The following is a 115,343-nucleotide window of genomic DNA, read 5'->3' as shown; positions in this document are numbered from 1 at the left end:
GAAGGAGGATGGTGAGTTTTAGCCGCACTATGGGCGATTGCTGCAGACCCTACTCCGGCTTCATTAGAGAATGCTGCTCTCTGGAAACCTACAATAAGAACTCCAATAATCCCACCTTTTAAGGCACTTGGACTAAAAGCTCCATCCCAGATTGCAGTGAATGCGGGACCGATGTTTTCGATATTCACCCCAATTACAATAAGAGCTCCAAGAATGTAAATTCCGGCCATTATAGGAACGATCTTTCCGGTCACTTTTGCGATACTGGAAATACCTCCAATGATCACGATTCCCACAAGGATTGCTACGACTATTCCAAAGATGAATCCGTTTCCTGCAAGGATAGGGAACTCTCCGGCAAGAATTACAAAGGACTGGTTAGCCTGGAACATGTTCCCACCTCCAAAGGAGGCTCCAATAGCAAGAATAGCAAAGAATACGGCCAGAAATTTCCCCAGACCTTTTTGCCCTCTTTTCTCAAGACCATAACGCAAATAGTTCATTGGCCCACCAAAAACCCGGCCTTCACTATTTATAAAACGATATTTTACCCCCAGTGTACATTCCACAAATTTGGAGGACATCCCCAGTAAACCTGCAATGATCATCCAGAAAGTCGCACCTGCACCTCCTAAAGATACAGCCACGGCTACCCCCGCAATGTTACCAAGACCCACTGTTCCGGAAACCGCAGTAGCAAGCGCCTGGAAATGCGTAACCTGCCCCGGCGCGTTTGGATCATCATATTTTCCTTTGGCAAGATGCAGGGCATGTTTAAAACCACGAAAATTTATAAAGCCCATTCTCAAGGTGAAGAACAAAGCTCCCAGCACCAGCCATATTACAATAAATGGAATATCTTTTTGCTGGAAATCCCCATTAGGATGGGTTAAAGCTACTGGATTTTCATAATCGATTGCAGCAAGATATTGTGCTCCCTGCTCAATCACATGCTCCTTATTTTCGGAATTATAAATTACGCCACCTTCCTTTACCAAATACCTAAGGGTACCTGTTGCATTGGCATTAGCCGTAATACTTTCTCCGTTTTTGTTGACCACTGCAATAGGATCTCCTTCTTTTACCTGAGCACCTTCCGGCTTCAACCATTCTTCCAGTATAAACTTACCTTCCACGGTTGCTTCCCACTCGGGCGCAGGAACTCTTTTATAATCGGCATAAACTACAGGATCGTAAATACCAATAGCCGAAAAAGGATCCCAAAAGAGGATCCTTCCCATACTCGCAACAATAGGAGCAAAAGTTCCATTGAAATGTTCGGTAATTGCCTCGGCAGGAACTTTAAAAGTCTCTTCTGCTTTATTTCCTGCAGCATCGGTTACCACAACCGAGTAGTCCACTCCCTCAACCAGGCCTTCTGCCCTGGGTGAATCCAATGGTGTACTTTGGCTGGACCACTTATATTGGTAGGGAGGAGTTCCTCCATTAACCTGCAGCTCAACAAAACCATCATTGATCTCCCTGGTGGGGTTTTGAACATCGGCATTTATCTGCAACTCCTGTGCGGTTGCAGTAAACAAAAAGAACAAAGAAAAAATTGAAAGTAGGGCCTTTCTCATAGAGAAGTTTTAGAATAGTTTAATTGAAATTTTCGGCGAAGCAAGATGCTAAAAATATTAACGTTTTCAAATTTTTGCCGCGTTAAAATGTAAATAAAACGTTAATCGTTGACAGATTCGGTACAAAATTAAAGATCAAAGACAGAAGTTCGTTTGGAATAGATCATGTCTTTGAACTTTAAGAGAAACGCAAGAGTCAAGTAAACTGCGAACCCTATTCCAAAAGTGGCAAAGGAAAGGTAGATAAAAAACAATCTTACGTTTTTTGCCCTCATTCCTAATTTATCTGCAAAACGAGAGGAGACATAGAAACCATGTCGTTCAAAAAAATTCCTGATTTGATTTACCCATCTCTGCATCTTGCGAAGATATTAAAATTGAGGTTCCCTTTGAAGAAGCTTTACTCCTATTGCACAATTTAAACAGGCATTTTTGTCGCAATACTCGTTTTTTAACTGCAAAAGTGCCTGCGATCGAAGTGCATTTACAGCAACCTGCGGCCTTAAAGAGCTGAATTTTTTAATGACCTGGTTTTCTTCAGGAGCAACAGCTTCGATCATTGAAAATTCTTCCCAACCTTCCTCTTTACCCTTACTCCTGGCATAACAGAATTTTAGCGGCACTACTGTATTGATGATCAACAGGTCCATAAAATTAGTGCTCAGGGCCTTTCTTTTGGGACTATGGGATTTATAAAAGGTATAATGGGTTTTCCAGAAATCATTGACCTCCACTTCCAATATTTTATAAAGATCTTTTGCCTGGGCACAATTGATCAAGACATTAAAAAGAGATGCATGTTTATTGTAAATCCCTGCAAGTTGTGCTAACCTTACCTCCGGAAAATTGTCTGGCCGCAACCTGAAATATTTCACCGGTAAAACCCCCTGAGCATTTAATCTGAATTTTTTCCGCAGGTAATTATATTCTTCTTTTAAGCTGAGAAAATATGGCTCTTCACAATCTCCTGACAGTAGCCCCGCCTGCCCCTGGAAAATTGCCTCCAGCTGCAACCGGTTTCCTCTAAGCTTACGCACTACAGAAAAAGGAATGGAAGCCGCGACGCTTAAGAATGCATCACCGTTTATATTTAATCCAAAGTTTTTAGCCAACATTTTAAAGAGTACTGCTTCCCAATCTCCAGCCAGGTTTTCAAAAATGTGGTTTATAAGCAGGCTTTTCTTCTCCAGCCTTTCCACATAGAGTCTTTCAAGCCAGTTATTTAAAAAAAAGTCATCTACTTCGCCAAAATCATTTTGACAATTGATCCATCGATTCCCATTATTTGAACAGAGATCTTCATAGGAATTAACAGTCTCCGGAGCCACCAGGTGGCAAATTTCTACAACCGGGAGACTGGTATTGTCCTTGCGGAATACTTCAACATCATGAACCCACACCACGTGCAGGATGACATTATCGTACGCAGGATCGCTTTCATGACTATGCATATACCAGTCTGAAGAGCGAAGGTGGATCTCCACATTTCCCGCCCATTCCTGATCGCCTATGAGCACCCTGGAGTTAAAGAAGTCGGGGCCCGAGAGCAGGTTATGTGCCCCGGGGGAAATCACCTTTACAGGAAGTCCATCAGCTGTTCTCATCTCCTGATGGTCAAGCTTTTGATACCGCCACAAATAATGTAAATAATCCTCCCGCATGAAATAAAAATAGGAAATATTCCATGTCATCCTGAACCTCAGAATAATTTTTTCAGCACGAAAATCCTTACAGAAAAATTATTTATCGGTTTCTATTTTTTGCAGCACTTCATTAAGGATCAGGTCAACCCAAAGGGTATACATCTTACCACTGGGATGAAGATCATCTGTAGCAATAAGAGATGCATCTTCTTTTGCACGACGCGAAATGGGGGTGATATTGTAAAAATCTATTTCATATTCTGCAGCTACCTTTTGGAAAATTCTATTGAATTCATCCAGCTCCATTCCTATTTTTTCTTCGTTGTCGGCACCAAATGGAGTTACCCCATAATCGGGTATACTCACTGCAAAAACCCCTGCGGCACCATTTTGGGAGAATTGAATCGCTCTTCTAAAAATCTCATGGAGATCTTGTTCATAGTCTTCGGGAGAAAGGCCTCTGTATTGGTTGTTAACTCCAATTAAAACTGAGACCAGGTCAAATTTTTCATTATTTAACTGCGTCTCCATAGCTTCCAACAGCTCCCCGGTAGTCCATCCTGTCCGGGCAATAATTCTGGGCTCTTCTATTTCTATTCCTTCCTCCCGCAATCTTTCCGCTAGCTGCATAGGCCATCGCATAGGTACAGGCACACTTTCTCCAATAGTATAGGAATCCCCTAACGCAAGGAACCTTACCGGATCCTCTTCCAGAACTGTGATATTTTCTGGTTCTTTGCTTTTGCAACCGCTTATAACCAGCAGCAATATTAAAATTAGCTTGTTCTTCATAATGAAAATTAAAGCTACTAAAATAGATTTTTCTGCAGCAGCATAAGGTCTTTCTATATTTACAAAAAACCTTAACACATGAAGACTATTTTTTCCATCTTAGCTATCGTCACCAGTCTGAATTTTTTCGCTCAGGATGCAGATCCTGCGACTGAATTCTGGAATACATTACAACAGTACTGCGGAAGAGCTTTTGAAGGCTATGTGGTGGAAGCCCCGCAAGATGATGCTTTCCGCGGAAAAAAACTCATCATGCACGTGAGGTCCTGTGAAGAGAAGCTGATAAAAATACCCTTTTTAGTGGGAGAAGACAGATCCCGAACCTGGATATTCAGCAAAGAAAATGAAAGAATTCAGTTAAAACATGATCACCGGCATGAGGACGGGACAAATGACGAGGTTACAATGTACGGCGGCACAGCCACCAATTACGGCCTTTCTGATATCCAGGTTTTTCCGGCCGACCCTGAGACTGCACTACTTCTTCCTTTGGCTGCCACCAATGTTTGGTGGGTGACTTTAGATGACAACACTTTTACCTATAATTTAAGACGCATAGGTACGGACAGATTTTTTTCCATTGCCTTTGATCTTAGAAAACCTGTACCCGCTCCTGCAGCACCATGGGGCTGGGAGGATTAAATCTTAATTCAGGGTTAAACCTTAATGAGGGCAGAATAATTTCCGGGAAATATTCTATATTAACACAAAACCGGTTTTATGCAGCCCGAAAAAAGAAAGGATTTTAATGAGCAAGCAGGATCTAAAAAAACCTCAAGCTCGAATAAAATTCCTCTTCCGAAAAAAGAGGGAAAGGGTTTTACCGGCGCACTCAAAAAAGCCGGATTTAAGGTATGGCTGGCGGTGATGATCATTGGCGGAACCCTTGCTTTTATTGTTGCACTTTTCCTGTTATGAAAAAGAGCTACCTCTTTTCAATATTATGTTGCAGCCTATTCCTGGTGAATTTGTTCCTGTTGAAATTTTTCTTCCTACCGGAGTTCTTTTCATCCTACCTGAATGATCTGCTGTGTATGCCCGTAGTTCTGGGAATTTGTCTCTTTTTGATCAGAAAATTCAGCAGAAAAGAACAGCTCAAAATTTCCCTTTTTTCGGCCTTTTCCCTGGCAGCTTTTTATTCGCTTTATTTCGAACTCTACCTGCCGGAAGTTACTCAGCGATACACGGCTGATGTCGTGGACGTACTGCTCTATTTTACCGGTGCATTTGCATTCTGGCTGGTTCAAAGGAAAGATGATCCTCCAATAATTTCAGAAAAGAAAAAAGCTGCCTGAATAGACAGCTCTTTAAAACTTATTTAAATTAAGTCTAGCTTCTTGGTTCTAGGCTCTTGACTCTTATTCTATATATCCCATTTTCCGCATCCAGTCGTCATTGAACATTTTACCCACATAGCGACTGCCGTGGTCATGGAAAAGGATCACTACTACATCATCCTTCTTAAAATGCTCTTTTAGCTGAAGCAAACCTTTTATAGCAGCTCCTGCACTGTTCCCGAGGAACATTCCCTCTTCTTTGGCAAGTCTTTGAGTATAGATAGCCGCATCCTTATCGGTTACTTTTGTAAAGCCGTCAATGATGCTGAAATCCACATTCTTTGGCAAGATATCCTCTCCAATCCCTTCAGTCACATAGGGATAGATCTCGTTTTCATCGAATTCCCCGGTCTCGTGGTACTTCTTAAAAACAGAGCCATAGGTGTCCACGCCCCAAACCTTAACGTTCGGATTTTGTTCCTTCAGGTATTTTCCAACGCCCGAAATTGTTCCGCCCGTACCAACCCCAACAACAAAATGAGTCACTTTTCCATCGGTCTGTCTCCAGATCTCAGGTCCCGTGCTTTCATAATGAGCTTTAGTATTCGAAAGATTGTCGTACTGATTAACGTACCAGGAGTTTGGAGTTTCTTCAGCAAGACGTTTAGAAGTGGAATAATAGGATTGAGGATCATCTGGCGCCACATTGGTGGGACAAACCACCACTTCGCTTCCTACCGCGCGTAAAATGTCAATTTTTTCCTTGGATTGTTTATCGGCCATCACACAAACCATGCGATAACCTTTTACAATGGCAGCAAGGGCAAGTCCCATCCCGGTGTTTCCGGAAGTTCCCTCAATAATGGTCCCTCCGGGTTTTAGAAGTCCGGCGGCTTCGGCATCCTCGATCATCTTCACCGCCATGCGGTCCTTTACCGAATTTCCAGGATTAAAGGTTTCATATTTTGCAAGCACCAGTGCGTCTATACCTTCTGTCAATTTATTGATCTTAACGAGAGGAGTATTTCCGATAGTACCCAGTATGTTTTCAGCGTATTCCATTTCAAAAATTTTCGGCTGCAAAGGTAAGAAAAAAAGCAGCTTTTAAAAGGACACAAAAGGGGTGCCCAAAATGACATTTTTGAAACTTTTCTTAATCGAACTTCATCGCCCTTACCGGCGAGATCCTTGTAATGATATAAGAAGGAATAAGCAGCATGAGCATGCACAGGAACAAGGTCCCCAGGTTTACCCCCACAATGTATTCCCAGCCTATATAAACCGGGGCCTCTGTCACATAATAGGTTTCGGGGTTAAGCGGAATGAGTTTCAGGTATTTCTGTGCGAAAAGTAGGCCTAATCCAATGAGATTTCCCCAAAAAAGCCCAAGAACGATTAGATATCCGGCATTATATAAAAAGATCTTCCTGATACTCCAGTCACTGCTTCCAAGAGCTTTAAGGATCCCTATCATTTGCGTACGTTCCAGGATAAGTACCAGTAAAGCAGTAATCATATTAATTCCCGCAACCAGGATCATGATCCCAATGATCAATGCAATATTGAAGTCAAACAGAGATAACCATTCAAAAATGGAATAATATTGCTGCTTTATGGTGCGGGTATCAAGGAAGGAATCTGTATTTTCATAGATCTCCTGCCCTTTTTCTTCCAGCTCACTAAAATCCGTCAGAAACACCTCAAAATTTCCAACCTGATCTTTCTCCCAGCGGTTTAGCCGCTGGATATGCCGAATATCGGCTATCATGTAAAGCTCATCAAATTCCTGAAAGCCCGAATTGTAGATCCCCTTGATCACAAAGGCTCTGGTAAGCGGCGTTTTACTGCTGTCATCCCTCAAGAAATAGGTCACTGCTTTGTCCCCTACTCCCAGGCCCAGCCTATTGGCCGTATACGAAGACATGAGGATCTCGTCGTTTAATCCTCCCGAAAGATCAGGCAGTTCTCCTTCAATCAGGAAATCTTTAAAATAGTCCCAGTTATAATCTGTACCTACGCCTTTGACAATGATTCCCTCAAAGTCGGTCGCAGTGCGTATTACTCCGCCAATGTAGCCTGTGGCCTGAACATGTTCAATTCCTTCAACAGAAGTAAAGTCAGGGTAAAAGTCCTGATCCGTGGAAATAGGCATTAAAGAAACCTGGGAATTGTTATTGTCATAGCTCGAGATTGTGATATGACCGGTAAAGGCACTCATCTTTTCCCTAATTTTTTGCTGAAGCCCAATTCCCGTTGCAAAAGCCACCAGCATCATGATCACCCCAATTGCAATAGCTACAATTGCAATTTTTATAATAGGTGCCGATATGCTACTTTTGTGTTGCTTCGAGCTTACGAGGCGTTTTGCAATAAAAAATTCAAGATCCAAGAGTAGCTATGAGTTTAAGATTTTTCAAAAGTACATTTTTATTCCTACTTATCACCGCCACCGGCTGCGGAAACAAATCCGAGTCTAAGTCAGTTGCAATTGCTGAAGACGTACAGGCCGAAGTTCAACCCTCTCTAAAAACAGGGGCTGAAAGAACAACCGAATATTTGCCACTTTTGAAAGGTAAGAAAGTAGGTCTGGTAGGAAACCAGACCAGTATCATCCAGACTGAAGCAGGAAACGTACATCTGGTAGATACCCTGCTGGCTCTTGATGTTGATCTAAGAAAAGTATTCGCTCCCGAACACGGCTTCCGCGGAACTGCCGACGCCGGGGAAGTCATTGAGGACGGTAAGGACCCAAAAACAGGCCTCCCCGTCTTCTCCCTCTACGGAAACAATAAAAAACCTTCGGCCGAACAGCTGGAGGACCTTGATATCCTTATTTTTGACCTGCAGGATGTGGGAGTTCGCTTCTACACTTATATCTCTACCCTGCACTACGTCATGGAAGCAGCTGCGGAAAATGATCTTCAGGTCCTGGTATTCGACAGACCAAACCCAAACGGTCATTATATTGACGGTCCGGTGCTGGATACAACACACCAGAGTTTTGTGGGAATGCATCCAATTCCTGTTGTCCATGGAATGACCATAGGAGAATATGCTGAAATGACCAACGGCGAAAAATGGCTGAAAAATGGCGTCCAGACTCCGTTACAGGTGATCAAAATGCAAGGCTATGACAGGAATGAACCTTATGACCTTCCTATCAAACCTTCCCCCAACTTGCCAAATGCAAAGGCAATAAATCTTTATCCAAGTCTATGTTTTTTCGAAGGCACCAATGTAAATGCCGGCCGCGGAACCCAAAAGCAGTTCCAGGTCTTTGGCTCCCCTTATCTTCCTGAAGACAAATACACCTTCTCATACATACCGGAATCCAATGAAGGCGCTAAAAATCCGAAGCACCTGGGCAAAACCTGCTACGGAAAAGACCTTTCTGAAGAGCCACGTCTTGCCAGTTTAAATCTTGAGTGGCTTATCGAAGCTTATAACAATACTTCCCAAAAAGAGGAATTCTTCAATGCTTTTTTCACCAAACTCGCCGGCTCCACAAAGCTTCAGGAGCAGATTGAAAAGGGGATGACTGCAGAAGAGATCAGGGACACCTGGACCGAAGGACTTGAAGACTTTAAAGTGGTAAGGGAGAGGTATTTGTTGTATTAAAAGTGTTGCGGGTTACGGGTTGCGGGTTACGGGTTGCGGGTTGCGGGTTGCGGGTTGAATGAAATTTATATCAGCTTTTCCACGAAGTTTCCACGTATTTTATAAAAGAATTTATTTTTCCCCCAAGGCTATTATACTCCTTTTGTAGATAAAGATGGTCCTTCATTATGCCGGGATACAGATGAACGAGTTTCTCCAGATGATTTAGCGTCTCGTCATTGCTTGCGTGAGAATAGACAAGAAACTTCAGAAAATCAGCTTTATATCTTCTACGGCCATATCCTTCCACAATATTAGTATTTACTGAATCTGCAGACCTGCGAATCTGGCTGCCCAATTCATAAAGTTCATGTTTTGGCAGCTGAAGACTTAAGGAGTGGATCTTGTAAAAGAGAGTAAGAGATATAGAATAAATTTCAAGTTCCTTATAAGATTGTGCCATGCAAGTATGTCTTCAAAATCAAATTAAAAGATACTCAAAATATACTTTTTAAAGAAACAACTCGCAACCCGCAACTCGGAACAGTTAAAAACAACCCTGATATCTAGTACAATACATAATCATCCTAAAGAACTAACTCTTCAAGGCTCTGCGTTTCATCTCCTCTACAATCCTAAACGCCGCCGGGCAAATAGCGACATTCTTCATCGTGAGATTGGAGATCTTGTGAAAGTCTTTGCGGTTGGTGTGGGGGAATTCGCTGCAGGCTTTTGGCCGCACGTCATAAATGATGCAATAATTATCGGGAGCAAGAAAAGCGCAAGGCACTTCCTGCAGTACATAATCATTGTCCTCATCTATCCTGAGATATTGATCGATAAACTGCTGCGGCTTTAACTTAAGGTATTTTGAAATGCGCTCAATGTCCTTATTGGTAAATAGAGGGCCCGTAGTTTTACAGCAGTTGGCACAGCTAAGGCAATCGGTTTTTTGAAATTCTTCTTCGTGCAGCTCCTGCATTTGAAGATCCAGGTGGCGCGGTGGCTTCTTTTTAAGCTGCTGGAAAAACTTCTTATTCTCCTTATGTTTATCTTTGGCCCGCTGCGGGAGCCCATCTATCTCTTCCTGCATGCTGCAAATATAAACAGAACCCACAAGTGAGCAAGCTAAAAAATGATCCCGATATCTTCGGAAAAGCTATAAAAGCATTCTTTGAAAATGGTGATGACGAGGAAATTACTGTCCACTCGCCCGACTTTGATGATGATGTGATCCCGGTGCCTTACCTCTTTAGAAGCTATAAGGAAATGCCAAAGCTGGAGCAAAAAGCTTTGCAACTATGTCGCGGAAAAGTTTTAGACGTAGGTTGTGGTGCCGGTAGCCACGCTCTTTACCTTCAGGAGGAGCGAAATCTTGAGGTAAAAGCAATTGACACATCTTCGGGAGCAATAGAAGTATGCCGTAAACGCGGAGTTACAGACGCAAAAATTATCAATTTTGAAGACCTTTCCGAAGAAAAGTTCGATACTATTCTTTTACTCATGAACGGTACTGGTATCGTGGGAAAAATGCGTTTTTTAGATAATTTTTTCCGGCAGCTGAAGAATCTGCTGACAATAAATGGACAGGTCCTGATCGACTCCTCGGACCTTATTTATCTTTTTGAGCAGGATGAAGATGGTGGGGTTTGGGTTGATACCTCCCAGGGTTATTATGGGGAACTTACCTATCGCCTTAGTTATAAAGGAGAAACTTCAAAAGATTTTCCCTGGTTGTATCTTGATTTTGATTCCTTATATTTAGCAGCAGCTAAAAATGGTTTTGAGTGTGAAAAAGTTTTCGAAGGGGACCACTATGATTACCTGGCAAAACTTACTTTAAAGTAAAAATGAATGGCAAGAATACTATTTAAACTTACCTGGTTCTCTTCACTTATATTAATACTTCTTACAGGTTGTTCTACAGATGAATCTGATAAAGAGGAAATATCACACCGCAATGATCTGGTTTTAGGAGCCTCTGCCAGGGATTTCCTTAGCGACGAAAAATTTACCGCCCTTGAGATAGAGATCGTTTACGTCACAGGCTTTGAACCAACTCCCGAAGCGCTTAGTAATCTAAAGATCTTCCTGAACAAATATCTCAACAAACCAGACGGAATCACTATAATAACAAGGGCAGTGGCTTCACCCAATTTTGGCACCTATACCCTGGAAGAAATTATTGCTCAGGAAAAAACAAACAGGACCAGCTTCTCAAGTGGAAAAACCCTGAGCACTTATATCTTTTTTGCCGACGACAAAAGCGTAGACAGTAATGAAGACAAAAAAATCATTGGAAAAGCCTACAGGAACACCTCAATAATTGTTTTCGATAAAGAAGTGTCTGAAATGTCCGGATTTTCTATATCCCGGAGCGAAATTCAGACTACTGCCTTACACCACGAATTCGGTCATCTTTTTGGTCTTGTAAATAATGGTTCCCCCGCTCAAACTCCCCATGAAGAAACTGAAAAAAGTAAAAAAGCGCATTGTATTGTTGATGGCTGCCTTATGGCCGCATCAATAGCTTTTGGCTCTTCCCCATTCAGTTACCTCGAAGATGGAGAGAATATTGTTGACTTTGATGAAAAATGTCAGCTTGACCTTAAGGCTAATGGAGGAAAATAACCCCGCAGGGGTTATTCAAGGTTTAAGGTTTAAGGTTTAGAAAAATTCAAAATTAATTGGTAATTAAAACGCCCTATAAAAATCTTCTTTTTAAAGGGCGTTTTTCATTAGTTCTATATTTTACTGCTCAAACTTATTAAAAAAACTGAACACTGATCACTGAGCACTGAATACTTTTTTCCCTCCTAAATAGGTAGCATTAGCTTTCATTTCAGGGATTTCAGCTTCGGGAACTTCCATAAGATCTTTGTCTAAAATGACAAAATCGGCAAACTTTCCCGGTTCTATGGAACCTTTTTCATCTTCTTCAAAGTTGCTGTACGCAGCCCAAATGGTCATCCCGCGAAGCGCTTCTTCCCTGCTCAAAGCCTGCTCGGGCATGTAACCACCTTCGGGATAATCTTTAGTATCTTTTCTTATAACAGCAGCGTAAAATGTCAAAAACGGACTTACTTTTTCTACCGGAAAATCTGTTCCTAATGCAATTATTCCTGCCTGGTCCAACAGCTGCTTATAGGCATAGGCTCCTTTCTCTCTTTCAGGTCCCAGCCTGTCCTGCGCCCAATACATGTCACTGGTGGCATGAGTAGGCTGTACAGAAGGAATTATATTCTTGCTGAAATATTTAAAATCCTCCTCGTCGATAACCTGTGAATGCTCCACTTTCCAACGCCTGTCCCCTGCATCTGCAAGTAAAGAGTCATATGTCTTAAGAACAACCACATTTGCAGAATCTCCAATTGCATGGGTGTTCATTTGATACGGAGAGGCAGCAATTCGTGCAGCAGTTTCCTTGAATTCGGCTACTGAAGATAACAGCGCTCCAAAATGGTCGTGCTTGTCTGAATAAGGCTGCTTTAAAGCAGCACCGCGGGAACCAAGGGCACCATCTGCATAGAATTTTACGGAGCGCACATTCAGCTTATCTGTCTTTAGCGGCTCTTTATCCAGGAAATAATCCAGATTGTCTTTGGTGTTGCTAATCATGGCATAGATTCGCACATCCAAAGCTCCAGCCTGTTGTAAACTGTCGATCAATTGGATAACCTGCCTGTCAAGACCTGCATCGTTTATGGTAGTTAGACCATACTGAAAAACCTCTTTTTGGGCATCCAGCAAAGCAGTGATCTGATCTTTGGTACTTGTAGCGGGTACGGCATTTTCAACCAGGGCCATCGGATTGTCTACAAGGATCCCGGTGAGTTTTCCATCCTTTACCTCTATTTCACCTCCTTCGGCAGGAGTGTTTGGTGTGATGCCGGCAGCATCGAGAGCTGCCTGATTCGCTAATAAGGCATGTCCGTCAATCCGGGTGATCGCAACGGGAGTATCAGGAAAAAGTGCATCTAAGGTATCCTTAACCGGGAATTCCTTCACCTCCCAGTCATTCTGATCCCAGCCGCGACCAATAATAAATTCGGAATTCTTCTGCTTCTGAAACTCAACGATCCTGCTCACCACTTCTTCAAAGCTTTTGGTTTCGGTAAGATCAACTGCCTGCAGGTTCATTCCCTGCCCATAGAAATGCGCATGTGCATCAATAAGTCCGGGTAGAATGGTTTTGCCGGCGGCATCTACTACTTCAGTGGCGTCATATTTTTCCTGAAGCTCTTCAGATGTACCTACAGCAAGAAATTTTCCGTCTTTAATGGCGACAGCTTCCGCAGTAGAAAACTCCTCATCTACCGTATAGATCTTTGCATTGATCACCAGCAAATCGGCAGCTTCTTTACTGTTGTTGTCACAGCTAAAAAAGACCCCTATACTCAGGATCAAAAAGAGTAATTTTTTCATGATTTTAATTAAGGTTTGGGTAAAAATAGAAAATGCGCCTCAATTGAGACGCATTCTGTTATACTTTGTTGCTATACGTTAAAACCAGCCGGATACCGTTTCTCCAATGGCACTGCGTATTTCTGGATTAGCACCTGCTGCAAGGGCGATAGAAACGAACAGCCCGATCATTGCAGAGGAGAAATCCCTGAAGATCATCTTTCCTGCTTTTTTGCGGTGTTTCCTTCCTTTCTTTGTTCTTGCAAGGCTTATTGCAATCTCTCTACCTCCAATAACCCCAAGGAAAACCCAGGTGGTACTCATAGGCACAGTACTTATAAAAAGTTTGTAGATCAACAGGATTACGTAAGTAGCATCGATTAGAGTTGCTGCACGAATGTCTGAGATCCTCGCTTTTTCACTTACTACTTCCTGGATCTTGTCCCCTCTCAGATAAAAGAGTAAACCAAGACCTGCAAAAATAGTGGTGGCAAAAATGATGAATTCGGTAAGGCTTTGGGTACGGGGCAGGTAAACTGCAATGTTCGCACCATCCTGCATTACCCAAACTCCCCAGAGCGTACCGCTTACAATCCACTGGATTGCTGTCCAGGCATTGTGGGTTTTACGGCTCTTGAAATATTTTTTGATGGTGTTATAGGAAAGATACCACACAAGGAAAGACAGGATAAAGGCCATGATATAACCCGACCATGACTTCCATACTACCGAAGTAATTCCAGAAGTATCTGCACTAAATACACTTAAAATGAGGAAGGTGGTTGATACCGGCATACGCATTCTGGTAAGGATAAGCAGGACCAGTGGAGCGATGATCTGGAAAAAGCCAAAAGTTTCGGGATGCGGGTATTTACTGTTCCCATCTGAATCCAGTAATCTTTGATAAGTAACATCTCCGTCGAAGTAAACCCAACTAAAGGTGACTACTGCAAGGAAAATTACACCAACAAAAAGCCATAGTACCCACCATTTCTTATTCTTGTTGCTTTCAATAAAGGTTCCCAGGGATTGAATACTGTCGTTTGCAACTGTCGCATACGCAGCAAAAAAGAAACCCAGCCACATTCCTGCCTGACCATACCCGGTGAGAATTCCTGCCAGCACGAGGCCTACTATTACGATGGCGAGGAAAGTCTTTTCCTGTACCATGAAATCGAGGACGTTCAGATAAGGTCTGTTCCTCTTCGTCCGGTTGAACTTTTTATTTTTTGCCATTTGCTATTTAATAGATTTCAAAATTTGGAAAAATAAACGGTTTTCGGCTTCTTCTTCCGGATTTTTTTCTGGCCGCAAAAGTAAATACTCCAAAAAGATCCAATGTTACCTTATTGTTAAGGTTTCTTTACCCGGATCTTATTCATGCGTAAAAAATTAAAAAGCCGGTTTAAAAACCGGCTTTTTAAAAGGTATGGAAGTTCTAATTATCTTCTTCCAAAGTCGAATTTATAGGTCGCACCGGCCATTACCTGCAGACCCATTACCGGGTAATTTTTCCATTTTTCATAATTATCACCCAACAAATTATGACCACGGGCAAATATGGATAACCTGTCATTGAACCTGTATCCCAGGTTAGCATTGAGATCTATATAACCATCAAGATCAACAACCTCAGGTGAAGGAAGTTCATCCAAAGTTCTTACATCATAAAGATTGGCATCTTTTCTTTCTCCTACCAAAAAGAGATTTGCACCGGCAAACCACTTTTTAGTGATCTGCCAATCCATCATCAGGTTGGCTTCGTATTCAGGCAGGTTCCATGCCTCCTCCTGTTCACTGGTATCATAAACAAAATAGGTGGCATTTAACCGCAGATTTAAATTGCGTCGCACATCAAAGTTTAGTTCCCCAAAGGCAGAAACAGTGTTTACCTGATCATAAACCACATTAAAGGAATTTCCGAAGCTATAATTTTCCAAATTGGAGGCAGAAACTACTGGATTAGAAATAATAAGCGGCTTAAAATCTTCGGCCGTATAATTTGCCCGTACATTGTAACCAACACTGTTGGAAAGCTTTCCTTTTGCCCCTACATAAGCGTCATATTGCCTGTCTGTTGGATGGATTTCCAGGGTAGGTGAAAGAAAAGGATTATGTTTTACAAATTCATAATAGGTGTTTTGACGCAATTCTCCTTCCAATCCTGCATAACCAATAAAATAATCCCCGGCCATACGGTAACTGGCAGTCACCTGCGGATAAACATATATTCCGCCGTCACTGTTCTCAGAATCCAGGCTGTAATAGATAGCAGCCCCCAGATTTAGAGTAAGATCATCTCTTAGGACCAATAGACTTGATTCCAACCCGGTGTTGAGGAAACTGTAGTTGATCCCTTCTCCGGTGAAGTAATCACGCTCAAAACTTCCGTTTACATAATCAAGCACAAGGTTGGTGTGGAAGAGCTCTCCTCCAATGGGCAGTTCCAGGGTTGGCTTGATCTTAAAACGATGTTCTGCAGAACTGTAGTCATCTCCAAAGTATCTGTAATTTGCTTCAGCCCTGTCAAAAAATGATTTATCAAGGTTGATTTCCCCACCCACATTAACACTGTAGTAATTATGTTGTGGATCTATTTCCTCGATTTCTGAAGGAAGTGAAGATGGGACTCCATACCAGTTATACTGCTGATGTTCGGCACCAAAATCCATATTCCAGATTAGGTTTCGGTTTCTGGAGGAGTAATTCAGGTTGAGTTCAGTGTCATAATAATGATCATCAAGCACCACATCGTCGATTCCTCCCTGGGCAGAATTGTGGTTCAGGAAAATTCCGAAGTTATCTGTGCGATTCACCTCTATATTGCTGTAGAATTCCGCAAGAGCACTGGTGTAGGTTCCAAAGCCAAGTGTAATATAGTTATCATACAGCTTTGGCGGCCTTTGACGTTCAACAGTTGCCGCCCTTCCTTTGGCCGGCGAAAAGGTGGAAGCCACAGGTACCGAAAAAATACTGTATTGCACCGGCCTTTTTTCAAGGCTCACTGAATCTGATATTTTTGGCAACTCCCTTATTTTGGGAGCATCACTTACACTTGGGGTATATGGTTTCACCACTTCTACTGTTTCGCTTCCCAGATCCTGGGCGAAGGAGAAGCCGGTGAAAAATAAGAACATGATCAATACACTTAATGAGTTGATTTTCATGGGAAGGCTTTTACGTATATTAATTGTTGGTTTCAACTGAAGCGTTTGTTTTGGCTTCCTGGGCTTTTATTCTGGCCAATTCCTGCTTAGCCTCCTGTACTACATCGGGGAACTGTGTGAAATTCTTGATCACATTCTCCAGGATATAGGTGGCCTGGTAAGCATCTCCCAGCGCATAGAAATTCTTCGCCATCAACACCAGTCCTTTTGCACCGTAAAGCTTGTAGCCGGAGTAATCTTTTGCCAGTCGTTGGACCACATCATTTGAAGCCTGGTGATTACCCGCTTTATGCTTGAAATAAGCATCATAATACAAGGCTTCTGCAGCAAGTTCTCCTTTAGCAGTTTTTTGTACTTCGGCATAAGCACGTTTTGCCCTGTCTTCATTGCCGGTACGCATAGCAGCGCGCGCAATGATCACCTGGGCATCATCTTTAGCAGCCTGCTCTGCATCGGGATTAGCCAAAACCTTTTCGGCATAGGTAACTGCTTCTGAATATTTCTCACCTTCAAGATAGGATTTCATAAGATTAGACTGCGCAAAAATGGTGTTTTGAGGATAGGATGCTTCCTGCTCCAAACGCTTTAACAGAGGAATCGCCTCAAAATAGTTCCTGTCTTCAAGGTAAACTTCTGAAAGTCTTGCCAGGGACTGCTCAAGATATTCTGAAGCCGACCTGCCAATCACATACTTGTAATGCGGAATACTTTTTTGCTTATTTCCTTCCCTAAAGTACAATTGTCCCAGGTAGAAGTTAGCCTGCACGGAATGTATTCCGTTAGGGAAAGAATTCAGGTATTTTTGAAGGGCAGTAATTGCAGCAGCGGTGTTGTTCGCCTGGTACTGCTTCTCTGCGGATTCAAAAGTGGTGTTATCAAGATCGGCATCGGTAACCTCTACGAAGTCCAGATTTTTAACCCACGCGGCATACTCATCTGTTCTGCCCATATCTACATAAATGAGACGGGCGGTACTTACTGCCTGTACAGCTTCAGCCGAATTAGGATAATCGGCCACCACTTTTTTCAGTTTATCCAGCGCCTGGTTGCCCTGGTCATTGTTATAATAAATTAGTCCCTGTTTCAGCAAGGCCTGAGGTACGAACGGGCTGCCGGGAACATCTCTTATAAGCCTGTTGTAAGCCTCCATACCCTGGGAGGTATTTTTCATTGCTACATAGGTATTCCCTAATTCGTAAGCTGCATCATCCCTGTAAGGGGAACGTGGAAACTTCCGAAGAAAATCGGTTAGCTCCTGAATTTTGGTGTCGTTACGCTGCACAAAACCATAGCTGATGGCTTTTTGAAAAGCTGCATAATCATTCTGGGAACCATTAAGCGCAATGGCTGAATTATAAGCTTCCATCGCCGGCCAGTAGCTGCTGTTCACGAAATGACTGTCACCAAGGCGTACATAAGCATCAGTTCTTCTAGACTTCTCCTTTGAGGCGTCTTTGGCATAACGATTAAAGAATTCGCCAGCTCTTCCGTAATCCTGCTGCTTGAAATAGGCATAGCCAATATTATAGTCGAGATTTTCTTTTTCTGAAGCGCCCTGCGCCCCACTCATTCCGGCGAATTCCCGGTAACCTACCAAAGCTTCGGGATAATTCCTTAGATTGAAATCACTTTCGGCTTTCCAAAATGTTGCAAGGGCTGTAAAACGTGGATCGCGTCTTTCGCTTAAAGCCATGTCAAAATATTCACTCGCCTCACGATAATTACCTTCGTTAAATAACTCAATTCCGCGGTAGAAAGCTACCTGTTGGTACACTACATTATTCTGAAAGTTTCGGTTCCCCTTCAGCAAACGCATGGCTTCCTCATAATTTTTGGAAGTAATAAAGGAATTCACCAGCAATTCATTGATCTCATCTTTCGCCGGAGAATTGGGATATGCCTCTAAATAATCCATCAACACCTGTGGGGTGCTGGCGTAGCTGTTCCCAATTTCGTAACTGAGCTTCGCATAATTCAAGGCAGCATCTGCTTTGATCTCTGCATTGAAATCCATTTCACTGGCATTCTTAAAGGCATTAAGCGCCTGTTGCTTTTTGTCTGTTTTTAGGTAAGACTGTGCAAGGTGATAGTAGGCATTTTGTGCTACCGCATTTGAACCTCCAATGATCTTATTAAATTCTGAGATCGCAGCTTCAAAATTTCCCTGCTGAAAGTAAACATAACCCAACTGGTAATAATCGGTATTGTTCCACTTTCCGCGCTCGCCCTGGTATTCCTTTAAATAAGGTATAGCCTCTTCATATTGTCCAAGATTAAAATAGCTCTCCCCAATGATCTTGTTGAGTTCGGACTTATCCCGGCGATCGGCTCTTGGGAGCTGCTCCAGCCCCAGCCTGATGGCTTCTTTAAAATTTCCCTGTTTGAAATTCATATCTGCCTGGAAATAGGAAAGATCCTCTTCATAGCGCTCATTGCCTTCTACCTCTTCAAATAAGGCATTCGCCTGCTCGTAATCGTCCCCTTCATAAGCCATAAAACCTAAGTAATATTTTGCCTGTGCGCCATACTCCTTAGAGTCTTTCACTTTATTCAAATATTCCCTGGCCTCTTCGGGTTGATTGGCGCGGAAGTACGCATAACCATTATTGAAATAGAACCGCTCCTTTTCTGCTTTACTCAGGTTTCTCTGGTCAACAGTATCATACCATTTGCGCGCAAGGGAATATTTCCCGGTTTCAAAATAGTAGTCGGCAACATCCAGGAAAGCTGCATTGGTCTTGGTGCTGGTAGGATATCGCTGCACGAAATCCTCCATGAGCTTATCGGCCCCAGGTTGATTCAATCTTATGGCAGCATTTGCAATGTAGTATGCACAATTGGCTTCAATTCTTTCGTCGTCCACCTCATCCTGTACTTCATCAAATAAAGCCTGGGCGGCAAGATATTGCTGATTGTTATAAAGATCCAGCGCACGGTGATAATCTGCCAGCTCATTCGTTTGAATTGCAGATTGTTGAGAGTACCCGAAAAGCGAAAGGAAAAGTAAAACGACAAACAGGCAGGTTTTGCTATGTTTCATTCGTAGGTATTGTTTTGTTGATGATTCAAAGATATAAGAAACTCTTAGGTAATAACGCCCATCTTGTAAGATAAATTATACCTTCCCGTTAAATGAAACTTAAAATTTTCTGCATAAAAATTCATTAGAAGAAAAGCAACACAAGCGATATTATTTACGTTCACTTTCTTACTTTTACCTCTCAAAAATGTGATTTTTCATGTCTCAAACAGTTCTGTATCTAAAAGACGCTGCCATTTATCAACGCGAAACTTTAATTCTTTCTGAAGTCAATATAGAGATCCAAAAAGGGGAATTCGTTTACCTTATTGGAAAGACCGGAACAGGGAAATCCAGTTTTATGAAAACCCTCTACGGGGATCTTCCGCTTACCGAAGGGGAAGGCCAGATCGTAGATTACGACCTGCGCACCCTAAAGGAAAAGGATATTCCATTTCTTCGCCGAAAATTAGGCGTGGTGTTCCAGGATTTCAAACTGCTGAATGACAGAAACGTCAATGATAATTTACTGTTCGTGCTGAAGGCTACCGGCTGGAAAGACAAAGCTGCGATGGATAATAAAATTGAGGAAGTCCTGAAAAAGGTAGGAATGGGAACCAAAGGTTTTAAAAACCCGTATCAGTTATCGGGAGGTGAGCAGCAAAGGATCGCCATCGCGAGAGCCCTTCTCAATGATCCCGAACTTATTCTGGCCGACGAACCCACCGGAAACCTGGATCCGCAGACCTCGGTTGAAATTATGGAGGTCCTGCAAAACATCAGCAAGAACGGAAAGACTATTCTTATGGCCACTCATGATTATGCGCTGTTGCTTAAGTATCCGTCAAAAACCCTCAAGTGCGACGGACAAAAAGTATTTGAAGTGGTTCAAAAGACCGTCTAAAGACGGAAATTCAGGATTCAAAATTCAAAGTTCAGGATTACCTCTTTGGAAAATGTCACACTGAGCCAGCGACTGTAGGGAGCGACGGTCGAAGTGCTCTATGTCTGAAAATTTCATATTTTAAAATGGAGCTTAATATTACCGCCTGAGGTATTTTCTAAATTAAAAGGATTAAGAATTCCTTTATTTTTTCTTTTTCCCCGGATCTTGCCAGGTATTGAAAATAGAATAAACTATAATATTATTTTCTATTAGCTCATAAACGATCAGAAAAGGAAATCGTTTTAAAAATGCTTCACGATAGGGTTTTCTTTTCTGCGGAAAATGCTCAGGATTAGAGATAATTCTGTCGAAATAAACATCAAGATGAATAAGAAAATCTTCTCCAAGTCCCGGCCGTTTCCTTTCATAGTAGAGATAGGCTTCGAGAATTTCAATACTTGCTTCCTCTTTTATATTTAAAGAAAAGGGCATTTAGGGTTTGGCTTTTCTGGCGTTCTGCCTCACCTCATCCCAGGAAAAGGATTTACTGTGACCACTATAATGCTTTTCTCTCCGGCAGTCTAAAATCTCATATTGCTCCTCACTTAATGAAGGTTCGTGCGCTTCATTGTGATAAGTTTCTGCCAAAGCTTCAATCATCTTTAGAAGCCTCACATCTGCTGTATCTACATACTCTTTTACCCTATTTCTTAAATCTGACGAAGCCATTATCTTTTAATTTACTATCTTAAAAATACGACTTTTTCATCGCTTATAACTTCCCTATAAAGAAATAAAAATATGGGAGCCCCACATCCCTTGGGAAGGTCTCCCTGTAAAAGTAGTTGTGCTTATAATTTAAGCACAAAAAAACCTCCCAAAAACATCATTTTTGGAAGGTAATATACTTTGCAAACCCTAAACTCGTACTTCTAATTTCGTACTTCTACCTTTTTAAAATCTAGCTTTCACTGTTCTTACGGTTAATGAAGAGGTAGTAGATATTGATCAGGATAATTGCTCCATTCGTGATGGTGATGGGCCAGGAATCGAGTAGAAATCCATAAATAACAAATAAAAGGCAGCCCAGGCTGTTAATGTACCTTAGAGTAGTGATGTTTCGCATAAGGAAGGACAGCAGCAAAACTAAAGATGCTAAATAGCCAATCCACTCCACATATGATATTCCAAATAATTCCATAATTAATTCAATGTTCAAAATTCAAGACTAGGTGTTGCACTCATAATTAGAACAACCTTTAAAAAACAAGAGCTGCCAAAAATACGATTTTTGACAGCTCTTATTATAAAAAATGATCTGATTACATGATCTTATTTCTCTTTCTGTCGTTTTCAGTAAGATAGATCTTTCTTAAGCGCAGGTGCTTGGGAGTTACCTCCACGTATTCATCTTTTTGAATATATTCCAGGGCTTCTTCCAATGAGAATTTAATTGCAGGAACTATCCTTGCCTTATCATCTGCACCCGAGGAACGTACATTCGAAAGTTTTTTGGTTTTTGTGATGTTCACCACCATATCATCCTGGCGGGAGTTCTCTCCAATCACCTGACCTTCATAAATATCTTCTCCCGGATCTACAAAGAATTTTCCACGATCCTGTAGCTTGTCGATAGAATAAGGAATTGCTTTTCCTTTTTCCATGGACACTAAAGAACCATTTTGACGCTCAGGAATTCCTCCTTTAAGCGGCTGATATTCCTTATAACGGTGAGCCATTATAGCTTCTCCCGCTGTAGCGGTCAACAATTGATTTCTTAGACCAATGATTCCGCGGGAAGGGATCTGGAACTGAATAGTCATCCTGTCTCCTTTTCCTTCCATGCTTAGCATCTCCCCTTTTCTCATGGTCACCATTTCCACAGCCTTTCCTGAAACATCTTCCGGAAGGTCAATTGTCAATTCTTCAATAGGCTCACATTTCACTCCGTCGATCTCTTTGATGATCACCTGAGGCTGCCCGATCTGAAGTTCGTAACCCTCACGACGCATGGTTTCAATAAGAACCGACAGGTGAAGGACCCCACGACCAAAGACCATGAATTTATCTGCACTGTCTGTCTCCTCCACTCTTAAAGCAAGATTCTTTTCAAGCTCCTTCATAAGGCGCTCCTTGATGTGTCTTGAAGTAACGAATTTTCCGTCCTTTCCGAAAAAAGGTGAATCATTAATAGTGAAAAGCATACTCATTGTAGGCTCATCGATAGCAATAGTTTTTAGCCCTTCAGGATTTTCAAGATCGGCGACGGTGTCTCCAATCTCAAAGCCTTCAAGCCCAACAATAGCACAAATGTCTCCGGCATTTACCTCTTCAATCTTTCTTCGACCAAGACCTTCAAATATGTGTAATTCCTTTATTCTTGTTTTTTTGATGCTGCCATCTCTTTTTACCAGGGCAACAGGCATTCCTTCTTTAAGAGTCCCACGTTGAAGACGTCCAATGGCGATCCTTCCTGTAAAGGAGGAAAAGTCTAGAGAGGTGATCAACATTTGTGGAGAACCTTCTTCCACTTTTGGCGAAGGAATATGTTCGATCACCATATCAAGTAGCGGTTCAATACTGTCTGTTTGGTTTCTCCAGTCATCACTCATCCAGTTATTTTTGGCTGAACCGTAAACTGAAGGAAAATCAAGCTGCCACTCTTCGGCACCAAGTTCAAACATCAGGTCGAATACCTTTTCATGCACCTCTTCGGGTGTACAGTTCTCTTTGTCCACCTTATTGATCACCACACAAGGTTTCAATCCAAGATCGATAGCTTTTTGAAGTACAAAGCGGGTTTGCGGCATTGGTCCTTCAAAGGCATCTACCAAAAGTAAAACCCCATCGGCCATGTTCAAAACTCTTTCTACCTCTCCTCCAAAGTCGGCGTGACCGGGAGTATCGATAATGTTGATCTTTGTATCCTTATAAACTACAGAAACGTTTTTGGAAGTAATAGTGATCCCTCGTTCCCTTTCCAGGTCATTGTTATCAAGGATAAGATCCCCGGTGTTTTCGTTTTCCCTGAAAAGCCTGCAATGGTACATGATCTTATCTACCAAAGTGGTCTTTCCGTGGTCAACGTGTGCGATAATCGCGATATTCTTAATAGCTGTCATATAAACGCCTGATTTTTAAAGGCTGCAAAGGTACGTTTATTTTTTCCATATAAAATACAGGCTTTTGGAATTATAGTAAAATTTTATAGCCTATTAAAATTCTGATAAACAATTACTTAGATTCAGAAGAGCTTCAGAAGCAAACTCACTTCTCAAAAAAGCCCTTATTGAAATCCTCTAAAACTGATGTTTCTCATATTTTGGGAAGCTAAAATTTCATTTCAGGTTTAAAATCGTTAAATTTAAGGGACTAATATTCAGTAGATTATAATTCTTTGTTTAACTTAAATTGGAGGCACTATGGAGACAGAAAAGATAATAACAAGATATATGAAGCAGCTTATGATGATCATGTTTGGGTTCCTTTTTTTCCAAACAGGTTTTGGACAGGTGACCGTTAAAAATTCTGCAGATGAGCAGGTCATGGAAGTAGCAAAAGAAACCGTTAAGGCTTATGAAGCAGGCAATTGGGATGTACTGCGTAATAATGTAGCAGCCGATGCTATGTTCTATAATTTGGGCAGCTATGACAGCTTAACATTGGACCAGACGATCAATTACTGGAAAAAAGGCAGGGAAACTGCAACCCCTTTACTAAAGGATGAAGGAATCTGGCTTGCAAATACAGTAAAATCCGGTACAAGAGCGGGAAAATGGATCCTCCATTGGGGCAATAATACCCTCACCTATCCATCTGGAGAAACCGTTAGTTTTCCTTATCATGTGGCCTTAAAATTTAAGGACGAGAAAGTTCAGCAGGCGCATTTCTACTATGATAACAATCGAATTATTCGTGCTTTGGGTTATGAGATCCAGCCTCCACTCGAAGAGCTTAAGGAAGGTCTGGAGGTTGACCAGGATGAAAGGGACAATTAGTATTTAAAATGTGAATTCTTCAGGGATTTTCAAAAAAGGTATCTTTGCAGAAAATTTCTTTTATGCAACTCAATAAGATACCACAGATAAAACATGCCGACTCAGGTAATTTCTTTCTACTTGCCGGTCCCTGTGCCATTGAAGGGGAAGACATGGCGCTACGAATTGCCGAAACCATTGTTGGCATTACCGATAAACTGCAGATCCCTTATATTTTTAAAGGTTCTTTTAAAAAGGCTAACCGAAGCCGCATCGACAGTTTCACCGGGATAGGAGATGAAAAAGCGCTGAAAATTCTCCGGAAGGTTTCTGAAACCTTTGGAGTTCCCACAGTAACCGATATTCATGAACGTGAAGATGCTATCCTTGCCGCCGAATATGTGGATGTCCTCCAAATTCCGGCATTTTTGGTACGCCAGACAGATCTTGTAGTCGCCGCCGCAGAAACCGGGAAAGTGGTGAATCTCAAAAAAGGACAGTTCATGAGTCCGGAGAGCATGAAACATGCAGTCACCAAAGTAACCGATTGCAATAACGAGCAGGTGATGGTTACAGATCGTGGAACCATGTTTGGGTATCATGATATGATCGTGGATTTCCGCGGAATTCCAACCATGCGCCAATTTGCACCAACCGTGCTGGATGTAACCCACTCCTTGCAACAGCCAAATCAAAGCAGCGGTGTAACCGGTGGTCGCCCTGATATGATCGAAACCATCGCCCGCGCCGGAATCGCTACAGGGGCAGACGGAATTTTCATTGAAACCCATTTTGATCCGGCCAACGCGAAGAGCGATGGAGCAAACATGCTTGACATTCAGTATCTGGAAAGACTGCTCGGTAATCTAACAGCGATTAGAAAGACAATAAATTCGTTTTAAATTTATAGGTTGGGACGGATTTTAAATCCGCGTCAACGAGGTTCCAGACCTCACAGGTTTCAAAAATCTGTGAGGTCTTTCATTTTCCTTTTCCCATCACACTGCGCAAAGTCTCATGACCTTGAGCGAAATAAACTCTATGAATTGTAACATGAAGTCAGAGACTTCAAGAACTTATCCTTCTTTCATAATTCAGCCAGGCGCGAGGTCGCAGACCTCACGGAGCGAAGAGAGGTGCAAAAAACCCTTTCAGGGTTTGGAACCCTGAAAGGGTTGGCAGATGCAGAAAAAACAAAAACCCCGCTTCCATAAGAAAGCGGGGCTTTTTATTTACCGGGGGACAAAATTAAATTTTTAACCGCATTTAGAGTAACCACAGCTCTTACAAACCAGGCAGCCTTCAGAGAAAATGATTCCTTCAGGATCTCCACATTCGCCGCATTCTTTATCGGCTGCCGGGGTACCGTCTGGAACGAATTGCTTGAGGGCACGAACCACACCTGCTTTCCAGGTGTTGATGCTCTCATCAAGCAGGTTCAGGTTGTTGATCAGGTCAACTACGTACGGAATTGGCATTCCGTGACGAAGGACTCCTGAGATCAGCTTTGCATAATTCCAGTATTCCTCGTTGAAAGATCTTGAAAGACCTTCAATAGTTACTTTGTAACCGTGCTTGTCGCAGAACTGGAAATCATATCTTGATTTGCCATCTTCATCGCGATTCTTGATAACATATCCTTTTTCTACCCAGGTTGGAAGGTTGAATACATCCTCCATTTTTCCGGTGAAGATCTCGTAAGGACGATCATTCAAAATTCCCACAACAGCAAGCCATTTTTCATTTTCGTTATTAAAACGAATGATCTTGGATTCCAGTTTCTTTGGACGTTTTGGCGCATAAGTTTCAGCAAAAACATTTTCCTTATTCCCTTCTTTTTTGCCCTTATCATCTGAAGAAACAAGGATTCCGCTTCGGGAACCATCGCGGTATACGGTTATACCTTTTAAGCCCTGTTTCCAGGATTCAATATAAATGTCACTCACCTTCTCTGTAGTCACATCACTGGCAAGGTTGATCGTAGAGCTAATGGAATGTGTGGTATATTTTTGAACCAGCGCCTGCATCTCTACACGCTTTTGCCAGTTAATTTCAGAAGCTGTTGCACCTGCATAAGGACTTTCCTCAATGGCTTCTTTGCCCGATGCATCCATCCAGGTCTTCACCTTTGGGTGGTAAACAGTGAACTCTTCAAAAGCATCTCCTGTGTCATCAACAAAAGCTACTTTGGCGTTAGATCCTGAAGCATTAACTTTTCTTCTACGCTTATAGGAAAGCATGAATACCGGCTCAATTCCTGAAGAGGTTTGCGCCAACATACTCAAACTTCCTGTTGGAGCAACAGTACTAATAGAAATGTTTCTCCTACCGTGTTGCATCATGCGGTTGTAAAGCTCCGGAAATTCTCTCTTCATCATTTGAACAAAATCTGACTGCTCTTCAATAGTGGGATCGAAAACCTTGAAAGGCTCGCGGGTGATCGCCATGTCAATACTACTATCAAATTCCCCTTTCAACTTGGTCTGCATGATCTTGTCAACTACCTCCAAAGCTTCATCTGTATCGAATTTCACTCCAAGAGCAGCGACAGCATCGGCAAGAGCGGTGAAGCCAAGGCCGGTACGCCTTCCGTTTTTACCATTTTCGGCAAGTAATTTCCAGGTATCGATCTCGTTCTTCTTTATGAAATCCGGCTCTTCATCCTGACTTATCTTTGCAAGAATCTTTTCTACTGCTTCCAGCTCAAGATCTACAAGATCATCCATCAATCTCTGAGTCTCATAGATCACCTTATAAAACTTCTCATGGTTGAAAGAAGCATTGTCTGTAAACGGGTTATCTACAAAATTGTAAAGGTTCACTGCGATCAAGCGACAGGAATCTCCTCCCTGCATCGCAATTTCTGAACATGGATTTGTTGAACTATTTTTAAAGCCGGGATAGAAGGATGAAGTTGAATAAGTATGCTGCTTGTCCCAAAAGATCAATCCGGGCTCAGCAGTATTATGAGCGCATTGAATAATGGTATTCCATAATTCTTTGGCACGTACTTTTTTAGTGTATTTAGGATTAGGACTGTCGATAGGCCAACGTAAGGTAAAATCGGTATCCGCGGTAACAGCCTGCATGAATTCATCTGTAAGCCTAAGGGAAATATTCGCCCCAGTTACTTTTTTAAGATCCTGCTTTATAGTAATAAAATCTTCAACATCGGGGTGAGAGACATCAATAGTAAGCATCAAGGCTCCACGACGACCATTTTGAGCTACTTCACGAGTAGTATTTGAAAAACGCTCCATAAAGGAAACTGCTCCCGTAGTAGTCCCTGCGGAATTTGAAACCTGTGCATTCTTAGGACGAAGACCGGAAAGGTCCACTCCTACCCCACAACGTCTTTTGAACAATTGCACAAGTTGCTGATCTGTGTGAAGGATTCCGCCGTAAGAATCATAGACCGGGGGAACCACTACACAGTTAGACAAAGATGCGATCATTTGATCATTCCCAAGGGCCGCCATGACACTACCCTGAGGAATACTGTATTTAAAGTCTTTAAAAAGCTGAAAAATTCTTTCTTCACTAAGGAACTCCCTTGATTTACCGTAAGCAGAAAGATTTTCTTTTCCGGCCTCACGATCTGCATACTTTGCCTCCATTCTGGCAAATTCCTTCGCCATTCGACGGTGCATATCATCGGGCGTTAATTCTAAAAATGCTCCTTTTTTGTCTTTTACTGCATACTTATTTATCCAGGTAGTGGCTGCGAGCTCGTCATTTTTAAAATATTTTAAACATGCTTGCAGTACCTCATCATAGGTATAAGTCTGGGTGCTAAATAATTCTTCAACCATGGCGTTTTGTTTTTGTTTTAACTTGAAAGAGGAGTAAAGTTATTTTAATTCCGCAGTTATAAAAGAGGGCTCATTGCTTTCTTATTAACTAAACACTGTTGAAAAAAAATTTCAGATTTTTTCTGAAAATCGGCAATTCCTTTCAGCCCTTGCTACACCTAATTTCGTCTGTCACAAATCTTCAAATTCTGATTAAAAAAATATTAACAACAACCCCAAAATTTTTTTTAAACTCTTGTTAAGTAACTGTGGCATAAGTGCTTTTTAATTTAACTTCAAAGACTAACTATCTTAAAAAAAGAATAAATTATGGAAACACAATTGGAACACATTGGCGATCGTATCGCCAATTTCTTGCCCGATCTTCTTGCAGCTTTGCTGGTACTCCTGGTAGGTTGGTTGATCGCGAAAGGCATTAAAGCCGTTATAGTAAAATTACTTAGAAAAACTTCCTGGGATGAAAGGGTTTTTGGAAGAGGAAACAATAAAGACACCAACGTTTTTGTAGCCAATATTTTCTATTACCTCATCATGATCATTGTGCTATTGATCGTTCTTGAGATCCTTGGCATTAGTGAAGTTCTTACCCCATTGGAAAATATGGTCAACGAATTCCTAATGTTCATTCCTAATCTTATAGGTGCGGTGCTAATTGCTTTTATTGGATACATCCTCGCAAAATTTGTTTCCAATTTGATCTACATAGGGGGCGACATAGTTGACAGATGGGTTGACAAGACCGGCTTTAAGGACACCGATAAACTGGTGAACATAATTCGCAAGATCGTTTTTATTGTCATTTTTGTCCCCTTCCTAATCCAGGCCTTCAACACCTTACAGCTGGATGCAATATCAGAACCTGCCAATGATATCCTTTATGGATTCACAGAACTCATAGGAGAGATCGTGATCGCAGCTCTAATTCTTATTGTGTTTGTTTGGGGTGGAAAGTACCTTGCGAATTTCCTGGAAGACCTTTTCAAAAGCATGGGGCTTGACCGCACTGCAGAAAAGATACAGATCCATAATATGATAGGCGCAGGGCAATCCCTGTCCAAACTCGTGGCAAATCTTATCTATTTCTTCCTTGTCTTCTTCGGAATTATTACCGCGGTAGAAATACTGGGCTTGTCAAGATTGACCGAAATTCTACACCAGATCCTGGAGATCACCGGACAAATCCTATTCGGGCTTATCATCCTTGCTATTGGTAATTACATTTCTCTGTTGATCTACAATACCATGACCCGCTCCAGCAAAAACAATTTTATTGCGGGAGTTGTAAGATGGGCTTCTTTAGCGCTGTTCATAGCCATTGCACTTCGTACCATGGGTATTGCCAATGAGATCGTGGAGCTTGCCTTCGGATTGATCCTGGGAGCGATTGCAGTTGCCGTTGCTTTAAGTTATGGATTAGGAGGCCGTGAGGCTGCAGGAGAGCATTTTAAAGATATCATTCAGAAGTTCAGAAAAGAAGCTTCGGAAGCCAGAGATCCCAACAAAGACAATCCTGATGTAAGGAATACCGGCAGCGCTTTCCTTCCTAAAGGAACAGGAGCCGGAAATGCCAGTACTCCAAAACCCGGAGGAATTTCGGGTGACAATCCGGGAGGCATTACCGGAAGCAATCCTGCAAAACCAAATCCACCCAAACCGGGGGATAACCAGGGATCTAATTCCAGAAGAGATAATCCATCACGGGATCCGGATAACAACGGACCTGCAGGATCCGGCCCGAATGATCCTATAAATCCAACCTAGATCCTTCAGCAAAAAGGATAAAAAAGCCACGATTTTCGTGGCTTTTTGCTTTCAAAAAAGTCCTTTTAAGGAAGTTTCAGCTTTACGAAAACCGGAAGATGATCTGAAGGATACCGCAGATCTTTAGAATCACTTAGTACCGCATATTTTTTCACCCTTATCCCATGGGTAGTAAAAATGTAATCAATTCGCCGGGTGACGGGGGAAAGAAAATCGTACCCGTTAAATGTACCTTCGGGACCAAAAACCTTTTCAGCTGCCTTTTTTGAATCGTTGTATTGTCCGGAGAGGAAGTTGATCTCTTTTGTGTCCGGTTCCAGGTTGAGATCCCCCATGAGGATCACTGGTTTTTCTTCCTTGTTGAGTTCACGGATTTTGCTGTGGATCAATTGCGCACTTTCTGCTCTTGCTATAACTCCCACATGGTCAAAATGAGTATTAAAAACCCAGAATTCTTTGCCGGTTTTCTTTTCCCTGAACTTTCCGTAGGTGCAAACCCTTGGATAATCTGCATCCCAACCTTTTCCGGGAGTTTCGGGCGTTGGTGAGAGCCAGAAGGTTCCCTGTTCCAGAAGTTCAAACTTTTGAGTCTTGTAAAAAATAGCACTGAATTCCCCTTTTTCAGCTCCATCATCACGACCCTTTCCGAAGTAATCATAACCCGACAATTCGCCACTTAAAAATTCCAGTTGACTATGCAATGCCTCCTGTACTCCAAAAATGTGAGGTTCGTAAAACTGAATTTGAGATGCCAGATGATCCTTCCTTTGTGACCAGCTGTTCTCTCCATCATTTTCGTTGGCATACTTGATATTGTAGCTCATCACTTTGAGCTGCGCCTCCACGGGAAAGGCAGCAAAAAGCAGGATCAAAAGATTAAGTACCGGTTTGTTCATATGCCTATTTCTTCGCCTTTTACATAATCTGTGAGGTATTCAAAACGGGGTGTAAGTTTCCCATTTTGGGTCATCCTGGCTCTTTCTAAAATACCGTCCTTATCCCCATTAAAGAATGCAGGGATTACATGCTTCAGAAACATTTCTCCAAAGCCTTCACTGGCATCTTTTGGCAATTCGCAGGGAAGATTATCTACAGCCATAACAAGAATGGCCTTATCCTCCCGAAAATCTACCTCCCGTTCACCGTCGGCATCATAGCCATAAAATGGTTCTGCAATGGTAGAAGGTCGTATGGTACTGGCAATAGGACCATTGATATCACAGGAAATATCAGCTACATATTTTATCCTGAAATCATGTCTCCTGGCATCTTCAGCAGTGAAAAATACCGGGGCTCCCTCGCCGTAGAAATGACCGGCTATAAAAAAATCGGCGGCTTGTGCGAACCGAAGAAAATCAGACTTATATTTTTCAGGATGCTTGTAAAACTCTTTATTGGTGCCCTTTCCTCCCTCAATGCGTTTGTTGTAATCAAGCACATCAATCTGGCAGTAAACAGGACCTTCAAAGTCTTTATTAAGAAAATCATCAACGTCTACTTTGTCAATTTTAAGGTGGTCCAGGATCTCGCACGCGCCATGCGCCACCTTTCCGTTTCCGGAAAGAACGATCTTTAACGGCGGAACAGAAATTTTATCGAGCTCTGCCAACATGGCATTAAGATCTGGAAGAACTTCTGCTTTAGGGAGTTCAAAAATGCCATTTTTGAGACCTATTCCGCGGAAACCATTATAGGCCCCCACAAGGCCGGCATATCTTCCAAAGCCTATTAATCGCCCGCCTCTCTTATTGATGATCACTTCATGATCATAGAGTTCAATATTATTTTTAAGGATCTCCCTCAAAAGATCCCGGTTATAGGGTTGCTTCTTTATGGTATGGGAGAAGAAAAAGTATTTTTTATTAGGAATGAGATGAGGCAGGGGCACTTCTTTCACCCCCAACAACACATCACAGGAGGTCATATCTTCTGTAACCTCAAATCCCTGTTGGCGGTATGCTTCATCGGGAAAGATGCGAAGCTCTGAACTTTCTACTAAAAAAGAGGCTTCGGGGAAGGCATCACGCGCAGCTGCAAGCTTTAGTGGTGAAAAAACCACCCGGCGATCGGGCGGGGTCTTTCGCTCCTTTATAAGTCCGAATTTTATCATTAAAAATACTTTTATTTGTTTGGATAGTTTCAAAGATAGCAATTATAAGGGGCGATTAAAAAGAAACAAGAATCAGGAGCCAAGACTTTACCGAACTGTAATTTGGCAGTTGCGGGTGTCGGGTTGCGAGTTGCTAGTTGCTAGTTGCGAGTTGCGAGTTGCTAGTTGCGAGTTGCGAGTTATCCCAACCCGTACTTCTAACTTCGTACCTCTAACTTCAAATTATTTCTTAACTTTGTCCTTCTGTCAATATTGGAAAAATGGCATGGAAAATGCAATATTATTGCAGAAGTTCTTTACATATTGGGGTCGACTTGGTTTTGACAGCGAGTCTAATTGAGTTGTAAGCACGTCGAGCGCTGGGAAATAGCTCGTAAATCTCATTTTTCACACTTTTTAAACGGCGAGAATAACTACGCCTTGGCAGCATAATCCGAATCATAGTAGGATTGCTCTAGTCCCTACAAGGTAGGGAGCCAAGATGTCTCGTGAGGGCCTTGATTTACGGCACTCACACCAGAGGCACCGACAAAGTAAATATAGAGACTGCAGGGCCTTGATGCGGTTTCGAAACTTAATTGAGGATAAGTGTACAGTTGGTGGTTTTCGGCCGGCTGTGCATCGAAAAACAAGCGAAAACTAAACGTGTAGAAAGCTTCTGAATTGCTTGTTTGGACGAGGGTTCGAACCCCTCCGACTCCACTTTTTGGACGAGTTTCAAATTCAAAAACCCCGTAATCCTAGTGTTTACGGGGTTTTTCATTTTTAACAATGTCATTTCATATCAAATAATTGCACATTCCCAGTGTGCAATCCGGCGACCAATTTTTTCTTCAAAAATTGCACACTGGAAGGAGCTAAAACCCCTGTAAACCAATTCTTTACAAACTATTAAAATTTAAAATCGCATGTGCTTTTTTAGTACTTTAAAACCGAATTTAAAGACCAAAAAAATGCACACTCAGTACCAGCTCACATTCTTCGTTAGAAAAAGTAGAAGTAAAAAGACCACAGACGGTGATGTTTATATGCGGATAACGGTTAATAACAAGCGATCTGACATTAGTATTAGCCGAAAAATTGACTTCGGGAAATGGAGTCCAAAATCTGAAAAAGCTTTAGGAAAAAGCCCGGAAGCGACTGAACTGAATGATTATATTAATGTTCTCAGGAATAAAATTAGGAAAATACACCAGGGCCTCGTCGAAAAAGATTTTGAAATAACTCTAAAAAGTATTCTTGAAGAATTTAAAGGTGAAAATAAGCCGAGACCAAAAATGACCCTAAAGGTGTTTAAGGAGCATAATGAGCAAATGGACCGGCTTTCAGATAGGAGTATTTCTAAGAGCACTGCTAAGAGATACTGGACCTGTTTTAATCATGTGGAGCAATTCATCCATGAAGAATATAAGACCCACGATTATCCTATGAATGAAATCAACCACCATTTTATTGCCAAGTTTGAATATTTTCTCAAGACTAAACGGGAGTGCAATCATAATTCAGCCTTGAAGTATGTCAACAACTTTAAAAAGATCATTCGTATTGCCTTAGCTAATCAATGGATGGACAGAGATCCATTCTATAATTATAAAGTTCAGTTTGAACCGGTGGAAAGGGAATTTCTAAATGAAGAAGAAGTACAAATGCTGATCAATAAAGATCTTCACATGGACCGTCTAAAGCTGGTGCGAGACATGTTTGTTTTCAGTTGTTATACAGGCCTTGCCTATTCGGATGTAAAAAAATTAAGTAGCGCCGATATCACCAAGGGTATAGACGGCGGGAAATGGATTCGCATTAAAAGAACGAAAACAAAGTCTCTTAGCAGCATTCCATTATTACCAGTTGCCGAAGAAATCATCGAGCGTTATCAAGATCATCCGGAAGTGCGAAAAGGGGATTGTATCCTGCCCGTTCTCAGCAACCAAAAATCCAATGCGTTTTTAAAAGAAATAGCGATGATGTGCGGTATCAGAAAACCTCTCACCACTCACCTGGCCCGACATACTTTTGCTACAACTATTACATTGACCAATGGTGTTCCCATTGAATCAGTAAGTAAAATGTTAGGCCACAAAGACCTTAGAACTACTCAGCATTATGCTAAAATTGTTGACCGCAAAATTAGTGATGATATGAAAGAATTGAGGGTAAAACTGGCAGCTAAAGAAAAAGAAATTATCTCTAAGGAGCAGATAAAAGAGTAAAATCTTAACCGCGGCTTATAAAAATGAGCGGAAAAACCTACAAGTTTAGATCCTGATCTTTAAAGGTCAGGCAAAAGGTAGATCCTTCATTTATCTGACTAGATACCTCAACAGTGCCACCCACACTGTTCATATAAGTTTTGATCAGGTAAAGGCCAATGCCATGACTATTACTATGATCGGTAAAGACGTGATTCAGGCTGAATATTTTACTTCCGTTCTTTGCCAGGTCAAAACCTATTCCGTTATCCGTAAAAAGAAGTGAGGTATTATCTCCGGCTTTTTTGGAAGTAATGCTAACCACGGGAGGAACTCCCGGTTTTGCATATTTAATGGAATTGGTGATGAGATTCAAAAAGATACTATGCAGATAAAAGCTATTTCCAAATAGCAATTCCACTTCAGAAAAATCAATAACAATTGTAGTACCCGAACTATTGATTAAGCTACGAATGGAATCTGTGGTGGCCTGATACACCTCTATAAGAGGAATAGGTTCTTTGGAAGATCTAAGTAAAAGGGTCTCTTTTAAAAGTTTCATCTGATCGTCCAAGGTATTCTTTAACTCATTTACTGATTTCTCGAGTAAATCAAGATATAGTAAGCTTTCTTCGTCCTGTATTTGTGAAAGATCAAGTAAACTAAAGATCGACATCATATTGCTTACCGGGGATCTTAAATCATGAGAAATGGCATAAGAGAGCTGTTTAAGTCCAGTATTTATGGCTGTAAGATCCTTTATCAGCAGCTGTCTATCCTCTTCCAGTTTTTTCTTATGCGTAACATTTTTAGAAACAGCATAGATAAGTTCTTTAGCATGATCTGGTATGGAAGTCCAGGAAAGCCATACTATTTCACCAGCTTTAGTGATGTATCGGTTCTCAAAATTCAGCAGGGGTTTATCATCCAGAATTACAGATCTCGTCTTGGCAGTTAAATTTTTATCCTCCGGGTGTACGAAAGAACTTATGGGAACAGCAAACAATTCTTCCTCACTATACCCCATAAGCTTTAGAAAGGCAGGGTTTACTTTTCTAAAGTAGCCATCGTATCCGGCAATACAGAGATTATCCTGAGACAAACGAAAAAACGCTTCCAGATCAGGCTGATATTCGAGAGTAGGGCTCGTCATAGTAGGTATTAATTTGGGAAAAGAGCGAAAATAAGAAATAGATCCAAACCAATAGTTTAAACCAATAAACAATTCGCATAATCAGGAGGGAAAACACCATCCACTCCAAATGAAAGCCCTAAGGATTGCTTTCTTACTATGAACGAAATAAGTTAATCACTCCGGAATTAGAAGCGAACGCAGCGCAGCGGAGTGCTGCAAGCCCCATATCTACCGAACTAATACTACGTTGTGAGGCAACCAAGAAATCCTTCAAGTCCCAATCTCCATCAAATCATTAACTCCAAATCTCTTTTAGAATACTCCGTTCTAACTTGTCAAGATTTTCTGGATCCACCCCTTTGCCTTTTCCAGGTCAAGAAACATTTCGAAGGGAGCTTTAGAGAAATTTTTTTCGAATGCCGCCATATTTAAAGAGGAAACTTTTTGACTTACAACTCCGAAACCAACCATGTTTTTCATTTCTCCCAATTTTTTGTACACCATGGGATTCACACTGAAGTTATTTATCCTGTGCGAAATGTACACAAACTTTTTATTGGAATAATGAGTTGCACAGATTTCCCGAATTTGATCTATTTCTGAATCTCCAATAACAATTCCTTCATGCGGTTCTGAAACTACATAGTTTTCATAGAAATAAAAAGTAGTGAAAGGTAGGTTAAGGCTTGATTGAAAATGAGACATAGTTAATAGGTTTTTAAATGAAAACAATATGAACTTTTTTCTCTGTCTTTTTACTTATTAGAGCCCTGGGACGAAGGTTTACTAAAAGGACCATAAATAGCCTCCTCTTTATAGTACGTCAATACTAATTTTCGTAAAAATAATAATTAATTTTTTTAAGAGAATTTGAAAAACCTGGTAAATAAAGGGGAGAAGAACCATAGAACATGCTCTGCGTGTTCTCCTCTTGCTTTCTTCTCCCTTACCTGTTTTCTATGATTTTGGACTGAGATTTATTTTACTATACCTAAAGAAGACCCTCATCGACCAAATTCGCAATAGTAATTTTTAAATTAGGTTCTGCCTCCATTGCACGTTTAATAGAAAATAAGGCTCCTTCATTTCTGGCCCAGGATCTTCGGGCAATTCCATTGTTTACATCCCAATGCAGCATAGATTTAAGACGTCTTTCAGATTCTCTGTCTCCCTGAAGAACCATACCAAACCCTCCGTTAATGACCTCTCCCCATCCAACTCCGCCGCCATTATGTATACTCACCCAGGTGGCACCTCTAAAGCTGTCGCCAATCACATTCTGAATGGCCATATCTGCGGTATAGCGGGAACCGTCGTAGATATTTGAGGTCTCCCGGTAAGGAGAATCGGTCCCCGAAACATCATGATGATCCCTTCCTAAAATTATTGTTCCAATTTCTCCTTTTTTGATAGCTTTATTAAATGCTCTCGCTATTTCTATTCGTCCTTCGGCATCGGCATAAAGGATCCGGGCCTGGGAACCAACTACCAGTTTATTAGCTCTTGCCCCTTCGATCCATTTGATATTATCCTGCATTTGCTGCTGAATTTCTTCCGGTGCCTGTTCTTTTAGCTTCTGAAGTACCTCTCGTGCAATGGCATCGGTCTTCTCCAGGTCCTCTTCTTTTCCTGAAGCACAAACCCAGCGGAAAGGGCCAAAGCCGTAATCAAAGCACATGGGTCCCATGATATCCTGTACATAACTTGGGTAAGCAAAATCCCTGTCTTCTCCGGCTGAAGTGCCGCTTACAAAATTTCCCTCTTCGTCTTTATAGATCTTTGCCCCGGCACGGGAAGCTTCCAGTAAAAAGGCATTTCCGTAATCAAAGAAGTAGGTACCTTTTTTGGTGTGGCGGTTAATAGCTTCGGTTTGCCTGCACAGACTTTCCCTGACTTTTTCTTTAAATTTTTCCGGGTTAGAGCTCATCATCTCATTGGCCTCTTCAAATTCTAACCCTGCCGGATAGTAGCCTCCGGCCCAAGGGTTATGCAGGGAAGTCTGATCGCTACCCAAATCTATATGAACCTTCTCTTCATCGAACTTCTCCCACACATCAACCACATTTCCTAAAAAGGCGAAAGAAATCGTCTTTTTTGCAGTCTTTGCATCTTTCACTTTTTGTACCAGGTCATCAAGGTCTTTTACCACCTCATCAACCCATCCCTGGGAGTGACGGGTTTCAACTGCTTTTGGATTCACTTCGGCACAAACTGTAATGCAACCGGCAATATTTCCGGCCTTGGGTTGTGCGCCGCTCATCCCCCCGAGCCCCGATGTCACGAACAGGGAACCCTCTCCCAAAATGCCCTTTTTGACACTTGTACCTTGGGGGGATGTAGATTTTTGTGCAATTTTCCGCAAGGCATTCAGGACAGTGATCGTGGTGCCGTGAACGATTCCCTGCGGACCAATATACATATAGCTTCCCGCAGTCATTTGCCCGTACTGGGTAACACCTAAAGCATTAAATTTCTCCCAGTCATCCTGTTTTGAATAGTTGGGAATCATCATGCCGTTGGTGACCACCACCCGCGGTGCATCTTTATGGGAAGGGAAAAGGCCAAGAGGATGTCCGGAGTTCATCACCAGGGTTTGTTCTTCGGTCATTTCGGCCAGGTATTTCATTACCAGCCGGTATTGAGCCCAGTTTTGGAAAACCGCTCCGTTCCCGCCGTAGGTGATCAATTCGTGCGGATGCTGTGCTACTCTGGGATCCAGGTTGTTCTGGATCATCAGCATGATACCTTTCGCCTGTTCACATTTCCCGGGATATTCAGAAATTGGCCTGGCATACATCTCGTAATCGGGCCGCAGGCGGTACATATAGATTCTGCCATAGGTTTCCAGTTCTTCGCAAAACTCAGGTAGCAACTCTGCGTGATGCTTCGGTTCAAAATACCGCAGGGCATTGCGCAGAGCCAGTTTCTTTTCCTCAGGATTTAAAATTTTTTTACGTTTGGGTGCATGATTTACATCGGAATAGTAAGAATTCGCCGCAGGTAGCACATCTGGAATACCCTCCAAAATTTTATATTTAAAATTCATTTCTTGAGTGGTTACTTTTGATTGTAATTAATTTGTTCCTCTAATTGTCCGATGTGGACTTTAGAAATGTATTTTCGAGCAGAAGCAATATGCTTATACATTATTTCATCGTTTTTCAGGATGGGTACCTGGGAACGGAATCCATCTAGAAATTTTTCCAATATAGGAGAGGTTTTTTCCGGCTGCCTAAAATAAAGGGCCTGTGAAGAATTAAAAAGCTCAATTGCCATAATATTTAAGACATTGGCAGTTACTTTTAAAAGTTTTGTTGCTGCATTTGCTCCCATACTTACGTGATCTTCCTGACCATTAGAAGAAACAATTGAGTCAACACTGGCAGGAGTAGCGTATTGCTTATTTTGGCTGACTAAGCTAGCTGCGGAATATTGGGTAATCATGAAACCACTGTTAAGACCTGGATCTTTAACCAAAAATGCTGGAAGACCCCTTTCGCCTGAAATCAACTGGAAAGTTCGGCGTTCAGAAATATTCCCTAATTCAGACATAGCAATTGCAAGATAATCTAGAGCAAGGGCCAGGGGTTGTCCATGAAAATTTCCTCCCGAGATAATTTTATCTTCTTCAATAAAAATGTTCGGATTATCAGTCACTGAATTAACTTCTGTAAAGATCACTTTTTGAACGAAAGCCAGTGTATCCCTGGTAGCACCATGTACTTGAGGAATACATCTAAAGGAATAAGGATCCTGCACATTAACTTTCCTCTTAACGGCGATCTCACTATCTTTTAAAAGACTTCTAATTCGTGTGGCGGTTTTTATTTGTCCGGCATGTGGACGAATATCATGTACCAATGGGTCAAAAGGTGCCATATTACAATAAAATGCATCTACCGAAAGGGATCCAATTACGTCAGCTAAAAAGCACAACCTGTGCGATTCCAGCAGAGCATAAACTCCATGAGCTGTCATGAATTGAGTGCCATTAAGAAGAGCTAAACCTTCTTTCACCCCTAGTCTTAGCCTTTCCCAGCCCAATTCGTCAAGCACCTCTGCTGCATTTCTTTTAGTTCCCCCGTAGAAAACCTCTCCTTCTCCGATTAAAGGTAGGGAAAGATGCGCTAACGGTGCCAGATCTCCTGAGGCTCCAAGAGAACCTTGTTCGAAAATCACCGGAAGCACATCCCTGTTATACATTTCTATAAGCCGTTCCACAGTACTTAGTCTAATTCCAGAATGGCCGTAACTAAGGGATTGTATTTTCAGGAACAGCATTAGTTTAATGATAGGCTTCCTCACGGTCTTACCAGTACCACATGCGTGGGATCTTACAAGATTTTCCTGCAATTCTTCCAACCGGGCTGAAGAGATAGAAACATTGCACAATGACCCGAAGCCGGTATTAATTCCATAAATAGGCTCCTGATTACTTCTTATAGTGTTTTCCAAGTATTCCCTACATGCTGATATTAAGCTTTTCGATTCTTCGCTTAACCTAAGTTTTTTTTCTTCCTTAATGATTTGCCTGATTTGCCCGAGGTCGAGAAAATCTTTTGATATATAATGATGAGACATTGTTTTGTAAATTACAAACGGCTCCTCAAAAAATGAAATCCGGGTAGGTAATTACAAGGCAGTCCCTTTCAGTAAGTTAAGTTTCTCCGGGGCAAGTCCACGGAGCATTTTACCCGAAAAAGTTTCCAAACTTTAGAACATTTACTGACAAGGGAAGCCGGGGAATATTCCCCTCTTGAATAAAAAAGGCTGCCCTTTGACAGCCTTTTTTTTGACCTAATCTGGTTTCAACTTTAAAGAGCCGTAAAGGATTCCGATGTCCGGGATCCGAGATTATTAATTTTCCTAAATGTGGGTTTTCTTTTTCTTTTTCTTCTTCGGATTTATAACCTTACGGACGGTTGGAGAAGATATGTACCACAATACAAATCCACTCAATACGGTTATTAAACCTAAAAGTGAGAAGGCTCTTAAAACAAAGTTATTAAAGTCATCTCTGCCTTCGTAATCCATAGTATGTGTCATCCAAAGAAAATCAAACCAGCGCCAATCCCTGTGTCTAAGAGTTTGGAAGCTCCCTGTAATCGAATGTACATACGCTCTGATGTTTTCAGGGGTGTCATAGGAAATAACATAAGCCGGAAGTGGTCCAGAACGGTACTCATGATGCTTACCTGTAGAAGTAATTTTTTCGATATTTTCTATTTTGAGTCCCTCCATCATGTGTTTGTCGGCTACTGCGAGAGCTTCTTCCTGGGAAATTTCCTGCTTGATCTCCCCTGTTTTTGCATTCTGAAGAATCCCATGGTTGATCCAGTAATACGGCTCCCCTGCAATTTCTTTTAATTCCACTGCATGAATCTCAGTGCCAGGATTTAATTCTGAAGGACTTTGTAGTCCTGAAAAGTTGGCGTGCACCATATTTGTATTACGATATTGGTCTCCATGGATTTCATCAATATCGGTCCAGCTGAAATATAATCCGCTTACGGTCCACATTATAAATTGAAGTCCCAGAAATAGACCCAAATATCTATGGGCCTGACGTATTTTCATGGCTGTTTGTCTTTTTACCATTGTAGTTTTATTGTGGAAGACCAGGTAAACATTTTTGGCCTTGCCTGGTCTTCCGGGTTATAATTTTTTTAGTATCCTTCTGTCTGTTGCATTCCCGAAGCTTCAATTTCACTGGCAGGTATGGGGCATATAGTGCGGTTATCTGAGGCTTGAATATTTAGATTGGCAGCGTCCACTCCAGTATTCATGTGCTCATCTACGGGTCGTACTATATCCTTTCCCCTTCGAATGAAATCATATACTCCGTGACCTTCCAGCGCCAACTCTCTTCTTCTCTCTTCTGCAATCTTTTCTTTGAGAGCCTCTCCGGTTTCGTTCGTCTGATGAGCTGCAAAATTTGTAGTCCTGTTTTTAATCAAGGTGTTCAAAAAATCTTGTGCTTCAGGTTCTCCTCCCCCTGCACCATGAGCGGCTGCTTCAGCTGCTATAAGGAACATTTCGGACAATCTTAGTACAGGTATATTGTGAGCACTTAGCCCTCCACCGTCACTTCTATTGGTGTATTTTACAAAAGCCTGTTGCGTTCCTTCTTTATCTTCCTCAAGAAGTGCGGCGCGCGGATCATTTTCATATGCGCCTAATAGATTGACAAAAGTTTCCGTAGCAATAACGTCACCCTGCCCTCCGTCTTTAACATCAAACTGTGCCCCTAGACCGTTACTACCCAATGAGTTTTGACTGGTAATACTCAATTCAAACAGAGATTCCGAATTAAAGTCGTCAAAAACGTAAGAGTCGACCCCCATAAGGAATTCTTCTCCCCTGGCTGCAATTACTTCTTTTGCATATTTAAGGGCGTTCTCCCAATCTTGTTTATAAAGGTAAACTCGAGCCATAAGAGCTTTAATCCCTGTTTTTGTAATATATTTTGTACTACCCTGTTCCCAGGTATTTTCCCCGAGTAGGTCATGAGCCGAATGAAGATCGAGAAGGATCTGATCATAAGTTTGACCCAGGGTACTCCTGTCTACCACTACCTCTTCTGAAGAAAGTTTAAGCGGAAGACCTTGAGAAGAGGCGCCTGCCTTGATCCATGGATAGGCAAAAGTCCTGGCTAAATCAAAATATACCATTCCTCGAAGTCCAAGAGCTTCTCCCAAGATTTCCTGCTTTGCAGCTTCATTACCTTCTGCTGATTCAATGTTGTTGATAATTAGGTTCAGGTTGTTTATAGCTTTAAAAGACTGTCTCCACAGCTCCTCACAGGAACCACTGTTGTTCGCACTTTCTTCATATTTATAGGCTATGGATTCATAATCCCTCGGATTAAAGGTTGTCTTCACAAACCTGAAGTCCGGTCCTTTGACAGCAGCTCTTTTGTACAAGACCCTCCCCAAATAAGTATTCCTGGAAACTTCATTGTAGGTCCCAATTAGTAATTTGTCTAATTTCTCTACAGAATTGAGTACCAGATTTTCAGAAATCACATGGTCTGGTCTTTGCGTGAGTGTCTCCTCGCTACATCCCTGAAGAACAAGCAAACCAAGTATCAATATTGAGTGTTTTATTATTTTCATTTTTTTACTTTTTAAAAATTCCTAAAATTGTAATCGAATTCCGAGCATTAATGTCCTTGCAGTAGGTACTTGGAAAAAATTAACTCCATCTACAACTGCTTCTGGATCATAGCCCTCAAGTTCTGTTAATAATAGTAGGTTATCCCCCTGTGCATATACAGATCCACCTTTAATCATACTCCACATCTCCGGCAGCTTATAGCTCAATTTCAGGTTTTTTAATTTTAGATAATCTGAATCATAAAGATGCCTAGTTGATACATCATTGGAGAAAGTAGGATTTCCATTGATCCTGATTGGGACCGTTGCATCTGTGTTATTAGGATTCCAGGGATTTAGCTGTGCCACTGTGTTTGTGTACTGCGGAGCATAGCCGTCATCATCACGTTTAAAGGCGGTACGATCATATACTTTTCCTCCCACTCCAAAAGTGAATAGGAAATCCAGGGAAAAGCTTTTGTAATTAAATTCATTGAAAAAACCTCCCTGTAAATCCTGCAAAGCATCTCCAAAAATTCCAAAACCTGCGGCTTGGGCATCTGTAGTAAGATCTCCTGTTCGATTCCCATCTTCTAATACATGATATTGTGCCATTCCTGTCTCGGGATCTACACCTGCATAATCTCTAAGGTAAAATGAATAGATACTCTCTCCTTCCTTGATAATCAAAGGATCCTGGCCGTATCTTGAACTATAAGTAGATACAATGGTATTCTTGAGTTTGGTAATCTCATTGTCAATGATTGTAAGGTTAGCGCTAGTGTTCCATGTAAAATTATCATGGGAATAAGGAGTGTAACCAATTTCAAACTCCCAACCTTCATTTACCATTTCTCCATAATTCTGAAGCTGAGTAAGGAAACCGGTAGTAGGCGAAACCGGAACATTCAATAACAAATCCTGAGTTTTTTTATGGAAATAATTCACCGAGAGGTCTAACTCGCTGAAAAGGTTCAAATCCATTCCGACATTGAAGTTCTTACTTTGTTCCCAAGAAAGATCCGGATTTTGAAGTTGACCATATGATAAACCGGATTCTCCTCCGTATCCTTTTCCGTCGGTTTCGAAAAATGCCAATGCAGCGTAATACTGTGGAGGCAGGTTTCCATTAGTTCCATAACTTGCTCTAAACTTTAAGTAATCAATGCCGTCTACATCTATAAAATCCTCTTCTGAAGCAACCCAGGCTCCAGAGAGGGACCAAAAAGTACCCCAACGGGCATCCTTTCCAAATCGAGAAGACCCGTCTCTTCTTATACTAGATGACAGATAATATTTTCGGTTAAAATTATAGGCGACTTGTGAGAAGTAAGAAAGAAGGGAATAATTTTCCGCGTATCCTGTATGTGACCAAAGAGATCCAATACTACTTGCAGAAAGCAATTCACTGTCCAACACATCATATCCATACACGTTGATGGAATTCATTTTAGATACTTGTGATTCCTGACCCAAAAGAATATCAAATCCATGTTGACCATATGTATCATTGTAGTTAAGGATGTTAGAAACGGTGTATTGGAAAACTTCGCTTTTTACACGGTTAAGAACTCCATTCCATATTCCGCCACCTGCACCAAATTCTTTATTGTCATATAAGGTTTCATCAATGGCCTGTTGATCTATTCCGAAGGTTGTTTTAAAGCTTAGAGGGTCAATGATCTGGAATTTAGCAAATGCATCACCTCTCACCCTAAATTCGATATTTTCATACTTTCCAACTTTCAGTACACCAATAGGGTTTGCATTTTTTTCGATATCATTGGGAAGATTCGCATAACCCCCATAACCATTAGGATCATAAATTGGAGCAGCCGGAGGCAATACTCTAGCCATGTATAATGGGTTCAATCCACCAGCATAAGCACCATCAATGTTGGCTGCATCTCTTTCAGATTTAGCAACAGAAAGATTTGCCCCGATTGTAATCCAGTCTTTGGCCTCATTTTCCAGGTTAAGGCGACCGGAATATCTTTTCATCCCGGTTTCTATAACCGTTCCCGCCTGGTCGAGATAGTTACCTGAAACGTAAAAGGAAGTTTTCTCATTTCCACCCCTGGCAGAAAAATTATACTTTCTTAAATATCCGGTTTGGTAAATTGCACCCAACCAGTCTGCATTGGCATTGGTTGTACCATAAATTCCTTCATAATCGCTTATTGCCTGATTTTGATAAGTACTGAAAAGATTATTGTCGGCATAAACTCTTTTGAATTCAGCATTTTCACCATTCTGGATGTATTGATTTATTTGACCTTCAATCCACAAGTCTTTAAACTGCTCATTGTTAATAAGGTTTTCTTCGGTTAAGTTTTCACTCCAGCCACTCTCTACTCCCAAGACAATTTCAGTTTCTCCCCGTTTTCCTTTTTTAGTTGTTATGATCACTACTCCGTTTGCCGCTCTTGATCCATAAAGAGAGGACGCTGCAGCATCTTTTAGAACAGTGATGCTTTTAATGTCTGCGGAATTTATTGTCGATAAGGGGTTGTATCCGGTACTTCCGGTCATGTAATCTCCTGCACGAAGGTTTGAATCCGTATTTATCACAACTCCGTCAAGCACATATAAAGGCTGAGTTGAACCACTAATGGACCCGACCCCCCGTATTTGTACATTTGATTTTCCACCCGGTTGGCCAGAAGTGGAAATATTCACTCCTGAGATTTTTCCCTGTAAGGCAGTTTCGAAACTGGCGGTAGCACCTCTTGTCACCGCTTCATTGGTAACCGTTTCAGCAGCACCGGTAAAGCTTCGTTTATTGGCTGAACCGTAGGCCACTACCATAACTTCATCGAGAGATTCGGCGCTCTTCTCCAGTTCCACGTTAATTACGTCCGAAGATCCAATGGTCCTGTTCACCACTTTCATCCCGATAAAACTAAAGGTTAACACATCCCCCACTTCTGCATTTAGGGAATATTCTCCATCGAAATTGGTTTGTGTGCCATTGGTAGTATTCTTTACTATAACATTTACTCCCGGAATAGGCATTCCGTTCTCATCGGTTACTGTGCCGGTAATATTTTTTTCTTGGGCAAAAGAGGCGTGCCCTACTAACCAAAGACAGAGGGTCAGTATGAATATTAATTTATTTTTCATAAAAAAGGTTGTTTTGAATTGGATAATTTAAAAAATGAGAATATGGGGAGATGTCAGCCCCTGCTTAAAAGCAAGGCTGAATCCATAAAAATCACGTTAAAAGCGATTTTTTTAGTAAAATCAAATGATAAATACCTGACACATCACTTGAAAGTCGTAGACAAGTTGCGGAGGTTGATAGGGAGGGTAATTAATTGCTTCAGGAGATACCTCCGGAAGGAGGTCCACCAACATAAAGGTTTTTGGAATTATAAAAGTTGGGGAAACTAAATTATAAGATATGGAATATAAATTCAGTTCATCCTGGCCGGTAATCTTTTCGGTTTTATCTGAGCAGCAGGAATCTTTACCCATTTTCATGTGCCCGCTCATCATTCCTTCTACGCCACAAGAATGAGTCTCTGATTTGCATTTTTCTACTGAAGAAAAGACCGCATGACCTACTAGACTCTTCCCACAAAAATGCTTTTCCACTGTAAAAGAAATCGTGGAAAACAGCACTAAAATGGCCATTAGGACTGAAAAAGTATGTAGGGCACCTTTTTTCATGAATTCCAAATATAACAAAATGTTAATCGGTATTGATTTTTTAACATGAAATTCTTATTTTTTTAATTGAAAAGAACTGGAGATTAATTATAGCCACCACAGGATGCAATTTTTCTAAACGCTCCTTTTTTAAAGCTTAATGACAAGATTCTTGAGGCCGGACTAACCTTTAGGGAGGTGACCGATGTAGTAAAAAATCTAAAGGTTCCGGAAAATAAATCATTCTGACCAAAATTTGACACAGTTGTGGGCAAGGTTGTAGTCAGGTTTAATCCTGCATTTAAAAAAAACGTCTAAAACCACTATCCAAAATTTTTTTTTTATTTATTTAATTTTCCCCACTCATCCTTTCCTTTATGGTTTCAGTTTTTTCCGTCTTACAAATAGAAAAAGAGGGAAAACTGAATCAATTAACTGAATTCGGTATCCTCCCCTATTATACACAATTTCATTATTCATATCATTGTATTTAAGACAGAGCTCGACCATTCTTTTATTTAAAGTCCTGTCACCAAAGTTCTTTTTCACCTCTAGTAACTTTTCTTTTTCTGCAGCCAGTTTTAGTCTACTTGCTGTGCACACTGAAATATTAAAAAGGTTTGCAGCTCCGTAAACAGATACCGGGGCAGTTTGAGACATTCGTAAGAATGAGTCAGGTTGAAAATTATAGGTACCGCCTTTTACCAGTACGCTTTTCTTCTTCCTCAGTTTTCTATGAAAGTCTTTATGGAGATATCCGAAAATAACTGCCCCTGTAACTGCTTTTAATTTCCTATAGCTTTTAAAGTTCACAGGAATGGCCAACCGGCCTTTCCAGGAATTTTCTTCCCTTATTCTGTCCAGGGATTTCAGGATGAAATATCCGGTTGTTTGGTTAAATATGATCCATCCCCTTTCTAATAAGAAATCGAAATAAGAAATAAATGTCTTCCTGGATCCGATCTTTTCCACCAGTAAAATAAATTCCATCTCACTCCTGGACAATCTTGTTTTCCCTGAAGGAAACATAAGTTTAAGGAGAAGGAAAAGACGAAGTTTCTTTTGGTATCCCCTTTTCTGAGCATCAACCAGGAGCTCAAGTGGAACATTTATTTGTCTTTGATCAGGAAGGCCGGTGGAGGGAGGCATTAATGTCTACTACGGTTAAGAAGTTTTTCTACGTCTTCTAATCTGTAGAATATTTTTCCCTTTACCTGAGAATATTCAATAAGTCCTTCATCTCTCCAAGTCTGGGCTGTTTTTGCACAGATCTTGAATAACTGGATAAAATCAGCATTGTCGAGAATAAGGGTCCTGGCAGTATAGACTCCATTTGCACTGAAGATTCTGAGAAGCAAGTCCAATTTGTTTTCTATGGATTCGATTCGATCTACGAAGGGATGTAGTGGTTCAGAGGATACGGATCTTCTGGAAGAAGAAGCAGGAATTTCAAATTTTAATTGCTTCAGGTGTTGCGCAATACCTTTAGTAGGTATCCATTGTTTTTCTTGTGACATTTTGAAGAAGTTTTGGTTACTTCAGCAAATTATTAGGGGAAATAAAAACTATTACCTTCTCCCCGAGAGTTTAACTAAAAAAGAAAGTTACTTTTAAAGATTTAGCAGCAATAACGGGATATCAATAAAAATTCTAATATTACTCCTCTACCAGGTTATTAAAATTACACAACCGGTTATCAGTGCTCTTGGAAAAGGTCATTAATCTCATTCAAAATTAATCTGTCGAATGTTAACCTTTGTTAAAGCGAGACCAATCCGGTGACCAATTTTTTAGGACCTTTTGAAACACCTTGTAAACACTATAAATTTTGAAAAACGGTCGTTCCCTCCGACTCCACGATCAAGCGCAGCTAAGCTGCGGATTAAAACAGGAAAAACCTGCCAAGCCTTTTCGCTTGAGCGGGTTTTTTTTCGTTTTAAGACGCCTGTCCCGCAGGGACAGTTGAGCTTAGCTGCATTTGCCTGCCGGCAGGATCAATTTGCTTCCTTCTTTTTTCTACTGATTGTAAAATTAGATGACAGGTAGAAATAAATTAGGATTAGGAGTATTATCAATCCTAATAAGAACCCTCCTATAACATCCGTCATCCAATGAACCCCCAAATAGATTCTCGATAACGGAATGGTAGCAATAAGGAAGACACATATTAAAACTCCAATTATTCGCATTATCTTATTTGGTTTTCTTTTATAGACCATCAAAAAAATGAGGAATCCAAAATAAACCACGTAAAAAGAGGTATGTCCGCTTGGAAAACTTGAATGTTCAGCATCTTGTACTACAATTACAAGATTATTACTGGGACGGGGACGTTCTATTAAAAGTTTAAATCCATAGTTTAAAATAGATACCAACACCGTGCAGCCAACAAAAAATGCTTCTTTTTTGAACCTGTAAATAAACAACAAAAGAGCAGTCCCAAAGGTTAGGCTTACCACTTTTATTGTACCGCCAAACCAACTTACAAACTTCATAAAATCTATGAAAATGGATTGCTGGTATTCCTGGATTTGTTGAGAGAATTTCAGATCAAAAACAGTAAGTGGGTAGAAATAAACCATGGCTGTCAGAGAAGTGAAGATCAAAAACAGGATCATTATGAAATGTAATATCTTGTTTCTGTTTTCAAGGGTATTGATGAGTTCGGGTATCTTACTGACCTGCTCTTTGGGGGTATAAGTTCTTTTCATAAATACTGTACTGGAGGAATGAAATACCTTCAGGATTGCTTCAGGCCTTGTTTTCCCGTGGAATAAAGTAAATGGGTGACTTTGGAAAGAAATGGGAATTTGCTTAGAAATTTCCCAATTATAGCAACGGCACATGCACTTTTACCAACCCCCGCGTTGTCTCCGGGAACTGTAAGATCTTAATTGGATTAGGAAGCTTAGCAGCAATTCCCTTCACCTCATAGTTAAATGAACAGGATCCCCCTTTCTACAGTTCCCATTTCTTTCCAGTTTCCTCCCCCAATTTAGCCGGGAGGATAAAAAAATGAATTTCAGAAACTTCTCCATAGCCTTAAAAAGCCTGGTATCTCTGTCGTGCAACGAGGGTGATTATATTTATGCTGAAGTGCCTTCTGTCATTAATTATCAATATTGGTCACAATACTCTGATGCCACAGATGCTGAACTCAGCCGGATTGATAAAGACTATAAGGTTGATTTGGAAATAAATCGTGTTGAGCTTTTGGAATTTGGAAATCCTGAAGATCTCACCTTTACCCCTGAAGGAGACCTTTACATGTCAAATGAAGCGGAGAACACCCCCGCATATATCCTGAGAGTTTTACTTACCCGCAATCCACAGCGAATCTAAACCAAAAACAGCAAGAAATTTATATGGAAAAACAAACAATAGAAACAGCATCTGTAAAGCAAAGCAAACTCCCACTTTACATTTCGGCCGCAATTATTATATCTCTTTTTCTTGCCTATTTCTTTATTCCCGGGGTAGAAAGCTGGCTCACAGAGGCGTGGAATGTCCTTACAAGTGATGATCAAACCAGAATTCGGAATTGGGTGGGAGATTTTGGTTGGTTTGGTCCATTAGTGCTGGTTCTGGCAATGATCGCACAGATGTTTCTTTTGGTGATACCTACAATACTGTTAATGGTCGTTTCCGTACTTGCATATGGTCCGGTTTGGGGCAGCTGTATCATATTTGTAGCAGTTTTTTCGGCATCTACGGTTGGCTATTTTATCGGAAGGTATTTTGGCTCTGTTATAGTTGAGAAACTCATTGGGCATAAAACTGAAAAGAAGATCGGAGATTTTATTGATGAATACGGGTTTTGGGCAGTCATAGTGACCCGCCTGAATCCCTTCCTCTCTAACGACGCCATCAGTTTTGTTGCCGGAGTCCTGAAGATGGGCTATTGGAAATTTATTTACGCTACCCTGGCGGGAATTGCTCCGCTAACGCTATTTATTGCAATTATTGGAAAAAGTACAGATGGACTGAAAAATGGTTTGTTGTGGGGATCATTAATCAGCTTAGTTTTATTCGGGCTTTACGTGTATTGGGATAAACGAAGAAGAAAATCAAATTTACAATCCCAGGGCCAGGGCTAATGGAAGACAGAAATGAAAATAAAATAATAATCTTGTACTCCATTGCAGGCCCTTAAGGTCAGTTGGGCTTAACTACACTACACATCAAAAAAGGCGGTAAAAACAATTTCTATTTCAAATCAACCACTTCAATTTGTGGCGGCAGGCCTTGAGGAAACCGGGCAAACATTTTAAGCTCCTCCATAGAAATATCCTGATCCCTATAAGTAAAAGCCTTTTGTCCCCGGGAAGTCACTACCGAAGTAACTACAATATTGATAGGCGCTGTAAATACTGCAAAAACTCCGTGAGATGCGGTAATCAAAACTGAAACCGGAATGCTCCAACCATAGTTTTTCGGCTGTGCATACATAAGAGTAAAACTTTTAATATTTTCGGTAGGCACACTTTGTATTTTAAGATCTCCCTGTTGTGGCAAAACAAGTAAAGCCTCTTCATCAATTGAAATAAGCTCCCCTTCAAGATCCTTTCCTTCGTTAAGATCAATGGTGATATAAGATCCAAATGCATGAGTACCTATATCTTCTGATTCCGGCAGATATGCTGGTGCCTTACAACTCCCCAGGAGAAGCATTAGGACCAGTCCTAAAAAAGCGGTTTTACGTGCCATAATATGAGAAATTTTTTGTGTCAATCCTGGAATCCCAAAACTGTCGTTCCATAGTGCGTTCATACTCCTTAAAAGATTCTGCCTCCATGCGCAAATACCTTTTCGGATTTTCGATCATTTGCCGCAGCTTGAGTAAATCCTTGTCTTTTATCCAATTTTCCCGCATCCATTCCAGGTAATAACCTTTTGAGTATAGAAAAAGTTCGTAATCACCTCCCTTCGATGGCAACCGGAAATTGAATTTGTACTCACTGCCGGGCATCGAGATCAAATACTCATCATCGGCATTGATCTCCGCTATTGCAACGGCATCTGTCAAACCATCATTCAGCACCTCATAGGGTAATATTTCAATGGCTTTTTCACTTTCCCTGATATTGGTCAATGCAAAATCATCAATGCGCCACAGCCCTTTGTTTAAAACGACTTTTAATTGAAGAGAAGTGTTTTCAGCAGAGACATTGAGCAGTAAGATCTGCCGGTTAAAAGCAATGGGGCCGGTCTCGTAAAAACCTCCCTGAAATATCCATTTTTGGGTGGTTTCATCCAGAACATAGATATCTATTTTCCCCAGTTCCTTCCTGATCCCGTTTTCCAGTTTTTTCTTTGTTTCTGAAGAAGTTTCAAGTTTCGCAAATATATCCCCTACCTCATCCCCCATGTAACCCATTGCACTGTAGATAAAGTAAGTGGTCATAAGGGTTTGACGGAAACTGATAAGTAAACCCAGATCTTTGGGATCTGTAATATTGTCAAATGTCAAAAAAATTTCTTCTTTACTGCTGAGATTTTGAGGATCTGAAAGGCTGAATCTTTCCTGTCTATCCTGCAGCTTTAGTAGATCTGTCAAATCTTCATTAGCACCCTTTGCCCCGGTTAAAAAATAATGGTTTTCACACCTGAAAAATTTATTATCCGGAGACTGGTATATGCGCTGATCCTTATCTCTCGGAAAAGCGAGAATTTTAATATTTTTCACCATATGGGTCTCCAAAGCCTCATTTTTCATGGTGAGGGTAAAGATATTGTCCATCACCGGAGGATTGTTTAAAGCATCTATGTCAAAATATTCCATGGAAGGTGCAATGGCATTGGAGAAACCCTCCGCATCTGCAAAATGAAAATCATCTTCTTCGTTCATATAAAAAGTGGGACAGGAGCCAAAACAGGCCTTAGGATTGATAAGGCATATTCCTCCCATAGCTACATCTACTCCGGCTAAAATGGCCAAAGCCCTGATTCTCTTCGATTCAGTTTTCCCTAACTTTTTGTTGGTTTCGAAAATTGCTACACTGTCGAGGCTAATGGACTGGGCACCTTCAGAGATCTTATTTCGGTTATAGTCAAAACTAATACCTATCCCAAGAAGTTTGTTTTCGGTAGTATCAACTTCCCAGGAATCCTTTAAAATGTAGACCTCTCCATTTTTCAGATGTGCCTTAAGAAAAATATCCTCCTGCAAATTTTTAGTTTCGTGCAGCAGGCTGTTGGCTGATTTATAATTATTACGGAAAAAGTATGGCTTGGGAGTACAGGTAATTATCCCTAACAGGAATACGATAAAGATGAAACTTTGATATGATCTGGTTTTCTTCATATTCCCCCTCTTTAAAATCCTGAAAAATACTACGGGGGAATGAGTTCCACACAGCGGAAATTACAATCTCACAAAGCTGAACCTAAGAAAGTTACAAAAATAAAATGAATATTATGGCAGAAATCAATTGGAGACCTCCTTCTTCCTAAAGAACTTAATTAATTCACTCCGGAACTTTAAAATACGGGGAATCTCTATTAACAACTGCTAAGAGATCATTTGAACACGCTCCCAAATTTTCAGGCTCCTTATTTCACAACAGGTTTAGGAGCGGTATTATGAAATAGGGGGGTAATTAAATTTTTATGGCCATTTATTTTGAAGAGGCCTTACTCCTCTTAAAATCCACAGCGGCTTCCTCCCTTTCCTTCTTAACAAGGAACCAGGAATAAAAAACCAGAGCACAGGATACTACCGAAAGAAAGATCATAATATTCCATGTAACTGCATAACCAAATTTGTCGATCAATTGCATCCCTGAGTTATGCCCAAAAATATGTCCTGTGGAAAATGCTATGCTATACAATGCCATATAGGAACCTTGTTTTCCACCTTCAGCTCTTTTAAGAGCAAAACTATTTGAAAATGGGAAGGCTATCATTTCCCCTAAGGTTAAAAAAATCATGGCTACTAACAGGATTCCCACCCATCCCGTAAGATTGATCAAAAGAAAGCTTAACCCTACAAGTATTGTCCCGGTTATAATATGGAAAAGTGGGGAGCGGGCTTTTGACTCCAGATATTTAATGAGCGGCATTTCGAAAAGGAAAATCAGGAATCCATTTAGTCCCAGTAGAACCCCGATATTGAATTCACTCAGGAAGTGCACACTTGCATAATATAGCGGCATTGTAGAAAAATATTGAAGAAATACAAACCCAAACAGGATCATAGCCCCTATAAAGACCAGGTAGGGTTTGTCTTTGATCATAGATTTTGGAAGGAGAAGGATCTCTTTGGGATTTTCAAATGCTCTCTTGGGATGGAGAAGTTTTAGCAGAAGAAACCCTGCAAGGATACAGGTGATCCCATCTACCCAGAAGAGTCCGCTGTAACCGGCACCTGCAATGATCAATCCACCAACCGCCGGACCTGCCGAAAACCCAAGATTAATAGCAAGACGAATCAGAGTGACAGATCTGGTCCTGTTTTCAGGTTTGCTATAGGCGTTGATCGCAACAAAAACCGCAGGCCTAAAGGCATCTGCAACCAGCATTACAAAAAAAATACCCGTGCATATTCCCCAAAAAGAGGTCGGAAATTGTAAAAATATAAAGAACAACCCAGAAATGAGAAGACTTAGAGCCATTGTCCTGTAGTGCCCAATTCTGTCCACAAGTTTCCCTCCAAGCCATGACCCGGCAACCGAACCCAATCCAAAAAAGGTAAGGATCCACCCTACTTCCTCAAGAGAAAAGCCGCGGTTTTTGGTCAGGTAAAGGGAAAGAAAAGGAATCACCATTGTGCCCGCACGGTTCACAAAAGTGATAAAGGCCAAAAGCCACACCTCCCGTCTCAGGTCACGAAAGGATCCAATATAAGCCCGAAAAACCTGCTGTAACATCTCTAGAAATAAGGGCCTGAAATTAAGTCAAATTCCCTTGTCTTTTGAGCAGGAGCTATTTTTTTGACAATTTTTCAACGGGCAGTTCCCCTTTTTCGATCATTCGTTTGGTATGATCATACCCTGCTTTGATGATCTCTTCTATTTTACTGAAATCAAACAACGTATATTTCTGCATTTCCGGCGGGTCTATAAGAAAGTCGCAGAGTTGCATTTCCGGACGGGCATTTTGCGTAATGCCAAGGTTGATAGAACGTTCCAGAATACTTTTGGGTCCTGTAAACAGATCTTTCTTACCCGGGTAATTAACGTGGGAGCCTATAAGATACCTGCACTTTTCCCGAATTGCCGAAGCCGGAAGATTACACATTAGCCCCCCATCAACATAATTTACCTCCTCCAGAACAATGGGTGCAAATATTCCGGGGACAGAACAGCTGGCAATCAGAAAATCAAAAAGTGGGCCTTCATGTTTCACCTCTTTGCAGGCATCGTTAAGATTGGAAAGCCCCAGATAAAAAGGCTTTTTAAGTGCAGAAAAATCATCTTTAGTAATGTATTTTTCCAGGGCCAGTTTCATTTTCTCAAGTTTATACAGTCCGGTCCTTCTCCAGGAAAAGCCGGTCATTCTTGAAAAAGTTTCTTCCACCAGGATCTTTTGGATGCCGCCGGGAGAATATCCTGCAGCATAAAGTACGCCCACCACTGCCCCCATACTTGTGCCTGAAATTATTGAAGGTTCGATCCCATGTTCATGCAGGGCTTTAAGAACGCCAATATGCGCATATCCCCGGGCGCTACCGCCACTCAACGTAATCCCTACGCGGTGTTCGAATTTTCTTCTGAAGGGAAAGATTTCTGAAAAATTGAATTTTCCGATAATTGTGTTGATTTTGTTATTTCTGAAATTTGGGGTGCAAGATAAGATTTTAGAAGGCAGGTTCTCCTAAAATATGGTTTTTGCTGCCCTCTATTTCTTAAATTAATCCAGAGGTTCCTTCTATGCTACGAGGAAGAATTCGTGGCGTAAAACATCTTCTTAAAGCATCTTCAAAAATGTGCTTTTTAACGGCCTTTCTTCCGGCGTTGCCCAGTTCCAAAAAATCTGTAACTTTAGAGAAATCCGTTAATTAGCTATGGATCAACGGAAATTTCAGCCGGAAAATTAAAATCAAAACTTCTGAAGAAAATTTTAACCATATACTTCTATGCCTTTTTCCGGCAGCCATTTTGTGGCCTGGCGACAACTGTTATAATCATAGGGTTACTGTTTTCCTGCTCTCCCCGACTCTCCCCTGCAGATGCACCTATTCCACAACCTGAAGCTTTCAGCTTTTCAGGAACTGCCGCACTTTCAGATAAATGGTGGGAAAATTTCGAAGATCCTGTTTTGGACTCTCTTATTGAACAAGGTCTGGAACAAAACCTCGAATTAGCAGGTAACTGGGAACAATTTCAGGCTGCTCTTGCCGTGGTCGATAGGGAATCTTCTTTCTTTTGGCCCCAGGTAGACGCCACAGCCGGTACCGCTGTTACCCGCCCACGGGATGAATTCTCTCGGAATGAAGATCTGCAAGTGGGCTTATCTGCATCTTATGAATTAGATCTTTGGGGCAGAATCCGGGCAGCGGTTCAGGCCGAAGAATTTCGGGCGCAGGCTACCCTTTTTGACTATCAGGCAGCTGCAATGTCGATTTCCGCAGAAATAAGTATCACCTGGTACCGATTGCTTTCCGCCAGAAAGCAATTAGAACTGGCAGATGAACAGATCCGGACCAATGAAGATATCATGCGACTCATAAGAGCAAGATTTACAGGAGGACAAATTAGGGCAGTAGATATTTTGCGGCAGGAACAATTACTTGAAGGTACGCGGGATGAAAGGATCTTTTATGAAACCAGGATCGCCGTATTAAAGAATCAATTAGCGGTATTATTAGGCCGACCACCACAAAATGTTGATGTTCTTACCACTGCTGCACTACCGGAGTTACCTCCTCTCCCCGCCTCGGGATTACCACTGGAGCTTGTTCGCAGGCGTCCCGATCTTCGACAATCTTACAATCTGGTTTTGGCTGCAGACAGGGAAATGGCCCAGGCCATTCGGAGTAAATATCCGCGTATAAGTTTAAACGCGGTTGGACAGGCACAGGGGGGCAACTTCAATGATCTTTTTCAGGACTGGGCTTATACTTTGGCGGGTAACCTGGTTGCGCCCTTGTTCTATGGGGGCAGATTAAATGCTGAAGTAAATCGTACTGAAGCTTTAAAGAACAGCACCCTCTACCAATACGGTCAGGATGTGTTGATCGCTTTTGAAGAAGTAGAAAATGCGCTCATACGAGAACAAAAGCAGAACGAAAGGATACAGCTCCTTGAAAGAAGGCTGGACCTTTCTGCAAAAACCAACAGGCAGTTAAGAAATGAGTTTCTGAATGGCATGACCGAATATCTGGAGGTACTCCTTTCTCTTGACCAGGAACAACAACTGCAAAGGGAAATGATTCAGGCGCAACAGGAACGACTTGAATACCGCATAGCATTATACCGGGCCCTGGCCGGAGGATTTGAAACAGAACCTATGGAAAACATTAATACAGGTAGTTGATGAGCAGAAAAAAAACATTGCTGATAAGTCTGGGGATCCTGGTAGCCGCTGCGGTGGTGACCCTTTTCATCTTCATGACCGAACCAACAGCGAGTTCTGAAGGGGCAACCAAAAAAACTGCCATGCTGGTGGAGACAGTGCCTGCCGAAATAGGAACCTTTAGCCCTAAAATAGTCGTTAATGGGAATGTAGAACCGGTAGAGGATATTATGCTTAGCCCTCTCGTGGGAGGGCAGGTGTTACGCCGCTCCCCTGCTTTTGTTCCGGGAGGCTTTGTTCAAAAGGGAACTGTTTTGTTGCAGATCGACCCTTCAGATTACCGGAATGTTCTGGAGTTAAGGAGGAGCGATCTTTTACAGGCACAGACAAACCTTGATGTGGAAATGGGAAGGCAGCAGGTAGCAGAACAAGATCTCGCATTGGTGGGAGGAGATACGCTTTCGGCAGAACAAAGATCTCTGGTACTGCGGCAACCTCAGCTCAATGCGGTACGGGCAAATTTCAAGGCAGCACAGGCTGCCGTATCACAGGCAGAACTCGATCTTGCAAGGACCACTGTTCGCGCTCCTTTTGATGCGCATATCTTATCTCAAAATGTAACCGCCGGCTCACAGGTAGCTCCGGGAGATGATCTTGGCCGCCTTGTGGGAACAGAATTTTACTGGGTGAGCCTCACTGTACCGGTTGGTCAGTTGAGATGGCTCAGTTTTCCTGCTTCTGAAGAAGAAAAAGGATCCCCGGTTGAGATCATTAATACCAGTGCCTGGCCGGAAGACAGCTTCCGAAGAGGCTATCTGGCAAAACAGGTAGGGGCTCTCGATGGACAAACCCGGCTCGCAAGAGTACTAGTTGAAGTGCCCGATCCTCTCGCTCGTACTCCTATAAATGAAGGGAAACCCGAACTTATGATCGGAGCTTTTGTCGAAGCCCGAATTCAAGCCGAACCTATTGAAAATGTTATTCGTCTTAACCGCGATTTTGTACGAACAAATCAAACGGTGTGGGTGAATGATAATGGGAAACTCACTATTAGAGATGTGGAGATCCTGCTTACTGATGCAAAATATGCCTACATCACCAAAGGATTGGAAGAAAGTGAGCAGGTGGTAACTACCAATTTAAGCGCTGTAGCCGAAGGTCTCGGGTTAAGGACCAAAGGCGAAAAACCCGCACAGGCCACAGACTCGGTGAAGACTGATACCGAAGATTAATTTATGAAGGAAAAAGAAGGTGAAAAAGTAAGGAAAGAAGGTGCCATTGCGTATATGGCGCGGAATTCTATTGCCGCAAACCTTCTCATGATCATTCTTGTGGCCGGCGGGATCTGGACCATGTTCCAGATTCAGAAAGAAGTATTTCCTGAATTTCAGCTCGATTATGTAGAAGTCAATGTCGAATATCCCGGAGCAGCTCCCGAAGAAGTGGAACAGGGAATCCTGCTCCCCGTGGAAGAGGCCATTCGCGGAATACAGGGGATAAAGGAAATCGTTTCCACCGCCAGGGAAGGTTCCGGGGAAGTGCTCATCGAACTCATTGGTGGGGCAGACAGGATGAAGGTTTTTCAGGATATTGATCAGGCGGTGAACCGCATACGTACTTTCCCCGATGATATTGAGCAACCGCGTGTTAATCTTCAATCTCGGCAAAGGGATGTAATGGAAGTTGCTCTTTACGGGAATGTGGATTTCTGGACTTTAAGGATCCTCGCTGAGCGCCTGCGGAACCAAATGTTAAGCAATCCGCAGATCACCCAGGTGGAATTGGGTTATGTGCCCGATTACATTACACATGTGGAAATTTCACGTCATAACCTGCGGCAGTATAATCTCACCCTGGGCGAAGTGGCAGATATCATTGCATCGTCAAGCGAAGACGTTCCCGCAGGGGCAGTAGAAACACAGTCCGGAGAGATCCTGTTGCGCATGCAGGAAAGAAAGCAATGGGCAGAAGAATTTGGTAAGATCACCATTATCTCCTCCCCCTCGGGAGCCCAGGTAACCTTAGCCGACATTGCCACGATCACAGATGGTTTTGAGGAAGTGGGTTTTTACGGACAGTTCAATCAGCAGACTTCCATAGGTCTTGAGATCTTTCGGGTGGGAGATCAGTCTCCTCTGGAAATTGAGGAGATCGTGCTGGAAATGCTCGAAGATTATCAGCTACCTCCGGGAGTAAGCTACCGTATAGACAGCAATCGCGCCGAAGATTATCGCGAACGCCTTTCCCTGCTCACCGAAAATGGGTTTTTAGCCATTGTCATTGTGTTGATCATCCTCACCCTGTTCCTGGAATACAAACTCGCTTTTTGGGTAATGATGGGGATGACAATCTCATTTATTGGCGGGATCATATTTTTGCCATTGATGGGCGTTAGTATCAACATGATCTCCATGTTTGGGTTTCTCGTAGTTCTGGGAATCGTCGTGGATGATGCCATTGTTGTGGGCGAAAACATTCATGAATACCGTCAAAAAGGATTTAGTACAATAGATGCTGCAATTAAAGGAACAAAAGATGTTTCTAAACCGGTGATCTTTAGCATACTTACCACCATTATCGCCTTCGTCCCCCTTCTTTTCATGCCGGGTGAAAACGGGAAATTCTGGTGGCCGCTTCCGGTGGTGGTGATTTTAATTCTTTCGGTTTCTCTCCTGGAGGCACTCTTTATTTTGCCATCTCACCTGGCAAATATTTCTGAAAAGAAGAAAAAAGGCTGGTTCAAAAAACTGGAGCACTGGCAGGAAGCTTTTGCGGAAAAATTCAATAAGGTCATTGAAAAATACTACCGGCCTTTCCTGGATCTGTGTTTAAAGTTCAGGTACATCACTTTAAGTGCTGCCATAGCCTTACTATTGATCGTGGGGGGTTACGGCTACAGCGACCACATGGGTATGATCATGATGCCTGAAGTCGCTGCCGATGAGATCGAGGCAGGAGTGCGACTGCCTGTGGGAACCACTCCCTTACAAGCTGCAAAAGTTGCCGAAGAGATCACCGAATCCACTCGTAGAATGTTTGAGGATCATGACCTCTATGAAGTGGCAGAGGGTATTAAGACCAATGTACGGGGGCAGAATTTTATTGACGTGGAGATTGTGATGCTACCACCAGATGAACGGGATATGACCGCCGGAGAACTCATTGCACTTTGGAGGGATAATATTGGAGAAATTGAGGGAGTGGATCAGATCACTTTTGAAGCAGAAAGAGGTCCCGGAGGGGCACAACAGGCCATTAGTGTCGACCTTAGCCACACCAATATTGATGTCCTTGAAAAAGCGAGTGCAGCTTTTGTGGAACGAATGGGAGCCTTTGATAATACACGTGACATTAGTGACAACTACAACAAAGGAAAGCTGCAATACGATTTTAAGCTCCTGCCCGAAGGTCGAAATCTCGGTCTTACCTCCAACGAAGTGGGAAGGCAGGTGCGGGATGCCTTTTTTGGAGCCCTTGCCATGCGACAGCTGCGGGGAACCAATGAGATCGAAGTGCGGGTGAAATTGCCTTTGGAAGAAAGAAGAGATATCCAGAACCTGGAGGACTTCGTGCTGTTAACCGAAGAAGGTATTGAAGTGCCTTTGCTGGACGTGGTACAAATTGAACAACAGGAGGCCTTTACCAGCATTAACCGCCGGGATGGAAGGCGGGTAGTGACAGTTGGAATGGATGTGGAACCTTCGAACGCTGTTAGCAGGGTTTTGGGTTCTATTAATGCAGAAGTACTCCCTCAATTAAGAGCCGATTTTCCCGGACTCACCTGGAGCTTTGAAGGAAGCCAGGCAGATATGCGCGAATCTACCGAGTCTCTGTGGAGTGGTTTTGCCATTGCCATGCTGCTCATTTATGCGCTACTCGCTTTGGCTTTTGGAAGCTACACCCAACCTTTGATCGTCCTTTCTGCCATTCCTTTTGGAATTGTGGGTGCAGTTATTGGTCATATTTTATTGGGTTACGACCTCTCCCTGGTTAGTTTAATGGGAGTTATTGCTCTTTCGGGGGTGGTGGTGAATGATTCTCTCATTATGATCGACTATGCTAACAAAAAGAGAAAAGATCTCTCTGTTTATGATGCCATTCATGAAGCAGGCCTGCGAAGATTCAGACCCATAATGCTTACTACTCTTACCACTTTTGGGGGACTAACTCCCATCATTCTGGAAACCTCCAGCCAGGCACAACATTTAATTCCCATGGCCATTTCTCTTGGATTTGGGATCATTTTTGCCACTTCCATTATCCTGGTAATTGTTCCCTGCCTCTACCTCATCCTGGAAGATCTTGAAAAATTAATAAATGGAAGAAAAACCGCTTCATAAAAAGCTGTATTCTTTGTATAGCTTCGGAAGTATTTTAAAGCTTTTCTAAGTTACCGGAAAGCTTTTGCAATTTTTCTTATCTTTAAATCGGCCATAAGGCTTCCGAAGGAAACCTTAAAAATATCAATTCTGGAACCCCTGTTCCTCATTTCTCGATTCGCTGAAAATATACCCCTATGATCAAGACTTTTGAGAAGATCCTCAGTAACAATATATTCCGATTAAGCCTCATCATGCTCCTCCTGTTGCCCGTTCCCGATGTACAGGCACAGCTATTGGGCGCCCCATCTTCTGAAGGAGAACAGAATTCAGAAGAGCAGCAGTTTCCCGATGATCCTTTGGACCGACGCACTCCCCGTTCCAGTATGGCCGGATTTATCTCGGCAGTTGCAGAAAAGAATTATGAAATCGCAGGTGCCTATTTTAAAGATGGAGAACCGGATTCCGCTACTGCAGCACATACAGAAATGGCAAAAAAACTGGAGATCATGCTTAACCAATATGGCCGAATGATGCCCTATTCCTGGTTAAGCAGTGAACCTTCGGGAAGAACAGATGATAATCTCCCCAATTATCTCGATAAGGTTGGGGTCATAAATATTTCGGGAGAATCCTTTGATGTCTTATTGGAAAAAATTGAAGGCCCTGATGGAGGGCCGTTATGGTTGATTTCCGAACAAACCATGGAATATATCCGGGAGTTTTCTGACCTGGATGAAGGCGGACTGCTTATTAACAAATTTCTTCCGGACTATTTGGAAACCAATGAATGGGGAGGTGTACCAATAGGTCAATGGCTGGTGATGATCATTTTGGCAGTACTGGCATATACCCTCGCCTGGTTCACCATTACACTTTTGTTATACCTCATCCCTTTGGTATGGAAAAGGGCAAGAACAGAACCTACCCAGGGCATTTTGATAGCCTTTGCTCTACCCCTGAAATTATACCTCGCAGTGGGACTTTTTGTTGTAGCTACAAGGGAGTTGGGTTTATCAATCATTTTAAGACAACGAATAAGTGGAATATCTATCATGGTTGGCCTGGTGGCCTTCCTCATTCTACTTTGGAAACTTTCAGAGTTTATTGGGGCTTTTACGCAGCGGCGAATGAGTTCCCGGGGAAATATATCAGGTGTTTCTGTAGTTCTTTTTTTAAAACGGGCGGCCAAGATCGCCATAATAGTCTTTGGAGTCATTGCTATACTTGGAGCCTTTGGGGTGGACGTAACTACAGGTTTAGCCGCCCTGGGAATAGGTGGTCTCGCATTGGCACTTGGTGCACAAAAAACCATTGAGAATTTCGTTGGCAGCGTCACATTAATAACAGATCAACCCATTCGGGTAGGAGATTTCTGTAAAGTGGGGAACACGACGGGCACGATCGAAAAAATAGGAATGCGCTCTACCCGAATCAGAACGCTCAACAGAACGCTCGTAACTATTCCCAACGGAGCCTTTTCTTCCAGCGAGATCGAAAACTATGCTCACCGTGACAAATTTCTATTCAATCCCACTATTGGCTTGCGATACGAAACCACCCCGGATCAAATTAGATATCTTCTTGTTGAACTTCGGGCTATATTGTATGCTCATCCCATGGTGACTTCAGATACTGCAAGAGTGCGCTTCACCAATCTGGGTGCGGATTCCCTTTCCCTGGAAATCTTCACCTATATCAAAGTTGCGACTTTTGATGACTTTTTGGAGGTAAAGGAAGATCTGTTGCTTCGCATCATGGATACCGTTGGTGAGAGTGGTTCAGGTTTCGCATTCCCGTCTCAGACCATTTACTTCGGAAAAGATTCCGGGCTTTCTCAGGAAAAAACCAAATCTGCTGAAGAAAAAGTTCGACAATGGAAAGAAAAGGGAGAACTCCAGATCCCAAGATTTGACCCTGAGCACATCAAAGAGATCGAAGACAAGATTCCCTACCCGCCTGAAGGTTCTGCCGAACAAAAGAGCCAGGGCACCGGCACGATCCCAGGTCTCTAAAGCTTTTTTCCAAATGTTTTCTGAATACGGATTGGTGAAGAATTTTCATTAATTGTCATTCAGCTGCTGCAGTGGCCCGATATTTGTTAAAATTTTAAATGATTCCTCAATATTCATTTAAAAACATAATCAAATGAACGTTATTCTACTGCTTATCATTTCTTCCATTCTTAATTTCACCATTCCAGCAACCACCATCACAGGTACAGTTACCGATGAAAATGCCATACCTCTTCCCGGGGTTAATGTGCTGGTCGAAGGAACAAAGACAGCCACACAAACTAATTTAGAGGGGAAATACTCTATAAAAGTTGAAAAAGGCGACAAACTGGTATTCAGTTATGTTGGATATGAAACGACCGTCATTAAGGTAGGGAACAAAAAAGAGATCAATGTCTCTCTGGTCCCCGACAATGCGGAACTTGAGGAGATTGTGGTGATGGGTTTTAATGAGAGAGCTTCAAAGTCAATAAGAATAAGAGGAGTATCTTCCCTTCCACCCCAGCAGGAATCATATAAGGAGATCAATGAAAATATTTTCAAAAGTGTAAATACTGCGCCACTTTCCACCTTTTCCATAGATGTAGATAAAGCCTCCTACAGCAATGTGCGAAGGAGAATCAATAACGGTCAAAATATTCCTGAAGATGCCGTAAAGATTGAAGAAATGATCAACTACTTTAATTATGGTTATCCGCAGCCTACAGGAGAACATCCATTCGAAATTCACACTAAATTGGCAGCAACACCATGGAATAAAGACACCAAACTGGTAAAAATAGCCTTACAGGGGAAAACGGTTCCTTTAGATGATGTACCTGCTTCTAATCTTGTGTTTCTGCTGGATGTTTCAGGTTCAATGAATGCTCCAAACAAACTACCGCTTTTGAAATCTGCTTTTAAATTACTCACGGGACAACTAAGAGAAAGGGATAAAGTGGCAGTAGTAGTATATGCCGGGGCAGCAGGAGTAGTATTGCCCGCTACAAAGGGGGATAATAAAAATGCCATTTTTGAGGCCCTTGATAAATTAGAGGCCGGTGGGTCTACTGCCGGTGGTGCCGGCATTGAAATGGCGTATAAAATAGCCCAGGAAAATTTTATAAAAGGAGGTAATAACAGGGTGATCCTTGCAACAGATGGGGATTTCAATGTAGGTGCCAGCAGCGATCGCGCAATGGAAGACCTGATAGAAGAAAAAAGAGAATCGGGCGTTTTCCTTACCGCCCTTGGATTTGGAATGGGTAATTACCAGGATTCCAAATTGGAGACCCTGGCGCAAAAAGGTAACGGCAACCATGCCTATATAGATACAATGCAGGAAGCAAAGAGGGTTTTAGGAACAGAATTCGGCGGGACCATTTACACTATTGCTAAAGACGTGAAGATCCAGGTTGAATTCAACCCTGCAAAAGTGCAGGCTTACCGGCTCATAGGTTATGAAAACAGGCTGCTTAATGATGAAGATTTTAACGATGACAAGAAGGATGCAGGAGAACTTGGTAGCGGTCATACTGTTACTGCGCTTTATGAGATCATTCCCACAGGAGTAAAAAGTAAATTCTTAAAGGACATTGATGATCTGAAATATACAGAAAAGAAGAACCAAAGAAATTCGGACGAACTGCTGACGGTAAAATTCAGGTATCAGGAGCCACAGGGATCTAAAAGCAGGTTGCTAACCCGGGTGGTGGAAGATAGGACAGAGGCAATGGATCCCGATTTCAAGTTTGCTTCGGCTGTAGCACTTTTTGGGATGCATCTTAGGAATTCTGAATTTACTAATAACGCCCCGGTGGATCTTGTTACACGCCTGGCCGAAGAAGGAAGAGGTAATGATCCCGAAGGCTATAGAGCAGAATTCATACGGTTGGTTTCTACTTCTTTAGTAGGGGAAGATCCGGCTTCAGAATAAATTGAGCTTCAACAATAAAAACTTCAGTAAAAAATTAACGTAAAAAGCCATTTTTCAGAAGCAAGGCATTTCAGCAGTAGAAAAACAGGAAGTATAAAGGAAACTGCTGCAGCATTTGCTATATTTATTCTGCATCCTAAAAAAGAGATCCATGGAATTTTTTGAAGCTATAAGACTTGGAGAAGCTGAAGAAGTAAAACAACAATTAAATGCCGATCCTGAGCTGGCGGGCAGAAAAGACGAGAGAGGCTTTCCTCCTCTCATACTTTCGACCTATCATGAACAACCGCAGATCACAAAGCTTTTGCTGCAACAGGGAGTAGAAACCGATGCCAGAGACGCAGCCGGAAACACAGCTTTAATGGGAATTTGTTTTAAAGGCAACAAGGATATTGCTGAAATGCTTATTCTAAATGGTGCAGATGTGAATGCCAGAAACTCTTCGGGAGCCACGGCTCTCATCTTTGCAGCCACTTTTGGACAGGAAGAGATCGTGGACTTGCTGCTACAAAATGGAGCCGATAAAACCATGAGAGACAGCAAAGGAAACACTGCTTTAGATTACGCTCAGGACCCTGCCACACTACAGCTTCTAAAAAAATAGAAATTTCCGGAATACTATTTCTTGCCTCCTGCCATTCCCTAAAATAAATATAATTGATTGGTTTTGGCCGAGTATTCTCCTATTTTAGAGAAAACTAAACCAATCAATTATGGATAAGAATATTAAAACCATGGCCCGTACCGGCTTTGTTGCAAAAGGAATTGTTTACGGGATCATAGGAATTTTAACCTTTAAAGCCGCCTTTGATATGGGAGGCCAAAAAGCAGGACAAATGCAGGTCCTGGAATGGCTGGAAAAACAAACCTTTGGTAACATTCTACTTGTACTTATGGCTTTGGGACTTTTGTGCTACGCCGCCTGGAGATTTGTACAGGCTGTTAAAGATCCCGAACATATTGGCGATGATAAAAAAGGAAAAGCAAAACGTACCGGCTTTTTCTTTAGCGGTTTGCTGTATTTGGGAATTGCAGTAATGGCAGCCCTTAAAGCTTTTGGATCTGGCAAAGGAAGTTCGGGCTCATCGGGTTCTGCCCAGCAATCCTCTTTCCTTGCGAGTGAAACCGGTCTGTGGGTCCTTGGAATTATAGGAGCAGGAATCATAATAGCCGGAATTTTTCAATTTGTGAAGGCCTACAAGAACGACTACTATAAAAAATTAGGTCTCGCTACCCTCGGGGATGAGAAAAAAAGAGAAAGCGTTAAAAAAACTGCTGAATTCGGACTTAGTGCCCGTGGGGTTATCCTCTTGATCATTGGTTTCTTTGCTGTAAAGGCAGCTGTCAATTCTAATCCTTCCGAAATAAAAACTACTCAGGAAGCCTTTTCGTTCATTCAGGAGTCGGCTTATGGCCCCTGGTTGATGGGACTCGTTGCCGCAGGACTTATTGCTTATGCGGTTTATATGTTCCTAATGGCCAAGTATAGAAGGTTCCAGTGATCTAATCCATCTATCTGCCTGATAAAAAACGGATTAGCTAAAAATAAGGGATTTCACCCATTGTTGGAAAAGTAAGTCCCTATTATCTTTGACTATACCAATTAATTAATCACGTGAATTAATAAAAGGTAATTGTAAATTTTTGAAAAGAAAAAGAGAGATTGGGGGATCTCTCTTTTTTTATGTCCTTTTTAATCTTTTTTAAATATGAAATCTACCGCCATCTGAGCGTGTAGATTGGTACTTTGAAGTAAGGGAAGATCTGAATCTTCTGCACTTATCAAAAGCGGTAGTTCTGTACATCCCATGATCACTGCCTGGGCTCCTTTTTCTTTTAGCAACTGTATATGATCAAGGAAAAATAACTTTGCAGATTCTGTGAATTTTCCCTGGGTTAGCTCCTTGGCTATGTATTGATGTATCTCATCCTGAAATTCCAGTTCGGGAACAATGGTTTGGATCCCGAATTTCTCCTTAAGTCTTTTGGTGAGGAAATCTCCCTGCATGGTTGGTCTTGTGCCTAACAATCCAAGTTTAGTAAAACCTTTACTCAGCGCATTGACCCCTACGGCATCGGCAATATGTAATATTGGAATAGAAATCTTGCTCTGCACATGATCAAAGACCAGGTGGGGAGTATTGGCACATATGACAATTGCAGATGCTCCTGCGATCTCCAGCTTTCGGGCAATATGTAAATATGTGGTTTTTATTTTTTCCACATCGTGTGATCTCATTAGCTCCACATTTAAGCTGTAAAGGATCAAAGGCGGATTGGAATGTGTTCCGATTCTTTTGGCTGCCAATTCATTAATGAGCCGGTAATATACGATTGTAGAATGCCAGGAGGTTCCACCAATCAACCCGAGTGTGCGCATGAGCATGACGGAATTTGTTTGCATTAAAAATACTTATTTCAACCCGTAGCTTTTGTGACTAATATCAGCTATAACAAAAAAAGCACTCCGAAGAGTGCTTTTAATTTTCATAGGAATAAATTTCTAATGTACTGCAATAGCATCTGCATTTCCGTCAGGATCTCCGGAAGCTGATCCACCTGAAGACACATTTCCTAAAAGAAGGATACCTGCCACGTGTGGAGAAGCCATTGAGGTTCCACTAATAGTGTTATAACCACCACCTTTCCAGGTTGATTTAATGCTCACACCTGGTGCTGCAAAATCTACAGGAGGATTTCCGTAGTTAGAGAAAGATGCGAACCTGTCATTGATGTCAACAGCAGAGATTGTGTAAATGTTAGTTCCATTTACTCTGGCCGGGGATGAGTTGTTTGCATCGGTGCTTTCGTTTCCTGCCGCAAGAGCGAATTTAATCCCTTTACCCGCTGCAGCTTTAACTGCATCATCAAGTGCCTGGGAAGTAGGTCCTCCAAGGCTCATATTAGCAACCTCACCAGATCTTCCATTAGCTGCTACGTGGTTAACACCTGCAATTACTCCGGAATAAGAACCGCTTCCACGGCTGTCAAGAACTTTTACCGGGATCACTGTAGCACCTGCAGCAACACCTATCACACCAACACTGTTGTCTTTGGCTGCAATAGTTCCAGCTACGTGAGTACCATGACCATTGCCATCATCAAGAGAACCACCGTCTTTTCCTGAAGTAAAGGCATTAAAACCTCTTGAAGCATCAACATTTAAGTCTTCATGATCAAGATCTACTCCTGTATCAATGATCCAGGCTACACCTGTACTGGCTACCCCGCCATTAACACGTGTAATTCCGTATGGGGTTTCCTGAGAGGAAGTACCTCCGCCCCCGTCACCGCTTCCGGGATCATCACATGGACCTCCATTTGGAGTACCGCAAGGTGGGGCAAGTGCAACAATACGATCCTGCTCAACATAAGCAACATCATTGCTTTCCCCCAATTTAACAGCATCATCTTTGGACATTTTTACAGCGACACCGGAAATGGCCGAACTATAAACCTGTAAAATTTCAGCGCCTTGAATGCCTTCCATTTTTAGCACCTCCTCGGTTTTTTGTTGTACCTGTAATGCAGACATTCCGGGCTCACCCATTCTTTTTTGGGTGTCCTTATACACCACGATAAACTGGCCTGGAATGGCTTCAGAATAATTTTGAGTGGCTTTCGCCTCTTCTACCTGTGGAACATTTGGCGACTCGTCTTTCGAGCATGATACCATTGCGGCAAGAGCAAAAGCTGCTGCCCAACTTGAGTAAGTTTTTTTAAACATAAAAAAAGTTTTAGGTTATTGTTAAAAGATTTTCCGAATCTATATTAAAAAATTAATAACTAAAACTTTTTAACAGCCTATCATCCATGTTTTTATGTATTTTAACAGAAGACTCCTGTTAAAATGGAGCTTTCAAAAATGTTAATTTTTTCCGAAAAACCTTTGCTGCTACTGCTCTTGCCGAAAATAAAAAAAGGCAGATTTTTAAAAAATCTGCCTTACCAAATGTTAAAAATTTTTGTAGGATTATTCTACAGTTTCCCCTTCCCATTCTGAATAGCCCCCAATGAGATTATAGGTGTTCCGAAACCCTTTTTGATCCATTATTGTACATGCCTGCGCACTTCTCTTGCCAGATCTGCAATAAATGTAATAATTCTTGTCTTTATCCAGCTTATCAATTTCATCGATGAATTCCTGCCCTTTATAGATATCGAGGTTTTTAGCCTTAGGAATGTATCCCTCCTCTACTTCCTCTTCTGTACGTACATCAAGTATAACTGCATTATCATCTTTAGATAATTGTTCTTTCCAATCTTCCTGTTTTAACTCTTTCATTTTTAAATTTTATTGTTGCTGTTCACAAATATAAGAATAGGTCTTCTATTTCTCCTTTTTGAGACCCTCGTTTGCAACAGGTACGGGAAAATTTCTTTAAATAAATTTTTTTTAAAAGATTTCCCCTTTATATTTGCTCCTCACATGAACCCGAACATTAAAAATAACTGGTGGTGGAATTACTTACGTCGATCGTCGTGAGCAACACCTCCTGTAGCATATACAAAGGCTTGTCAATCACGACAAGCCTTTTTTTATTTTAAAAACTGAAGCATGTACAATCTTAACACCACATATAAAAAATTACTCGCAGATACTTTTACTCCGGTGAGTGTTTACCTGCGGGTAAGGGATATTTTCCCCAACAGCTTACTCCTGGAGAGTAGTGATTACCACGGGAACGAGAACAGTTTCTCCTACATTTGCTGCAATCCCATCGCTTCAGTTAAGGTCGAAAAAGGACATTTAAAGCAGGTTTTTCCTGACGGACATATTTCCGAAACAAAAATTACTTCCGAGGTAAATGTTCCTGAAGCCATACAGGAATTTGCTCAAAAGTTCAGTACCACGGGCCCGGATTTCAGCTTTATCAATGAAGGACTCTTCGGGTATATCGCGTATGACGGAGTGCAGTATTTTGAAAACCTGAAGCTCTCAAAAAAGCAGGGAGATCTCGAAATTCCGGAGATCTATTACGCCGTCTACCAAAATATTATCGCGATCAATCACTTCAACAATGAAGCTTATATTTTTGATCACAGCTATGATTCTAAAAATAATCTCGAACAGATAGGCCAGTTACTAAAAGTGAAAAATTTTGCCTCCTACCCTTTTTCTGCGGAAGGCGAAACGCAATCTAATGAAACCGATGAAGGTTACCGGCAAATGGTTATTAAGGCCAAGCAGCATTGCCACAGGGGAGATGTTTTTCAGTTAGTGCTTTCCCGTCGTTTCTCACAGGCCTTCAAGGGAGATGAATTTAATGTTTACCGGGCGCTGCGGAATGTGAATCCTTCACCCTACCTCTTTTACTTTGACTACGGAAATTTCAAGATCTTCGGAAGCTCGCCTGAAGCCCAGCTGGTTGTGAAAGACGGAAAGGCCGAGATCCATCCCATTGCAGGGACCTTTAAGCGCACCGGAAATGATGAACAGGATGCCGCGAGCGCAAAAGCCCTGGCTGCCGACGAAAAGGAGAATGCAGAACACGTGATGCTTGTAGATCTCGCCCGTAACGATCTTAGTCGCCATGGCAGCCACGTAAATGTGGAGACCTACAAAGAAATCCAATATTTCTCGCACGTCATCCACCTGGTGAGCAAAGTTACCGGCACCAAAGATCCAAATACCAGCACTATGCAGGTAGTGGCCGACACCTTTCCCGCGGGAACCTTAAGTGGAGCACCAAAACATAAGGCAATGCAACTCATTGAAAAATATGAAAATGTGAACCGGGATTTTTATGGTGGCGCAATCGGGTTCATGGATTTCAACGGAAATTTCAACCATGCGATCATCATCAGGTCTTTTCTAAGTAAAAACCACCGACTTTACTATCAGGCAGGCGCCGGAATAGTCTCAGGATCGACCGAAGAAAATGAGTTACAGGAAGTGTATAATAAAATTGGCGCTTTGAAAAAGGCCCTGGAATTGGCTGAAGAAATATAAGCCTCCCCCTGCCCCTTCAAAGGAGGGGAGAAATTGGAGGACAAGAACAAAATTCGAATTATGAAGAATAAACAAAATAAAGATCAGGATTCCCTCCCCTTCAGCGAAGATAAGGGAGCTTTAAAAGTTTTGGTGATCGATAATTACGACTCCTTTGTTTACAATCTAGTCCATTACCTGGAGGAGCTGGACTGTAAAGTGACTGTGCGACGTAATGATGAAGTGGATCTCGAGGAAATCGAAAAATATGATAAGATCCTGCTTTCACCCGGCCCGGGAATTCCCGACGAAGCGGGATTGTTAAAGCAGGTGATTTCTACCTACGCCTCCAAAAAAAGCATTTTTGGAGTGTGTCTTGGGCAGCAGGCTATAGGAGAAGTTTTTGGCGGTAAATTGATCAATCTTGAGCAAGTATTTCATGGAGTCTCCTCCAAAATTAAATTATGCGTAACAGATGAACCCCTGTTCGACAAAATGGATCCCGAAATGGAAGTGGGCCGCTACCATTCCTGGGTGGTGGATAAAGCTTTGCCAGATTGTCTTGAAGCGACTTCTTATGATGAGAACGGGCAGGTGATGTCCCTTCGGCACAGGATCTACGATGTGCGCGGCGTGCAATTCCATCCGGAATCTGTACTTACACCCGAAGGTAAGAAGATCATCGCCAATTGGATCAACAGTCCGGTTAAATTGACTGAACCAGCAAATGAATCCCAGGAACCTGAAATCTTTTAGAAAATGAAGCAAATTTTGAACAGGTTGATCAACCATGAAACCATCTCCCGCGAGGAGGCTAAAGGTGTATTGGTAGAAATTTCCAACGGCAGCTTTAATGACAGCCAAATTGCTGCTTTTCTTACCGTGTATATGATGCGCAGTATCACCCTTGAAGAGCTTGAAGGCTTTAGAGATGCCTTGCTTGAGATGTGCCTTTCGGTAGACCTGCAGCAATATGATCCGGTGGATCTTTGTGGTACAGGAGGTGACGGCAAGGACACTTTCAATATATCGACTCTTGCTTCTTTCGTTACTGCCGGCGCCGGAGTAAAAGTGGCGAAACACGGAAATTATGGTGTTTCCTCCAGTTGCGGCAGCTCGAATGTGATGGAATATCTGGGGATAAAATTCAGTAGTGATAAGGACTTTTTAGATCGCAGTATGGACAAAGCGGGGATCTGTTTTTTACACGCTGCCCTTTTTCACCCCGCGATGAAGAATGTGGCACCCATTAGAAAAAACCTTGGCGTTAAGACCTTTTTCAACATGCTGGGACCCATGGTGAACCCCGCGTTTCCGAAGAACCAGGTGGTAGGCGTTTACAGTCTGGAGCTTGCCAGGATGTATGCTTACCTTTACCAGAAAACCGATAAGAATTTTACCATTTTACACGCGCTTGACGGCTATGATGAGATATCCCTTACCGGAAACACCAAAATGATTACAAATCACGCAGAAAGCATGCTAAAGCCCGAAGATCTGAACCTGCAACCTATCATGGCGTCGCAGATTTCAGGAGGGAACACTATTGAATCTGCTGCAGAGATCTTTATGAATGTGCTTCAAAATGAAGGAACTGAGGCCCAAATGAATGTGGTTTGTGCCAACGCGGCTATGGCGATAAGCACCGTCCAAAAAACAAATCCCGAAAATGCATTTTTAGCAGCCAGGGAAAGTCTGGCTTCAGGTAAGGCACTGGGGGCATTTAAAAAGCTTCAGCAATTAAATTAGAAAGATGAACATACTCGATAAAATAGCAGCCAGGAAAAGAGAGGAAGTGGAGATCCTTAAGGAAGAAGTTCCGGTAGAAACGCTCCAGATGCTCCCCCATTTCAAACGGAAATGTTTTTCACTAAAGGAGAATCTGAAAAAATCCAAAACCGGAATTATCTCCGAATTTAAAAGGCGCTCGCCATCTCACCCCGAAATAAATCTCGGTGCAGATGTTGCTGAAGTGACCAAAGCTTATGAAGCTGCGGGAGCTTGCGGAATTTCTGTACTTACAGATGAAGATTTCTTCGGCGGCAGCCTTGACGATCTGGCTGTGGCAAGGGAAACAGTGAAATTACCGCTGCTGCGAAAGGACTTTATTATCGACGAATACCAGCTTATTGAAGCAAAAGCCATGGGTGCTGATGTGATCCTTTTGATCGCTGCCATGCTTAAACCGAAGCAGGTAGAACAGTTTTCTAAAAAAGCAAAAGCACTGGGACTCGAGGTACTCCTGGAAGTGCACAATGAAGAGGAGCTTAAAAACAACATTTTTGACACCATAGATATGATAGGTGTCAATAATAGAAACCTGAAAACCTTCGAGGTGAACCTGCAAACCAGCAAAGATCTTGCGGAAAAAATTCCGGGGCAATATGTGAAGATCTCCGAAAGCGGCATCAGCGATACCACAGCTATCCTGGAGCTTCAAAAAAGCGGATTTCAGGGATTTCTTATCGGCGGGAATTTTATGAAGACTGAAGATCCGGGCAAAAGTGCTTCGGAATTTATCAACGAACTTAAAAGCAGATCAAAATGAACCTGAAGCTGAAAGTCTGCGGCATGAGAGAAGCCGAAAACATTAAAGCCATTTCAGGCCTGAAACCGGATTACCTCGGCCTGATCTTTTTTGAGGGTTCTTCGCGGCATGTTTCAGGAGAAATTCAGGAATTGGATAAGGAGATCAAAAGAACCGGAGTTTTTGTCAATGCTTCCGAAGAGGATATTCTTGAAAAGGTCCAAAAGTATGCACTTTCAGCAGTACAGCTGCACGGGGAGGAAAGTCCGAAGTTTTGCAAAGACCTAAAGAGCAGATTTTCAGAAGCCGGAAAAAAGGTGGAGATCATAAAGGTTTTCAGCATAAAAGATGATTTTGACTTTCAGAAGTTGAAAGCTTTTGAAGGCATCGCAGATCTTTACCTCTTTGACACCAAAGGAAAGAACAGGGGCGGCAACGGAATCGCTTTTAATTGGAATGTTCTCCTTGACTATCCCTCCTCCACTCCCTTTTTCCTGAGCGGAGGAATAGGTCCCGAAGAAACTGAAGCAATAAAGGAACTATATACAACCTTTCAAAAAAGGCAAAAAGAACATCTGTTCTACGGAATTGATGTGAACAGCAAATTTGAAACAGCCCCGGGCCTAAAAGATCCGGAAGCTTTAAGATCATTTAAAAAGCAGCTGTTTAAATAAGAGAATTATGAGTTATCAAGTAAACGAAAAAGGATATTACGGGGATTTTGGTGGAGCGTTCATTCCCGAAATGCTTTACCCCAACGTGGAAGAACTGCGGTCCCGCTATCTCGACATCATGCAGGAAGAAAGTTTCCAGGAGGAATTCCGCCAGCTGCTTAAAGACTATGTGGGGAGGCCAACACCATTGTACTTTGCGGAAAGATTCAGCAAAAAGTACAGCACGAAAGTTTACCTCAAAAGGGAAGATCTTTGCCATACAGGGGCCCATAAAGTTAATAACACAATTGGTCAGATCCTCATGGCGAAGCGCCTGGGAAAAAACAGGATCATCGCCGAAACCGGTGCGGGACAACATGGGGTCGCTACCGCCACGGTTTGCGCTTTAATGGGAATTGAGTGCGTGGTTTATATGGGCGAGATCGACATCAAAAGACAGGCACCAAATGTAGCCCGGATGAAAATGCTGGGAGCAACCGTTGTTCCTGCAACTTCGGGAAGCCGTACACTCAAAGACGCAACCAATGAAGCTATCCGCGATTGGATTAACAATCCGGTAGACACCCATTATATTATAGGATCTGTAGTGGGACCGCATCCATATCCCGATATGGTGGCACGGTTCCAAAGCGTAATTTCTGAAGAGGTAAAAAAACAACTGCAGGAAAAAGAAGGCCGGGAAAACCCCGATTTTGTAGTGGCCTGTGTGGGTGGCGGAAGCAATGCCGCCGGAATCTATTACCACTACCTGGACCAGGAAAAAGTGGGAATTATTGCCGTAGAAGCTGCGGGAGAAGGGGTATTAACAGGGAAAAGCGCTGCCACTTCAGCTCTTGGCCGCGAAGGCATTATTCACGGCAGCAAAACCCTGCTCATGCAAACCGACGACGGACAGATCACTGAACCCTATTCTATCTCTGCCGGACTAGATTATCCGGGAGTGGGTCCAATGCATGCCAACCTCTTCAGGACAGGCCGCGGCGAATTTATTTCGGTCACCGATACGGAAGCAATGGCTGCAGGATTAGAGCTGTGTAAACTGGAGGGGATTATTCCGGCTATAGAAACAGCCCATGCTTTAGCCATTTTTGAGACCCGTAAGTTCAGGGAAGACGATGTAGTGGTAGTAAATCTTTCCGGGCGCGGGGATAAAGACCTCAACACTTATATTGAACATTTTAATTTGTAAAAAGAAACAAGATCGCTGCGCTTCTAGAACCAAGGACCAAGACTTTTTTCATTTCTGAAACTAAAATTGAAGACTTAAAAAATTTAAAATGACCTTACAGCCCCGAGGCTTTGGGACTGTGAGGTTTACAACTCATAACATGAACAGAATAAAACAAAAACTCCAGGAAGATCCTCAAAAAAAGTTGCTTTCCATTTACTTTACGGCAGGATATCCGGAAATAGAAGACACCTTACCAATTTTGCAAGAGCTTGAAAAAAGCGGGGTGGACATGGTGGAAATAGGACTTCCATTTAGCGATCCCCTAGCAGATGGCCCGGTAATCCAAAGAAGTTCGGAAGCTGCTCTGAAGAATGGCATGACTACCAATAAATTGTTCGCACAGCTGGAGCATATTCGGGAGACCGTACAAATTCCCTTGTTGATCATGGGCTATTTTAATCCTATCCTTCAGTTTGGGGTGGAAAAATTCTGCCAAAAATGTAAGGAAGCCGGTATTGACGGGCTTATTATTCCCGATCTTCCGGTGGAAGAATATGAGCTTCAGTATAAAGATATCTTTCAGCAGTACGACCTGCTTCCGGTATTCCTTATTACTCCCCACACTTCTGAAGAAAGGATCAGGCAGATCGATCAAATTTCCGAAGGTTTTATCTATATGGTGAGCAGTGCTGCAGTAACAGGAGGCACCGCCGGATTCGGACAGCTTCAGAAGGACTACTTCAGCAGGGTGTCTAAAATGGGATTAAAGAATCCTCTTATTGTTGGTTTCGGGATCAAGGATAGTGAAACATTTTCCGCAGCTACAGAAAAAACAAAAGGGGCAATTATTGGTAGTGCGTTTATTAAACATCTCACTGAAAACGGCACAGGAAACATTCAGGATTTTATTAAAAAAGCAAGAGATTAACAGTCTTATTAACAGGTCTTTAATAGCCTTTATTAAGCCTTTTTCGTATCTTGAAAAGAACTTAAAATAGAATGTTATGGGACAGATAAAAGATAAGCACAATAAAAATAAGAGAAAGGATAGAGACAGCAATCCTTTAACTGGTAATATTGGTCAAAGGGATATTGAAACCAACGATTTTGATATCAATGATAAGACTATTAAGGACCAGCAAAACAAGTAACAGTGGAAAAAAGCGAAAAGAAGACCAAAGGAGGAAAAACTCCCCTGAACACCTTCGGAAAACTGCGACCGTTGAGAAGAAAATTCACTACGAAGCCGCAGCAAATTAAAGATCCGCTGGAAAGAGAAACCGTCTAGTCCTCAAGAAACTGACGGTACTGCAAAACCCTGAAATCAATTGTATTGAATTCGGGGTGTTGTTTTTTTAGGTGTTTATACAATTCCATGCTGCCTATGGCCCTGTTTGCCGAGCCTGAGGGTGCGGTAAGGGAAACCGTGTTAATGGGCCTGCCATCCAGGAGGAATTGATGTACCCGTGGCACATCATTGGAGATCACTTTAATTTTTATCTCGTGATGTTTTAAAAGCTTCCGGAAAAAGAATTCGGGACCGTTCTTACTATTGCCTCCGGTGAAGAGCAGGGTATCTATTTTTTCATGTTTTTTGAGGATCCCGATCAAATCCCGTAGTTCAACATGCAACATTCCAAGATCTGAAGCATCGATTTTATCTCTCCTGCAGCTTTCTACGGTATCACAGATCCCAATGCCTTTACTTGCCAGGAATTTTTTTCTCTCTTCAACGGCTTCGGCTGTATTTTCATATTTTAGATCCAGATCGAAGATCCTGTCGATGATCTGCCACAGCATTCCGTCCCGGCTGCCGTAACAAAAATCCACATCCCCCTCTTTTAATTCGCCCGTTGTGAAGCGAGGCGGTGGCAAAGTCCCTACAATAAGCCTGGTCGCATTTTCGGGAATAAAAGGTCCATATGGGTGTTGATGATGAAATAATTCAGGATTCAAAATTCAGGATTTAAGATTTATAAATAAATTCCAAATTCCAAGCACCAAATCCCAAGTCTTGGTTCCTGGTTCTTGGCTCTTGGTTCTTTTTATCTCAATTCTCATTTCTCACATCTCAATACTACTTAAGCACAATTACCAGATCATCTGCATAGACCATTTCTCCTTCTTTTAGTACGATCTTATCGATCTCGCCAGATCCGTTGGCAGTGATAGTGGTTTCCATTTTCATAGCTTCAATGACAAAGAGCGGCTGATTTTTCTCCACTTTCTGCCCCACTTCCACCTGAATATTGGACAAGGCTCCCTGTAGCGGCGCACCTATTTGTTTTTTATCATTTTTGTCCACTTTTTGATGAACTACCTTTTCCACCTTAACAGATCTGTCTTTGACTTCAACTGCCCGGGTTTGTCCGTTTACCTTAAAGAAGATCCTGGACATGCCGTCTTCATCGGTTTCGCCTCTTGAAAGGAACTCGATCAATAAGGTTTTCCCTCTGTCCAATTCCACAATGATCTCCTCCCCGGGCTCCATTCCGTAGAAGAAATTTTTGGTTGGCACGTTGATGACATTTCCATATTCCAGATGGTGGTTGTAAGCATCAGTAAAGACTTTTGGGTACAGCTTGTAAGACAGGAAATCGGTTATTTCCAGGTCTCTTCCCATTCCTTTACTAAAGGTGCTTTGGAACTCGGCATATTCTTTATCAAAATCTATTGGATCCAAATGTGCATTCGGCCTTTCGGTATAAGGTTTTTCATCCTTAAGGACGATTTTCTGGATCTTCTCGGGGAAACCTCCGGGCGGCTGACCAAGATCCCCACGGAAGAAACTCTTTACCGACTGCGGAAAAGAAATATCCTCCCCTTTTTCCAGCACATCTTCAATTGAAAGATTGTTACTCACCAGGTATTGCGCCATGTCGCCTACCACTTTAGAACTCGGAGTCACCTTAATGATGTCTCCAAAAAGGTCATTTACTTTGCTGTACATCTCGGTGATCTCGTGGAAGCGGTCTGCAAGGCCGAGGCTTTCTGCCTGCGGTTTTAGGTTGGAATATTGACCTCCGGGAATTTCGTGTTTATAGACTTCTCCCGACCCGGCCTTTAATCCGGATTCAAATGGGAAGTAATACCTGCGAACGGCTTCCCAATATCTCGAGTATTCATTCAGTTTATCTGTATTGATTGGTCTGCCGCGGTCGTGGAACCTCAGCATTTCCACTATGGAATTGAAGTTTGGCTGCGAAGTCAATCCTGAAAGTCCGCCAAGGGCAACATCAACAACATCTACGCCCGCTTCCACGGCTTTTAAGTAAGTGGCAGCCTGTATGGAAGAAGTATCATGGGTATGCAGATGCAGTGGAATATTGATCCTGGACTTTAAAGCAGAAACAAGTTCAAAAGCTGCATCGGGCTTGAGAATTCCTGCCATATCTTTGATGGCTAAAATGTGGGCTCCGGCATTTTCTATATCCTTGGCAAGCTGCACGTAATATTCGAGGTTATATTTTGTTTCTTTAGGATCCATAATATCGCCTGTGTAACAGATGGTACCTTCGGCAAGGCCTTGCGTTCTGTTTCTTACATGCTCTATACAGGGCGCTATGGATTCCATCCAGTTCAAACTGTCAAAGATCCTGAAAACATCAATTCCATTCTCCCAGGATTGTTCCACAAATTTTTCTATAAGGTTATCGGGATAGGCAGTGTAGCCCACTCCATTTGACCCCCGCAGCAGCATTTGCATAAGAATATTAGGCATGGATTCCCGGAGCCTGCGAAGTCGCTCCCATGGATTTTCATTTAGAAAACGCATACACACATCAAAGGTTGCACCTCCCCATATTTCCATACTAAAGACCTCCGGATGGTTTCGGGCAAAACCTTCGGCTACTTTCATCATGTCATAGGTACGCATTCGGGTGGCCAACAAGCTTTGATGTGCATCTCTAAAAGTAGTATCGGTAAAATGCACCTTGCCTTCATGCAACAACCACCTCGAAAATTTCTCCGGGCCGTATTCCGTCAGCAGATCTTTTGTTCCTTTCGGATACCCGTTTTGTTCCGGAAAGGTCGGAATTGTAGGTTTTATAAGATCCTTCTTTTTTTCAGCATTTTTGACATCTTCATTTCCGTTAATGATCACATCTCCCAAAAACTTCACCATTTTGGTTGCCCGGTTGCGGGTTTTCTTGATCTCAAAAAGTTCAGGATGATCCTTGATGAAATTGACCGTTACCTCTCCTTTTCTAAAGGTGGGATGAGCCAGAATATTATCGAGGAATCCCATATTGGTCATAACTCCGCGGATCCTGAACTCAGCCAAAGCCCGTCTCATCTTTCGGCATGCTCCATCTAAAGTACGGCTGCTGGCAGATACTTTCACCAGCATGGAATCAAAGAACGGGGAAACCTTTACTCCCTGGTAAATACTTCCCGCATCCAAACGAATTCCGAAGCCAGAAGCACTTCTATAGGTCGTAATCGTTCCGTAATCGGGTTTGAAATCATTTGTAGGATCTTCGGTCGTGATACGACATTGCAGCGCATAACCATTGGTCTTAAGAGATTCCTGACTTTCAATCTTGATCTGTTTATCTGAAAGTTTGTATCCGCCGGCTATAAAGATCTGCGCCTTCACCAGGTCAATATTCGTGATGATCTCGGTCACCGTATGCTCCACCTGGATTCTCGGGTTCACCTCAATAAAGAAGATCTCTCCACTTTTGTCTACCAGGAATTCCACGGTTCCTATATTGTTGTAATCTACCGCCTTACAAAGTTTAACGGCATATTTATAAAGGTTCTGTTTAATGTTCTCATCGAGATCCTGGGAAGGTGCAAATTCGATGACTTTTTGATACCGCCGCTGCACAGAACAATCCCGCTCAAAAAGATGCACCAGGTTGCCATGGTTATCCCCCACGATCTGGATCTCTATATGTTTTGGGTCTTCCACGAATTTCTCCAGGAACACAGTGTCATCTCCAAAAGCATTCAAAGCTTCCCGCCTCGATTCATTGAAACCATTCTCCAGATCTTCTTTGGTACGAATCACGCGCATTCCGCGGCCCCCACCACCAGAAGCCGCTTTGAGCATAACCGGGTAACCAATCATTTCGGCTTCTTCCAAAGCAATTTCTACGGAAGTTAACTCCTGCTCGTTGCTCCGTATCACCGGAATATCATTTTTTACAGCAACTTCTTTAGCCCGCACTTTATCTCCAAGGGATTTAAGAACTGAAACCTTTGGTCCTATAAAAATGATCCCGTTTTCTTCACACTGCTTCGCAAAATCGGCATTTTCAGAAAGGAAGCCGTATCCGGGATGAATGGCGTCAACATTATTTTGTTTTGCCACTTTAATGATGGCCTTTATGTCGAGGTAAGGCTTTAAAGGATCATTGTCTGCGCCAATTTGGTAAGATTCATCGGCTTTGTAGCGGTGCAGGGAGTACCGGTCTTCAAAAGTATAAATTCCGACCGTCCTTAAACCAATTTCTGTACATGCACGAAAAATACGAATGGCTATTTCTCCCCGATTCGCTACTAAAACCTTTTTAATTTTCATTTTCTGAAGTTGCTTTTAAAATTAAATATGCTTCGGAAAGACCTTTCTAAAATGACATTTTGGAGAGGTCTCCATTTTTCAGAAATTAAAAAGAAAAAAGCGGTGAGGCACCGCTTTTTGAAATACTTTAACAATAAACTGCTGCTGAAGCTACCTGGTAAAAACCGGCTCCTTTTCTTCTAAGGTTTCTTCGGCAGAAAATCTATATCCGTCGTAGTCAAAATTCCTGAGGTCTTCAAGAGTTTGAGCTTCGGTATCAATGATAAATCTGGCCATTGATCCCCTGGCTTTTTTGGCAAAGAAGCTAATGATCTTCAATTCACCATTTTTAAAATCCTTAAAAACAGGAGAGATCACGGGTGTCTTCAACTTATCTGTATTTATCGCCTTGAAATATTCCATACTCGCCAGGTTTACGAAGAGCTCGTTCTCCTTTAGTTCACTATTCAGGAAATCTGTGATCTTTTCCTGCCATACTTCATACAGGTTCTTTTTGCGGCCCACCCCCAAAGAAGTTCCCATTTCAAGGCGGTATGGCTGGATAAGGTCGAGGGGGCGAAGAATGCCATAGTAACCGGAAAGGATGCGCAGGGAATCCTGCATAAAATCGATCTTTTCCACCGGAATTGTATAGGCGTCAAGGCCTGTATAGACATCTCCGGCAAATGCATATGCCGCGGGACGGGAATTTTTCTTGTTATGCTCCTCCTCAAATTCCTGATAGCGGGTGTGATTGAGATCGGCAAGCTTATCGCTAATGTCCATGAGTTTAGAAATCTCTTTTTTAGACATACGGGACAGCTTCCGGTTGATGGTGGCAGTGGTGTCTAAAAATGCAGGCTGAGTGCCTCGATTTGTGGGCAGTTTACTTTTATAATCTAATGTTTTTGCGGGGGAAACTACTATTTTCATATACTTGACTTTCCGAAGAAAAAGGTGTTTGTAATTAGTACTCAAAAATATAAAATCCCGGAGGGTTTTCCTGCCGGGATTGTTCTTTCCTGTTGATACTGCTATAAAAAAGGTTTATTCATCAATAAATTCCTTTTGGTTTTTCGCGTAATTTCTCCATCGCTCGATACACTGCTGCATATCCTCGGGGATCGGAGTATCAAAACTCAGCCACTCCCCGCTTACCGGATGTTTAAAACCAAGAGTTTTCGCGTGCAGCGCCTGCCTTGGCAGCACCTTGAAACAGTTTTCCACGAACTGCTTATATTTTGTAAAAGTGGTTCCTTTAAGGATCTTGTCCCCTCCATAACGCTCATCATTGAATAAGGTGTGACCAATGTGCTTCATGTGCACACGTATCTGGTGGGTACGCCCGGTTTCAAGCTTACAGGACACAAGAGTGACATATCCTAACCGCTCAAGAACCTTATATCGGGTTACCGCAGGTTTCCCCTTATCTTCATCATCTCCTAAATAAACGGTATTCTGAAGCCTGTTTTTTGGATGGCGACCAATATTGCCTTCAATAGTGCCTTCGTCTTCCTCAACATTTCCCCAAACCAGCGCCACATATTCGCGCTCACTACTCTTGTCAAAGAATTGTTTTGCGAGTTTGGTCATTGCCTGCTCTGTCCTGGCTACCACTAAAAGTCCGCTGGTATCTTTATCTATTCTATGAACGAGTCCGGGTCTTTCATCTGAATTCTGCGGCAGGTTCTCGAAATGATAGACCAGGGCATTGATCAGGGTTCCGCTATAATTTCCATGGCCGGGATGCACAACCATACCGGCGGGTTTATTCACCACCAATAAAGCGTCATCTTCATAAACGATGTCCAGCGGAATATTTTCGGGGGTAAGCAGGAATTCATAGGGAGGATGTTCAAACATTACCTGCACCACATCTCCTGGTTTTACTTTATAGTTCGACTTTACCGGAACCTCATTCACATGAATGTTTCCTTCTTTTGCTGCAGTCTGGATCTTGTTGCGCGTGGCTTTTTCGATATAGTTCATAAGAAACTTATCGACCCGCAGCGGCTGTTGACCTTTATCTGCTACAAACCTGTGATGTTCGTAAAGCTCATCATCATTTTCATCAGGTTCGGGTATGTTATTTTCAGAAATCATATTCTTCTTCTTCCAGGTCATTTATAATTTGCTCTTCGGCTGTAGTTTCAGCCTCGTCCTCTTCATCCATTCCGTATCTTCCGGAGCCATCACCCAGGATCAGGTCGATCTTCGAAGTTTTCATAAGTTTCATTCCGGGTTCCACCAGCTGTCCGTTGTGCCGCATTTCAAGTACCACATCTTTGGCAACATCAGGTTTATAGGAAATGGTACCAATCTCGAATCCGAGGGACCGCAAAGTAGGCTCCACCTGTCTTCTTGTTCTGCGGATCAAATTCTCCGGAATCTCCACTTTGGTAAATCCTGAAGGGTTTAAAGTGATGTATATCTTTCGGTTTTCCTTCACCTGCTTCCCAGGAATCGGCACCTGATCTATCACAGAATATGGCGGAAACTCAGGATTATAATTGGCTGAATCCAGGATCTCCCTTCGCAGATCAAGTTCCCCGAGCTGCTCGTCTACCTTGTCAAGAGATAAGCGTGCCAGGTTGGGAACAGTGATTCGCTGGTCCTGGTTGGTGGAAAAATCCAACCATTTTAAAATAATAAAAGCGATCAAAACGAGCGCAAAAACGGCTAAAACCAGTTGAATTAAAAAGGTTTTGCTAAAGAGAAAACGGAAAAAACTCATAGTTCAGAATAAAAAACAAAGATATAAAATCAGGTGGTTTTGCAGACATTCATTTATAGTCCCTACTTTTGTTAACGTAAAACACCGGGCCTTATTTAATATGAAGAAGAATATAGCCATAGCCATGGGCGGCTTTTCCAGCGAATACCGTATCTCCATCAACAGTGGAAATGTGGTATATAAAAATCTTGATCGCAATAAATACAACCCTTACCGGGTACATATCCTACAAAAGGAGTGGTTTGTAGTTACCGATGATGATACCCCCTACCCTCTAAACCGCAGTAACTTTACCGTCAACATTAAGGGAAAACTCATCACCTTTGATTGCGTTTTTAATACCATCCACGGTACTCCCGGTGAAAATGGGTTGTTGCAGGCCTACCTGGAACTAATAGGAATTCCGCAGACTTCCTGCGATTTTTATCAGTCGGCGCTAACTTTTAATAAACGGGATCTGATAAGCGTGTTGAGGCCATACGGAGTTAAAACTGCTGTGAACTATTTTGTTGACAAGGGAGATGAAATCGATCCTGATGAAATCGTAGAAAAAGTTGGCTTGCCCTGCTTTGTTAAAGCAAATAAAGCCGGAAGCAGCTTTGGGATCACCAAGGTTAAATCGAAGGATGATATTATACAGGCGACAAAGTTTGCTTTTAAAGAAGATAATGAGATCATCATTGAATCTTTTCTTGACGGTACCGAAGTTTCTGTGGGTGTGATCACGCACAACGGAGAGATCACCGCACTGCCCGTTACCGAAATTGTTTCTGAAAATGAGTTTTTTGACTATGAAGCCAAGTACCTCGGAAAATCCCAGGAGATCACTCCCGCCCGACTATCAGATGATCAAACAAAAGAGGTTCAGGAGATCGCTAAACTCATCTACCGGAAGCTGAAGATGAAAGGTTTCTCAAGATCTGAATTCATTTTTCATAACAATGAGCCGCATTTTATTGAGATCAATACCAACCCTGGATTAAGTGAAGCCAGTATTTTGCCGCAGCAGGCGAGGGCTGCAGGAATCTCACTTGAAGAACTATTCGGAAGTGCAATTGAGGCTGCGATGAAATAAACAACAGACAAGAGCCGGGAATCAAGACTTGCTTTTAAAGGTCTGCAAAGGTCGAGTCGTTAGAAATTCATAATTTAGAACAAATATTGAGGTATGAGAAAAGCCGTTTTTCCGGGGTCTTTTGATCCAGTGACTTTGGGACATACAGATATAATTGACAGGGCACTGCCTTTGTTTGACGAGATCATCCTCGCAATTGGCACCAATTCTGATAAAAAATATATGTTTACCCTGGAACAGCGAGTACATTTTTTGGAAGAAACCTATAAAGATGAACCGAAAGTAAAGGTAATGACCTATAAAGGTTTGACCGTAGATTTTTGCAAGGAACAAAATGCCGGATTCATCTTACGCGGATTGCGGAACGCTATTGACCTGGAATATGAAAAGACCATTGGCCAAACCAATTATAAGCTCTCCGGAATTGAATCTGTATTTCTCCTCACCTCCTCCGGAAAAAGTCATATTTCTTCAACCGTAGTACGAGATGTGATACGCCACGGCGGGAAGTATGAATTCATGGTGCCCGATGTTGTAAAGGGATTCAAGATTTAAGATTCAAAATTTCTAAAACCTACAAGGTCTCAAAAAGACCTTGCAGATTTGAATCCCACTAAAAATTATATTCAATAGCTAAGCCTCCAAACCAATTCCGCGGCATTCCCGGGTAAAAATATCTGGGTGCGGTTCCACCAAAACCAACAGCATTTGGAATGACCGAAGCAGCGTAGGCTTCATCCAAAACATTGTTCAATCCTGCACAGATTTCGGTACTCCAGTTGCTGAAAATTTCCGAGGTCCAGGAGGTTTTTAGGTTTAAAAGATTGTAGCCTTCCCTGAATTCGGAATTCGCATCGTTCAAAGGCATCTCCCCCTCATGCTGCCAGGTAGCTCGCAACGAAATTCCGGAGGTGTGGAGAAAATCCAATCCGGCGTTTAGGGTTTTTTGAGGCACGGCAGGTAGGTTGTTTCCGGAAAAATCTTCTCCTTCATCTACGAATTCATCAAACTTAAAAGAATTAAAAGCAGCGTTCACAAAAGATCGCGCCCGAAGGTTGTTGGTGATCTTGAAATTATAATTAAGCAGCAGTTCCAGTCCGTTATGATCGGTCCTCCCGGCGTTGCGGCCAATGTATTGATCTTCGGCCACCCGTTCTGATACTAATAAATCCTCAACCTGAATTGAAAATGCAGCAACTTCTGCATACAGCCTGTTATTAAAGAAATTTCCTTTAAAGCCAATTTCGTAATTGATGCCGGTTTCAGGTTGAAGTGAGGTGTTTATTAGACCTTCGGGAGTCAAAGTTTCTGCAACTGTAGGAGTTGAAAATCCATGGCTGATGGAGGCATAAAAATTCTTGGCGGGTTTCAAAGAATAAACAGCTCCCAATCGTGGAGAAAGTACTGTTTCAAACCTGTAGTCGCCGGATTGATCTATTTCATCTTCAGCATAAACATCATTAAGTTCATATGAAGTGGAGTTTAAGTTTACCCCTGCCTCTAACTGCAGCTTTGGCAGAATTTCAATATTGTACTGTGCAAAAAGATTGTAGTACCTCCTGTCCTGTTCATTGTTACTAAGGATATTGCCCGGAATGCTGCCCTGCCCTTCAAATTCCCCGTACAAATTTTCAAAAGTAGCTGTATCGTACCATTCCCTATAAACCTCGGCACCAATACTCAATTGGGAATCGGCTTCAAAAAAAGGATTTTCGAAGCTGAATTTTGTGCGGGCCCCGGTTGCAAATTGCCCCTCGTTTAAAATATCAAATGGTCGTGGTTCATAGGCATCTCTAAACCTGAAGTATCCACTTGTAACATTTTCAAAAGCCGGAGAGAATCGATAGGTATTGGAAATCCCGAAGAGACCTTTGTCGTAAGACTCGTAACCCTGTGCAGCTGCCCAGGTAAAAGCTGCCGAAGAAGGATCATTTTCAAGGGTTTCCTTGTTTACAGAGCTTGGAATAAAAGCCTTTAACCGCACGAAATTCCCAAAAACCGAAATTAAATTTTTCTCCCCACCGGAAAACTTTCCGTAAACAGTAAAACCATCCCGGTTGTAAGCTCCATTCTCGCGCCAGCCATCGCTTTGCAAATGATTATAGGTGGCTACAACATTGGTGGTTTCTGAAGCATGGGAGGCCTTAAAATTACCTTTAATAAGGCCATAACTGCCAAAAGTTGTCTTTGCCCCTACATGGGTTCCCGATTCAGCTTCGGCAGGCAAAAGAGTGATCACTCCCCCCAGGCCGGCTCCATACACGCTGGAGACAGGTCCTTTGATGATCTCGGCTCTGCCAATCATGGCAGGATCAAGGTCATCTAAGGTGGTTTCGCCTTCGGCAGAAGAAATGGGGATCTCCATAAAATAGGCTTTTACTCGATTGGTGCTGTATTGCGACCTCGCTCCCACTCCCCGGATACTCATTTTATTGGTGTTGAGCGCCCCCTGATGCACATTTACACCGGCTACAGTACTGAAGTTCTGCATAAGATTGGTTTCATCAAATCGCTCCAGATCGCTCGATGACAGGACAGAAACCGAAGCAGGAGTCTCCAGTAATTCCTGTGGAATAATAGTACTTCGAAGAACAACTTCGGCGAGTGAACCTTCAGCCGGAGCCATATAGATGAGAAGATCATCTTCAGGAGTTTTCAAGAAGAGGATCTTTCGGCCGTATCCCGGCATTTCAAAAATGAGATTCAGCGGAAAACTTTCAGCAGGAAAATAAAAGCTTCCGGAGGCATCAGAAAAAGTGGCTTCCAGAGAGCCTTCCGCAGAAATGTTTACATTTTCAAGAGGTTCGTTGGTAAAAGCGTCAATAATTCTTCCGCTTATTTTTTGTGCAGTGGTACTTTGGAAGAACAATAAAAGGCAGATGAAGGATAAAATTTTTTTCAAGACTTAGAATTTTCTAAAAGTAAGGGGTGCCAAAAATGCCATTTTTGACCGGTGAATCAGTAATTTTGTTACAGCCTGTGCTAAAATAAGGTATATTTAAAAATTGGCTTTATCCTTTGCACTTCTTTATGCTTTTGAAGTTTTTCTTTAAGTTTGAGGCCGTTAAAAATATCCTGATGAAAAAGATCCTGCTGTGGATAACCCTGGGAATTAGCCTTAGTTCCTGCGATTTTTCAAATTACATCCTGGAACAGGACTATGATTTCACTACTGTATTTGAGAAAAGTGGCGGCACAGAAACGGCCACTTATACAGAAGTCATTGATTTTTACGAAAACCTGGCCGCGGTTTATTCCTCTGTAGATCTCCAGATCCTTGGTGAAACCGATAGCGGAGAACCCCTGCACCTTATGGTGTATAGCCGCAATAAGGACTTTGACTTTGAAAGCCTTAGGAAAGATCATACCATCGTGTTGATAAATAACGGCATTCATCCAGGGGAGAGCGACGGCATAGATGCTACCATGATGCTTTTTAGGGACCTGGCGCAGGATTCCATTACACTTCCGGAAAATACAGTGATCGCCACTATCCCTATTTATAATATTGGAGGTGCCCTTAACCGGAATTCCTTTACGCGTACGAACCAGAATGGCCCAAAAGAATATGGTTTCCGCGGAAATGCCCGCAATTACGACCTCAATCGCGACTTCATTAAAGCCGACACAAAAAATACCCGTGGCTTTTACGAAATTTTCCACCACGTAAACCCTGATGTTTTTATTGATACTCATGTGAGCAATGGTGCCGATTACCAGTACACGCTTACTCACCTTTTTACGCAGCACGACCAGATGGGAGGAGCGCTCGGCAATTACATTAAAACCGATCTTCGACCTGCTCTCGAAAAAGCCTTGAAAAAAAAGAAATGGGAGATCACCCCTTATGTAAATGTCTTTGGGGATGTACCTGAAAAAGGATTCTCTCAGTTTCTGGATACTCCCCGTTATTCTACCGGGTATACTTCTCTGTGGAATACACTTGGTATAATAGTAGAAACGCACATGCTAAAGCCATACGACCGGCGTGTGAAAGGCACTTATGAATTGTTGCGCTCCATGATCGATATTGCCGATGAAGATTTCGAGATTATTAGAAAGCTAAGAAAGCAGGATCTTCAGGAATTTCAGGCTAAAGACACTTTTGCTTTTGATTTCAAAGTGGACAGCACACAAAATTCCACGCTCAACTTCAAAGGTTACGAAGCAGATCGTATTGAAAGCGAAGTAACAGGTTTTGAAAGGTTAAAATATGATACCACCCGACCCTATACACGGGAAATAGCATTTTATAATACCTTTAAACCAACCAGGGAGGTAAAAATTCCACAGGGATATATCATTCCCCAGGGATGGTGGGAAGTGCTGGAACTACTGGAACTCAATAATGTGAAAATGGTTCCATTTGAAAAAGATACCAGCATGGTTGTGGAGGTATACAGGATAAAGGATTACCAGACAAGCAGCAGTCCTTACGAAGGACATTACCCACATACTAATGTGGAAGTAGAATTATATAACCAGGAGGTAAAGATTCGTAAAGGCGATGTATTTGTACCTTTGAAGCAAAGGGCGGCAAAATATCTCATGGCCACGCTGGAGCCAGAAGCCCCTGACTCTTTTTTTAGCTGGAATTTCTTTGACAGTGTACTGCAGCAAAAAGAGCACTTTTCACCTTATGTTTTTGAAGATGTTGCGAGAGAATTGCTGGACGATTATCCTGAGCTGGAAGATGAATTTCTTGCTTTGAAAGAGAAAGACAGGGAATTTGCCCAAAATGCATATGCACAGTTAGACTGGATCCATAAAAAAAGTGAGTACTATGAAGCCTCACATATGAGATATCCCATCTTTAGAGTGAAGCGGTAGCACTTCTTCAGGAAATAAGAGTTTAATATTGGCGTATGATTTGGTCAGAGCTTTTTGTGCCTTTTCCATATTCTTCCATTTCACTTTTTTAATACCCTCTTTTTCTTCGGGCACAAGTTCCCCGGTATAATCGGTAGTCATTTCATACCAGTAGGTCACCTTCAAGCGATAACGTCCCTTTCGCTGGAAAATGTGATATGTGGTTTGGAGAAATTTGGAGATCTTCAGGTTTTTCACCCCTGTTTCCTCTTCAACTTCCCTTATTGCTCCAGCTTCAATGCTTTCATTTTTCTCCACCTTACCTTTAGGAAGGTCCCATCGGCCATTTCGATAAATAAAAAGCACTTCGTTGTTAGAGTTCAAAACCATCCCTCCTCCTGCCGTTACCACAGGCAGCTTTTTAAAAAGGTGTTTTAGCAGCTTTTCCTTTTTATCATGATAAAGATTGACATACAGCAGTTTGCCTTTGTTGATCTTTTTGATAATCCTCTTAAGTTTAACTTCTTTTAACGGAAAAGAAATATACTTTTCCCCCATATCCCGCTCTGTTGAGAGAATTATAGGAATATCATTTACAAAAACTTTATACATTTGCAGTATGATTTTAGACAAGGAAACAGCACTTAAAACTGCTGAGCTGCTATTGCAAATTAAAGCAATAAAATTAGATGCACAACAAGGTTTCAAATGGGCGAGTGGATGGAACTCTCCTATTTATTGTGATAACCGCATCATACTTTCCTATCCTCCCATCCGCAATTTTGTGAGGGAGCACATGGCCAGACAAATCGAACAACTTTATGGAAAAGCCGATGTTATTGCAGGAGTAGCAACAGGAGCAATTGGTATAGGAATGCTGGTAGCAGAGTATTTAAGCCTGCCGTTTATCTATGTGCGTCCCGAAGCAAAATCCCATGGCCGCCAAAACCAAATAGAAGGAAAAGCAGAAGAAGGCCAGCGTGTGGTGGTTATTGAGGATCTTATAAGCACCGGCAACAGCAGCCTAAATGCTGTAAAAGCATTACAGGCGGAGAATCTCCAGGTAAAAGGAATGCTTGCCATTTTCTCCTACGGATTTGAAACTGCCACAGAAAACTTCAAAAAAGCCAACATCGAGCTGCACACTTTGAGTAACTACGACTATTTACTGGAGGTGGCACTAAAAACGAACTATATAAATCAAGCCGAAAGCGACCTGCTTAAAAAGTGGCGCAAGGATCCGGCAAATTGGAAAATATAAGCTATGGAATTACAGAGTGACAAAGTAACAGTACAAAAGAGTCAGCAGGAATTATTCAATTTCCTGACAGACGTGAAGAATTACGAGCAGATCATGCCCGAAAGCAAAGAGAAATTCCAGGTGATATCTGAGGACACTTTTGTTTTCGCTCTTAAAGGAATGCCCGAAATTGCTTTGCAGATTAAAGAAACCAGAGAACCTGAATATATAAAACTTGGATCTACTTCAGATAAATTCGATTTCTCCCTGGACGTGGAGATAGAGGCAGTAAGCGAAAATCAAAGTATGGCCCAACTATTCTTCCACGGAAAGTTCAATACCATGATGGCCATGATGGTCAAAGGACCATTAAAGAAATTCATCGGTAACTTATCCGAAAATGTAGCGAAGCTTTAATAGCAAAGTTCCACCTCTTTAAGATCAAATTCTCTGATTTCCTCATCATCGGTTTGCACACGCAGCATTCCGGTTGCTGAAACGCCGGTGATCATTCCGGTGAACATAGAATCATCCGGATTTTTAAAGGTTGATGGCATATCCTTTCTAAAAAGCCATTTTTCATAGGCCTTAAAAATAGCTTCAGAATTTTCTTCGGAAAAACTTCGGAAGCTGTTTTCAAGGTCCATCAGAATTAATCCCAGCACTTCTTCGGAATCAAAATCCCTTCCTGAAACCATTTTCATGGATGACGCTTTTGGCAGGTTTTCAAATTGCAGTTGATTTACGTTGAGACCAATGCCTATAACCGATGCTATTACTCTCCCTTCAGAAATAATGTTTTCAATGAGAATTCCGGCAATTTTTTGATTTGCTGACAATATGTCGTTAGGCCATTTTACCTTAAGCCGTGGCAGATCGAATTTTTCAAGGGAAGAAACCAGGGAAGTTGCTACGGCTGCACTAAGCAAAAACTGGCGGGCAGGCCTTAGTCGTAAATTGGGCATAAACACACTAAAGGTAAGGTTTTTCCCTTCTTCAGAATCCCAGTTTGTTCCCCTCTGCCCTCTTCCCTGTAACTGCTTTTTTGCCACTATACAAGTCAAAGGCATTTGAGGATTTTCCCTGAACATCTCCCTGGCAAAGGAATTGGTGGAGTTGATGGCATCAACTTTGATAAGGTGCATACGAGAAGATAAGATAATGCTGGCGTTAAATGTTATAAAAACGAAGGTTTTAAAACCTTAAAAAGTAATAACTTTGCGCAAAGAAAATAAATTTAATGACAAAAAAAGAAGCGAACAACGATATACTTATTGCACATATAATCAAGGGTATTGAAGAAGTAAAAGGAAATGACATCCAACTTCTTGACCTAAGGGAAATTGAGAATACAGTTTGTGATTATTTCATTATCTGCAACGGTACTTCAAATACGCAGGTAAACGCTATAGTAAACTCCATACAAAAAACCGTAAGTAAGTCACTAAAAGACAAACCCTGGCATATAGAAGGATCGGAAAATGCGGAGTGGATCTTAATGGATTATGTAAGCGTTGTGGTCCATGTTTTCCAGAAACACATCAGGGAATTTTACGACATAGAGAGTCTTTGGGGAGATGCAAAATCTACTTCAATTGAAACGAATTATTAAGAGTTAAGAAAATACGAATGGCCAAAGAGCAACCAAAAAATAAAGAACCAAAGAAGCCTAAATTCAGTGCCTACTGGATCTATGCTGCCATCATACTTGTTTTTCTGGGAATAAATTTCTTCAGTGGAAGCGGGTTCAATGAGCCGGCAAAAACCAATCCTGCAGAATTCCTGAATTATCTTGAACAGGGAGATGTAGAGAGGGTAGTTATTATCAATAAAGCACAGGCGCAGGTTTACCTTACAGAGGAAGCTAAAGAAAAGGATATCCACAGCAAGGCAGTCCAGGAGGAAATGTTTCCCGGTGGGGATTCTCCGGCTTATACCTTTGAGTTCGGAAGCCTGGAGAACCTGGAAACCAACATAAAGGAGATCAAGGAAGAAAATAATCTTTCTACCCCTATTTCTTATGAAACACAGCAGAACGTTTGGGGAGATATCCTGTTGACCCTGCTTCCGTTTGTGCTAATTATAGGAATATGGATCTTCATCATGCGACGTATGAGCGGTGGTGCAGGTGGTGGCGCAGGCGGACAGATCTTCAATATCGGAAAATCAAAAGCCAAGCTTTTTGATCAAAATACCGATGTAAAGGTTTCATTTAAAGACGTCGCCGGCCTTGAAGGCGCAAAAGAAGAGGTACAGGAAATCGTAGATTTCCTCAAAAACCCCGATAAATATACCAACCTTGGAGGTAAGATCCCTAAAGGAGCCTTATTGGTAGGACCTCCGGGAACAGGTAAAACGCTTTTGGCTAAAGCCGTTGCAGGAGAAGCAAAAGTTCCATTTTTCTCTCTTTCGGGTTCAGATTTCGTGGAAATGTTTGTGGGAGTTGGAGCCTCAAGAGTGCGTGACCTTTTCAAACAGGCAAAAGAGAAATCTCCGGCCATTATTTTTATTGATGAGATTGATGCCATTGGTAGGGCGCGTGGAAAAAGCAATTTTTCGGGATCTAATGACGAACGTGAAAACACGCTTAACCAGTTACTCACAGAGATGGACGGGTTTGGCACAAATACCAATGTGATCGTACTTGCGGCTACAAACCGTGCCGACGTTTTAGATAAAGCTTTAATGCGTGCAGGTAGGTTTGACAGGCAGATCTATGTGGACCTTCCGGATGTAAGAGAAAGAAAAGAAATATTTGAGGTGCATCTGCGTCCCCTTAAAAAGGTGGCAGATGAACTGGATACAGAATTCATGGCGAAACAAACTCCGGGATTTTCGGGTGCAGATATTGCCAATGTATGTAACGAGGCTGCTTTAATTGCAGCACGAAAAGAAAAGACCGCAGTTGGAAAGCAGGATTTCCTTGATGCTGTAGACAGAATTGTGGGAGGTCTTGAGAAAAAGAATAAGATCATCACTCCGGAAGAAAAGCAGGCTATTGCCTTTCATGAAGCGGGTCACGCTACCGTGAGTTGGATTTTGGAACATGCAGCGCCTTTGGTTAAAGTAACCATTGTTCCCCGTGGCCAGTCTTTAGGTGCCGCGTGGTATCTACCGGAAGAGCGGTTGATCGTAAGGCCGGAACAAATGCTGGATGAAATGTGTGCCGCTTTGGGAGGCCGGGCAGCTGAAAAAGTCATCTTCAACAAAATCTCAACAGGAGCATTAAGCGATCTTGAAAAAGTAACCAAACAGGCGCGGGCCATGGTAACTGTATATGGATTGAATGAGAAAGTTGGGAACCTTACCTATCATGATTCTTCAGGGCAAAGTGAATATAATTTCACTAAACCTTACAGCGAGAAAACTTCAGAATTGATTGACAAAGAAATTTCGAATCTTATCGAAGAGCAGTATCAGAGAGCGATTAAGCTTCTTGAGGAAAATAAGGATAAACTTACTAAACTTGCAGAGATCCTGCTCGAAAAAGAGGTTATTTTTAAAGATAACCTGGAGGAAATTTTTGGAAAGAGACCTTTTAAAAGCCGGGATGAGATCATGAGCGGCAATTCCCAGGAAAGGAAAGTAAAGGTAGAAGAAGAAACCGTTACAGAAAAGTCCGTTCCGGAAAATACAGACCCTTCAGCCCCTTCGGGAAACCCTGCACCGGGGCAAAATTAAATTATATCTTCCACCGTTAAAAAATCTAAACTTTCATTAATCTGTTAGTTTAGATTTTTTACCTTTGGTTTAAATGCTACTTAGTGTAATTAAAACCTATATGAGTCTATTTAGAAATTTCTTAAATCCTAAATCTAAATCAGACAAAGGTCAGGAGAATGTTGAAAATTCTGACCGTAGCAAGTATATGCCAGATGTTAAGCTCCCCACAGATGAGCGATTCATGCTCAACTTCAAGAATAACGGCGGCAAATTTCTTTATTGTGAGAGTAATGAGGAGTTGATCGAGGCGTTTGAAAATATCATGTTGGAGAACGACTGGTATGAAAAACAGGCTTGTTGCTTTGATAAAAATTTGAGAGAGAGATTTTCCGACCAGAACCTGGAGTTCACTAATTCCGGAGAAGCAGCTTTCTTTTTAGGAACCTGCGAATACCTTATTGCCAATGACGGCTCTATTCTCATTTCTTCTAACCAAATCAAGGAAAAGAAATTAAGGGAATTACCATACGATTTTGTGATCCTGGCCTCTACAAGTAAATTGGTGGACGCAATTGGAGAAGGTCTTAGAGGAATAAAATTTAAGAACAGGGATCGCATTCCTTCCAACATTACCACCATAAAGAATTTCGAAACAAATAAGGAAGGAGACTTCATGAGTTATGGAAGTAGCACAAAAAACTTATATTTGCTGCTTCTGGAAGATCTGTAACATGAAGGAAAATATTATTCGGGGATTATCGGGAATCATGTATGTGTCTATTCTGGTAGTTTCCATTTTTTTCTCTGAATTCGCCTTTACCACGCTTTTCCTTCTCTTTGGATTGATCTGCCTGAGGGAGTTGCAGCGCCTCCTTCACCTTAAGAGCTACCTTGGATACGCCCTACTTATAGGGCTGTTTTATTTATTCAGCTACCTCCGTTTTAATCCATATGCGACCCTGGTCCTGTTGCTTATTACAATTTTTGTAAACCTATTCCTGGTAAAGGACCTCATGCTGGTCAATAAGATCCCACTTTTTGAGAAGAAAAAGTATGTGATAATTATTTTCTATCTCATAGCATCAATGATCTTCCTTACCCTTATTCCAAGCTATACCGGAGATTTTACACCCGAACTGGTAGTGGGAGTATTTTCCCTTATTTGGATTAACGATACTTTTGCATATCTTGTTGGAAAGAACTTTGGTAAGAAAAAACTCTTTGAAAGGATATCTCCAAAGAAGACCGTGGAAGGATTCCTCGGCGGACTCATTTTTACTGCTATTGCCGGATACCTGGTATTTTACTTTACAGGATTACTCAACCTGCACACCTGGGTGGGAATGGCGATAATATTGAGTATTTTTGGCACTTTAGGAGACTTGATCCAATCAAAATTTAAAAGACAGGCGGGAGTTAAAGACAGTGGAAGATTAATGCCGGGTCACGGCGGATTGTTCGATCGTTTAGACAGTATTATTTTTGCAAGCCCGTTTGTATATGCTTACCTACAAATATTAACCTATGTTTCATAAAGAAGGATATAAAATTATGGGGATTGCAGTGATCCTGTTGATCGTTGTAAACCTGCTGGCACAAACTTTTATTTACACCTATTGGATCAAGATAGCGATCCTGATAGGCACTGTTCTCCTTTTCTTTCTCATCATACAATTCTTTAGGAATCCAAAGCGCAATACAGAAATCAATACCTCTCATATTTTAGCGCCGGTAGACGGAAAGGTAGTAGTGATCGAAGAGGTTTTTGAAAAGGAATATTTCAATGATAAGCGATTAATGGTATCGGTTTTTATGTCTCCCATAAATGTACATGTTACCCGGCATCCAATTGGCGGTGTGGTTAAGTACAGCAAGTATCATCCGGGAAAATATCTGGTAGCCTGGCATCCCAAAGCCAGTGAAGAAAATGAGCGCACCACTGTTGTAGTTGAAAACGAAGTTGTTGGAGAGATCCTTTACAGACAGATTGCCGGAGCCCTGGCAAAACGCATCGTGAATTATGCAAAAGTTGGCGAGGAAGTTGTACAGGGAAGCGACAGCGGTTTCATTAAATTTGGTTCAAGAGTGGACGTTTTTCTTCCCCTGGGAACAGAAATTGATGTGAAGCTGAACCAAAAGGTTAAAGGCGGAATCAGCCTTATTGCAAAAGTCTCCTAAAATGACTCCTGAAGAAGTGGATAAAGAATTTGAAAAGGCTTATGAAAGGGCCTGTAATACTTCCGAAAGATTTCCGCCAGATCTTATGCTGAAGCTATACGCCTATTACAAACAGGCAACAGAACATACCGCAGCTTACATTCCCTCGGGTAACAGTGACGTCAAAAATGCCTTTAAGCTCAATGCTTTGCTACAGGTAAAAGGAATGAGTGTATTGGATGCTAAAAGAGCTTATATTGACCTGGTAAACGAGAATATTCCGGAGTAAAGTTAGCTGGCAGTAGTTTTAATTACATTCCAATTTACAAGCACAAAAATCCAATCTTCATTGACCCTCTCGCATAGCGGAGCGAAGTTTCTCAAAAATTAAGCGGGAAACTCCATTTCTGAAAATTTCCCGCTTTTTAAAATTTTGAACTTATTGTTATCCTTTAAGAGAGTGCTTTCAGACTTGCCTGAATTGCCTCTATTTTAGCTTCTGCATCGGCTTTCTTTTGCTGCTCGATCTCCACAACTTTTGCAGGGGCCCCACTTACAAATCGTTCATTGGATAGTTTCTTCTCAACAGATGCCAGGAAACCTTTGGTATAATTAAGTTCTTCCTCCAGTTTTGCCTTTTCGGCTTCAACATCAACTGCTCCGGCAACCGGAATAAAATAGTCGTTTGATTTGACCCTGAAAGATAAAGCACCCTGAACCTGTTGATCTGTATATGACAGTGCTGAAATATTCCCCAGCTTTTCAATTACAGGATCAAATGTATTTGCTGCATTTTCATTGTTTAAAACCTGGAGTTCGATCTGGTCTTTAAATGAAATGTTCTTTTCTTTCCTGATGCTTCTTATTCCCGAAATAACTTCAGAAGCTATAGAAAATTCTTCAATAAGAGCCGCATCAAAATTTTCAATTTTGGGCCAGGAAGCAATGATCAAAGCTTCCTTTTCGGTTCGGGCTTTCATCGCCTGCCAGATTTCTTCAGAAACAAATGGCACAAAAGGATGAAGGATCTTTAAATTTTCCTCCAGGATCTCATTCACGGAGTTAAAAGTCTTGCGGTCCATAGGCTGGCCATAAGCCGGTTTCACCATTTCAAGGAACCAGGAGCAGTAATCATCCCAAACCAGCTTATAAGTTGCCATTAAGGCATCACTTATGCGGTATTTTTTATAATTATCATCGATCTCCCGCAGCGTCTTCTGAAATTTAGCCTTATACCACTCCACGGCTATTTTAGCTGATTGCGGCTGAGAAACCTCATCTGAAACTTCCCAGGAATTCACCAGCTTGAAGGAATTCCAAATCTTATTTACAAAAGCACCTCCCTGCTTACAAAGATCTTCGTCAAACATTAGATCATTCCCGGCAGGAGAACTTAAAAGCATTCCCACTCTAACTCCATCGGCCCCATAGGCATCGATCAAACCAAGGGGATCCGGTGAATTACCCAAAGATTTGGACATTTTTCGGCGCTGCTTATCGCGCACGATTCCGGTGAGATACACGTTGTTAAATGGTTTTTGATCCCGGTATTCATAGCCTGCAATGATCATACGTGCTACCCAGAAAAAGAGGATCTCGGGTGCAGTTACAAGATCATTAGTGGGATAATAATAATTGATCTCTTTATTGTCGGGTTCCAGAATTCCGTTGAATACCGAAATAGGCCATAACCAGGAGGAGAACCAGGTATCCAGAGCATCTTTATCCTGCGTCAGGGAATCGGCAGTAAGCGAGCTGTTTCCGGTCTTTTCACGGGCAAGCTGCAGTGCTTCTTCTTTAGTTTCGGCAACCACATAATCTTCCTTGCCGTCACCATAGTAAAAGGCAGGAATTTGCTGTCCCCATATCAATTGACGGCTTATATTCCAGTCACGAACATTTTCCATCCAGTGACGGTAAGTATTGATGAACTTTTCCGGAACCAGGTTTACTTCTTTTTCCAATACTGCATCGAGAGCCGGTTGCGCCAGCTCCTTCATCTTAAGAAACCACTGGTCACTTAGCTTTGGCTCTATCACAGCACCCGTTCTCTCGCTGGTGCCAATTTTATTTATGTGATCTTCAGTCTTTGCAAGAATTCCCTTCTCCTGAAGTTCCGCAACAATCCTTTTACGGGCTTCAAACCTGTCCATTCCTTCGTAGTGCATTCCAAAGGAATTAAGCGTAGCATCATCATTAAAAATGTCAATCACTTCCAGATTATGCTTATCTCCCAACACCTTATCATTCTCATCATGCGCCGGAGTTACTTTTAAGCATCCGGTACCAAACTCCATATCCACGTACTCATCCTCAATGATCGGGATTACGCGCTCACACAAAGGAACTATTGCTTTTCTACCTTTCAAATGAGTAAAACGTTCATCATTTGGATTTATACAAATTGCAGTATCCCCAAGGATGGTTTCGGGTCTGGTGGTAGCGATAGTGAGGCTGTCTTCTGTTCCCTCTATTTTATACTGCAGGAAATACAGATGCCCCTGCCGCTCCTGATAGATCACTTCCTCATCTGAAAGGGTGGTTTTAGCTTCAGGATCCCAGTTAACCATCCGGTAACCACGGTAAATATGGCCTTTCTTATACAGATCCACGAAAACTTTAATGACCGAAGCTGACATATCATCATCCATAGTGAACTTTGTACGCTCCCAATCACAGGAAGCTCCTAACTTCTTGAGCTGTTCCAGGATAATTCCGCCATGTTTGTGGGTCCATTCCCAGGCGTGTTCTAAAAATTCCTCGCGGGAAAGGTCATTTTTGTCAATTCCTTCCGCTTTAAGTTTAGCAACCACTTTTGCCTCTGTAGCGATAGAAGCATGGTCTGTTCCCGGCACCCAACAGGCATTGTAGCCCTGCAACCTGGCGCGGCGTATCAATACATCCTGAATAGTATTATTAAGCATGTGCCCCATGTGCAGCACCCCCGTAACATTTGGCGGCGGAATGACTATGGTATAGGGCTCTCTTTCATCAACTTCAGAATGAAAATAGCCGTGCTTCATCCAGTAGTCATACCACTTGTTTTCTACTTCCCGGGCTATGTATTTTGATGCTTCAGACATACTTTGGTGCGGTTTTTGGAATATCTGGGCAAAAGTAATTATAACTTCAGGATTATAAAAGGAGAACCTGTGGATTGCCATTTTATTTGCAGGAATAAGCAGATAAATCTTATATTTACAATTCTGATAAACCAAAAAACTATGAAAAAATTAATTGCAATTGCCATCTTCGTTTTTGCGGGTTTTGCAGTACAGGCGCAGGAAACTGCCAAGATCGAATTTAAGTCGGAAGTAATCGACTATGGCGAAATACAAAAAGGAAGTGACGGAGTCCGCGTTTTTGAATTTACCAATACCGGTAATGTTCCATTGGTGATTACCGATGTTACTTCAAGCTGCGGATGTACGATTCCTGAAAAACCTAAAGATCCTATTGCTCCCGGTGAATCTGGAGAGATTAAGGTAAAATATGACACCAACAGGGTTGGACCTATTAGGAAAACAGTAACTGTTTATTCTAATGCCGATGTACCTGCAAAATCTATCAAGATAAAAGGAACTGTTCTTGAATAAGAACAGAAATAGAATTATTTAAAAAGCCTTTCCTGCCGGAAAGGCTTTTTTTATGGCTCCTTTAGTTCAAAACTGAAGGTTAATTTTTGCCCGTTTCGCAACACTTCTATTTTAATATTCTTCCCCTCTTCTGATGAAAAAAGACTGACGAAATCGTTCAAATTCATTTTATACGCATTTCGTCCATTAACTTTCGTCACCTTATCTCCTACCTGCAGCCCCGACAGTAACGCAGGCGAATTCTTTCGGAGCCTCGCAATTTCAAAAGCGGGTTTAAGTTCAAACTTTTTATAAAAAGCGGGTTCCATGATCAAAATATTATCCTCTTCCTCATTTGTCTTTTTCGGAATTCTATGTAAGGACTCCACCACGGTAAAGCCACTGTGCTCCAGGACAATTCCGCTCATGTCGTAATGAAATTCCTGTTCGAACCATTTGTTTGGCTGGAGGTACATCGCACTGCTGTTGTAATCAAAAACAATATTAAATCTTCGCATGATCTCGCTTCCTATGCTGCCGTTACGGGCGTGGTAAGTTTGCAAGCCTTCTATTGAAAGACTGTCTGGAAAAGAAGCCGTGACTTTTTGAAGTGTATTTTCTCCCAGTTGCATGGAGGTAATCCTGGCTCTCTGTCCGGTCACGTCTCCCGAAAGCCCAAGGCCAAGAAAATCGGGATAAGACCTCTCTGGTACGAAGATATTGGTGCTGTCGGGGAAAAGCCATACCGCATCGCTTAACCCATTATCTAAAAGAAGGGTGGCGATGGCAGGTTTGTTGTCGATTTCCAGCCTGGTGGTTACATATGGCTTATCCTGGTAGAATTGCAGCGGCAGTTTGTCATAGCCCCTTAGTTTTTTTCTGAATCTTTTACGATCATGGAGCCTTAAAAACCGTCGCGGATAATTGATCTCCACCACAAAATCCTTGAACAGATCATAACCAATGATGCCATGAACCGGCACCCCAAGCCGCGGAGAAAAATTAATATTATCGTCGTAGATCACAAAAACATCGAGGTTTTTGTTTTCAACTTTTCCCATTTTTAAACGGTTATTGCGGGAGCGGAAAGCCTGTATAAGGTCCTCCCCTCCCAGGCCCCTCAATTGTATTTTTTCAAATGGGTTGAGCTGGGTTGTATCCTCTTCAGTCATGTTGAGCAGAACCGTCGTTTTCACCCCCGTGTCCACCAGAAATGACAGCTGCAGTCCATTTAATTCAACAGGTACGATAATGAGGTTGTTCACCAGTTCAAATTTTAACCTGGTGCTTTTTTTGCTGTTTTTAATGGTGAAGTTTTCCTGGGAATAATTTATTCCAATACCTGCAAAAATGAGCAATATGAGCAGCTTCAGCTTAAGCATAAAACAGGAATTAGGATGCGATAAAAAATACGAAAAAAATGTTTGTCACATTTTAATTTCGCAAATTTGTACTCCAAATAATAAATTATGCCACGTATTTCAGCAAAAGGGCAGGCAATGCCCGAATCTCCAATAAGAAAACTCGTTCCTTATGCCGAAGCAGCAATAAAAAAAGGACGTACTATTTACCAACTTAACATAGGACAACCAGATATAAAAACTCCTGCAAAGGCGCTTGCAGCTGTCAGGAACAACAACATTGAAGTTCTATCCTACAGTCACTCTGCCGGATTTGAAAGCTACCGCACCAAGCTGGCCGAATACTACAGGAAACACGATATCAATATTTCGGCGAATGAACTAATAATTACAACCGGAGGTTCTGAAGCTTTACTTTTTACAATGGGTAGCATCTGTGATGCCGGGGACGAGGTGATCATTCCGGAGCCATTCTATGCGAATTATAATGGGTTTGCAACAGCATCGGGCGTTACTGTTGTACCTGTAAAATCCAAAATTGAGGATAGTTTCGCACTGCCTCCCATTTCGGAATTTGAAAAATTAATTACTCCCAAAACCAAAGCAATCCTTATTTGCAACCCGGGAAACCCAACCGGATATCTTTATACCAAAGAGGAGATTGACCAACTTGCCGAAATTGTTAAAAAGCATGATCTTTTCCTTGTGGCAGATGAAGTCTACCGGGAATTTGCTTATGATGGCGCCAAACATTATTCCATCATGTCTGTTCCCGGATTGGAACAAAATGCGATCATGATCGATTCTGTTTCAAAACGCTACAGCATGTGCGGTGCACGAATAGGATGTGTGGTTTCAAAAAATAAGGATTTTATGGCCACTGCCATGAAGTTTGCGCAGGCGAGATTAAGTCCGCCAACCTTTGCACAAATAGCCAGTGAAGCTGCTTTGGAAACCGAACAGGAATATTTTGACGAAGTCATTGAAGAATATACTGCCAGGAGAAATACATTAGTTAAAGGTCTAGAAGCAATAGAAGGCGTTAGAGTAGCAAATCCAAAAGGAGCTTTTTACTGCATCGCAGAACTTCCTGTTAAAGATGCCGAAGATTTTGCAAAATGGCTTCTGGAAAGTTTTGAGTTAGACAATGAGACCGTTATGGTAGCTCCCGCTGCAGGCTTTTACTCTACTCCCAACACCGGATTGAACCAGGTGAGGATCGCGTATGTGCTTAAACAAAAAGACCTCTTAAGAGCTATTGAGATCCTTAAAGCAGCTCTAAAGGTTTATCAGGGATAATGCAGATTCTTTCCAATATTTCCCTGAAGCCTTATAATACCTTTGGTATTAATGTCAATGCCCGCAAATTCGTGGAAGTTACCAATGTGGAAGAGCTACGCCAATTGCTTAAGAACGCCTATGCTTCTGAACTTTTCATTTTGGGGGGAGGAAGTAACATGCTGCTCACTAAAGACGTAGCACAGACTGTAGTTCATATCAACCTAAAAGGCAGGGAGATCATAGAGGAAACCGAAAAGGAAGTTGTGGTGCAGGCAATGGCCGGAGAGAATTGGCACCAATTTGTGCTCTACTGTATTCAAAAGGATTTTGGAGGGCTCGAAAACCTCTCTTTGATCCCGGGAAATGTTGGAACAACCCCAATTCAAAATATTGGAGCCTATGGCGTCGAGATTAAAGACACCTTTGAATCCTGTACTGCCCTGGACGTACAAACCCTCGAAATTAAAAGTTTTAGCAAGAAAGAATGCGAATTTGGTTACAGGGATTCAATTTTTAAGAACGAAGCTAAAGGCAAATATATTATTGTTAGTGTGAGCTTCAGGCTTAGCAAAAAGGATCATAAACTCAATACCTCCTATGGTTCCATTGATACTTTCCTGGAGGAAAAAGGAATCAGAAATCCAGGAATAAAAGATGTTTCTGAAGCTGTTATAAGCATAAGACAATCAAAATTGCCCGATCCAAAAGAATTGGGCAACAGCGGAAGTTTTTTTAAAAACCCGGTTGTGCCGAAGCAAACCGTGGAAAAACTTCAGAAAGAGTATCCGGAAATGCCTTTTTACGTCCTGGATGAGGAACGGGTGAAAATCCCGGCGGGGTGGCTCATTGATCGCGCCGGACTCAAAGGCTACAGGGAAGGTGACGCCGGAGTGCACAAAAAACAAGCCCTTGTCCTGGTAAACTATGGCAACGCAACAGGACAGGAAATTCTAGCACTTTCAAAAAAGATCCAGAACAGGATCAATGAGAGGTTTGGCATAGAGATCACGCCGGAGGTGAATATTTACTAAACTTCCAAAAACAAAAAAAGAAAGCTGCTCAAAATTATCTTTTTTGAGCAGCTTTCTTTTTACCTGATTTCTATTCCTATCCTTCGTTTGAAATAATAACTTCTTTATTAGGATCCCTTGGTAACAATACCTTGTCTATGATGTAAACCATACCATTACCCGCCTGAATAGAATCTGTTATTCTTGCAGATTCTCCGGTGGCACCGGTAAGAACCAAAGAATTTCCGTCAAGGCTTATCATGAGGTCTTCGCCCTGTACAGTTGCCAGTTTAAGGGTATCATTCATAGAGCGGATCTCTTCTTTTATCGCAGCAAGATCATCTTCAGATCTTATAATATGATAGGAGATCATTTCCTCATCCTCTATTGCAATCATAGTTCCTGCTTCGATATTTTGACGTACTGTGCTAAATGCCATATTGGTTGGCGCAAAAATGATCACTTCCCCTTCCATTTTTTCTACAGAGTCTTCCACATTCCACGCATTTAGTGCGGTAGCAAAAGTGCTTAATTCTGCATTCGTCTCAACCGCTTCTATTATACCATCCATATTCCCGGCAGCCATTCTCCTGTTCTCAAAATCCTCGTCGGTAGTTTCTACAGTTTCAATAGTTTCTGTTTCTCGCTCATTATCTTTACAAGAGGTAAAAGCAACTAACGTTAAGAAACTTATGATCAAAAATTTATTCAGCTTCAAATTCATAATATAGATTTAATTATTTGAACTTCAATGTATTAAAAAGCAGCTAAGTAACCCAATCTTTAATTATAATCCTTAGTTAAATGAGGTGGCACTCTTTACCGTGAAGGTTAAGAAAGGTTTAGGAAAAGAAAGATTATTCCATTTGTTTTTCAGAAGTTCCGGGCTGCAATACATTATCTATTATATGATAGACCCCAAAATTTTCTTCCATGTTCGAGGTTACTATTGCAGCTTTATTGCCTAAAACATCGGTCAATATGATTTTACCTCCTTCTTCGGTGGCCCAAACTTTCTCTCCCATTGCTGTTCTGAATTCATAATTCCCATCCTCTGCAGCCTTTATCTGTTCTAACAGGTAATCAACTGTCAATTCCCCTTCAACCATATAGTAGCGCATGAGATCTGTTCTATTTTCTCCGATTTTCATACTCCCGTCGGGGTTGACTGCCTTTGCAGGAATTTTATCATATGCCGCATTGGACGGGGCAAAAAAGGTATAAATCCCTTCGTCTCCTTCAAATTCTTCTTCTATTCCCGATTTTTCAAATTGTTCGGTAAATGAACTTAATTCCCCTTCTTCCCGCATTTTAGCCAAAATGAAACTTCGTGGCATGGGACGCTGGCTATCATTGATTTGAGTAGTATTTTCTTCCTTAGGCAATATATCGATCTCAGATTCCTGTTTTTTCTCCCTGTCCTCACAGGAGACAAAAATTACAGTAAAAATCAGTGTCAAAAATATAATAAAAATGTGCTTCATAACTTTATTTGTTAGTTGTTTACACAAGTTATTTGTATAAAAAACAAAAAACCATTAAAGCGGAATAAAATTTAGTTAAAATGACAATTTGAAAGCTTAATTAATTTCTTTCATTCCCTTCATAACCTGCCTATTATTACTTATTTTTGCACAAACTTTAGCATATGGAACTTGTATTGATCACCATAGTTTTATTAGGCCTTGCTTTTGCCGGGATCGCCATTAAGATCTGGGGTAAAAAAGATGGGAAATTTAGTGGTACCTGTGCCAGCCAGAGCCCTTTTTTAAATAAGGAAGGAGAAGCATGCAGCTACTGCGGAAAATTGCCCGATGAAGCAAGAGATTGCGACCAACCAGAAACGGTAAAATAATCCCTAACCATAAATGCTAACCATCCTGGTCGCCTTTGTCATCATTGGCCTTATTAATCTGTCCTATTACCTTGGTTTCTTTAAGTTTGCTTTTGCTCCTACAGATTCTTTTCCTTCCTCAAAGAATCTGCCGGTCTCGGTTATTATCTGTGCAAAAAACGAGGCCGAAAATCTGCGGAACTTTCTGCCTTTAATTCTGTCACAGGACCATCCCAATTTTGAAGTGGTAGTCATAAACGATGCCTCTACAGATGACACCCTGGAGGTGCTTGAGGAATTTGAGGCTGCTAATCCAAAAGTCAAGATTGTCAACGTTCAAAACAATGAAGCTTTCTGGGCCAACAAAAAATATGCTCTGACTCTGGGCATAAAAAAAGCAAAAAAACCTTACCTCTTATTTACAGATGCCGATTGCCGGCCTGAGTCCGATCGATGGTTGCAGGAAATGAGCGCTCACTTTGAAGAACAAAAAAGTATAGTATTGGGATATGGAGGATACCTCATCAACACACGATCTCCATTAAATAAATTAATACGATTTGAAACCCTTTTTACCGCAATACAGTATTTCTCTTATGCCAGCTGGGGGAAACCTTATATGGGAGTAGGCAGAAATCTCGCCTACACTTCAGAAGAATTTTATAGACAAAATGGTTTTGCAAATCATTTACACGTTAAAGCAGGAGATGATGACCTTTTCGTCAATGGTGCTGCAAATAAACTTAATACGGCCTTATGTTTATCTCCGGGAGGAATTACCAGGAGCGTTCCCAAGGAAGATCTAAAATCCTGGTTTCAGCAAAAAAGAAGGCATGTTTCTATTGCCACTCATTATAAATTAGAACATAAATTTCTCCTGGGAGTATTCTACACCTCCCAGCTTATATTTTGGATCCTGTTTTTTGTGCTGCTATTTAGTACATATTGGCAGGTGGCTTTAATTTTCCTTGCTATTCGTTGGATTGTACAGGGAACAGTTTTTTATAACTCCGGTAAAAAATTTGGTGAAACCGATCTTTTTTGGGTATTTCCCTTTTTGGAACTGTTTTTAATATGGGCCCAATTAGGTATCTTTATAGCTAACACAATTTCAAAACCCATTCATTGGAAATAGAACCCAATCTACTTCAGGAGCAAATTGAAAAAGCTAAAAAAGGAAAACAGGCGGCGTTCAATTTTCTTCTGGACAGCTTTTGGAACGATGTTTATGGTTTTCAGCTTAAAAGAACGACTAACGAGCATGATGCCGAGGACGTAACTATTCAAACCTTCTCTAGAGCTTTTGATAAGATCGATACTTTTGATCCCAACTATACCTTTAAGACCTGGCTTATCACCATATCCAAGAATATACACGTGGATCTTGTGCGAAAAAAAAATGCTTCCATTCGCTCCCGCACTACCGACGAGGAGGACGAGCGGGTACATAGAATTCCAGATGATGCTCCCACAATTGAAGACACCCTTATTACTGAGCAAAACCTTGCCCAACTACTGCGGGATATCAAAAAATTAAAAAAACCTTACCAGGAAGTAATTACTCTGCGATACTTCCAGGAAATGAGCTATAAGGAGATCAGTGCCCATCTACAGGAACCAATGAACAATGTGAAAGTTAAACTTCTACGGGCAAAAAAGCTGCTGGCTGAAGTGATCAAAAAAAGGAATTCGTGAATTGGCTTTTCAGGAAAATAGTTTTTTTTTGAAGTAACTGTATGACAGTTAATGTATGAAGCTTTTCCCTTACTGCCCTCTGAAAAATATTACAGTACTCAGGGTTTTTGTGAGAATAGTAATATCCAAAAAGATGTTGCGATGCTTAATATAGTAAAGATCATATTGAAGCTTTTCTAAACTATCAGCATGACTATCGGCATACTCTGTCATTACCTGAGCCCAACCGGTAAGCCCCGGCTTCACAAAATGGCGGGTATCATAAAAAGGGATCAGACTGGCCAGTTCCTCGACGAAAACAGGGCGTTCGGGCCGGGGACCAATGAGGCTCATTTCTCCTTTTAAAATATTGAAAAACTGTGGAAATTCATCCAGTCGGGAGCGCCGTAAGAATTTTCCAAATCGGGTGATTCGCAAGTCATTTTTTGTAGCCCAAACCGCCCCATTAGGTTCGGCGTCGCATCTCATGGTGCGAAATTTAATAATAGTAAAGACCCTTCCATTCTTCCCTACCCGCTCCTGCCTGTAAAACAGGCAGCCTTTGTTCGCAACCAGATTGCCCAAATAAACAAAAGGTAAAATAAGACATCCCACCCCAAGCCCAATAATGGAGATCAACACATCGGCCAGCCGGTGAAAGAAAATATAAAATTTATTATCATTGCTTCGGCTAAGCGGAAAGAACTGGTAAAAATTACGCTCAATGTGTTGCACAGGAATTCGGCTGGTTTTATCCTCATAGACTTCATTAAAATCCTTAACCGGAAATCCCTGTTTTAGAAGCATAAGCACCTGCTCATATAGACCTGGCATGGTTGCAGAAGTAACATCGGAGATCAATACCTCATCAATACTGTGTTTCCTGATGGTTTGGGAAAGATCCTCCTGCGGAAATTCTTCCAGCCCTATTTCCTGCGAATCTACTACCTTTTCTGCCCCGGGATTTACAAACCCTATAACGCTGTAATTCGGATCTGATTTTTGCAGGTGTGAAGCCACCAGTTCCACCTCCAGTGGCTCTCCAATGATCAATACCCGCCGGTAAAACCGGGGAGTGGAGATAAGCGCAATGTAACAAAAACGCCAAAGTAACAGTGTCGAAACAATGGTAAGAAAAAAGTAAAGGATCTGCACCCTGTTATAGGGAAGTTCAGGAGTAATGACAGGAGTCATCAAATAGAATAAAACAGTAACCGATGTGGCTAATACAGCATTTTGAAGTACCTTATAATATTTACTTGCTTTTTGCAGATCATAAAGCTCAAAGATTCCCAGGAAGAGAGTGAGATAAATGGCTAAGACTGCACTGTAATGCCATGCTTCTTGTTCAATATGAAAATAATCGAGCTGAAAAAGTATCCCCACAAAATATAGCGCGAAAAGCACCCATATTATATCAAATAATCGTAAGAAAACTTTCCTCTCGGAAATTTCAAAATGCAGATTCTTTTTATGGGGCATGTAAAAATGTTTACTGCCCAAAGATACTGAAGAGTTTAAAGCTGAATACCCGCTACCTCTGACTTTTTTTAGAAGTTCTGTTTCTGACATATTTTCTTGAAAAAATACTTTAGGATCTCCTTCCAGATCCATCAAAATATGTAGGGAGGGAGCTAATTTAAATTTAAAGTAGTCATTTCCAGAAAAGTATAAAAATTTATTTTAAAATTTTTGAAGAAGACCGGAAAATCTTTTTAATAATTACTCAAAGAAAAAAGAGTCTGCTTTTAAGAGGAAATACAAATGCCAAACAGCTGGAATAGTCCCTAACATTAACGCTAATTTAGACCTGAAAATAAATTATTGATATTGGAAATCAGTACTTTTAGGTAGTAAAATTTTAATCTGAGATATTATGAGTACACTACGTTTAGGAGACAAAGCACCGAATTTTGATGCTCAAACCTCACAAGGGAAAATCAACTTCTATGAATTTTTAGGAGACAGTTGGGGAATTCTCTTTTCTCATCCTGCGGATTACACGCCGGTATGCACGACCGAGCTGGGAGCTGCTGCCAAATATAAAGACGAATTTGAGAAGAGAAATGTAAAAGTTATGGCTCTAAGTGTTGATGGTGTAGAATCACACATGGACTGGATCAAAGATATAAACGAAACCCAAAATACAAATGTAAATTTTCCCATTATTGCCGATGAAGACCGAAAAGTCGCAGACCTTTATGATATGATCCACCCTAATGCAGATGACACCCTTACTGTTCGATCTGTGTACGTCATTGCTCCAGACAAAACAATAAAGCTTATGATCACCTACCCGGCCAGTACCGGTAGGAATTTTGAAGAACTATTACGCGTAATAGACTCCCTGCAACTCACGGCCTACAAGAAAGTTGCCACTCCTGCCAACTGGAAGTCGGGAGAAGATGTAGTGATTAGTCCGTCCGTAAGCAATGAAGAAGCCGAAAAGCTATTTCCTAAAGGATTTAAAGAGGTCAAATCCTACCTGAGAATGACCCCGCAACCGGATTAAAAGTTTAAGTTTTAGGGAATATCGGTTAAAATAAAAAACCTCAGTTCCATTTGGATCCTGAGGTTTTTAACATCATCAAATCTTAGGTATTATTTCACTTTTACCAGCTCTACATCAAAAACAAGAGTGGCATTAGGAGGGATCACCCCACCGGCACCCCGGGAACCATAGCCCAGGTTTGACGGGATCACAAAACGAGCTTTATCTCCTTCCTTAAGCAATTGAATTCCTTCATCCCAACCTTCAATTACATGACCTTTCCCTAAAGGAAATTCAATGGGTTCTTTTCTTTTATATGACGAGTCAAATACAGTTCCATCCGGTAACATTCCTTTGTAATGGACAGCAACAGTCTTTCCTTTTTCAGCCTTTTTCCCACTACCTTCAGAAATCATTTTGTAACGCAATCCACTACCGGTTTGTTCAAAGCCCTGGGATAATTCTCCCAATAACTCCTCTTGTTGTTTTTTGGCTGCCGCTTCTCTTTCTGCTTTTGCACCGTTGAACTGTCTAAAGGTTTCTACGGCATTAAATTTTTCTGCAGACTCTCCTTTTCTTAGGATCTCTACCTTCTCAATTTTATCGCCCTGTTTAATTGAATTAACCACATCCTGGCCTTCTACCACATGACCAAAAACGGTATGTTTTCCATCAAGCCAGGCAGTTTCTACATGTGTAATAAAGAACTGACTTCCGTTGGTGCCGGGTCCGGCATTTGCCATGGATAATATTCCGGGACGGTCGTGTTTTAGCTCAGGATGGATCTCATCTTCAAATTGATATCCCGGTCCACCTACTCCTGTACCCTTAGGGTCACCTCCCTGGATCATAAAATTGGGGATCACCCGGTGAAATACCAGGCCATCATAGTAAGGTTTTCCCTGAGGTTTAGCTTCATTTTCAAGCGTCCCTTCTGCCAGTCCCACAAAATTCCCAACTGTTCCGGGAGTTTTCTCGTGTTCCAGTTTTATTGTTATCTCTCCCCTTGTGGTTTGGAGTTTAGCATATAATCCGTCGTTCATGTCGTATACTTTAGTTAAAAGGCAAAGATAATGAAATGAATAAAGTTGTAGGTTTCCATAGTTGTGAAAAGAGAGAGAAATAGGAGAATGTTAAGGAATGAAAGAACAATCGAATATGGTTTCCCGCAGAATTCGTAGATTTTCGCAGAAGGTTTGAAAAACATTTGTGAATTCGTAGCGAAGGAATGGAAACAAAAAAGCCGAAACTCATGTCCCGGCTATTAATCTTTCATCACTATACCTTAAATCTTTAATTTGCTACTTCGCTAATGAATTTTATCCTGTACAACCTCAATTCTTCTTCATCAAAATCGCCGTCAAATTCCTCAAGGGCGTCTTCAATCTTGTCGGTCTGAGCATCTATGAAATATTCATGTATTTCTTCCTGCTGATCTTCATCCAGGATCTCATCTATCCAGTAGTTGATGTTCAGCTTTGTACCGCTATAGACAATGGCTTCCATTTCCTTAATAAAATCTGTCATTTCCATTCCCTTAGCAGCAGCGATATCATCAAGAGGAAGTTTACGGTCCACGTTCTGAATAATATATAATTTAAGTCCACTATTGGCACCGGTGGTTTTTACCACCAGGTCATCGGGACGAATGATATCATTTTCCTCGACATATTGGGAGATCACATTGACAAACTCCTGACCATATTTTTTTGCCTTTCCTTCCCCTACACCATGAATGTTTCCTAATTCTTCAATGGATATAGGATATTTTAAAGCCATATCTTCCAGAGAAGGATCCTGAAAAACCAGGTAAGGTGCTATACCTTTTTTCTTCGCCACATTTTTGCGAAGTTCTTTTAAGATCTTCACCAGCTTTTCATCTGTTCCGCCTCCTTTTGCTGCAGAAACTATACTGTCATTTGCACCTGTCTCATAAATATGATCTTCGGTCATCATAAAGGAGTTCGGCTGGGTAAGGAACTTTTCTCCTTTTCCCGTTAGTTTTACCACTCCATAGGTTTCAATGTCTTTCCTAAGATATCCTGCCACCAATACCTGTCTTAACAAGGCCATCCAGTATTTCCCATCTTTTCCTTCACCTTTTCCAAAAAGCTCATGCTCGTCTGTGCGATGAGACTTGATCAAAGCGTTGGATTTTCCAATCAAGGTGTTCACCACCTCTTTTGATTTATATAACTCTTTCGTCTCCTTAACAGTGCGCAGCAAAAGAACAACCTCATCTTTTGCTTCGTGCTTTTTCTTAGGGTTACGAACGTTGTCATCCATATCGGCCCCTTCGCCTGTCTTGTCATCAAAGTCTTCGCCGAAGTAATGTAGAATAAATTTCCTCCTGGAAACTGAGGTTTCAGCAAAAGCAACCACTTCCTGTAATAGTGCCTGACCGATTTCCTGTTCGGCCACAGGTTTTCCACTCATGAATTTTTCCAGCTTCTCAATATCCTTGTAGGAATAGAACGCGAGGCAATGTCCTTCGCCTCCATCTCTCCCGGCGCGGCCGGTTTCCTGATAATAACTTTCTATACTTTTGGGTATATCATGATGGATCACAAAGCGAACATCGGGTTTGTCAATACCCATACCAAATGCTATTGTCGCCACCACTACATCTACATCTTCCATAAGGAACATGTCCTGGTGTTTTGAACGAGTCTTGGCATCAAGACCTGCATGATAAGGTACTGCCGAAATACCGTTCACCTGTAGTGTTTGAGCAAGCTCTTCCACACGTTTACGGCTGAGGCAATAAATGATCCCGGTCTTTCCCTGATTTTGTTTTATAAACCGAATAATATCGGCATCAACATTTTTTGTCTTCGGTCTTATTTCGTAGTAAAGATTCGGGCGGTTAAACGAAGCTTTGAAGGTCTTCGCATCAGTTATGCCCAGATTTTTGAGAATATCTTCCTGTACTTTGGGAGTTGCAGTAGCGGTTAATCCAATAATAGGAATATTCTCCCCTATGCGCTGAACTATAGTTCTTAGGTTTCTATATTCCGGCCTAAAATCATGCCCCCACTCACTGATACAATGGGCTTCGTCAATGGCCAAAAATGAGATTTTTACGCTCCTCAAAAACTCGACATTTTCTTCTTTTGTCAGGGATTCAGGTGCAACGTAAAGGAGTTTTGTAATTCCGTTAGTAATATCCTCCTTCACCTGCTTCACCTCTGTCTTATTCAAACTGGAATTAAGCACGTGGGCGATACCGTTTTCCGAAGATATACCTCTTATGGCATCTACCTGGTTTTTCATCAAAGCGATCAAGGGAGAAACCACAATTGCAGTACCTTCTTTGATAAGCGCTGGTAATTGATAACATAGGGATTTTCCACCTCCGGTAGGCATTACCACGAAGGTGTTATGGTCATTAACTATACTCTTTATTACCTCTTCCTGGAGGCCCTTAAACTGGCTAAAACCAAAGTATTTCTTAAGCTGTTCGTGTAAATTGATTTCCTGCGAAGTCATTCAATTGTGTTACAATTTTACATACATTTGCACAAATTAAAGATACGTTTTTCTTTAGTCTGCACAATTCATAATTCTACAAATTTGACATCTCAAGAAAAAATACTCTCTGTTGCCAGAGAAACCATTTTAACTGAAGCCAAAGCTATAGCGAATTTAGAGCAATTATTAGACCAAAATTTTGCCGAAGCCGTGCAGGCGGTGTATCAATCCAAAGGAAGAGTGATCATTACCGGCATAGGAAAAAGTGCTGCAATTGCAACCAAAATTGTGGCCACCCTAAATTCTACCGGTACCCCTGCAATATTTATGCACGCTGCAGATGCTATACATGGAGATCTTGGAACAATTTTGCAGGATGATGTGGTGATCTGCATCTCAAAGAGCGGGAATACTCCCGAAATTAAAGTACTGGTTCCCCTCATTAAAAACTTCGGAAATACTCTTATTGCCATTACAGGAAATACAGAATCTTTCCTCGGAAAGCAGGCCGATTTTACATTGAATACCTTTGTTGAAAAAGAAGCCTGTCCTAACAATCTTGCACCCACAACAAGCACAACTGCACAATTGGTCATGGGAGACGCACTGGCAGTTTGTTTGCTTCAGCTTCGCGGATTTTCCAGTTCAGATTTTGCGAAATACCATCCGGGCGGAGCACTGGGAAAAAAGCTCTACCTACGGGTAAGCGATGTAGCCGATCAAAATCAAAAGCCTGTGGTTACACCAACCACCCCAATTCCGCAGGTGATCCTGGAAATCTCCGAAAAAATGCTGGGTGTTACCGCAGTACTCGACCACGAGAAAATTATAGGAATTGTAACTGACGGGGATATTAGACGTATGCTCCAAAAGAGTCTTAACATTTCTGAACTTACAGCGGGTGATATCATGAGCCACAACCCTAAAACTATTGAGTATGACGCCATGGCTGTCGACGCAATGGATGTTTTGGAGGAAAATAAGATCTCTCAACTTTTGGCAGTAAAGGATGGAATATATTATGGCGTAGTTCATCTACACAACCTAATAAGAGAAGGAATTATTTAAGATGGCCCAAATAAAAAAATCTGCCGATGAAATGTCATTTTTGGATCACCTTGAAGATCTGCGGTGGCACCTCATAAGAGCTACCCTGGCAGTAGTAATCGCAGGAACCGCAGCTTTTCTGGCAAAAGGTTTCATTTTTGACACCCTACTTTTCGGCCCCACCAGTGCCGACTTCTTTACCTACGATATTCTTTGCCGGCTTTCCACTTTTGTAGGCCTTGAAGGCGGATTCTGTTTTGATGACATGCCATTTACAATTCAGTCAAGAACCATGGGTGGACAATTCTCTGCTCACGTATGGACCTCTATCACAGCAGGATTTATTATTGCTTTCCCATATGTTATTTATGAATTCTGGAAATTCATCTCTCCTGCAATGTATGCAAATGAGAGGAACACGGCGAGAGGGTTCATTTTCATCTCCTCTCTCTTGTTCTTCCTGGGTGTGCTTTTCGGTTATTACCTGGTAACACCCCTTTCAATAAATTTCCTCGGAAAATACCAGGTAAGTGAGGTGGTGCTCAATGAATTTGACATTGGAAGTTATATCAGTCTGGTGAGATCTTCGGTAATTGCCTGCGGCCTCATTTTTGAACTCCCCATAATCATATATTTCCTTACCAAAATTGGATTGGTAACTCCGGAATTTCTCCGGAAGTATAGAAAATTTGCTCTAGTGATCGTTCTGATACTTTCTGCTATTATTACCCCTCCGGATATTCTGAGCCAGATCATTGTGGCCATTCCGGTGCTAATTCTATACGAGGTGAGTATTATCATAGCCAGGATCGTTACCCGCAGGGAAGAGAAAAAACTTAAAAAACAACAGCCATGAAAAATCAGGTAGAAGAATTCAACGAATACCGCCAAAAGATGAATGAAAAGATCCTTGGCGACAACAATAAGATCATCAAACGTATTTTTAACCTCGACACCAATGCCTATGCTCCGGGGGCTTTGGATGTTAAGACCAAAGAATTACTTGGATTGGTGGCCTCTGCAGTTTTGCGTTGTGATGATTGTATCAAATATCACCTGGAAACTAGCTACAAGGAAGGTCTTTCCAAAGAAGAAGTCATGGAAGCACTTAGTATCGCTACTCTTGTTGGAGGCACCATTGTTATTCCACATTTAAGACGCGCATATGAATTTTGGGAAGCTTTGGAAGAAGGCGGCAAAAAATAGCGCAAAAGGAAACTTTCTTAAAATGACACTGAATCCGGAATTTTCTTCCGGAAAGATTTAAAATTTAATCGGGAAGAAAACTTTGATTGGATAGAAAGCATCCC

The 115,343-nt window shown here is 41.8% G+C and carries 102 protein-coding genes and 1 other RNA gene (1 of these 103 running past the window's edge); 51 read left to right on the top strand and 52 right to left on the bottom strand.

The genetic code is table 11. From position 1 onward, the window contains the following. From CRO16_RS12595 to CRO16_RS12580, 4 genes are all read right to left on the bottom strand, one after another. A protein-coding gene (locus tag CRO16_RS12595; protein WP_097056736.1) for an amino acid carrier protein crosses the window boundary here: on the bottom strand, window positions 1-1,580 show its 5' portion. 505 nt of this gene lie to the left of the window's left edge; 1,580 of the gene's 2,085 nt are visible here — the first part of the coding sequence; it begins with the start codon at window positions 1,578-1,580; the stop codon falls past the left edge of the window. A gap of 128 nt (window positions 1,581-1,708) precedes the next feature. After that, window positions 1,709-1,939 carry a PspC family transcriptional regulator gene (locus CRO16_RS16350; RefSeq protein WP_097056735.1) on the bottom strand — a complete coding sequence of 77 codons (231 nt, stop codon included), beginning with the start codon at window positions 1,937-1,939 and terminating at the stop codon, window positions 1,709-1,711. A 12-nt stretch (window positions 1,940-1,951) separates the two neighbouring features. After that, a complete protein-coding gene (locus tag CRO16_RS12585) occupies window positions 1,952-3,241 on the bottom strand; it encodes a DUF2851 family protein (RefSeq protein WP_097056818.1) in 1,290 nt (429 codons plus the stop codon). 78 nt (window positions 3,242-3,319) lie between these two features. After that, window positions 3,320-4,015 (bottom strand): SGNH/GDSL hydrolase family protein, encoded by a 696-nt coding sequence (locus tag CRO16_RS12580; RefSeq protein WP_097056817.1) that lies wholly within the window; start codon window positions 4,013-4,015, stop codon window positions 3,320-3,322. A 78-nt stretch (window positions 4,016-4,093) separates the two neighbouring features. Here CRO16_RS12580 and CRO16_RS12575 point away from each other — a divergent pair, with 78 nt between their 5' ends. From CRO16_RS12575 to CRO16_RS12565, 3 genes are all read left to right on the top strand, one after another. Then, window positions 4,094-4,657 (top strand): hypothetical protein, encoded by a 564-nt coding sequence (locus CRO16_RS12575; protein WP_097056734.1) that lies wholly within the window; start codon window positions 4,094-4,096, stop codon window positions 4,655-4,657. Window positions 4,658-4,735: 78 nt separating this feature from the next. Beyond that, entirely contained in the window at window positions 4,736-4,933 is a 198-nt protein-coding gene (locus CRO16_RS12570) for a hypothetical protein (RefSeq protein ID WP_097056733.1), read from the top strand. Between the two features lie 59 nt (window positions 4,934-4,992). Next, the gene (locus tag CRO16_RS12565) at window positions 4,993-5,310 is read left to right on the top strand and encodes a hypothetical protein (RefSeq protein ID WP_143544537.1); all 318 of its coding nucleotides are present in this window, start codon (window positions 4,993-4,995) and stop codon (window positions 5,308-5,310) included. Between the two features lie 63 nt (window positions 5,311-5,373). On the opposite strand, the gene CRO16_RS12560 is transcribed toward CRO16_RS12565, so the two are convergent. Both CRO16_RS12560 and CRO16_RS12555 read right to left on the bottom strand, forming a co-directional pair. Further along, a complete protein-coding gene (locus CRO16_RS12560) occupies window positions 5,374-6,354 on the bottom strand; it encodes a PLP-dependent cysteine synthase family protein (RefSeq protein ID WP_097056816.1) in 981 nt (326 codons plus the stop codon). Window positions 6,355-6,445: 91 nt separating this feature from the next. Beyond that, window positions 6,446-7,681 carry an ABC transporter permease gene (locus CRO16_RS12555; protein WP_097056731.1) on the bottom strand — a complete coding sequence of 412 codons (1,236 nt, stop codon included), beginning with the start codon at window positions 7,679-7,681 and terminating at the stop codon, window positions 6,446-6,448. A gap of 8 nt (window positions 7,682-7,689) precedes the next feature. Between CRO16_RS12555 and CRO16_RS12550 the strand changes: the two genes are divergently transcribed. Then, window positions 7,690-8,910: an exo-beta-N-acetylmuramidase NamZ family protein gene (locus CRO16_RS12550; protein WP_097056730.1), complete on the top strand. Its 1,221-nt coding sequence runs from the start codon at window positions 7,690-7,692 to the stop codon at window positions 8,908-8,910. 70 nt (window positions 8,911-8,980) lie between these two features. Here CRO16_RS12550 and CRO16_RS12545 read toward each other — a convergent pair whose 3' ends face one another. Further along, window positions 8,981-9,352, bottom strand: a complete 372-nt coding sequence (locus CRO16_RS12545) for a four helix bundle protein (RefSeq protein WP_097056729.1) — start codon at window positions 9,350-9,352, stop codon at window positions 8,981-8,983. A 132-nt stretch (window positions 9,353-9,484) separates the two neighbouring features. Continuing rightward, the gene (locus CRO16_RS12540) at window positions 9,485-9,982 is read right to left on the bottom strand and encodes a YkgJ family cysteine cluster protein (protein WP_097056728.1); all 498 of its coding nucleotides are present in this window, start codon (window positions 9,980-9,982) and stop codon (window positions 9,485-9,487) included. 26 nt (window positions 9,983-10,008) lie between these two features. Here CRO16_RS12540 and CRO16_RS12535 point away from each other — a divergent pair, with 26 nt between their 5' ends. Beyond that, window positions 10,009-10,737 (top strand): class I SAM-dependent methyltransferase, encoded by a 729-nt coding sequence (locus tag CRO16_RS12535; protein WP_097056727.1) that lies wholly within the window; start codon window positions 10,009-10,011, stop codon window positions 10,735-10,737. A 6-nt stretch (window positions 10,738-10,743) separates the two neighbouring features. Next, complete coding sequence (locus tag CRO16_RS12530) at window positions 10,744-11,520, top strand: membrane metalloprotease (protein WP_097056726.1); 777 nt, start codon at window positions 10,744-10,746, stop codon at window positions 11,518-11,520. A gap of 156 nt (window positions 11,521-11,676) precedes the next feature. Here CRO16_RS12530 and CRO16_RS12525 read toward each other — a convergent pair whose 3' ends face one another. The 4 genes from CRO16_RS12525 to CRO16_RS12510 form a co-directional block, all read right to left on the bottom strand. Then, window positions 11,677-13,314: an amidohydrolase gene (locus CRO16_RS12525; RefSeq protein WP_097056725.1), complete on the bottom strand. Its 1,638-nt coding sequence runs from the start codon at window positions 13,312-13,314 to the stop codon at window positions 11,677-11,679. A gap of 78 nt (window positions 13,315-13,392) precedes the next feature. Then, window positions 13,393-14,529: a hypothetical protein gene (locus tag CRO16_RS12520; RefSeq protein ID WP_097056724.1), complete on the bottom strand. Its 1,137-nt coding sequence runs from the start codon at window positions 14,527-14,529 to the stop codon at window positions 13,393-13,395. A gap of 206 nt (window positions 14,530-14,735) precedes the next feature. After that, window positions 14,736-16,460, bottom strand: coding sequence for a TonB-dependent receptor (locus CRO16_RS12515; RefSeq protein WP_097056723.1), 1,725 nt, complete (start codon window positions 16,458-16,460; stop codon window positions 14,736-14,738). Between the two features lie 19 nt (window positions 16,461-16,479). Then, on the bottom strand, window positions 16,480-19,500 hold the full coding sequence (locus tag CRO16_RS12510) for a tetratricopeptide repeat protein (protein ID WP_097056722.1): 3,021 nt from the start codon (window positions 19,498-19,500) through the stop codon (window positions 16,480-16,482). A 199-nt stretch (window positions 19,501-19,699) separates the two neighbouring features. Between CRO16_RS12510 and CRO16_RS12505 the strand changes: the two genes are divergently transcribed. After that, window positions 19,700-20,383 carry a cell division ATP-binding protein FtsE gene (locus CRO16_RS12505; RefSeq protein WP_097056721.1) on the top strand — a complete coding sequence of 228 codons (684 nt, stop codon included), beginning with the start codon at window positions 19,700-19,702 and terminating at the stop codon, window positions 20,381-20,383. Between the two features lie 183 nt (window positions 20,384-20,566). Here CRO16_RS12505 and CRO16_RS12500 read toward each other — a convergent pair whose 3' ends face one another. The 4 genes from CRO16_RS12500 to typA all read right to left on the bottom strand — a co-directional run bounded on the left by CRO16_RS12500 (window position 20,567) and on the right by typA (window position 23,487). Further along, complete coding sequence (locus CRO16_RS12500) at window positions 20,567-20,857, bottom strand: plasmid stabilization system (RefSeq protein ID WP_097056720.1); 291 nt, start codon at window positions 20,855-20,857, stop codon at window positions 20,567-20,569. Beyond that, window positions 20,858-21,094, bottom strand: coding sequence for an addiction module protein (locus CRO16_RS12495; protein ID WP_097056719.1), 237 nt, complete (start codon window positions 21,092-21,094; stop codon window positions 20,858-20,860). It abuts the gene before it with no gap. 232 nt (window positions 21,095-21,326) lie between these two features. Further along, complete coding sequence (locus tag CRO16_RS12490; protein WP_097056718.1) at window positions 21,327-21,566, bottom strand: YgjV family protein; 240 nt, start codon at window positions 21,564-21,566, stop codon at window positions 21,327-21,329. Between the two features lie 121 nt (window positions 21,567-21,687). Next, complete coding sequence (gene typA, locus CRO16_RS12485; protein WP_097056717.1) at window positions 21,688-23,487, bottom strand: translational GTPase TypA; 1,800 nt, start codon at window positions 23,485-23,487, stop codon at window positions 21,688-21,690. A 300-nt stretch (window positions 23,488-23,787) separates the two neighbouring features. On the opposite strand from typA, the gene CRO16_RS12480 reads away from it, so the two are divergent. Both CRO16_RS12480 and kdsA read left to right on the top strand, forming a co-directional pair. After that, the gene (locus CRO16_RS12480) at window positions 23,788-24,363 is read left to right on the top strand and encodes a nuclear transport factor 2 family protein (RefSeq protein ID WP_097056716.1); all 576 of its coding nucleotides are present in this window, start codon (window positions 23,788-23,790) and stop codon (window positions 24,361-24,363) included. A gap of 62 nt (window positions 24,364-24,425) precedes the next feature. Further along, the gene (gene kdsA, locus CRO16_RS12475; protein WP_097056815.1) at window positions 24,426-25,244 is read left to right on the top strand and encodes a 3-deoxy-8-phosphooctulonate synthase; all 819 of its coding nucleotides are present in this window, start codon (window positions 24,426-24,428) and stop codon (window positions 25,242-25,244) included. A 354-nt stretch (window positions 25,245-25,598) separates the two neighbouring features. On the opposite strand, the gene CRO16_RS12470 is transcribed toward kdsA, so the two are convergent. After that, window positions 25,599-28,154, bottom strand: a complete 2,556-nt coding sequence (locus CRO16_RS12470; RefSeq protein WP_097056715.1) for an adenosylcobalamin-dependent ribonucleoside-diphosphate reductase — start codon at window positions 28,152-28,154, stop codon at window positions 25,599-25,601. 309 nt (window positions 28,155-28,463) lie between these two features. On the opposite strand from CRO16_RS12470, the gene CRO16_RS12465 reads away from it, so the two are divergent. After that, on the top strand, window positions 28,464-29,915 hold the full coding sequence (locus tag CRO16_RS12465) for a mechanosensitive ion channel (RefSeq protein WP_097056714.1): 1,452 nt from the start codon (window positions 28,464-28,466) through the stop codon (window positions 29,913-29,915). 65 nt (window positions 29,916-29,980) lie between these two features. Here CRO16_RS12465 and CRO16_RS12460 read toward each other — a convergent pair whose 3' ends face one another. Together CRO16_RS12460 and CRO16_RS12455 are read right to left on the bottom strand one after the other, a co-directional pair. Beyond that, complete coding sequence (locus CRO16_RS12460) at window positions 29,981-30,811, bottom strand: endonuclease/exonuclease/phosphatase family protein (protein WP_097056713.1); 831 nt, start codon at window positions 30,809-30,811, stop codon at window positions 29,981-29,983. After that, window positions 30,808-32,025: an NAD(P)-dependent oxidoreductase gene (locus CRO16_RS12455; RefSeq protein ID WP_179670539.1), complete on the bottom strand. Its 1,218-nt coding sequence runs from the start codon at window positions 32,023-32,025 to the stop codon at window positions 30,808-30,810. Before CRO16_RS12455 ends, CRO16_RS12460 begins: the two co-directional genes overlap by 4 nt. A 305-nt stretch (window positions 32,026-32,330) precedes the next feature. On the opposite strand from CRO16_RS12455, the gene ssrA reads away from it, so the two are divergent. Both ssrA and CRO16_RS12445 read left to right on the top strand, forming a co-directional pair. Then, window positions 32,331-32,730: a transfer-messenger RNA gene (ssrA, locus tag CRO16_RS12450) on the top strand. A gap of 248 nt (window positions 32,731-32,978) precedes the next feature. Further along, window positions 32,979-34,235 carry a site-specific integrase gene (locus CRO16_RS12445; RefSeq protein WP_097056813.1) on the top strand — a complete coding sequence of 419 codons (1,257 nt, stop codon included), beginning with the start codon at window positions 32,979-32,981 and terminating at the stop codon, window positions 34,233-34,235. Window positions 34,236-34,272: 37 nt separating this feature from the next. Here the strand turns inward: CRO16_RS12445 and CRO16_RS12440 are convergent, their stop codons facing one another. From CRO16_RS12440 to CRO16_RS12390, 11 genes are all read right to left on the bottom strand, one after another. Next, window positions 34,273-35,367, bottom strand: a complete 1,095-nt coding sequence (locus tag CRO16_RS12440; protein WP_097056712.1) for a PAS domain-containing sensor histidine kinase — start codon at window positions 35,365-35,367, stop codon at window positions 34,273-34,275. 309 nt (window positions 35,368-35,676) lie between these two features. Further along, window positions 35,677-36,054 (bottom strand): hypothetical protein, encoded by a 378-nt coding sequence (locus tag CRO16_RS12435; RefSeq protein WP_097056711.1) that lies wholly within the window; start codon window positions 36,052-36,054, stop codon window positions 35,677-35,679. Window positions 36,055-36,340: 286 nt separating this feature from the next. Further along, the gene (locus tag CRO16_RS12430) at window positions 36,341-38,395 is read right to left on the bottom strand and encodes a urocanate hydratase (RefSeq protein WP_097056710.1); all 2,055 of its coding nucleotides are present in this window, start codon (window positions 38,393-38,395) and stop codon (window positions 36,341-36,343) included. Between the two features lie 11 nt (window positions 38,396-38,406). Then, window positions 38,407-39,930, bottom strand: a complete 1,524-nt coding sequence (hutH, locus tag CRO16_RS12425) for a histidine ammonia-lyase (protein WP_097056709.1) — start codon at window positions 39,928-39,930, stop codon at window positions 38,407-38,409. 285 nt (window positions 39,931-40,215) lie between these two features. Beyond that, window positions 40,216-40,947, bottom strand: a complete 732-nt coding sequence (locus tag CRO16_RS12420; protein ID WP_097056708.1) for a PepSY domain-containing protein — start codon at window positions 40,945-40,947, stop codon at window positions 40,216-40,218. A gap of 68 nt (window positions 40,948-41,015) precedes the next feature. Then, window positions 41,016-42,464, bottom strand: a complete 1,449-nt coding sequence (locus CRO16_RS12415) for a RagB/SusD family nutrient uptake outer membrane protein (protein ID WP_097056707.1) — start codon at window positions 42,462-42,464, stop codon at window positions 41,016-41,018. A gap of 21 nt (window positions 42,465-42,485) precedes the next feature. Then, window positions 42,486-45,566: a SusC/RagA family TonB-linked outer membrane protein gene (locus tag CRO16_RS12410; protein WP_097056706.1), complete on the bottom strand. Its 3,081-nt coding sequence runs from the start codon at window positions 45,564-45,566 to the stop codon at window positions 42,486-42,488. Between the two features lie 120 nt (window positions 45,567-45,686). Further along, window positions 45,687-46,115: an HYC_CC_PP family protein gene (locus CRO16_RS12405; RefSeq protein ID WP_097056705.1), complete on the bottom strand. Its 429-nt coding sequence runs from the start codon at window positions 46,113-46,115 to the stop codon at window positions 45,687-45,689. A 354-nt stretch (window positions 46,116-46,469) separates the two neighbouring features. After that, entirely contained in the window at window positions 46,470-46,919 is a 450-nt protein-coding gene (locus CRO16_RS16050; RefSeq protein ID WP_143544535.1) for a hypothetical protein, read from the bottom strand. A gap of 323 nt (window positions 46,920-47,242) precedes the next feature. Then, window positions 47,243-47,611, bottom strand: a complete 369-nt coding sequence (locus tag CRO16_RS12395) for a helix-turn-helix domain-containing protein (protein ID WP_097056703.1) — start codon at window positions 47,609-47,611, stop codon at window positions 47,243-47,245. A gap of 477 nt (window positions 47,612-48,088) precedes the next feature. Next, a complete protein-coding gene (locus CRO16_RS12390; protein WP_179670538.1) occupies window positions 48,089-48,805 on the bottom strand; it encodes a phosphatase PAP2 family protein in 717 nt (238 codons plus the stop codon). 304 nt (window positions 48,806-49,109) lie between these two features. Here CRO16_RS12390 and CRO16_RS12385 point away from each other — a divergent pair, with 304 nt between their 5' ends. Next, window positions 49,110-49,436, top strand: a complete 327-nt coding sequence (locus tag CRO16_RS12385) for a hypothetical protein (RefSeq protein WP_097056701.1) — start codon at window positions 49,110-49,112, stop codon at window positions 49,434-49,436. 23 nt (window positions 49,437-49,459) lie between these two features. Beyond that, entirely contained in the window at window positions 49,460-50,191 is a 732-nt protein-coding gene (locus CRO16_RS12380) for a TVP38/TMEM64 family protein (protein WP_097056700.1), read from the top strand. A gap of 109 nt (window positions 50,192-50,300) precedes the next feature. On the opposite strand, the gene CRO16_RS12375 is transcribed toward CRO16_RS12380, so the two are convergent. From CRO16_RS12375 to CRO16_RS12360, 4 genes are all read right to left on the bottom strand, one after another. Beyond that, a complete protein-coding gene (locus CRO16_RS12375; protein ID WP_097056699.1) occupies window positions 50,301-50,801 on the bottom strand; it encodes a hypothetical protein in 501 nt (166 codons plus the stop codon). Continuing rightward, window positions 50,791-52,398, bottom strand: coding sequence for a hypothetical protein (locus CRO16_RS12370; protein ID WP_097056698.1), 1,608 nt, complete (start codon window positions 52,396-52,398; stop codon window positions 50,791-50,793). The genes CRO16_RS12375 and CRO16_RS12370 overlap by 11 nt, the downstream gene beginning before the upstream one ends. Window positions 52,399-52,711: 313 nt before the next feature. Further along, window positions 52,712-53,962, bottom strand: a complete 1,251-nt coding sequence (locus tag CRO16_RS12365) for an MDR family MFS transporter (protein WP_097056697.1) — start codon at window positions 53,960-53,962, stop codon at window positions 52,712-52,714. Between the two features lie 55 nt (window positions 53,963-54,017). After that, the gene (locus CRO16_RS12360) at window positions 54,018-54,773 is read right to left on the bottom strand and encodes a patatin-like phospholipase family protein (protein ID WP_179670537.1); all 756 of its coding nucleotides are present in this window, start codon (window positions 54,771-54,773) and stop codon (window positions 54,018-54,020) included. A gap of 369 nt (window positions 54,774-55,142) precedes the next feature. Here CRO16_RS12360 and CRO16_RS12355 point away from each other — a divergent pair, with 369 nt between their 5' ends. The 7 genes from CRO16_RS12355 to CRO16_RS12325 all read left to right on the top strand — a co-directional run bounded on the left by CRO16_RS12355 (window position 55,143) and on the right by CRO16_RS12325 (window position 66,300). Continuing rightward, a complete protein-coding gene (locus tag CRO16_RS12355) occupies window positions 55,143-56,570 on the top strand; it encodes an efflux transporter outer membrane subunit (protein ID WP_394341410.1) in 1,428 nt (475 codons plus the stop codon). Further along, window positions 56,570-57,781, top strand: coding sequence for an efflux RND transporter periplasmic adaptor subunit (locus CRO16_RS12350; RefSeq protein ID WP_097056694.1), 1,212 nt, complete (start codon window positions 56,570-56,572; stop codon window positions 57,779-57,781). The genes CRO16_RS12355 and CRO16_RS12350 overlap by 1 nt, the downstream gene beginning before the upstream one ends. A gap of 3 nt (window positions 57,782-57,784) precedes the next feature. Next, a complete protein-coding gene (locus CRO16_RS12345; RefSeq protein ID WP_097056693.1) occupies window positions 57,785-60,889 on the top strand; it encodes an efflux RND transporter permease subunit in 3,105 nt (1,034 codons plus the stop codon). A gap of 176 nt (window positions 60,890-61,065) precedes the next feature. Beyond that, a complete protein-coding gene (locus tag CRO16_RS12340) occupies window positions 61,066-62,883 on the top strand; it encodes a mechanosensitive ion channel family protein (RefSeq protein ID WP_097056692.1) in 1,818 nt (605 codons plus the stop codon). Between the two features lie 133 nt (window positions 62,884-63,016). Then, entirely contained in the window at window positions 63,017-64,798 is a 1,782-nt protein-coding gene (locus tag CRO16_RS12335; RefSeq protein ID WP_097056691.1) for a vWA domain-containing protein, read from the top strand. Between the two features lie 151 nt (window positions 64,799-64,949). Continuing rightward, complete coding sequence (locus tag CRO16_RS12330) at window positions 64,950-65,402, top strand: ankyrin repeat domain-containing protein (RefSeq protein ID WP_097056690.1); 453 nt, start codon at window positions 64,950-64,952, stop codon at window positions 65,400-65,402. A 109-nt stretch (window positions 65,403-65,511) separates the two neighbouring features. Continuing rightward, window positions 65,512-66,300 carry a DUF1206 domain-containing protein gene (locus CRO16_RS12325; RefSeq protein ID WP_097056689.1) on the top strand — a complete coding sequence of 263 codons (789 nt, stop codon included), beginning with the start codon at window positions 65,512-65,514 and terminating at the stop codon, window positions 66,298-66,300. A 191-nt stretch (window positions 66,301-66,491) separates the two neighbouring features. Here the strand turns inward: CRO16_RS12325 and CRO16_RS12320 are convergent, their stop codons facing one another. The 3 genes from CRO16_RS12320 to CRO16_RS12310 all read right to left on the bottom strand — a co-directional run bounded on the left by CRO16_RS12320 (window position 66,492) and on the right by CRO16_RS12310 (window position 69,083). Next, on the bottom strand, window positions 66,492-67,202 hold the full coding sequence (locus CRO16_RS12320; RefSeq protein WP_245859039.1) for an aspartate/glutamate racemase family protein: 711 nt from the start codon (window positions 67,200-67,202) through the stop codon (window positions 66,492-66,494). Between the two features lie 99 nt (window positions 67,203-67,301). After that, a complete protein-coding gene (locus CRO16_RS12315; RefSeq protein WP_097056688.1) occupies window positions 67,302-68,525 on the bottom strand; it encodes a S8 family peptidase in 1,224 nt (407 codons plus the stop codon). A 246-nt stretch (window positions 68,526-68,771) separates the two neighbouring features. Beyond that, window positions 68,772-69,083, bottom strand: a complete 312-nt coding sequence (locus CRO16_RS12310; protein WP_097056687.1) for a rhodanese-like domain-containing protein — start codon at window positions 69,081-69,083, stop codon at window positions 68,772-68,774. 273 nt (window positions 69,084-69,356) lie between these two features. Here CRO16_RS12310 and CRO16_RS12305 point away from each other — a divergent pair, with 273 nt between their 5' ends. The 9 genes from CRO16_RS12305 (at window position 69,357) to CRO16_RS16025 (ending at window position 76,390) form a co-directional block, all read left to right on the top strand. Continuing rightward, window positions 69,357-70,751 (top strand): anthranilate synthase component I family protein, encoded by a 1,395-nt coding sequence (locus CRO16_RS12305; protein WP_097056686.1) that lies wholly within the window; start codon window positions 69,357-69,359, stop codon window positions 70,749-70,751. Window positions 70,752-70,811: 60 nt separating this feature from the next. After that, window positions 70,812-71,486 carry an anthranilate synthase component II gene (locus CRO16_RS12300; RefSeq protein WP_097056685.1) on the top strand — a complete coding sequence of 225 codons (675 nt, stop codon included), beginning with the start codon at window positions 70,812-70,814 and terminating at the stop codon, window positions 71,484-71,486. A 3-nt stretch (window positions 71,487-71,489) separates the two neighbouring features. After that, on the top strand, window positions 71,490-72,479 hold the full coding sequence (gene trpD, locus CRO16_RS12295; protein WP_097056684.1) for an anthranilate phosphoribosyltransferase: 990 nt from the start codon (window positions 71,490-71,492) through the stop codon (window positions 72,477-72,479). Window positions 72,480-72,483: 4 nt separating this feature from the next. Then, window positions 72,484-73,278 (top strand): indole-3-glycerol phosphate synthase TrpC, encoded by a 795-nt coding sequence (gene trpC / locus CRO16_RS12290; protein ID WP_097056683.1) that lies wholly within the window; start codon window positions 72,484-72,486, stop codon window positions 73,276-73,278. After that, window positions 73,275-73,931 (top strand): phosphoribosylanthranilate isomerase, encoded by a 657-nt coding sequence (locus CRO16_RS12285; protein ID WP_245859037.1) that lies wholly within the window; start codon window positions 73,275-73,277, stop codon window positions 73,929-73,931. The genes trpC and CRO16_RS12285 overlap by 4 nt, the downstream gene beginning before the upstream one ends. Before the next feature lie 7 nt (window positions 73,932-73,938). Further along, window positions 73,939-75,120 carry a tryptophan synthase subunit beta gene (trpB, locus tag CRO16_RS12280; RefSeq protein ID WP_097056682.1) on the top strand — a complete coding sequence of 394 codons (1,182 nt, stop codon included), beginning with the start codon at window positions 73,939-73,941 and terminating at the stop codon, window positions 75,118-75,120. 139 nt (window positions 75,121-75,259) lie between these two features. After that, the gene (gene trpA, locus CRO16_RS12275; protein ID WP_097056681.1) at window positions 75,260-76,030 is read left to right on the top strand and encodes a tryptophan synthase subunit alpha; all 771 of its coding nucleotides are present in this window, start codon (window positions 75,260-75,262) and stop codon (window positions 76,028-76,030) included. A gap of 76 nt (window positions 76,031-76,106) precedes the next feature. Next, on the top strand, window positions 76,107-76,253 hold the full coding sequence (locus CRO16_RS16205) for a hypothetical protein (RefSeq protein ID WP_179670536.1): 147 nt from the start codon (window positions 76,107-76,109) through the stop codon (window positions 76,251-76,253). 2 nt (window positions 76,254-76,255) lie between these two features. After that, complete coding sequence (locus CRO16_RS16025) at window positions 76,256-76,390, top strand: 30S ribosomal protein THX (protein ID WP_102016844.1); 135 nt, start codon at window positions 76,256-76,258, stop codon at window positions 76,388-76,390. Here the strand turns inward: CRO16_RS16025 and CRO16_RS12270 are convergent. The 5 genes from CRO16_RS12270 to CRO16_RS12250 form a co-directional block, all read right to left on the bottom strand. Then, on the bottom strand, window positions 76,387-77,058 hold the full coding sequence (locus CRO16_RS12270; RefSeq protein ID WP_097056680.1) for a uracil-DNA glycosylase family protein: 672 nt from the start codon (window positions 77,056-77,058) through the stop codon (window positions 76,387-76,389). The two genes, CRO16_RS16025 and CRO16_RS12270, sit on opposite strands and share 4 nt — an antisense overlap. Window positions 77,059-77,179: 121 nt before the next feature. Next, window positions 77,180-80,632, bottom strand: coding sequence for a pyruvate carboxylase (locus CRO16_RS12265; RefSeq protein WP_097056679.1), 3,453 nt, complete (start codon window positions 80,630-80,632; stop codon window positions 77,180-77,182). Window positions 80,633-80,782: 150 nt separating this feature from the next. After that, window positions 80,783-81,544 (bottom strand): peroxide stress protein YaaA, encoded by a 762-nt coding sequence (gene yaaA, locus CRO16_RS12260; RefSeq protein WP_097056678.1) that lies wholly within the window; start codon window positions 81,542-81,544, stop codon window positions 80,783-80,785. Between the two features lie 114 nt (window positions 81,545-81,658). Beyond that, on the bottom strand, window positions 81,659-82,735 hold the full coding sequence (locus CRO16_RS12255) for an RluA family pseudouridine synthase (protein ID WP_245859035.1): 1,077 nt from the start codon (window positions 82,733-82,735) through the stop codon (window positions 81,659-81,661). Beyond that, window positions 82,704-83,345 carry a PASTA domain-containing protein gene (locus tag CRO16_RS12250; protein WP_097056677.1) on the bottom strand — a complete coding sequence of 214 codons (642 nt, stop codon included), beginning with the start codon at window positions 83,343-83,345 and terminating at the stop codon, window positions 82,704-82,706. Before CRO16_RS12250 ends, CRO16_RS12255 begins: the two co-directional genes overlap by 32 nt. A gap of 100 nt (window positions 83,346-83,445) precedes the next feature. Here CRO16_RS12250 and CRO16_RS12245 point away from each other — a divergent pair, with 100 nt between their 5' ends. Continuing rightward, window positions 83,446-84,420, top strand: coding sequence for a D-alanine--D-alanine ligase (locus CRO16_RS12245; RefSeq protein ID WP_097056676.1), 975 nt, complete (start codon window positions 83,446-83,448; stop codon window positions 84,418-84,420). Between the two features lie 93 nt (window positions 84,421-84,513). After that, entirely contained in the window at window positions 84,514-84,975 is a 462-nt protein-coding gene (coaD, locus tag CRO16_RS12240; RefSeq protein ID WP_097056675.1) for a pantetheine-phosphate adenylyltransferase, read from the top strand. Between the two features lie 58 nt (window positions 84,976-85,033). Here coaD and CRO16_RS12235 read toward each other — a convergent pair whose 3' ends face one another. Continuing rightward, on the bottom strand, window positions 85,034-87,322 hold the full coding sequence (locus CRO16_RS12235; RefSeq protein WP_245859033.1) for a TonB-dependent receptor: 2,289 nt from the start codon (window positions 87,320-87,322) through the stop codon (window positions 85,034-85,036). A gap of 176 nt (window positions 87,323-87,498) precedes the next feature. On the opposite strand from CRO16_RS12235, the gene CRO16_RS12230 reads away from it, so the two are divergent. Continuing rightward, complete coding sequence (locus CRO16_RS12230; protein ID WP_097056808.1) at window positions 87,499-89,250, top strand: M14 family metallopeptidase; 1,752 nt, start codon at window positions 87,499-87,501, stop codon at window positions 89,248-89,250. Here the strand turns inward: CRO16_RS12230 and CRO16_RS12225 are convergent. Further along, complete coding sequence (locus CRO16_RS12225) at window positions 89,212-89,841, bottom strand: NUDIX hydrolase (protein WP_097056807.1); 630 nt, start codon at window positions 89,839-89,841, stop codon at window positions 89,212-89,214. The two genes, CRO16_RS12230 and CRO16_RS12225, sit on opposite strands and share 39 nt — an antisense overlap. 7 nt (window positions 89,842-89,848) lie before the next feature. Here CRO16_RS12225 and pyrE point away from each other — a divergent pair, with 7 nt between their 5' ends. Both pyrE and CRO16_RS12215 read left to right on the top strand, forming a co-directional pair. Further along, the gene (gene pyrE, locus CRO16_RS12220; RefSeq protein WP_097056674.1) at window positions 89,849-90,490 is read left to right on the top strand and encodes an orotate phosphoribosyltransferase; all 642 of its coding nucleotides are present in this window, start codon (window positions 89,849-89,851) and stop codon (window positions 90,488-90,490) included. A gap of 3 nt (window positions 90,491-90,493) precedes the next feature. Beyond that, entirely contained in the window at window positions 90,494-90,886 is a 393-nt protein-coding gene (locus CRO16_RS12215; protein WP_097056673.1) for an SRPBCC family protein, read from the top strand. Here the strand turns inward: CRO16_RS12215 and CRO16_RS12210 are convergent. Continuing rightward, complete coding sequence (locus CRO16_RS12210; protein WP_097056672.1) at window positions 90,883-91,614, bottom strand: biotin--[acetyl-CoA-carboxylase] ligase; 732 nt, start codon at window positions 91,612-91,614, stop codon at window positions 90,883-90,885. The genes CRO16_RS12215 and CRO16_RS12210 overlap by 4 nt on opposite strands. A 95-nt stretch (window positions 91,615-91,709) precedes the next feature. Between CRO16_RS12210 and rsfS the strand changes: the two genes are divergently transcribed. The 6 genes from rsfS to CRO16_RS12180 all read left to right on the top strand — a co-directional run bounded on the left by rsfS (window position 91,710) and on the right by CRO16_RS12180 (window position 96,578). Beyond that, window positions 91,710-92,081 (top strand): ribosome silencing factor, encoded by a 372-nt coding sequence (gene rsfS / locus CRO16_RS12205; protein ID WP_097056671.1) that lies wholly within the window; start codon window positions 91,710-91,712, stop codon window positions 92,079-92,081. Window positions 92,082-92,098: 17 nt separating this feature from the next. Continuing rightward, complete coding sequence (ftsH, locus tag CRO16_RS12200; protein ID WP_097056670.1) at window positions 92,099-94,150, top strand: ATP-dependent zinc metalloprotease FtsH; 2,052 nt, start codon at window positions 92,099-92,101, stop codon at window positions 94,148-94,150. Between the two features lie 100 nt (window positions 94,151-94,250). Further along, window positions 94,251-94,862, top strand: a complete 612-nt coding sequence (locus tag CRO16_RS12195) for an LUD domain-containing protein (protein ID WP_097056669.1) — start codon at window positions 94,251-94,253, stop codon at window positions 94,860-94,862. Between the two features lies 1 nt (window position 94,863). Next, a complete protein-coding gene (locus CRO16_RS12190; RefSeq protein WP_097056668.1) occupies window positions 94,864-95,667 on the top strand; it encodes a phosphatidate cytidylyltransferase in 804 nt (267 codons plus the stop codon). Continuing rightward, on the top strand, window positions 95,657-96,310 hold the full coding sequence (locus CRO16_RS12185; RefSeq protein ID WP_097056667.1) for a phosphatidylserine decarboxylase family protein: 654 nt from the start codon (window positions 95,657-95,659) through the stop codon (window positions 96,308-96,310). The genes CRO16_RS12190 and CRO16_RS12185 overlap by 11 nt, the downstream gene beginning before the upstream one ends. A 1-nt stretch (window position 96,311) precedes the next feature. Further along, complete coding sequence (locus CRO16_RS12180; protein WP_097056666.1) at window positions 96,312-96,578, top strand: acyl-CoA-binding protein; 267 nt, start codon at window positions 96,312-96,314, stop codon at window positions 96,576-96,578. A gap of 163 nt (window positions 96,579-96,741) precedes the next feature. On the opposite strand, the gene CRO16_RS12175 is transcribed toward CRO16_RS12180, so the two are convergent. Continuing rightward, complete coding sequence (locus CRO16_RS12175; RefSeq protein WP_097056665.1) at window positions 96,742-99,372, bottom strand: valine--tRNA ligase; 2,631 nt, start codon at window positions 99,370-99,372, stop codon at window positions 96,742-96,744. Window positions 99,373-99,513: 141 nt separating this feature from the next. On the opposite strand from CRO16_RS12175, the gene CRO16_RS12170 reads away from it, so the two are divergent. Beyond that, on the top strand, window positions 99,514-99,885 hold the full coding sequence (locus CRO16_RS12170; protein ID WP_097056806.1) for a DUF1573 domain-containing protein: 372 nt from the start codon (window positions 99,514-99,516) through the stop codon (window positions 99,883-99,885). A 50-nt stretch (window positions 99,886-99,935) separates the two neighbouring features. On the opposite strand, the gene CRO16_RS12165 is transcribed toward CRO16_RS12170, so the two are convergent. Next, window positions 99,936-101,246 carry a retropepsin-like aspartic protease gene (locus tag CRO16_RS12165; protein ID WP_097056664.1) on the bottom strand — a complete coding sequence of 437 codons (1,311 nt, stop codon included), beginning with the start codon at window positions 101,244-101,246 and terminating at the stop codon, window positions 99,936-99,938. A gap of 87 nt (window positions 101,247-101,333) precedes the next feature. Here CRO16_RS12165 and CRO16_RS12160 point away from each other — a divergent pair, with 87 nt between their 5' ends. Then, the gene (locus CRO16_RS12160; RefSeq protein WP_097056663.1) at window positions 101,334-102,524 is read left to right on the top strand and encodes a pyridoxal phosphate-dependent aminotransferase; all 1,191 of its coding nucleotides are present in this window, start codon (window positions 101,334-101,336) and stop codon (window positions 102,522-102,524) included. After that, a complete protein-coding gene (gene murB, locus CRO16_RS12155) occupies window positions 102,524-103,537 on the top strand; it encodes a UDP-N-acetylmuramate dehydrogenase (protein ID WP_097056662.1) in 1,014 nt (337 codons plus the stop codon). The genes CRO16_RS12160 and murB overlap by 1 nt, the downstream gene beginning before the upstream one ends. 76 nt (window positions 103,538-103,613) lie before the next feature. Here murB and CRO16_RS12150 read toward each other — a convergent pair whose 3' ends face one another. Next, complete coding sequence (locus tag CRO16_RS12150; protein ID WP_097056661.1) at window positions 103,614-104,240, bottom strand: fasciclin domain-containing protein; 627 nt, start codon at window positions 104,238-104,240, stop codon at window positions 103,614-103,616. 133 nt (window positions 104,241-104,373) lie between these two features. Continuing rightward, window positions 104,374-105,000, bottom strand: a complete 627-nt coding sequence (locus CRO16_RS12145; RefSeq protein WP_097056660.1) for a fasciclin domain-containing protein — start codon at window positions 104,998-105,000, stop codon at window positions 104,374-104,376. Window positions 105,001-105,164: 164 nt separating this feature from the next. Here CRO16_RS12145 and CRO16_RS12140 point away from each other — a divergent pair, with 164 nt between their 5' ends. Genes CRO16_RS12140 through CRO16_RS12130 form a run of 3 tightly spaced genes read left to right on the top strand, consistent with a single transcriptional unit; the run spans window position 105,165 to window position 107,045 of the window. After that, a complete protein-coding gene (locus CRO16_RS12140) occupies window positions 105,165-105,371 on the top strand; it encodes a membrane or secreted protein (protein WP_097056659.1) in 207 nt (68 codons plus the stop codon). 13 nt (window positions 105,372-105,384) lie between these two features. After that, complete coding sequence (locus CRO16_RS12135) at window positions 105,385-106,485, top strand: glycosyltransferase (RefSeq protein ID WP_097056658.1); 1,101 nt, start codon at window positions 105,385-105,387, stop codon at window positions 106,483-106,485. Then, on the top strand, window positions 106,476-107,045 hold the full coding sequence (locus tag CRO16_RS12130; RefSeq protein ID WP_097056657.1) for an RNA polymerase sigma factor: 570 nt from the start codon (window positions 106,476-106,478) through the stop codon (window positions 107,043-107,045). Before CRO16_RS12135 ends, CRO16_RS12130 begins: the two co-directional genes overlap by 10 nt. Before the next feature lie 69 nt (window positions 107,046-107,114). Here the strand turns inward: CRO16_RS12130 and CRO16_RS12125 are convergent, their stop codons facing one another. After that, entirely contained in the window at window positions 107,115-108,506 is a 1,392-nt protein-coding gene (locus tag CRO16_RS12125) for a sugar transferase (protein ID WP_097056805.1), read from the bottom strand. 394 nt (window positions 108,507-108,900) lie between these two features. Here CRO16_RS12125 and CRO16_RS12120 point away from each other — a divergent pair, with 394 nt between their 5' ends. After that, on the top strand, window positions 108,901-109,536 hold the full coding sequence (locus CRO16_RS12120) for a peroxiredoxin (protein WP_097056656.1): 636 nt from the start codon (window positions 108,901-108,903) through the stop codon (window positions 109,534-109,536). An 89-nt stretch (window positions 109,537-109,625) separates the two neighbouring features. Here the strand turns inward: CRO16_RS12120 and CRO16_RS12115 are convergent, their stop codons facing one another. Next, entirely contained in the window at window positions 109,626-110,558 is a 933-nt protein-coding gene (locus CRO16_RS12115; protein WP_097056655.1) for a peptidylprolyl isomerase, read from the bottom strand. Between the two features lie 250 nt (window positions 110,559-110,808). Continuing rightward, window positions 110,809-113,004 carry a RecQ family ATP-dependent DNA helicase gene (locus CRO16_RS12110; RefSeq protein ID WP_097056654.1) on the bottom strand — a complete coding sequence of 732 codons (2,196 nt, stop codon included), beginning with the start codon at window positions 113,002-113,004 and terminating at the stop codon, window positions 110,809-110,811. Between the two features lie 84 nt (window positions 113,005-113,088). On the opposite strand from CRO16_RS12110, the gene CRO16_RS12105 reads away from it, so the two are divergent. Genes CRO16_RS12105 through CRO16_RS12095 form a run of 3 tightly spaced genes read left to right on the top strand, consistent with a single transcriptional unit; the run spans window position 113,089 to window position 115,239 of the window. Further along, a complete protein-coding gene (locus tag CRO16_RS12105) occupies window positions 113,089-114,054 on the top strand; it encodes a KpsF/GutQ family sugar-phosphate isomerase (RefSeq protein WP_097056653.1) in 966 nt (321 codons plus the stop codon). Between the two features lies 1 nt (window position 114,055). Then, entirely contained in the window at window positions 114,056-114,889 is an 834-nt protein-coding gene (tatC, locus tag CRO16_RS12100) for a twin-arginine translocase subunit TatC (protein ID WP_097056652.1), read from the top strand. Continuing rightward, on the top strand, window positions 114,886-115,239 hold the full coding sequence (locus tag CRO16_RS12095; RefSeq protein WP_097056651.1) for a carboxymuconolactone decarboxylase family protein: 354 nt from the start codon (window positions 114,886-114,888) through the stop codon (window positions 115,237-115,239). Before tatC ends, CRO16_RS12095 begins: the two co-directional genes overlap by 4 nt. Window positions 115,240-115,343: the final 104 nt, after the last annotated feature.

This window comes from Salinimicrobium sediminis (assembly GCF_900215295.1).
Taxonomy (GTDB): Bacteria; Bacteroidota; Bacteroidia; order Flavobacteriales; family Flavobacteriaceae; genus Salinimicrobium; species Salinimicrobium sediminis.
Note: the sequence above shows the minus strand (reverse complement) of the source record. Positions and strands in the feature narration are given on the sequence as shown.

Excerpts from the sequence above, each read along its gene's own strand:
- ftsH (WP_097056670.1), top strand. The coding sequence starts at position 92,099 with ATGGCCAAAGAGCAACCAAAAAATAAAGAACCAAAGAAGCCTAAATTC.
- CRO16_RS12095 (WP_097056651.1), top strand. The coding sequence starts at position 114,886 with ATGAAAAATCAGGTAGAAGAATTCAACGAATACCGCCAAAAGATGAAT.
- CRO16_RS12550 (WP_097056730.1), top strand. The coding sequence starts at position 7,690 with ATGAGTTTAAGATTTTTCAAAAGTACATTTTTATTCCTACTTATCACC.
- CRO16_RS12580 (WP_097056817.1), bottom strand. The coding sequence starts at position 4,015 with ATGAAGAACAAGCTAATTTTAATATTGCTGCTGGTTATAAGCGGTTGC.
- CRO16_RS12140 (WP_097056659.1), top strand. The coding sequence starts at position 105,165 with ATGGAACTTGTATTGATCACCATAGTTTTATTAGGCCTTGCTTTTGCC.
- CRO16_RS12340 (WP_097056692.1), top strand. The coding sequence starts at position 61,066 with ATGATCAAGACTTTTGAGAAGATCCTCAGTAACAATATATTCCGATTA.
- CRO16_RS12230 (WP_097056808.1), top strand. The coding sequence starts at position 87,499 with ATGAAAAAGATCCTGCTGTGGATAACCCTGGGAATTAGCCTTAGTTCC.
- CRO16_RS12325 (WP_097056689.1), top strand. The coding sequence starts at position 65,512 with ATGGATAAGAATATTAAAACCATGGCCCGTACCGGCTTTGTTGCAAAA.
- coaD (WP_097056675.1), top strand. The coding sequence starts at position 84,514 with ATGAGAAAAGCCGTTTTTCCGGGGTCTTTTGATCCAGTGACTTTGGGA.
- CRO16_RS12530 (WP_097056726.1), top strand. The coding sequence starts at position 10,744 with ATGGCAAGAATACTATTTAAACTTACCTGGTTCTCTTCACTTATATTA.
- rsfS (WP_097056671.1), top strand. The coding sequence starts at position 91,710 with ATGACAAAAAAAGAAGCGAACAACGATATACTTATTGCACATATAATC.
- CRO16_RS12480 (WP_097056716.1), top strand. The coding sequence starts at position 23,788 with ATGGAGACAGAAAAGATAATAACAAGATATATGAAGCAGCTTATGATG.
- CRO16_RS12465 (WP_097056714.1), top strand. The coding sequence starts at position 28,464 with ATGGAAACACAATTGGAACACATTGGCGATCGTATCGCCAATTTCTTG.
- CRO16_RS12255 (WP_245859035.1), bottom strand. The coding sequence starts at position 82,735 with ATGACCTGGAAGAAGAAGAATATGATTTCTGAAAATAACATACCCGAA.
- CRO16_RS12345 (WP_097056693.1), top strand. The coding sequence starts at position 57,785 with ATGAAGGAAAAAGAAGGTGAAAAAGTAAGGAAAGAAGGTGCCATTGCG.
- CRO16_RS12455 (WP_179670539.1), bottom strand. The coding sequence starts at position 32,025 with ATGATAAAATTCGGACTTATAAAGGAGCGAAAGACCCCGCCCGATCGC.
- CRO16_RS12175 (WP_097056665.1), bottom strand. The coding sequence starts at position 99,372 with ATGTCTGAAGCATCAAAATACATAGCCCGGGAAGTAGAAAACAAGTGG.
- CRO16_RS12410 (WP_097056706.1), bottom strand. The coding sequence starts at position 45,566 with ATGAAAAATAAATTAATATTCATACTGACCCTCTGTCTTTGGTTAGTA.
- CRO16_RS12515 (WP_097056723.1), bottom strand. The coding sequence starts at position 16,460 with ATGAAAATCAACTCATTAAGTGTATTGATCATGTTCTTATTTTTCACC.
- CRO16_RS12505 (WP_097056721.1), top strand. The coding sequence starts at position 19,700 with ATGTCTCAAACAGTTCTGTATCTAAAAGACGCTGCCATTTATCAACGC.
- CRO16_RS12310 (WP_097056687.1), bottom strand. The coding sequence starts at position 69,083 with ATGAAAGAGTTAAAACAGGAAGATTGGAAAGAACAATTATCTAAAGAT.
- CRO16_RS12460 (WP_097056713.1), bottom strand. The coding sequence starts at position 30,811 with ATGAACAAACCGGTACTTAATCTTTTGATCCTGCTTTTTGCTGCCTTT.
- CRO16_RS12435 (WP_097056711.1), bottom strand. The coding sequence starts at position 36,054 with ATGTCTCATTTTCAATCAAGCCTTAACCTACCTTTCACTACTTTTTAT.
- murB (WP_097056662.1), top strand. The coding sequence starts at position 102,524 with ATGCAGATTCTTTCCAATATTTCCCTGAAGCCTTATAATACCTTTGGT.
- tatC (WP_097056652.1), top strand. The coding sequence starts at position 114,056 with ATGGCCCAAATAAAAAAATCTGCCGATGAAATGTCATTTTTGGATCAC.
- hutH (WP_097056709.1), bottom strand. The coding sequence starts at position 39,930 with ATGTCTCATCATTATATATCAAAAGATTTTCTCGACCTCGGGCAAATC.
- CRO16_RS12210 (WP_097056672.1), bottom strand. The coding sequence starts at position 91,614 with ATGCACCTTATCAAAGTTGATGCCATCAACTCCACCAATTCCTTTGCC.
- CRO16_RS16205 (WP_179670536.1), top strand. The coding sequence starts at position 76,107 with ATGGGACAGATAAAAGATAAGCACAATAAAAATAAGAGAAAGGATAGA.
- CRO16_RS12170 (WP_097056806.1), top strand. The coding sequence starts at position 99,514 with ATGAAAAAATTAATTGCAATTGCCATCTTCGTTTTTGCGGGTTTTGCA.
- CRO16_RS12440 (WP_097056712.1), bottom strand. The coding sequence starts at position 35,367 with ATGACGAGCCCTACTCTCGAATATCAGCCTGATCTGGAAGCGTTTTTT.
- CRO16_RS12370 (WP_097056698.1), bottom strand. The coding sequence starts at position 52,398 with ATGAAGAAAACCAGATCATATCAAAGTTTCATCTTTATCGTATTCCTG.
- trpA (WP_097056681.1), top strand. The coding sequence starts at position 75,260 with ATGAACAGAATAAAACAAAAACTCCAGGAAGATCCTCAAAAAAAGTTG.
- CRO16_RS12395 (WP_097056703.1), bottom strand. The coding sequence starts at position 47,611 with ATGTCACAAGAAAAACAATGGATACCTACTAAAGGTATTGCGCAACAC.
- CRO16_RS12585 (WP_097056818.1), bottom strand. The coding sequence starts at position 3,241 with ATGCGGGAGGATTATTTACATTATTTGTGGCGGTATCAAAAGCTTGAC.
- trpC (WP_097056683.1), top strand. The coding sequence starts at position 72,484 with ATGAACATACTCGATAAAATAGCAGCCAGGAAAAGAGAGGAAGTGGAG.
- CRO16_RS12490 (WP_097056718.1), bottom strand. The coding sequence starts at position 21,566 with ATGGAATTATTTGGAATATCATATGTGGAGTGGATTGGCTATTTAGCA.
- CRO16_RS12415 (WP_097056707.1), bottom strand. The coding sequence starts at position 42,464 with ATGAAAATAATAAAACACTCAATATTGATACTTGGTTTGCTTGTTCTT.
- CRO16_RS12320 (WP_245859039.1), bottom strand. The coding sequence starts at position 67,202 with ATGCAAACAAATTCCGTCATGCTCATGCGCACACTCGGGTTGATTGGT.
- CRO16_RS12195 (WP_097056669.1), top strand. The coding sequence starts at position 94,251 with ATGAGTCTATTTAGAAATTTCTTAAATCCTAAATCTAAATCAGACAAA.
- CRO16_RS12145 (WP_097056660.1), bottom strand. The coding sequence starts at position 105,000 with ATGAAGCACATTTTTATTATATTTTTGACACTGATTTTTACTGTAATT.
- kdsA (WP_097056815.1), top strand. The coding sequence starts at position 24,426 with ATGCAACTCAATAAGATACCACAGATAAAACATGCCGACTCAGGTAAT.
- CRO16_RS16350 (WP_097056735.1), bottom strand. The coding sequence starts at position 1,939 with ATGCAGAGATGGGTAAATCAAATCAGGAATTTTTTTGAACGACATGGT.
- pyrE (WP_097056674.1), top strand. The coding sequence starts at position 89,849 with ATGATTTTAGACAAGGAAACAGCACTTAAAACTGCTGAGCTGCTATTG.
- CRO16_RS12520 (WP_097056724.1), bottom strand. The coding sequence starts at position 14,529 with ATGGCAAAAAATAAAAAGTTCAACCGGACGAAGAGGAACAGACCTTAT.
- yaaA (WP_097056678.1), bottom strand. The coding sequence starts at position 81,544 with ATGAAAATAGTAGTTTCCCCCGCAAAAACATTAGATTATAAAAGTAAA.
- CRO16_RS12120 (WP_097056656.1), top strand. The coding sequence starts at position 108,901 with ATGAGTACACTACGTTTAGGAGACAAAGCACCGAATTTTGATGCTCAA.
- CRO16_RS12335 (WP_097056691.1), top strand. The coding sequence starts at position 63,017 with ATGAACGTTATTCTACTGCTTATCATTTCTTCCATTCTTAATTTCACC.
- CRO16_RS12150 (WP_097056661.1), bottom strand. The coding sequence starts at position 104,240 with ATGAATTTGAAGCTGAATAAATTTTTGATCATAAGTTTCTTAACGTTA.
- CRO16_RS12405 (WP_097056705.1), bottom strand. The coding sequence starts at position 46,115 with ATGAAAAAAGGTGCCCTACATACTTTTTCAGTCCTAATGGCCATTTTA.
- CRO16_RS12350 (WP_097056694.1), top strand. The coding sequence starts at position 56,570 with ATGAGCAGAAAAAAAACATTGCTGATAAGTCTGGGGATCCTGGTAGCC.
- CRO16_RS12560 (WP_097056816.1), bottom strand. The coding sequence starts at position 6,354 with ATGGAATACGCTGAAAACATACTGGGTACTATCGGAAATACTCCTCTC.
- CRO16_RS12375 (WP_097056699.1), bottom strand. The coding sequence starts at position 50,801 with ATGGCACGTAAAACCGCTTTTTTAGGACTGGTCCTAATGCTTCTCCTG.
- trpD (WP_097056684.1), top strand. The coding sequence starts at position 71,490 with ATGAAGCAAATTTTGAACAGGTTGATCAACCATGAAACCATCTCCCGC.
- CRO16_RS12430 (WP_097056710.1), bottom strand. The coding sequence starts at position 38,395 with ATGAATTTTAAATATAAAATTTTGGAGGGTATTCCAGATGTGCTACCT.
- CRO16_RS12250 (WP_097056677.1), bottom strand. The coding sequence starts at position 83,345 with ATGAGTTTTTTCCGTTTTCTCTTTAGCAAAACCTTTTTAATTCAACTG.
- CRO16_RS12225 (WP_097056807.1), bottom strand. The coding sequence starts at position 89,841 with ATGTATAAAGTTTTTGTAAATGATATTCCTATAATTCTCTCAACAGAG.
- CRO16_RS12185 (WP_097056667.1), top strand. The coding sequence starts at position 95,657 with ATGTTTCATAAAGAAGGATATAAAATTATGGGGATTGCAGTGATCCTG.
- CRO16_RS12265 (WP_097056679.1), bottom strand. The coding sequence starts at position 80,632 with ATGAAAATTAAAAAGGTTTTAGTAGCGAATCGGGGAGAAATAGCCATT.
- CRO16_RS12545 (WP_097056729.1), bottom strand. The coding sequence starts at position 9,352 with ATGGCACAATCTTATAAGGAACTTGAAATTTATTCTATATCTCTTACT.
- CRO16_RS12470 (WP_097056715.1), bottom strand. The coding sequence starts at position 28,154 with ATGGTTGAAGAATTATTTAGCACCCAGACTTATACCTATGATGAGGTA.
- CRO16_RS12115 (WP_097056655.1), bottom strand. The coding sequence starts at position 110,558 with ATGAACGACGGATTATATGCTAAACTCCAAACCACAAGGGGAGAGATA.
- CRO16_RS12575 (WP_097056734.1), top strand. The coding sequence starts at position 4,094 with ATGAAGACTATTTTTTCCATCTTAGCTATCGTCACCAGTCTGAATTTT.
- CRO16_RS12385 (WP_097056701.1), top strand. The coding sequence starts at position 49,110 with ATGAATTTCAGAAACTTCTCCATAGCCTTAAAAAGCCTGGTATCTCTG.
- CRO16_RS12495 (WP_097056719.1), bottom strand. The coding sequence starts at position 21,094 with ATGGCTTCGTCAGATTTAAGAAATAGGGTAAAAGAGTATGTAGATACA.
- CRO16_RS12125 (WP_097056805.1), bottom strand. The coding sequence starts at position 108,506 with ATGCCCCATAAAAAGAATCTGCATTTTGAAATTTCCGAGAGGAAAGTT.
- CRO16_RS12570 (WP_097056733.1), top strand. The coding sequence starts at position 4,736 with ATGCAGCCCGAAAAAAGAAAGGATTTTAATGAGCAAGCAGGATCTAAA.
- CRO16_RS12420 (WP_097056708.1), bottom strand. The coding sequence starts at position 40,947 with ATGGTAAAAAGACAAACAGCCATGAAAATACGTCAGGCCCATAGATAT.
- CRO16_RS12315 (WP_097056688.1), bottom strand. The coding sequence starts at position 68,525 with ATGTTTAAAAAAACTTACTCAAGTTGGGCAGCAGCTTTTGCTCTTGCC.
- CRO16_RS12215 (WP_097056673.1), top strand. The coding sequence starts at position 90,494 with ATGGAATTACAGAGTGACAAAGTAACAGTACAAAAGAGTCAGCAGGAA.
- CRO16_RS12160 (WP_097056663.1), top strand. The coding sequence starts at position 101,334 with ATGCCACGTATTTCAGCAAAAGGGCAGGCAATGCCCGAATCTCCAATA.
- CRO16_RS12305 (WP_097056686.1), top strand. The coding sequence starts at position 69,357 with ATGTACAATCTTAACACCACATATAAAAAATTACTCGCAGATACTTTT.
- CRO16_RS12445 (WP_097056813.1), top strand. The coding sequence starts at position 32,979 with ATGCACACTCAGTACCAGCTCACATTCTTCGTTAGAAAAAGTAGAAGT.
- trpB (WP_097056682.1), top strand. The coding sequence starts at position 73,939 with ATGAGTTATCAAGTAAACGAAAAAGGATATTACGGGGATTTTGGTGGA.
- CRO16_RS12510 (WP_097056722.1), bottom strand. The coding sequence starts at position 19,500 with ATGAAACATAGCAAAACCTGCCTGTTTGTCGTTTTACTTTTCCTTTCG.
- CRO16_RS12165 (WP_097056664.1), bottom strand. The coding sequence starts at position 101,246 with ATGCTTAAGCTGAAGCTGCTCATATTGCTCATTTTTGCAGGTATTGGA.
- CRO16_RS12190 (WP_097056668.1), top strand. The coding sequence starts at position 94,864 with ATGAAGGAAAATATTATTCGGGGATTATCGGGAATCATGTATGTGTCT.
- CRO16_RS12180 (WP_097056666.1), top strand. The coding sequence starts at position 96,312 with ATGACTCCTGAAGAAGTGGATAAAGAATTTGAAAAGGCTTATGAAAGG.
- CRO16_RS12245 (WP_097056676.1), top strand. The coding sequence starts at position 83,446 with ATGAAGAAGAATATAGCCATAGCCATGGGCGGCTTTTCCAGCGAATAC.
- CRO16_RS12390 (WP_179670538.1), bottom strand. The coding sequence starts at position 48,805 with ATGAAAAGAACTTATACCCCCAAAGAGCAGGTCAGTAAGATACCCGAA.
- CRO16_RS12300 (WP_097056685.1), top strand. The coding sequence starts at position 70,812 with ATGAAGAATAAACAAAATAAAGATCAGGATTCCCTCCCCTTCAGCGAA.
- CRO16_RS12500 (WP_097056720.1), bottom strand. The coding sequence starts at position 20,857 with ATGCCCTTTTCTTTAAATATAAAAGAGGAAGCAAGTATTGAAATTCTC.
- CRO16_RS12365 (WP_097056697.1), bottom strand. The coding sequence starts at position 53,962 with ATGTTACAGCAGGTTTTTCGGGCTTATATTGGATCCTTTCGTGACCTG.
- CRO16_RS12285 (WP_245859037.1), top strand. The coding sequence starts at position 73,275 with ATGAACCTGAAGCTGAAAGTCTGCGGCATGAGAGAAGCCGAAAACATT.
- CRO16_RS12380 (WP_097056700.1), top strand. The coding sequence starts at position 49,460 with ATGGAAAAACAAACAATAGAAACAGCATCTGTAAAGCAAAGCAAACTC.
- CRO16_RS12135 (WP_097056658.1), top strand. The coding sequence starts at position 105,385 with ATGCTAACCATCCTGGTCGCCTTTGTCATCATTGGCCTTATTAATCTG.
- typA (WP_097056717.1), bottom strand. The coding sequence starts at position 23,487 with ATGACAGCTATTAAGAATATCGCGATTATCGCACACGTTGACCACGGA.
- CRO16_RS12330 (WP_097056690.1), top strand. The coding sequence starts at position 64,950 with ATGGAATTTTTTGAAGCTATAAGACTTGGAGAAGCTGAAGAAGTAAAA.
- CRO16_RS12110 (WP_097056654.1), bottom strand. The coding sequence starts at position 113,004 with ATGACTTCGCAGGAAATCAATTTACACGAACAGCTTAAGAAATACTTT.
- CRO16_RS12525 (WP_097056725.1), bottom strand. The coding sequence starts at position 13,314 with ATGAAAAAATTACTCTTTTTGATCCTGAGTATAGGGGTCTTTTTTAGC.
- CRO16_RS12540 (WP_097056728.1), bottom strand. The coding sequence starts at position 9,982 with ATGCAGGAAGAGATAGATGGGCTCCCGCAGCGGGCCAAAGATAAACAT.